Consider the following 81,452-nt stretch of genomic DNA (forward strand, 5'->3'; position numbering starts at 1 on the left):
GGGGCAGACCACATAGCTGCCGCCCAGGATGCAGAGATAGTAGCGCAGCCTGGAGGCGGGAAAATCCGCATTGACGGCCTCCAGCGGCACGACCGCCAGGGCCTGCCCGCCGCCAGCCTTGACGGCCAGCGCCAGAGCCAGCAACAGGGCCGCCAGAAGCACGGAAAACTGCCACACGTCGGTCTTCATCACCGCCGCCTGTCCCCCCACCAGCGTATAGGCCAGAAGCGCCGCCGCGCCCAGCAGCACGGCCGGGCCCTTTTCCAGACCGGTCAAGGGCATGATAATGGCGGCCATGGCGCTGAACTGCGCGGCCAGAATGGCCAGCCAGGCCGTGACAATAATAATGGAGGCCAGCGGACGGCTGGGTTCGCCCAGAAATGCGGCAAGCATTTCCGGCATGGTCACGGCCCCGCTCTCGCGCACCTTTCTGGCCAGGAACAGGCTCAGCACGGTCAGGCCCGCAGCCCCGGATCCCAGCCACCAGAAGGCCGGCGTGCCCACCTGCCAGGCCAGACCGGCCATGCCCATGGTGGCGGAACCGCCCACGCAGGAGGACACGATGGACAAAGCCACCGCAAAGGCCGTGCTGCGGCGGCCGTTGAGAAAATAAGCGGCCGGGTCCATGCCCTTGCGGGCGGACCACAGGGCTACGCCGAACAACACGGCAAAATAAACGAGCAAAAACATCATGGGCGGCGCGTCTCCGATCCGTTTTCTGCAAGAATGGGCTTGCGGGGGCAGCAGCGCAACGTGCAGGTTACAGGCGGTGCGCCCCTGCGCGCAGCGCTCCCCGCACGGCAGCGCACAACCGGGCCGCATCCTCCGGCGGCGTCGCAAAAGGCGGCATGAGGTAGATGAGCCGGTTGAAGGGCCGCAGCCACACCCCAGCATCCACAAAATAGCGCTGCAGCCGGGCCGTGTTGACGGCCTGCCGCGTTTCCAGCACACCGATGGCCCCCAGCACGCGCACGTCCGCCACGTCCGGGTGCGCGGCGCAGGGGGCAAGCCCCTCGTGCAGGGCCGCTTCCAGCCCCGCCACCTGTCCAGGCCAGGCGTTTTCAGCCAGCAGATCCAGGCTGGCCCCGGCCACAGCGCAGGCCAAGGCATTGGCCATGAAGGTGGGGCCATGCATCAGCGCCCCGCCGTTGCGGCAGATGTCCGCAGCCACCTGGTCCGTGCAGGCCGTGGCGGCCAGGGTCAGCACGCCGCCCGTCAGCGCCTTGCCGCAGCAGAGAATGTCGGGCGTTATGCCCGCCCACTCCGCCGCGAACATTCTGCCTGTACGGCCGAAGCCCGTGGCGATTTCGTCCAGAATAAGCAGCGCCCCCGCCTTGCGGCACAGCTCCGCCAGGCCGCGCAGATAGTCCGGATGGTAAAACCACATGCCCCCGGCCCCCTGGACGATGGGCTCCAGGATGACGGCAGCCGTTTCCGCCCCGTGGGCCTCCAGCAGACGGCGGGCGTCGTCCAGGCTGGAGGGATCAAAAGGCTGGTCAAAACGGCAGGCGGGCCGTTCCATAAAAATCTGCTCCGGCAGCACGGCCCTGAACAGGCTGTGCATGCCCGTCACGGGATCGCAAACGGACATGGCCCCAAAGGTATCGCCGTGGTAGCCCCCGCGCGGGGTGAGAAAGCGCGTGCGCTGCGCCTCCCCCCTGCCCTGCTGGCACTGGAGGGCCATTTTGAGGGCCACCTCCACGGCCACAGAACCGGAATCGGCAAAAAAGATTTTGCCGAGCCCGGCGGGCATAAGGGCGAGCAGGCGCTCCGCCAGGGCCACCGCCGGTTCGTGGGTCAGGCCGCCGAACATGATGTGCGGCATGCGCGCGCTCTGTTCCCGCAGGGCCGCCAGCAGCCGCGGATGGTTATAGCCGTGGATGGCCGCCCACCAGGAGGACATGCCGTCCACCAGCTCCCGCCCGTCGGCGAGCAGGATGCGGTTGCCCCGCGTGGCCCGCACGGCGTCCAGAACCGGCGGCGGCCAGGCGGCGGCGTAAGGGTGCCAGACGGCCGCGTGGTCGCGCCGGATCAGCGCGGCGGCAAGCTCCGGCCCTCCGGCCTCAGGCGCGGCTGCAGTGGTCGGGCCAGAGGGCGCGGCCAGCGCCGCGCAAGGCTGGACCAACGGCTTCAGGCGGTCTGCCAGCAGATCCCAGGCGGCCGCATCCAGGTGCGGCAGCCGCGGCAGCTCCACTACCGGCGCATCGGATCCGGCAGCCAGCAGACGCTTGCGCAACAGGCGGGCCGTATCCGCCAGCATGGCAGGCACGTCCACGCCGGGGCAGCCGGCGTCCGGCCGGGCGGCGGGAATCAGCACAAGCCCGGCCAGCGGCAGACGCCGCGCCGCCAGGGCTTCCAGAGAAAGAAGAATATGGTTGATGCCGCCCAGGCAGTTGCCGCCCGCCAGCAGCACCGGCAGGCCCAGCTGCGCCATAAGGTCCAGCTGGTCTTCGCTGTCGTTGAGGGGCACGCGCAGCCCGCCCGCCCCTTCCAGCAGGAGCAGATCCGCGCCGCAGGTTTGGGCGTGGGCCGCTATGTCCGCCGCAAGCCCGGCGCAGGCAAGCTGCGTCCCGGCGCGGGCGGCGGCCAGGTGGGGGGAGGCAGGCAAGGGGAAGCAGCGCAGGCAGGCCGCCGGGGGCACGGGCGAAGCGCCCTGGGGCAGGTCGGCCACGGCCGCGGCATAAACCGTCATATCCGCCTGCGGGGCGCTGCGCAGGGCCTTGGGCGGCACGCCGGTCTGCACCGGCTTCACGGCCTGGGCAACCACGCCGGCCAGGCGCAGGGCCCGCAACAGGGCCGCTGTGGTCACGGTTTTGCCCACATCCGTGCCGGATCCGGCCACAAACAGCCCACGCAGGGCAGGCCGCCGGGGCGCGGACTCAGGAAGCCGCGGCGCAGACGCCATCGCCGTCCACCTCCAGGCCCAGGTCGGCCAGCATTTGCAGATCGTTTTCCAGACCCTGGCCGTGGGTAGTCAGATAGTCGCCCGTCATGAGGGCGTTGGCCCCGGCGGCAAAGACCTCCGCCTGCCGCTCGCCCAGGACCAGCGGCCTTCCGCCGCAGATGCGCAGGGTGGCCGTGGGCAGGATGTGCCGGAATACGGCCACAATGCGCAGGGCTTCCTCCGCCGAAAGGGGCTTTTGCCCGGCCAGCGGCGTCTGCGGATGGGGATGCAGAAAGTTCATGGGCACCTGACGCACCCCCAGCTCCTTAAGGCTGAAAGCAAAGGCCACCCGGTCCTCCCAGCTCTCGCCCAGGCCGAACAGGCCGCCCGTACAGGCCGTGAACCCGGCGCGCATGCCGCGCAGCACGGTTTCCCGCCGCTGCTCCCAGGTCTGGGTGGTGCAGACGCGCGAATAGTACGCCCTGGAGGTTTCCAGATTGTGGTGGTAACGGCCAAGCCCGGCGGCCGCCAGCTCCGTAAGCTGCGCCTCGGTGAGTCGTCCCAGGGAAGCGCAGACCCGCGGCCTAACCTCGGCGGGCAGCCCGGCGATGAGCGCGCGCAGACGGGCGAACTCCTCCCCGCTCAAGGCTGCGCCGCTGGTGACGACGCCGATATGGGCCACAGGCAGAGTGGCCAGGTGCAGGATGCGTCCCCGCAGTTCCTGGTCGGACAGCAAGGGAAAGACGTCAATGGGCGTGTGGTTGTGCCGGCTCTGGGAGCAGAAACGGCAGTCCATGGCGCAGTTGCCGCTGCGGGCGTTGATGATGGCGCAAAGGACGATGCGACGACCGAAGGCCGCCTCGCGCAGGGCGGCGGCCCGCTCCATAAGACGGGGAAGCGGCAGCGCCAGCAGGTCCAGAGCCTGGGCCGGCGTGCCCACAGAGAGCAAATCCTTCATGACGGCAGAAACCTGAATGGCGGGAAAACCTGATGCGCCGCCGTCGCCGTCCGGCGCGGACGACCGGAACGGCAAACGGCGACGCGAAAAACAGCGGATCCGGACACGGGGCTACTGCACCTTACGGCGCTTTTCCCACAGCTTCATGTCCTTCATTTTTTTGCGGCGTTCGCGCTGCAGGGCCTTGCAGACCAAGGGGGCGTCCTTTTTGAAGCCCCACTTCTCGCGGTATTCGGCAGTGGACATGCCGTGGCTGGCAAGATGACGCTTGGTGAGGATTTTGAAGCTCTTGCCGCACTCCAGGCAGGTGACGGACTTTTCTTTCACCGATTTGCGGGCTTCCTGGGCCATTTCGGTGCTGTCCATTTCCAGCGGGGCTTCCCCTTCGGCCACGGCCCGGATGCCCTGCGCCACTTTCTGAATGAAGGTGGCGATCTCCTCTTCGCTCATTACCCGTACCCCGGCCTGTGCCCGGGTAATTTCCAAAGCCTCTTTCAAATAATCATCCATAGCTACCTCTGGTTGTCGGCGCCACGATGCCGCGTGGGCATTGCAGTGGGCAACAGTGACAAATTTACACAGAACAATATACAGCACGTTATCCAATGGCCGCACCATACACAGGAGACACTGCTCCGTCAATATTTTCGCGCTCCGCAGCCTGGAAATTGTATTCAATACCAATGTACGGAAGCGCGTCAGAAACTTTTTTTGTCGACATCATATTGCCATCAATTTCACAATAAAAAACTGCAACGAAAATATGGCTATTGGTAAGGCGTCGGGCAAAAAAAGATCGTGCTTTTGCCTTGGCACAACAGCGCTGGCCGACGCTTCTGTTGCAACAAGGCATAAACCAAGTTTTACGCTATGTAACTAGAGAAAACTTAACCCCTTGAGGTCTGTAGCGTTACAATAGATTGTTATTTTTTTCTCATGACGCCTGTGTGCAAGCCCCTGCACAGGCAAAAGGGAGAATTTTTTTTAGCACAAAAGCCCATACGGGCTTGACGTAGTATTTTTAATATGAGAATAATTTTGTAGGAATTAATTCCATCGTATTTTTTACAATTTAATTGCTCTTTACACCTGCCTCATATATATTGAGGCACAGCCGCGTATGACGCAAGGGAGATGCCATGTCAGCGTTGTCCGACCGTGAGTTTCTGGCCGAGGAAATGTGCGCCCTGTACTCCCGTCTGACGGGCGAGGAGGCCGCGCCGGCCGATCTGGAGCTGGCGCGCAGGCTTGCACAGGAAGAAGAGCCTCACGACCACTGGCTTGAGACCGGCAAACTGGATTACGAATCCCGTCTCTTCCTTTATATGGCGGCGGCCTACGCCATGCGCTGTATGAAGCGCGACACGTACCGCTGTGCGGTCTTTATGCGGAGCGCGGCCACGGCTCTGGCCAACGAGGCCCGAGCCTGACGCAACGCCACGGAACCAGGGGGAATCCCGCTGCAGGTGCGCGGGATTTCCTTTAAAAAGCGGAGCATTGGGGGCACAAGCCTCCCCCAAGCTGCAAGCCTGCCTTGGGCGGGCGTCGACGCACGGCGTCTGCGTCCGCCAAGCGGGCCAATGCTCCCGCATCCGCCTGAGCAACTGCAACGTTGGGTTGCTCTTTCATCTTGTACCCGGCGCTGGTTTATACCGGGGAAAAACCACCAGGACCTGTCAGGAAGCAAGGAACTATCATGCGGGAAAAACCTTTCGGATGCAGAACCACCCTCCCCTGCCTGCTGTTCGTGTGCTTCGCCCTGGCCTTGCCGTCAGGCGCGGCCTACAGTGCGGAGCGCATCCCCATCACCACCCCTGCCGTCAACGCCAAGAAGATGCCGCAGGTGTTCTTTAACCATGACGCCCATGTGGCCTATGTGGAAAGCGTGGATGGCGATTGCTCCACCTGCCACAACATGACGGACGACGGCCTTTCCGAAACCCTTAAGGACGTGACCGCCGCCCCGGCCGCCAAACAGGTGGAGTACATGCACGCCACCTGTACCGCATGCCACGTCAAGGCGGGCAAGGGGCCGCGTCTGGTCTCTTGTCGCACCTGTCACAGTGAAGCCATCGCATCTGAAAATGCCGGTAAAAAATGATCGGTCGGCGGTGCGCCATTATTTGCAGTCTATGTGAGGAGGCAGAATCAGATGCTTGATTTTATTACTGGACCCCTTTTTGTTATTTCACTTGTCATCTTTTTCGTGGGGCTTCTGCTCCGCGCCGTTTTCTATGTGCGCGGCCTGGATTCCAAGCTGGAGCGCGTAGCCTACCGCTACCATGCGGATCGCTCCATCCCCGGCGCGCTTGCGTCCATTTTTAAGTGGCTCGTCCCGGCCGGCACCTGCGGCTGGCGCGCCCAGCCCGCGGCCACGCTGCTCTTTTTTCTGCTGCACTGCGGCGCGGTGCTGATTCCGCTTTTTCTTTTGGGGCACACGGTACTGCTGGAACATTATACGGGCATCAGTCTGCCGGCCCTGCCCGGCGCTTTGGCGGACATTCTCTCCATCGCCGCGGTGGCTGGCCTTGTGCTGCTGGCCCTGCGCCGACTGGCCGTTCCCGCCCTGCGCCAGCTCAACAGCGGCCAGGACTGGCTTATCCTGCTCCTGACCTTTCTGCCCTTTGCCACCGGCCTTATGGCCCGGCTTAACACCGCCTCGTATGAAAGCTGGATGATCGCGCATGTGCTTTGCGGCGAATTGTTCCTCATCCTGGCGCCCTTCACCAAGCTCTCGCACATCGTGCTCTTCTTCATGTCCCGCGCCCAGATCGGCATGGATTTCGCCATCAAACGCGGCGGCGCCACCCGTGGCGGCGCTTTCCCCTGGTAGCCGGGTTCATCGAAGCATTTTTTTGCCGGAAAGGAGCAAACAATGTCCCAGACCCTGTGCAACAACATCCCTGTCACTACCAAGGAAGGTATCCTTGAACTGCTGAAAGACAAGGGCGGCGCACAATACTACAGCCAGATGAAAGAAATGAAAGTGGACCAGGAGGCCCTGGCCCGCGATCTGGAAAAAACCTGCAAGTCCCGCACGCGCACCTGGCTCAATATCTGTGCCCACTGCGCCATGTGTGCGGACAGCTGCTTTTTTTACAAAACCAACAATAACGACCCCACCCAGATACCTTCATACAAAATCCAGTCCACCCTGGGCGAGATGCTGCGCCGCAAAGGCAAGGTGGATACGGAATTTATGATCAAGTGCATGGATACCGCCTGGGGCAAGTGCACCTGCTGCAACCGCTGCGCCCTGTACTGCCCCCACGGCATTGATACGGGCGTTATGTTCAGCTACCTGCGGGGCATCCTTTTCAAGCACGGCTTTGTGCCGTGGGAAATGAAAATCGGCTCCGGCATGCACCGCGTTTACGGCGCGCAGATGGACGTCACCGAGGAAGACTGGCTGGAAACCTGCGAATGGATGGTGGAGGAAAATCAGGACGAATGGCCTGATCTGGAAATTCCCGTGGAAAAGGAAAATCCGGAAGTCATGTACATCCTCAACGCCCGTGAGGTGAAGCACTATCCGGAAGACATCGCCCAGGCGGCTATCCTCTTCCACGTCACCGGCACAGACTGGACCGTGCCCCGCGAAGGCTGGGAAAACACCTCACTCACCATGTTCGCCGGGGACTGGGAAGGCTGCGGCCAGAACGTCAAACGTATTTATGCCGCCATTGAGCGCATCAAGCCCAAGATGGTAGTGGGCACGGAATGCGGCCACGCCCACCGCGGCACTGTGGTGGAAGGCCCCTACTGGGCCGGGCAGGAAAGCGGCGATCCGCCGGTGCCTTTCCTGCACTATGTGGAATGGGTGGCCCTGATGCTGCGCACGGGCAAACTGAAGATCGACCCGGCCAAAAAAATCAAGGTGCCCTGCACGTTGCAGGATTCCTGCAATTATGTGCGCAACCACGGGCTCGGCAAAGCCACGCGCGAAATCATGGGCTATATCGCCGAAGATTTTCGTGAAATGTCGCCCCATGCCGACCACAACTTCTGCTGTGGCGGCGGCGGCGGGCTCAACGGCATTGGCCTTTACCGCAAAGAACGCAATATCGGCCTCAAAAACAAGCTGGACCAGATCAGGGCCACCGGCGCGGAGCTGGTCATCACCCCGTGCCACAACTGCTGGGACGCCATCCGCGACATGATGGAAGTGTACGAAGAGCACAACATCAAGTGGTCCTTCCTCAAGCCCTTGCTGGTGAACATGATGGTGGTGCCGCCCCACATCAGGCACAATCCGCCTGAGGAATAACAGGACGCGGCCTGGCGGCGGGCGTTTGCAGGGGGGAGGCCCCCGGCGGGCGACGGCGACCAGGCCGCACGGAAGGAGCGTGGCCGGTTTACAGTCCTTTTGCAGACCGCGCGCCTTCCCAGAAGCCAGCACGCCTGCGGGCCGGGCAACGACGATCCCCGTGCCCGGCCCGCAGGCGAGAACGCCAGGGCAGCTCAGGCCAGCGCCGCCGCCACGCAGTGCAGCAAATCCTCGCAGGTACAGGATTTGGGCAGTACGGGAGCCTTGGTGCCGAAGGCCACGGGTCTAGGCCCCACATCGGTACAGACAATGGCCGGAATATCTCTGGTGCGGCTGTTGCGGCGCAGGCGGCTGTACATAATGGTGCCGGAGGTGCCTTCCAGCTCCACGTCAAAAATGATGCAGTCCGGCAGATCCTCGTCAATGAGCGCCAGGCACTGGTCACAATTGCAGGCGGCGCTCACCCGGTATTCACGCTGAAGGAGCGCCTGCGACAGCCTGCTTCGACTTGCGGCATCGCTGTCGACCAAGAGAATATGCTTTTGCATGCGAGCCCCCCGCCGGCGCTTCCGTCGGCTTTCGGTTTGCGGTTTCAGTGCTGCGCCGGGCGGGACGGTGGGCCGCCCTGCTCTGGCGCACGGAACCAAGGGTGACCAAGGTAAGAGAATGCTGCAACGAACGCGCGGCTTTGTCCCAGACATCAAGGGCCGTTTTGCCCCGGGGCGCTTCGGGGGAAACGCCGGGCAGGGTTATGCCCCCCTCCACTGCGGCGATAATGTCCGCCAGGGTGATGGCGTCGGGGCTTCGGGCCAGCATATGGCCGCCGGCAATGCCCCGGAGGCTTTTCACAATCCCCTCGGCCTGCAGCAGGCGCATGATTTTCTGTACGAACTTTTCCGAAATGCCGGTACACGCCGCCAGCTCCGAAGCCGATGCGGGCACGGCGTCACTTTGTTCAGAAAGGCACAACAGCAAGTGCAGGGCATGGCAAGCCATAGTGGAAATACGCATGATAAGTCCTTGCAATCTATTGGAGAATTTTTTTGTTAACCATACTATATATGTCTAATTTAGACTGCTTTACTCATGTTTACTTCAAGCGGCAATCCCCGTCAAGCCTTAAGAAATGCCTAAGGCCCATGGCGCTGTGCCGCACTGTGCTGCTGAAAATGTGAATACTTTCTCAAACAAGAAAAACTAAAAAATTCAGGGATGCCAAATCGTCAGACTTCTGCGTATAGTAGAGCGGCCCGACCGCGCGTCAGGCGCGGGAGGCCCCTGCGGCACGGCCCCGCCTGCCGCTTGCAACAGCCCTATGGGGGATAGAATGAAACTTTCCGCGAAGACCCGTTATGCCGCCAGAATCCTGCTTTATCTGGCCAGATACGGTATTGAAAAGCCCGTTTCCTCCAGCATGCTGGCCACACAAACGGGCATCAGCTCTCAATTTATCGAGCAGATCCTGCGCCAACTGCGCCTTGCGGGCATTACGGGCAGCATTCGCGGCGCGCGGGGCGGGCATGTGCTGCTGCGCAAGCCCGAAGAACTGACCTTTGGCTGCATCGTCAAATTGATGGAAGGCGGCATTGAACTTTCCGGCTGCCTGGAAAAACCCGGCAACTGCGTCCGCTTTGACGGCTGCGAAGTGCGGCGGGCCTGGGAGAACCTGCAGGCCACCCTGGACGGCGTTTTTGAATCCATCACCCTGCGCGACCTCATGCAGGACGACAGGATTTTGTCCTCCAGCCCTCCCCCTGGGGGCAGCCCTAACTGAGCCTGGCTTTTGGCGCATACCCTGCAGGAAGATTGGCTCTGAGGGCAGCCAGGCGCGCGCCCCGGCACAAACCTGGCAGCCAGACGCATTGCCCTGGTGGGGCGAAGGGGTTGGGGCGGCCGCCGGAACCATGAGGCGCACCAGAGCGGGCGCGGCGGCTTGGGAAAACGCAGAGCCTTCGGCAGCAAAAGACTCTGGCCGGCTGCGGCATCGGCCCGCCGCAAAGGCGCACGCGCAGATCTCCCGCGTAAATACGCACCACAGGGGGTAGGGCTCTTAGGGCTCTGGCCTCTGCGAATGCCCCTTCCCAAGGGCCACCTGCAGAAAATGGATGCGGCGGCTGTCGGTGTACGGCAGCCGCCTCGTTTCGCTCCTGTCCCTGGCACCCTGTTGCCACAGGAAAAACGCCGTGCGCCAACTTCCGCAGGGCTCACCCTGCCCGTCGGACGCGCCGCAAAATCTGCCGCCAGAATCGCGGCAAAGGCGCGTCACGGTGCAGCAGCAAAAGGGGCAGAATAGCCCCGATGGCCAGGCCGCTCATGATAAAAAAGGCCGTAAGCCCGTTAAAGACCACACTTACCAGCAGATCCTGCCGCTGCGCAACGCCGACCGCGCCGAGAAACTGAAGGATAGCCAGAATGGCCTTGTAGGCGAACATGCCGGGCACCATGGGCAACAGCGCGGGAAAGACAAACATTTCCGCCGGGGTATGCCAGCGATTGGCGCAGGGGATGCTGGCCAGGCCGATAATGGCGGCCGCGCACAATGATGCGCTGCTGATGCCCATGGAAGTGGCGTGCAGCAGCAGGGTGCGGGAAACGTGCCCCAAGGCCGCCAGGCTCCCGGCCACGGCGGCAATGCGCAGCGTGGGCCGCGAAATGGCGGCAAAGCCCACGGCCGCCACCGCGGCAAACAGGCCGTCGCTCAGGTAGAACACCAAAGGGCTCACAGCGAATCCACCCCCAGCAGCAGCATGGTCAGCGCAAGCCCCAGGGCAATGCAGACAATGAGCGTGCTGGCCTGAACCAGGCGAGATACGGCCATAAGCACATGCCCGTCCAGAATGTCCATCATGGCGTTAATGAGGGGGATGCCGGGGATGAGAAACAGCACGCTGGCGGCGATGGCCGTCTGCGGCGTCGTGCCCCAGCCGAAGATAAGCCCCGGCGAAGCCAGCATGGAGGCCGTGAACGCGGAGCAAAAAAAGGTGATCTTCATGTCCATGCCCCAGTGCAGCAGCTTTTGGCGCAGATAAAACGCCGCCAGCGTGGCGCAGAACACCAGGCCCATGGCGATGGCGTCGCCGTCGAAAAGCCGACAGAAGGCGGCGTTGGCGCAGGCCACCAGAAAGCGCAACAGCACGGGATTGAGCACGGGCACAGCCAGAATGGCGTCGAACCGCCGCCGGGCTTCGTCCAGATCCAGGCCCTCGTCGCCGATATGCCAGCTCAGGGCATTGAGGGCCGCCACCCGCTGAAAGTTGGGCGCGCCGCTCACGATGGCGCAGACTGCGGTGCGCCGTTCCTGCGGGATGCCGCTGGGTGCGGGCTTGACCACAGAGATGGTAAAATGCCGCGAGAGCATGGCCAGCTCCACGTCAAAGCCGTACGCCTTGGCAATGCGCGCCGTATTGCGGTCTACCCGGCTGGTCTGCGCGCCTGCCGCCAGCTGCACGGAGCAGAACGTCTGCAAAAATTCAATAAGCTCACGGGCAGCGGGCGCGGCGCGGGGCGCGCTCCCCGCAGGAAGCGCCACGCCCGCGCCGTCCGAAAGGCCGCCGTCTCGTCCCCCTTTTTGTGGGGAGAGGGCGACGCTTTGCCGTGAACCGGTGGTCATTTTACAGCTCGCGTTCGTTGTCCAGAAAAACCCAGTGCAACATGCGCTTGTGCACCCGCAGGCGGTATTCGGCCTGCTGCACCAGTAAGGAGGCCTTGCTGGCCAGAATCTCGTCCGCCACGCCGATGGCCGAAACGGGCGAGGCGCTCAGCAGCAAGCGCGCATTGGGTTCTGCCAGGGCCATGAGCCTGGCGTCCACCCGCCACACGGCGCGCTCCTCGGCCGTCAGCCCGCTGCGGCAGCCGGCAAACACATAGTTGGCCCCTTTGACCGCTTCTTCGGGGCTGTCCACAAAGATGACCTCCGTGCCCAGACGCGCCACGGCTTCTTCCAGAGGACGCCGGTCCACCTGCGCGGGCAAGGCCACCCGCAGCCGGAAGGGGAACCAGGCGGAGGCCTCAATAAGCGAATGGAGCGTGCCGTTGACGCAGCCCAGCCAGGCGCAGGTCAGGGTATCCAGATAGCGGGAGCAGAGCAGCATGCAGGAGATGTCCGCCAGGGTGTGGGCGGGGTGCGCATCCGGGCTGCCGGCGTTGATGAGCGGGAAGCGCAGGTGCGTCGTCTCCATCTCCCAGCCCCGCACAGGCAGGCCGTAGACGTACATGCAGTCCAGATAGTAGCTGAAAATGGGCAGAAGCTGCTCGCGGTAGTCGTCCATTTCAGAACGCCAGATGCCGCGGTTGCCCTCATAGACGACGGAGCCGCCCATCTGCCGCACCGCGGCGGAAACGCAGAGACGTTCGGGCAGGGAATGCTGGGCAAAGACCAGCAAGGCCACGCGCTGAGTCATGAAGTCCGTCTGCAGTTTGGGATCGGGCATGCCCAGAGCCTGCTGCACCAGCAGCCAGCAGGCAGTCTCGCCCAGGTCTTTGATGGTCAGAATGTGTCGCGCCATACGGCCTCCCGAAATAAGACCCCACGAATTCCGCCCGGCCCGCGCGCCGTTGCCGCCGCGCCTCCGGCCGGATGCCGCAGAGGTCTTTAAAGTATCAAGGGCCTTTCCCCCTGTCCAGCGTGGTCCAGCCTTACGGGCTTGTGGAAGGGGGGGCTTTTCCGCTACACTGCAGCCACCTGAGCCAGGAGCAGACATGAAAGCCTTTATTTTTGATCTCGACGGCACACTTCTCAACAGCCTTGAAGACATCGCCCAATCCTGCAATGTGGTGCTGCGCCGCCACAGCTGGCCGGAGCATCCCCTGCCCGCCTACCGGCAGATGGTGGGGCGCGGCTTTGACTATCTGGTGCGCAGCGCCCTGCCTGCCGACGTTCTGGCCGAGCTTGCGCCGGAGGGCCTGCGGCCCCTGGTGGAGGAAGCCCGCGCCTGGTACGGCGGCCACATGTGCGAACACACCCGGCCCTATGACGGCCTGGATGGGGCGCTGCAGGCCCTTTGCGCCGGGGGCCGCGTTCTGGCCGTGCTTTCCAACAAGCCGGACGAACTCACCACCGATCTGGTGCGGCGCTATTTTCCCGGCATCCCCTTTGCCCTGGTGCGCGGCGCGCGGCCGGGCGTGCCCCTCAAGCCGGACCCTGCCGCCCCGCGCGAAATGCTCGCCGCCTTAGGCCTCGCCGCCAAAGACGCCTGCTATGTGGGCGACAGCGATGTGGACGTATATACCGCGCGCAATGCCGGCATGACGGCCGTGGGTGCCGGCTGGGGTTTCCGCGGCGCGGCGGAGCTTGAGGCCGCCGGCGCGGCATGCGTGCTGGACGCGCCAGGCCGCTTGACCGAACTTCTCTGAACCCTGCACACGGAGCATCCTATGCAACGGCTCATTATCGAAATCGATGCAGACAAGTGCGACGGTTGCGGCCAGTGCGTGCTGGACTGCGCCGAAGGCGCCCTGGCCATTGTGGACGGCAAAGCCAAGCTGGTGAGCGACGTCTTCTGCGATGGGCTCGGCACCTGTCTCAACTGCCCCAAAGGCGCGCTCAAACTCACCGAGCGCGAGGCCGCCCCTTTTGACGAGGCCGCGGCCCTGGCCGCCAAGGCGGGGCGCGTTGCCGCCCCCAGGCCGCAGGGGGGCTGTCCCGGCGCTGCCGCGCGCACGCTGCGCCCTTTGTCCGCGCCTGCCGCAGCCGCCCCTGGGGAGCTGCGCGCGCAGCTTTCTTCCTGGCCCATCCAGCTCCGCCTTGTGCCGCCCAGCGCCCCTTTTCTGCAGGGCGCGCACCTGCTGCTGGCGGCCCACTGCGCGGGCTTTGCCCTGCCCGCCCTGCATCAGGACTGGCTTGCCGGGCGCATCCCCCTTATCGCCTGTCCCAAGCTGGAGGACAACGCCCTCCTGCTGGAGCGCCTCACGGCCCTGTTGGCTGCGGCCGAGGCCCAAAGCCTCACCGTGCTGCGCATGAGCGTGCCCTGCTGTGGCGGCCTTGAACGGCTGGCCCACAAAGCGGCGGCAGGGCTCTCCCTGCCCGTGACCTGCGAGGTGGTGCGCCTGTGAGCGGCGCCGCGGCGGCAGAGCCGCCCCAGGCTTTTATCAAAAAATGCGTGTTCCCATACCTTGACAAAACATAGTAAAGAGCTATGTTTTAAACACGCGCAGCGGCAGGCGCGATCAGACCCGCCGCAGCGCGCAACCATTGAGAAAAGTGCGAGGAGACCATGCCCATCAAGATTCCGGCGGACCTGCCGGCCTGCGCAGCCCTGGAAGGCGAAAACATCTTTGTGATGACGGAAGACCGCGCCGTACAGCAGGATATACGCCCGCTTGAGATTGTCATCGTCAACCTCATGCCCACCAAGATCGCCACCGAGACGCAGCTGCTGCGGCTTCTGGGCAACAGCCCCCTGCAGGTCAACATTACCCTGCTCCGCACTGAGGCGCACCAATCCAAGAATACCCCGGCCCGGCATCTGGAGCGGTTTTACAAGACCTTTTCCGAAATCCGCCACGGCACCTTTGACGGCATGATTGTCACCGGCGCGCCCGTGGAGCATCTCCCCTTTGAGGATGTGGACTATTGGCGCGAGCTGCTGGAGATCATGCGCTACGCCCAGAACCACGTCTACTCCACCCTGTACATCTGCTGGGCGGCCCAGGCTGCGCTCTACCACTTTTACCGGATCCCCAAGCATGTGCTGCCGGCCAAAATTTCCGGCATTTTCGAGCATGAGGTGCTCCAGCCTGCGTGTCGGCTTTTCCGGGGTTTTGACGATACGTTCCTGGCCCCCCACTCCCGCCACACCGAGGTGCGCGAAGAAGACGTGCGCCAGGAGCCGCGCCTGCGCGTGCTTGCCCGCTCGGCCGAGGCGGGCCTTGCCCTGTTGGAGACTGTAGACCATTCCCAGGTTTTCATGACCGGGCACCTGGAATACGACCGCGGCACGCTGGATGAAGAATACCGCCGCGATCTGGAGCGGGGCCTGAACCCCGCGCCGCCCCGGCACTACTACCCCGGCGATGATCCCACGGCCATGCCCGCCATGCACTGGCGCGCGCACGCCCACCTTTTTTACAGCAACTGGCTCAACTATTATGTGTACCAGGAAACCCCCTTCAGCCTCACGGCCATCGCCGAGAACCGCCAGACCCCGGGCGTCTGACCGCAGCACACGCGAGGAACGCTATGCGATTTTCCACCAGAACCCGCTATGGATTGCGCTTTTTACTGCGCCTGGCCGCCCAACCCAAAGACAGCCTGCTGCAACTGGGCCAGGTGGCTAAAGAGGAAAACATCTCGTCCGGCTACCTGGAGCAGATCGTCCGCGCGCTCAGGCCCATGGGCATTCTGCGGGCCGTGCGCGGCTCCGGCGGCGGCTACGCTCTGGCCAGAGCCCCGCGAGACATTAATATGGAAGAAGTCTTTCAGCACCTGGAGGGAGAAATCTCTCCGGTCCGCTGCCTGACCCAGGGGCGTCACTGCCAGCGCGAAACCCACTGCTCCACCCGCGGATTCTGGAGCGAACTGGACGAGCACATCCGGGGTTTTTTACGGCAGCGCAGCCTGCAGAACATCATCGATTCCGAGAAGCCCTTCGCTTCAGGAGGCAACCATGTGGAACTACACTAAGACCGTACACGATCATTTTCTCCACCCCCATAACGTGGGGCCCCTCAACGGCGCCAACGCCGTGGGCGAAGTGGGCAGCCTGGCCTGCGGCGACGCCCTCAAGCTCTACCTTAAGATCGACGGGGAGGGCATTATCCGCGACGCCAGCTTTGAAACCTTCGGCTGCGCCAGCGCCATTGCCTCCAGCTCCGTGCTTACGGACATGGTCAAGGACATGAGCGTGGAGGACGCCCTCAAGCTGACCAATAAGGACATCGTCAACGCCCTGGGCGGCCTGCCCCGGCAGAAGATGCACTGCTCCGTCATGGGCCAGGAAGCCCTGGAGGCCGCCATCCGCCAGTGGAAGGGCGAACCCCCCGTGCCCCACGCCCAAGAAGAAGGCAAGCTGGTCTGCAAGTGCTTCGGCGTCACGGACGCCCAGATTATCCGCACCATCCGCGAAAACAACCTCAAAACTGTGGAAGAGGTCACAAACTACACCAAGGCTGGCGGCGCGTGTGGCGAATGCCTGGACGAAATAGCCGAAATCCTCGCCACAGAGCTCAAGCAGAAGCCCCTGGTGGAACTGAAGCCCCGGCCCCGCCTTACCAATGTGCAGCGCATGCAGAAGGTGCTCCAAACCATTGACGAGGAAATCCGCCCCCGTCTGAGCGTGGACGGCGGCGACATCGAGCTGGTGGATGTGGACGGCCCCCGGGTGGTGGTATCCCTGCGCGGACGCTGCTCTCAGTGCCGCGCCAGCGACGTGACCATCCGCGACCTGGTGCAGAAAGCCCTGCGCGAACATGTGGAGCCCGATATCGTGGTGGAGGAGGCCTAACCATGAAGACCATCTATCTGGACAACAACGCCACCACGGCCATCGCGCCGGAAGTGCGCGACGCCATGCTGCCCTACCTGGGCGAGCTCTACGGCAATCCCTCCAGCATGCACACCTTCGGCGGTCAGGTGGCCGGCGCGGTGGAAGGGGCCCGCGAACGCATGGCCGCCCTGCTGGGCGCAAAGCCGGAGGAAATCATCTTTACCTCCTGCGGGTCGGAAAGCGACAACGCCGCCATCTGGGCCGCCATCCAGACCCAGCCGGAAAAGCGCCGCCTGGTCACCACCAGAGTGGAACACCCGGCCGTGCTCAACGTCATGCAGTACTGGGAGCGCCAGGGCTACCACGTCACCTACCTTGGCGTGGACAGCAAAGGCCGCCTGGACCTGGACGAATACGCGGCGGCGCTCACCCCGGACACGGCCCTGGTCTCCATCATGTTCGCCAACAACGAGGTGGGCAACATCTATCCCGTGCAGCGCCTGGCGGAAATGGCCAAAGAACGCGGCGTGCTCTTCCATACGGACGCGGTGCAGGCCGTGGGCAAAACGCCCATCGACCTGGCCCACCTGCCCGTGGACATGCTCTCCCTTTCCGGCCACAAGCTGCACACGCCCAAGGGCATAGGCGTGCTCTATGTGCGCAAGGGCGTCCGCTTCCGGCCCTTCCTGCGTGGCGGGCATCAGGAAAACGGCCGCCGCGCGGGCACGGAAAACGTGCCTTATATCGTGGGCCTGGGCGTGGCCGCGCAACTGGCGGCCGCGCACATGCAGGACGAGCGGGTAAGCGTGGCCCTGCTGCGCGACCGTCTGGAACAGGGCCTCACCGCCGCCATACCAGAATGCATGGTCAACGGCGATGTGGAAAACCGCCTGCCCAATACCACCAACATCGCCTTCAAAAACGTGGAGGGCGAGGCCATCTTGCTCATGCTGGACCGCCTGGGCATCTGCGCCAGCTCCGGCTCCGCCTGCACCTCCGGCAGTCTGGAGCCATCGCATGTGCTCCGGGCCATGGGCGTGCCTTTCAACTACGCCCACGGTTCCGTGCGCCTCTCCCTCTCGCGCTACACCACAGAGGAAGAAGTGGACTTTGTGGTGGCCCACTTCCCGGAGGTTATTGCAACCCTGCGGGCTATCTCGCCTTATAAAAATTAGCCCAGGGCGCACTGCCGCCTGCTGCGCCGTATGCAAAGGCTCCCCGGCCCGTCCGGGGAGCCTTTGCATACGGCGCACAAACGTACTTATATATTTTTTATTTAAAATCTAGACTGTTATTCAGACATGTGTATGTACCGCTTGATTCTGCCACAAAATTGCGGTAGAAATAGGCTGCATATGCCCGCAATGCTTTGCTGTGGCAATCAGGCAGACGTTCTTTACAGCAAAAACACCCCGTAGTTCGCTCCACGCCCCAGGGAAACCACCCCCAGCCGTCATCCTGTTTTGCATCGCCTGCCCCTCCTGAATCCCTACCCTATGGGGCGCTGCTCTCACCTTACCATGCGCTCCTGCGCGCCAAGGATTTTCTATGCCTACAGCCCTGCTTTTTCTAACGCTTGCGCCTTTGGTTGCCTTGAGCGCCCTGGCTGTCCCCGCGCCCTTTGTGCCCGTGCCTGTGGTGCTGGCCGTTCTTTTTGCCGTCAGCGGTCTGGCGCTGGCCTGGCGCGGGCTGTTGGCGCCTTTGCGCCGCCTGGCGCATGCCGAGGACGCCCCCCTGCCGGAAACGCCCACGGGCTCCTGCAGCGCCGTGGCAGAGGTTTTTGCCGCGCTGCAAGAGCGTCAGAAGCGGCAGGAAGACGCCTACGCCCGTCTGCTGCGTGAAAAAGAGGAAAATTTCCAGGACGCCGTGGAGTGGCACGAAAAATATTCGGTGGCCATCACGGGCCAGGGCATGGTCCGCGCCATTCTGGACAAGGTGACGGAAAAGCTGCAGAGCCTGGCCGCCAGGCTGCCGCAAGAGACCAGACCGGAGGAGGACGCCCACACCCGCGCCTGCCGGGCCTTTATGGCGGAGTCGCTGGAAAACGTCCTGGGGGAACTGACCTACTGCGCCAAGTACCTGGACCAGATGAACGTCTTTCTGGGGGAAACCATCGATACGGAAAAAAAGGCGGAACTCGGCGAGCAGGACTACTTCCAATGGTCCGAGAGCTACTCCACGGGCGTGCCCGTCATTGACGGGCAGCATAAGCTCCTGCTTTCCTACATCAACAGGCTGGCGCGCAACATCAACCAGGGCAGCGATCCCGACCTGCTGCTGGAGATTCTGGACAATCTGGCGGGCTATGCCTTCACCCACTTCAATACGGAAGAAATTTTCTTTGCCCACTCCGGCTACCCGGACGCCGGCAAACATATCCGCAACCACCGCGAATTCAAGCAGACCGTGGCCGAATTCCGGCAGGCTGTAGACGAAGGCACGGCCCATGTGGACAGACACCTTCTGGAATTTCTGAAAAACTGGCTTATTAAGCACATCCAGGGCATGGACACCAGCTACGCCCCATATGTGCGCCAGCGTGCGGAAAAACAGGAGGCATAGACAGCGCAACCGCCCATGCCCCGCGCAGGCGCAGGCCGCAATGCCGTATCTCTGACGCCCCCGCCGGAAACCGCAAAAGACGCGGTTTGTGCGGAGGCGGCCGTCCACCCAGGCAGGACTTTGCCGCGCGGCGGCCGCATCCGGCGCGCAAGGGCCGGGCTACTTCTCGTGCCAGCCCAGAAACATCCGGTAGGCGGGGTTGGCGGTTTCCTCCACATGCGGGTAGCCCATGCGCTCCACGCGGGCCAGAAAGTCCTCAAAATCCGTCCGTTTTTCTTCAGGGGCTTCAAAGCCCACCAGCACGCGCCCGAAATCCGCGCCGTGGTAGCGATACTGAAAAAGGGTAATGCTGAAATCCACCCGCATGGCGTCCATGAAATCCAGCAGCGCGCCGGGCCGTTCGGGGAAGGTGAAGCGCAGCAGGCGCTCGTGCAGCACCTGCGGGGCATTGCCGCCCACCAGGTGGCGCAGGTGCACCTTGGCCAGCTCGTTGTCCGTAAGGTCCAGGGCCTCGAATCCGTGGCCGCGCAGCTCGCCGAGCACTTCGGCCACGTCCTCCCTTCCGTTAATTTTGACGCCCACCAGCACCCTGGCCCGCTGTGGATCGGAATAGCGCGTGCACAGCTCCGTAATGTTGCGGCTGCCGAAGGCGGCGCAAAGCTGGCGGAAGCTGCCCACAGTTTCCGGAATGGTGACGGCCAGCAGAGCCTCGCGCTGCGCGCCGATCTCGGAGCGGTCCACCACATGGCTCAAGCGGTCGAAATTCATGTTGGCCCCGCTCACCACGGCCACCAGGGTGGTGTCGTGCAGGCCGCCTTCTTTGGCATAGGCCCGCAGTCCCGCCAGGGCAAGAGCGCCGGCGGGCTCCGCCACCACGCGCGTATCCTCAAAAATATCCTTGATCGCGCCGCAGATGGCGTCCGTTTCCACCGTGACGATGTCGTCCAGCAGGTCGCGACAAATGGCAAAGGTCTCCTCGCCCACCAGCTTCACGGCCACGCCGTCGGCAAACAGCCCCACATGGGCGAGCTCCACCCTTTTCCCGGCCATGACGGAACGCCGCATGGCGTCGGAATCCACAGGCTCCACCCCGACAACGCGGATCTCCGGCCGCAGATTTTTGATGTAGGCCGCCACGCCCGCCGCCATGCCCCCGCCGCCGATGGGCACGAACACCGCGTGGATGGGCCCCGTGTGCTGCCGCAGGATTTCCATGGCTATGGTGCCTTGGCCCGCAATGACGTCCGGGTCGTCAAAAGGGGGGATATAGATGCAGCCCGATTCCTGGATCAGCTCCAGGGTATGCTGCCAGGCGTCGCTGAAAGATTCGCCGTACAGCACCACCTGCCCGCCCAGTCGCCGTACGGCCTCCACCTTAATGGCGGGCGTGGTCACGGGCATGACAATGGCAGCCTCGCAGCCCAGCCGCCGGGCCGCCAGCGCCACGCCCTGGGCGTGATTGCCCGCGGAGGCGGTGATCACCCCCCGGCGGAGCTCCTCGCGCGAGAGGTGCGCCATTTTGTTGTAGGCCCCGCGCAGCTTGAAGGAGAACACCGGCTGCAGATCCTCGCGCTTGAGCAGTACGGTATTGCCAAGGCGGCGCGAAAGGGTCGCGGCCTCTTCCAAGGGCGTTTCCACCGCCACGTCATACACGCGGCTGAGTAAAATTCTGTGCAGATAGGCGCTGTGTTTGTCCATGAACGCTCCTTGGGGCTTCAGGCTTCGGGCGGGGGGCTGATCGGAACAGGCGCTCCGGCGGGCGCACCGTCGCCGCGTGGCTCCAAGCTATATACCGCCAGGCCGCTGGGCTCAAGTGCGGCGGATTCGCGCCAAGGTCGAGCTTGAGGCCCAGGCGAGGGAACGGGCCAGGGAGCAGAAGGCCGCCCTCAAAAGGTAGATTCTCGTCTTGAGCAGTTACGAGCCTTACGAGCCCCAATTAGATGCGGTGCCCCTGCCCGGTACAGCCTCGACATTCTTCGTCGGCTTTTGTATATTCGCTCTTCCGAAATGAGGACCGAAGCGGCGCCCCCGCCCGTCGGCCCGCAGGCCGGGCGGCAGAACGGGCGCCGCCCCGCATGATCCATTCCGTCGCCCCCGGCGACCGCAAGCCCGCACAGGAACTTGAACCAGCTATGACCTGTCGGATTCTGAGCCTGCAACACCCGCAGGAATGGCCCAAGATGTCCCAGTGGCTGCAGGGCCGCCGCAACCCCGGCAACGGGGCCGAAGCGGCCGTACAGGAGATTCTGGCCGCCGTGCGCGAACGCGGCGACGCGGCCCTGGTAGACTATACCCGCAAATTCGACTGCCCGGATTTTGCCCCGCCCCTGCGCGTGACCGAGCAGGAAATCGCCCGCGCCGCCGCCACGGTGAGCATTGAAAACCGGGAAATCATCAGCGCCGCCGCGGCCAACATCCGCATCTTTCACGAAGCGCAGGTGGAAAAATCCTGGTTCCTCACCCGCCAGGACGGCAGCATCCTGGGCCAGCAGGTAACCCCCGTGGACGCCGCCGGCCTTTATGTGCCCGGCGGCCAGGGCGGCAACACGCCGCTTATTTCCAGCCTGCTCATGAGCGCTATCCCCGCCCAGGTGGCGGGCGCGCCCCGGCTGGCCGTGTGCACGCCCCCGCGCGCGGACGGCAGCGTCAACCCCCACATCCTGGCTGCCGCGCACCTGCTGGATATCGACGAGGTCTACCGCGTGGGCGGGGCCTGGTCCATCGCGGCCCTGGCCTTCGGCACTGAAAGCCTGCCCCCCGTGGACGTCATCGCCGGGCCGGGCAACATCTTTGTGACCACAGCCAAGCGCCTGGTGCAGGGACAGGTGGGCATAGACATGATCGCCGGGCCCAGCGAGGTGCTGGTGGTGGCGGACGCTTCCGCCAATCCCGCCTGGCTCGCGGCGGACATGCTCTCGCAGGCCGAGCACGACGCCCTGGCCTCGGCCATCTGCGTCACCGACGACGCCCGCCTGGCAGAAACCCTGAACCTGGAGCTGAAAAAACAGTGCGCCGCCCTGCCGCGCGCCGCCATTGCCGCGCGCGCGCTGGAGGATTGGGGGGCCATCGTCCTCACGCCCGACCTCAACACGGCCGTGGCCGTAGCCAACCAGGCGGCGCCCGAGCACCTGGAGCTCTGCGTGCGCGATCCCTGGGCCGTGCTGCCCTTCATCCGGCACGCCGGGGCCGTGTTCATGGGCCAGCACAGCCCGGAAGCGGTGGGCGATTATTTTGCCGGGCCCAACCACGTGCTGCCCACCCTGGGCACGGCGCGCTTTTCCTCGGCCCTTTCGGTGCAGACATTTTGCAAAAAAACCAGCGTGGTGGCCGCATCTTCCGCCTTTTTGCAGCAAAACAAGGCAGCCATTGCGGCCCTGGCCCGGATGGAAGGGCTGGAGGCCCACGCCCGCTCCGTGGAGGCGCGGGGCAGAAAATAGCGCGGCTTTTCCGCGGGAGTTCCCATGAAAGTTGTGGTCAAGACTGAAATAGACGCCTACCCCCTGCTCTCGCGCGGCAAAGTGCGCGACATCTACGCGGTGGACGCAGATACCCTGCTCATCGTCACCACGGACCGCATGTCCGCCTTTGACGTCATCATGAACGACCCCATCCCGTACAAAGGCGTGATTCTGAACAAAATCACCCTGTTCTGGATGGAAAAATTTAAAGACATCATCCCCAACCACCTGCTGGAAAGCGATGTGGCCCGCTTCCCCGCGGCGCTCGCGCCCTGGAAGGAGGAGCTGGAAGGCCGCGCCGTTCTGGTGCGCAAGGCCAGGCCCCTGCCTGTGGAATGCATTGTGCGCGGCTACATCACGGGTTCCGGCTGGAAAGACTACCAGACCACCGGCACGCTCTGCGGCTACGCCCTGCCCGCCAACCTGCGCGAATCCGACCGGCTGGATCCGCCCCTGTTCACGCCTTCCACCAAGGCGGCCCTGGGGCAGCACGACGAAAACATCAGCGTGACCAGGGCAGCGGAAATTCTGGGGGCGGAAACCGCCGCCCAGGTGGAGCGGGCCTCCCTGCAGATCTATGCCGCCGGACGCGCCTGGGCGGCGGAGCGGGGCATTATCGTTGCCGACACCAAATTCGAGTTTGGCTTTATTGACGGCAAGCTGCACCTGATTGACGAAGTGCTTACGCCCGATTCCTCGCGCTTCTGGCCGGCCAAGGGCTATGAGCCCGGCCATGGCCAGCCCAGCTTCGACAAACAGTACCTGCGCGACTGGCTCAAAAAACAGCCCTGGAACATGCAGCCGCCCCCGCCGGCCCTGCCTGCGGACATTATCGAAGCCACGGCCGCCCGCTACCGCGAGGCCTACGACATCCTGACAAAGTAACCCCGCTTTCGCGCGGCTGCAGGCCCCCCCTGCGGCCGTGCGCCTGCAGGCCCCTGCGCGGCGCTTGCGCCATTGCCGCCTGCGGGGCGCGCAGATGCGGGGTGATTTCCCAGGTTTTTACTGTTATAGTCGTGCCACTGCGCTGCGGCAGACGCGCGCGACGGATTCTGCGCCGGGCTTTCCCCGGATTGCGGCCCCCTGCCGCGCAAACCTGAACCATGCCCGGAACATCCGGCCCCCTACAGCAAGGAGGAGAATCCATGCTGCTGCAAGGAAAAAAAGCCCTGATTATGGGCCTCGCCAACAACAGAAGCATTGCCTACGGCATAGCCTCCGCCCTCAAAGAACAGGGCGCGCGCCTGGCTTTCAACTATGTGGGCGAAGCCATCAAAAAGCGCGTGGAGCCCCTCAGTGCGGAGCTGGGCGGTGAATTCACCTTCCAGTGTGACGTGTGCGACGACGGCCAGATAGCCGACGCCGCGGCCCTGGTGAAAGACCACTGGGGCGACCTGGACATCCTGGTGCACTCCGTGGCCTTTGCCAACCGGGAAGACCTCAATGGCCGTTTTCTGGATACCTCCCGGGACGGCTTCAAGCTGGCGCTGGAGGTTTCGGCCTTTTCTCTTACGGCTCTTTGCCGCGCCTTTGAACCCCTGTTCCACGACGGCTCCTCTGTCGTTACCATGACCTACCACGGCTCCACCCAGATCATCCCCGGCTACAACGTCATGGGCGTGGCCAAATCAGCGCTGGAAGCCTCCGTGCGTTATCTGGCTTACGACCTGGGCCCCAAGGGCGTGCGCGTCAACGCCATCAGCTCCGGCCCCATCAAGACGCTGGCGGCCTCGGCCGTCTCCAGCCTCAAAGACATTTTTACCCTGGTGGAGAACCACGCCCCCCTGCACCGCAACGTGCGCACCACGGATGTGGGCGGCGCCGCCGCCTTCCTGGCCTCGGATCTGGCCCACGCCGTTACCGGCCAGGTGCTCTATGTAGACAGCGGCTTCAGCAAAATGGGCGTGCCCGCCTGAAGGCGGCGCCGTTGCTCACGGAAATCACATGGATTACGCAGTTCTCAACGCCTTAGGCATTACTGTTCTGGCTGTCCTGGCCCTGTGGGTTTTTGTGCGCGCGGCGCGCAAAGAACAAAACCGGCGCGACCAGGACGACAAGAAAAACCTTTGAAGCATTGTGGCCGGCTGGCGCCCGCCCCCGCCCCGGCGGCGACGCGGCGGGCCAGCTGCGCCGTCGGGCCGTGCGCCTGACGCCAAAAGCGGCTTCCCCAAAAAGGGCTGAGCGCCGCAGGTCCGCCGGCACGCCGCGCGGGCCGCAACAGACAAAAGCAGAACCCGCACAAGCATTTTTTGCTTGCAGTCAGCACGCTTCTGCTATATAACCATTCGGCTTTACGCCGCATACCGGTGCAATGTGGAGAGGTGTCCGAGTCGGCCGAAGGAGCTCGCCTGCTAAGCGAGTATACGGGCTTAAACCTGTATCGAGGGTTCAAATCCCTCCCTCTCCGCCATAGAACAAATGAGAACGGCGAGTTACTGAAAAAGTAACTCGCCGTTTTTGCGTTCTAGCGGGGTGAAATTCGGGTCGGCGCGGGGTGGGCGTGACCTTACCCTAATGCGCTTCCAGAAACTCCAGCAAGATGTTGTGGAAGCGCTCATGGCTGGGCCGTTCAAGAAATAAGGCATGGCCCGCATCGGGCAGCACTTCCACCCGTACCGCCCCAGGCGTTGCGGCTATTGCCCGGCGCAGGGCGGGCGCATCCATAAATTTATCCTGCGCCCCCCAAATATACAGCACCGGCAACTCCAGTTTGCCCGCCGGGATAAGCGGCCCGTCCTTGGGGCCAAAAACCTCGCGCCGCCCTCCATTGGGAATGGGGTGATTGTCGTAACGTTTTACGCCCGCTGTATAAAGCCGTACAACTTCAGATTCGGCAAATTGGGGGTCAACCGCGCCATTGGGAAGCAGGCGAAAGTCTTTGTAGGCGTGCGGCCAGACCTCTTGGGTAACAAAGGGTTCAGTTACCGACATCAGGCCAAGCCCGTGCAGAATAGGCGCGCACAGGGTAAGCGAACGCAGCTTTTCCGGGTGTCGCGCGGCAAACCGTGAGGCTGTTACCGTGCCCCAGCTCCAGCCAAAAAGGTGCAGCTTTTTCGCCTTGCTGAGCGATAAAACCATATCCGCCGCAGCATTAAGATCCTGCGCCGCATAGTCGGCGTTGGGCATGAAGCCGTCCGCTACCTTGCCGGAACGTCCGAATCCGGCGATATCCAGCAGCCAGACCGTATAGCCGTGGTCAGCCAGAAACCTTGCCAGGCTGTAATCTTTGTAATCCACATCAAAAGGGTGCGAAGAAAAAGCAACGCCGTGGGCAAACAGAATCTGCTTTTCCGGCATGGCCCCGGCAGCCGGGCTTATGCTCTGCAAAAACAGCTGAATGCCGTTCCGCTCCAGCGGGTGCTCCACAACGCGGTATTGCCCGGCATGGGCTGCGTATGTTGCAAAGCCGATAATTCCGGCTGCCAGAAAAAGGACGGCGAACACGCTGCGCAGGAGGCTGGGCAGGAGGTTCGTTTTTATGGCTCTGCTGCACAGGTATGGCATGGGTACGGCCTTGGTTGATTTTTTAGCGCCATTAGCACGGTGGGGTTTGCGCGCGCAATCGCTGTAGCGGACGAGGCCAAAACTATCTGACCCTATGGAGATTATACAATATGGGCCATAAAATTTCAAATAAGGCCAACCCGCGCCCGTGCGGCGGCCAATAAGACGGGCGAGCTGCCGTCATGAGGCGACGGCAGCTCGCGCAACGGTCAGGGCTTTATGCCGGGGCCTGGATTTTTGCGCGTCGCCTTACGGCCTTGCAACCTTGCAAGGCCGTAGCGGCTGCGTGCGCAGACGCGCGCCGTGCAGATGTAAGCGCAATGCATTTGCGCTGGTAAGCGCTGGAGCAAGCGTGTCCTAACCGTTGCGAATGCTTATTCTCAAAGGCCGTCTGCTCTAAGGGCGCAGCGCCTTGACCAGCAGGGTCACATTGTGGCGGAACATCTCCAGATAGGTGGGCGCGGGGCCGTCCGGGCCGGAGAGGGCGTCGGCATAAAGCTCGCCGCCGGGCCTGGCTCCGGTCTCTCTGGCGATGTTTTCCACCAGGCGCGGGTCAGTCATGTTTTCCACAAACAGGGCCTTGATGCCCTCCGCCTTGATCTGCCGGATAAGCGCGCCCACATCCTGGGCCGAGGCCTCGGCCTCTGTGGAAAGGCCCTGCGGCGCGAGCAAGGTCAGGCCATAGGCTTCGCCAAAGTAGCCAAAGGCGTCGTGGGATGTGATGATCTTGCGCTCCGCCCGGGGGATGCCGCCTAGCGTCTTGCGAACCCAGCCTTCGGTTTCGCCGATTTTACCCAGGTACGCCCCGGCGTTTTTGCGGTAGGCGGCAGCGTGGGCCGGGTCCGCGGCGGCCAGGCCGTCAGCGATGTTCCGCACATAGATCCGCCCGTTGTCCAGGCTCTGCCAGGCGTGGGGGTCCGTCACTTTTTTGCCGCCTTCTTCCGCATCGACCATAGTGCGGGTGCGCACGCCCTTGCTGGCGATCACCACCGTGCCCTTGTAGCCGGAGGTCTGGATCAGTCGGTCCATCCAGCCCTCAAAATGCAGACCGTTGACCACCACCAGATCCGCCTGGGCCACGGCCTTGGCGTCAGCCGGGCTTGGCTGGTAAACGTGGGTATCCGCGTCGGGGCCCACCAGCGTGGTCACGCGCACCAGGTCGCCGCCCACGTTTTTGACCATATCGCCCAGGATGGAAAAGCTGACCGCCACCTTGAGCGGCGCGGCAAACGCCCCCTGCGCGCCCAAAAGGCTCAGACCGAGAACCAAGGCAAAAACGCCCGTCCAAAACCGTCGCATAGCTGCCTCCATCTGCCCGGCAAGGCCGGGGTTATTGTCCCTGTGCGCCTGGGGAGCGCCGCAGCAGGAGGATCATCCCCTGGCGCGGCCCCAGCAGCAGAGAAACGCAATGACAGGCCCCGGCGGTGAGCACAATGGCCGGCCCGGACGGCAGATTCCAGTAGTAGGAGAACAGCAGGCCCAGGTAGCCGGAAAGCATGGCGATGCCCGTAGCCACCAAGGCCTGGGACCAGACCTGCCCGGCCCAGAAGCGGGCCGCCGTGGCGGGCAGCACCAGAAGCCCCACGGCCATGAGCGTGCCCAGGGCGCGGAAGCCGCCCACCAGGTTGAGGGCCACCAAGGCCATAAACAGGGTATGCACCAGAGGGCCGCCGCCCCCCACAGAGCGGAGAAAACCGGGATCAAAACACTCCACCACCAAAGGACGGTAGAGGATGGACAAACTCAGGAGGCTCACGCTGGCCACGCCCGCCACCAGCAGCAGCGAGGCGTCGTCCACGGCCAGGATGGACCCGAACAGCACATGCATCAGGTCCATGCTGTTGCCCCGCAGGGAAACCAGCAGCACACCCAGAGCCAGAGAAATGAGGTACAGGGCCGCCAGGCTGGCGTCCTCCCGCAAGGGGGTGTAGCGCGAGACCAGGCCCGCCGCCACCACTACGCCCAACCCGGCCAGGAACCCGCCCACGGTCATGGCTGTAAGCGAAAGGCCGCACAGCAGGAAGCCCGCGGCCACCCCCGGCAGCACGGCGTGGGACAAAGCGTCGCCCATAAGGCTCATGCGCCGCAGCACCAGAAAGGTGCCCACGGGGCCGCAGCCCAAAGCCAGAGCCAGAATGGCCGCCAGGGCATGCCGCATGAAAGCGAACTCCGCAAAGGGTTCGCAAAAAAGATTCCAGAGCCAGATCATGCCGCTCCTCTCCCCGCCGGGCCGGCTTCAGCGTCTTCCACGGATGCCACAGGGCTGTCCCAGCAGGCGGAAAGCTCCCGCGCCCGGGCCAGATTCTCCGGCGTGAGGACACGCTCCGTGGGGCCGAAGGCAATGGGATCGCGGGCAAAAAGCAGGCATTGCGGAAAGTGGATCCGCACCTGCTCCAGATCGTGGATCACGGCCACCACGGTCCGCCCTTCCGCATGCCAGCGCCGCACCAGTGCCAGCAGATCGTCAGTAGTACGGGCGTCCAGGGCGGTAAAAGGCTCATCCAGCAGGATCACCGGGGCATCCTGGAGCAAAAGCCGCGCAAACTGTACCCGCTGAAACTGGCCCACGGATAAGGCGCTGATGGGCCGCGCCCCGAAGTCCGTTAGATCCAGCGTGGCCAAGGCCGCCTGCGCCTCCCGCCACGCCGCCGCGGCCAGCGCGCCCCAGGCCCCCACGCGCGGCCAGTGCCCCAGGGAGACCATATCCAGCACGGTGATGGGAAAGGAGCGGTCAATGGCTGCCTGCTGCGGCAGATAAGCAATATCCGCCGCACGCTGGCCGCCGAGGTCGACGCTGCCCTCCCGTGGGGAGAGCAACCCGGCCAGGGCTTTGAGCAGGGTGGATTTGCCCGCGCCGTTGGGGCCCACCACCGCCGTAAGGCTGCCCGGCGCAAAATGGCAGCACAAATGGCGCACGGCCGGATGCCGGTTGTAGGCCAGGGAAAGATCGCAGACGCTGATGGGCCGAGGCTGCCGGCTCATAAGGCCCACCAGACCACGCCCCACAACAGGGCGCACAACGCCAGGGCCAGAGCCAGCCTGCGCCCGGCCGACCAGCCCAGGGGAGAAAAAGGCGAAGAAAAAGGCGCGGCCACGGCCGCGTCCTCACGATTTTTTGTTGCCGTTTGCATCAAACGCATCCTGTGGGGCGGCGTCGGCGCAGGCCGCGCACCGCCCCCTGATTTCTATGCTTCCCCCGTGCAGAGCAAAGCCCTCTTCGTGCAGGGCCGCATCAATGGCCCCGTACAGATCGGGGTTGCGCACCTCGCGGCTCTGGCGACAGCAGTCGCAGACCAGCATGAACACGGGCGTGCCGGGGCCCGCGCAGGCGCGCGTACAGGCCACGAAGGCGTTGAGCGTTTCCACCTTGTGCGCAAGGCCGTGCTGTTGCAAAAAATCCAGCGCCCGGTACACGCTGGCCGGGGGAATGGGCCTGGCCGCCGTTTGACGCAACGCGTCCATAATGGCGTAAGCCTTGACCGGCTCTCCAGCCTCCTCCAACACTGTCAGCACCTGTCGCCGCAAGAGCGTCAGGCGCACCCCGCGCACTTCCCGCACCCCGCCGGGGTCGGCCGCGCTTTTTTGCTTTTGCTCCATGAACTGACGCTCCTTGCCCTTTACGGCGGCCCAATGGGCCGCCATCCCGACCGCGCACAGCCGCGTGCGCAAAAAATGAAATGATATATTGTTTCATTTTTGTCAAGAAAAGATTCCGGAATGCGTACCGCCAAAAGGGTGCGCAGGGCGCGGCGCAATGCGCGTCTGCGCCAAAGACAGAGCCGCGCCGCCCGCGCTCGCAAAAAGCCGCAGCCGCCCCGGCATCAGGAATCGCGGTAGAGGTCCGCGTCAGCGGGCACGCGTTCCCAGTACACCCGCCCTTTTTTGCGGTACTTGCGCAACAGCACATAGACGCTGCCGGGACCGCCGTCGTGCGGCTGGGCCGTGCAAAAGGCCAGCACTACTCGCTTGAAGGGCTCCTGCGTCAACCAGATCTGCAGCTTGCCGCGCAGCACGCCCTGGCCATCGGGCGAGTTGCGGCCGCGCCCCGGCACCACCAGCACCGTGCGCAGGCCTTTGTACCAGCTGCCGCGCAAAAAGCCCCGCAAGGCTTCAAAGGCCTGTTCCACAGTGAGGCCGTGCAGATCCAGATGGGCCTCCGGGCTCAGGGCTCCGGCCCGCAGCTTATTCAGAATCAGCGGATCCAGGCCCACCACATAGCCTTCCAGATATTCGTCCGTGAAGGACAAGGCAAACTCCAGTTTGCCGTCCATAAAATCCTGCAGGGTCAGCTCCCCCTGCTGCGGCGGCGTGCCCGGAGCAGGAGCCGGGGCCACGGCGCGCCCCTTGCCGCTCAGCGGCGTGGCCTCGCGCACGGCCTGCAGAAAAGCGGCGGCTTCGTCTTCCACCGCTGGCGCCTCCAGCTGCGGCGGGGCCGCTGCCGTCGCACGGGCGGCCCCCGTCATGGCCCGTGCCGCATGCGCCTCCGCAGGGGCGGGTTTCCGTTCCTTTGCCGCGGCCCCGGCCGTGCGTTGCTTTTTGGCTGCTGCAGCGCTGTCTTCAGGCAGCGCGCGCCGCTCCGCCAGGGTGAAACCGCCGGGCCCTTTTCCCTGCGCCGTGGGGCGCACCCGGCTCATGGCCCGCAAAAACAGCTCCGCATCCTGCGCGTCCTCCGGCGAGCGGGCCGCCACAGGCCGCCGGGGCGCGTGCGTCGCTCGTGCGCCGCTAGCGCGACTAGCGTCCTTCCGCTGCGGAAACTTCCCTGCCGCGAGCTGACGGAACGGATTTTCGCCAAAAGGTTCTTCCTGATCGGACATGGCTGTCTCCCCCATGAGGGTTGCGGTCGCCAAAAAAACACGGCCGCAGGGCGTGCCCCACGGCCGTAAGCATACGATTGCGGACGGGCCGACGCAAGGATCGGCCGCCAGACCGCCCGGCGATGGACTACTTGCCGGCAACCCCGGCGGCAGGCGCGGCCGAAGCGGGCGCTGCGGACTGGGGCGCGGCACTCTGCCCGGCGGGCGCGGCGGGCGTCGGCGTAGGTGCGGGCACGGCCGGAGCAGCCGGTTTGGCCGGCACGGCGGTATCCTCAATCTTCACGTCCAGAATGGTGGATTCCGAACTGGGGCGGGAGCTGGTCACATAGGTATAGCTCAGAGAGGTAATGACAAAAATGACCGCCATGAGCGTGGTGAGTTTGGCCAGGATGCCGCCCGCGCCGCCGCTGCCGAACACCGAGCTGTTGCCCCCGCCGAAAATGACGCCCATGCCTTCCTTGCCCGCCTGGAGCAGAATGAGAATGACCAGCAGGACGCAGACAATAATATGCAGCGTCAGGATAAGAGTCTGCACAGATTCCTCCAAAGCGGATTGGCGTGACGGGAAGGCGCGCGGTCAGGGACCGCGGACCGACGCTCCCGGCCTGCGCCGAAAACGTCAGCAAAAGACGATTTGCAAAAAACTTTGCGCCTCCAAAGAGGCACCCCCTACCAGAAGACCATTCACGTTGTCAAGACCCAGCAGGGTTGCGGCATTGGCGGGCTTAACGCTGCCGCCGTACAGAACAGGCAGCTGCAGGGCCGCGTCGCCCAAGGCGCGTTGCAGCAGGGCGCGCGTCACGGCGTGGGCCTCCTGCACTTCCGGCGGGCCCGCCACCTTGCCCGTGCCGATGGCCCATACGGGTTCGTAAGCCACGGCCAGCCGCCGGGCCAGGGCTTCGCCGCCCAGGGAAGGCGGCAGGGCCGCGCACACCGGCGCAAGCTGCGCCTCCAGCACGGCCTCCAGGCGACCGGCCTCACGCTCCGACAGGGTTTCGCCCACACAGAGCATGACGTTAAGGCCCTGCTCCAGGGCAAAGGCCGCCTTGCGGGCCACAAAGGCCGGGTCTTCGTGAAAGATATGGCGACGCTCCGAATGCCCGGCCAGCACCCAGGAGGCCCCGGCGTCCAGGAGCATGGCCGGGGAAATCTCGCCGGTAAAAGCCCCTTCGGCATCGGGATAGACGTTCTGCCCGCCCACGGCCAAACCGGGCGTCTGCCCCGCAGCCTCCGCCACCACGGCCAGCGCCGTGTAGGGAGGAAAAAGCAGCACTTCACGTCCGGCGGGCAGGCCGCCTTCCAGCCCGCGCGCTAGGTCCACGGCGTAGCTTGCCGCGTCCGCGCGGGTTTTGAACATTTTCCAGTTGGCGGCGATAATGGTTTTCATGCGGACCTCTCGAATGGGGACGGCGCGGCGGGGAGCGCCAGGGCGTATACGTGCGCGTCTTCGCCGGTATCCGCATAATAGCCCTTGCGCAGGCCCACACGCTGAAAGCCGCAGCTTTCGTACAGGGAAACGGCGGGCGCATTGCCGGCGCGCACTTCCAGCAGAATGTTCACGATACCCCCTTTGGCGGCAAGCCGCAAGGCCGCCTGCAGCAGCCGCCGCCCAAGCCCCTGCCGCCGCCGTTCCGGGCTGACGGCAAGGTTGAGTATTTCCAGCTCGTCCGCCGTGTGGTACACGGAAATATAGCCGCACAGCCGCGGCCCCTCCCACAGCCCCAGCGCGGCAAAAGCCCGCTGGGAAAAGGCCGCGCGGCACTGGGCCGCGGACCAGGGCAGGGCAAAGCACTGGCTCTCCAGGGCGGCCATGGCCGGAGCGTGGGCGGCTTTCAGACAGTTAAGGACAAAAATCGTGCGGCTAAGAGCCCTTGCGGACATAACAACCCCATACGCCGTCGCGCCCGCGGACCGCCATCCCCTGCTGGAGGTGGTGGACGCCGGCAACGCTCCGGTCTGCCTGCTGCGCGCGGCCGACGTACAGCGCCAGGGCCTGCCCCACCGGGCCGTGGCCCTGCTGCTGCGGGACAAAAACGGCCGCGCCCTGCTGACCCACTGGCCGGAACGGGGCTGGGGCGTTTCGGCCTACGCGCGGGCGACCGCGGGCCAGGCTTTTGAAGATTGCGCCCGCGCCCTGCTGCTCGAAGCCGGGCTGGACCCTACCGGGCGCGTGCGGCCCCTGGGCCTGGCCCCGCCCTGCCCGGAAAGCCGCAACGCCTTTGTGGCTTTTTTTGAAGCGCGCCTGCCGCTTTCACTGGCCATGGCCGGGGCCCGCAACGCCGAACGCCACCTGCTGGCGGACTACGATGAGTTGCGGGGCATGGCCGCACACTTCGGGGAGCTGCTCTCGCCGCTCCTGCGCGTGGCCGTGCAGGCAGGCTATGTGCGGCCGCGCTGAACCGGCCGAGGCTCAGTCCACGCTGGTGGGGCGCAGCAGGTCCACGGCCTGAGCGTGCACCAGACCGTTGCTGGCCAGCACCGTCTGGCCGAAGCGCAAGGGCGCGCCGGTCAGATTGCTTACCCGGCCGCCAGCCTCCTCCACCAGCAGAACCCCGGCGGCAAAATCCCAGGGTTTAAGGCCCTCTTCATAAAAAAAATCCAGCTTGCCGCAGGCCACGTAGGCCAGGTCCACCGAGGCCGCCCCCATGCGGCGCAGCCCCTGGGTGCAGGGCAGCACGCGCGCCAGACGGTCCAGCACGCGCTCAAGCCGGCGGGTAAAATCGTATGGAAAGCCCGTGCCCGCCAGGCAGTCGGCAAGGGCCGTCGCCCGGCTCACGGCAATGGGGCTTCCGTTGCAGAAGGCCCCCTGCCCGCGGGAGGCGTAAAAGCACTGCTCCAGCATGGGCACGTTGACCACCCCAAGCTCCGCCCTGCCCTCGCGCCACAAGGCCACAGAGGTGCCCACCTGCGGGATGCGGTGCACAAAATTAGTGGTGCCGTCCACGGGGTCAATAATCCAGCACAGGCCATCGGGCTCCGCGTCCGGACGGCTGCTCTCCTCGGCCAGGAACCCGGCTTCGGGCAGAAGCGCCCCCAGGCGTTCCTTCAAAAAAGCCTCCACAGCCAGATCCGTCTGGGTGACCAGGTCGATGCTGCCCTTGTGGCGCACCTGGCTCGGTTGGGACCAGTGTTCCCGGACAATCTCGCCGCTCTGGCGCACAATTTCCACGCAATCCCGCAGCAGGGACGCCCCCATGTTCATGCTCCGCAATCCTTTTCAGTTGATGAAGACGGCGTGGTAGGCCTGGCGGTCCAGCATGGCGCGGGCCGTGCCGCGCAGCACGGTGGTCAGGGGGTCTTTGTCCACAAAGACCTTGAGCCGCGTCTCCTGGGCGATGTATTGATCCAGCCCCTTAAGCAGCGAGCCGCCCCCGGCCATGAGCATGCCGTTGCGGTAAATGTCCGCCGCCAGTTCCGGCGGGGTTTTTTCCAGCGCGCGCAGCACCGCGCCCAAAATGGCCTGCACGGGCTCGCGCAGGGCCTCGCGGATGTGGCCTTCGGTCACCTGCACTACCCTGGGCGCGCCGCAGACCAGATCCTTGCCGGAAACCTCCAGCACGGGCGCATTGGGCTGCGGCAGGGCGGACCCCAAAATTTTTTTGACGTTTTCAGCGGTATTTTCGCCCACTTCCATGCGAAACACGTCGCGCAGGTAGCGCTGAACGGCCATGTTCATGGCGTCGCCCGCCACCCGTACGGACTGGGCGTTGGCGATGCCCGCCAGGGTAATGACCGCCACCTCGCTGGTGCCGCCGCCGATGTCCAGCACCAGGTTGCCCAGGGGTTCGTGCACGGGCAGATCAGCGCCGATGGCGGCGGCCATGGGCTCCTCCACCATGGCCACGTCCGCAGCGCCGGCCAGCAGGGCCGAATCAATGACGGCGCGCTTCTCCACCTGGGTGATGCCCGTGGGGATGCAGATGACCATGGAAGGCTTGACCAGCCTGAGGCCTGTAATGGCCTTGCGCACAAAATAGGAGATCATTTCGCGCGTGACGTCAAAATCGGCGATGACGCCGTCCTTCATGGGGCGCACGGCGCGGATGCGCTGCGGGGTGCGGCCCAGGTAATCCTTGGCGGCCGCGCCCACAGCCAGCACGACGTTTTTCTGAACGTCGATAGCCACCACCGAAGGCTCATTGATGACAATGCCCTGAGCGCGTGTGTAAAGCAGGGTGTTGGCCGTGCCCAGGTCCATGGCGATGTCTTTGGAAAGAAAATGGAACAGACGCCGGAACATGGTCAGTATTCTTTGCTGCGGGGCATGGGGGCGGCATCCGGGTCATAGGCCTGGGAACCGTCGGTGTGCACCCTGGCCCTGGGCAGCATGGTCCGCAGGCGCACTTTGAGGTACAGATTTTCCAGAAACAGGGCCAGATGGTCCACGGCCTGGCGCACAAAACTGCGCATGGATTCGTCCATGGTCCTGGGCGTGGTATGGGCGAGGCAAAGCACGCCCCGCGTGCTTTTGTTGACCATCACCGGCATGCACATGGCCGCCTGAAAATCTGGCATGTCCGGCAGCTTGCCAAAGAGCACCGCTGCGGGCGCGCCTTCCACGCCTTCGGCCACCACGGGCTGATCGTTGCGGAAAACCCAGCCCGTAATGCCGCTGCCCATGGGCAGGATGAGGGGCTCCTCGCCGGTAAGCAGCAGGCGGGCCGATTCGCTCTCCACGCAGTAGGTCTCGCCGGGCTGATCCACAGAGGCGAAGGCGCAGTAGTCAAAACCCGTGGCCTCCACCATGATCTTCAGGTAGTTGTGCAGAAACTGCGGCCAGCGCTTGTAGCGGAAGCGCAGATCCTGAATAACGCCGAGGTCGGCAAAATAGCGCGGAATGTCGCCCGCAAGCTCCTGCCGTCCGCGGCTGCCCTGCTGGCGCGCGATGAGCTCCGCGAACATCTGGAGGATTTTGTGGTCCTTGTCCGAGAAGGAATACTGCCGCTTGCTGTCCACGCAGAGGGCGCCGCCCGTGGGCACGGGGCAGCCCATAAAGGCCTTGATGCTGCCTTCCTCGCCGCTGGAATAGTAGCCGAGGTTGCTCTGGCGCTGGTCAAAATTGGGCACCAGCAGGGGCTGACGGTTGCGGACAATCCAGCCCACCAGCCCCTTGCCCGGCAGAACCGTGGCGTTGGCGGCGATTTTGTCCCCCAGACTGAAAAAAGCGGTGAGGCGGTGGGCCTCGCCCTCTTCCTCCGGCAGGAACAGCACCACCGAATAGGCGTCGAACACGCTGCAAACAATACTTAGTATATGTTTTTCAAGAGAATTGGCGGTCATGGTGCGTGGGGTTGATGGTGCGGCCGCACCGAGGGCGGCGTGAGGGAACGCATTTCTTGTAGCAAAGCGGGCCCGCCCCCGCAACTGCTTTTGCGCTCCGCCGCAGGGCACCCACGCGCCGAAAACACGCCCGATTTTGCGCAGGGGCGGATTCCTCCGCTTTTCCCTCTGGAAATATCTCTGAAAAAAAGCTAAATACACAAAAAAATTCCAGACGGGGCGCACGGATGATCAAGTGGCAAGAAATTTTCAGCAAAAACGGCCTGCCCTGGCAGGACGCCGACGACCTTGCCGCCCCGCTCGCCATCAGCAGCCTGCCTGAGCTCAAGCAGTTTCTGGACGCGGTGCACATTCGCTTCTGCCTCGTCAAGCCCTACCAGGAAAACAAAAATTACCCCCTGGTGGAAAGCCGCGAGCTCCTCCCCTCCTTCGACAACGACATGTTTGAGTATAAAGACCTGCCTGGCTTTTCTCTGGTGGCCTTTGCCCGGCAGCTGGACTATTTTTCCGAGATTTTTCAGTTTGACAAGCTCCACCCGGTCATCATCGAGGGCGAAGGGGCCTGCTGCCCGCTGGAAAACCAGGTCATGGAGCAGAACCTGCTGACCCTGGCCTCGCGCCTGCCGCGCCGCCACCAGGACGTCTTTCGTCAGCAGTTCCGCTCCGCCGATACGGTCCTGCTGGAGACCTACCCCGCCCTCATGCCTTACCTTCTGAGCATGGACCGGGCGCACGTCCTGGCCTGGGGCGCGGACAACACCTTCCACCTGGCGGGCATCTTCGCCTCCTTCCCTTCCGATATCGACAGCGAGCTCAAGCGCTTCGGCATCCGCATCGGCAAGTTCGCCTATGGCGACAACGATATGTATGAGCGCAACCGCATGTTCGTCTACCAGTACCTGATGGAGCTTTACGGCTTTCCCATCGTTTCGGAGCGGCGCACCTCCAGCGCGCTGTTTGCCCGCAAGCTGCACAAAATGGGCGAACGTTTTCTGCTCCGCGTGCTGGGCCAGACGGACCGCACCCTCACCACCTATCTTTCCACAGGCGAAAACACGCGCTATCCCCGGCTGGAAAAAATCGCCCTGGTGGCGGTGGATCCGGATCAAGACGAAGCCCTGGAGGCCATCGACCGCGACGGCTTTTTTCTGGATAAGCCCCGCCGCGTGGTCATCCTGCGGGTGACCTACCTCCAGCACAGCTTCGATTCCAGCAACGTGCGCCAGGACCGCGCCCTCTCTGTCGTCGCCCAGGAGGTGCTCCACCCCCTCACGGGCGAGCCCCTGCGCGGGCTCAACATCATCAAGGACGCCTCCAACATGTTCCTGCGCCTCAACGATATAGTGCGGGGCGAATACACGGGGCGCATCACCTACAAACGCACCGAGGTGGTGGAAAATACCGATTCGCACGAAAAACGTCTCAAATTCCTCTACAGCTGGCTGGCCAAGCATCAGCGCCGCATGATCAGCTACAGCGACGAATTTTTCTCCAACGTGAGCAAGGTGCTCTCCGGCTACCTCTACTCGCCGGACAACGACGAGGTGTTTGAAAACCTGCGCGACCTCTATCAGGAGGTGCGCACCCGCTTCAGCTATATCCAGCAGGCCCGCCGGGTCCGCATCCTGGAAGACATCTGCCGGCGCAGCCACAAAGGCGCGCGCCTCACCTACCGCCAGGCCCTGCGCGAGGCCGTGGCCCTGCTCAATGAACTGAAATTTGAGATCGTCAACTTTTTCCCCGCGTTGGTGGACGACGTCATCAGCTGCGTGGAACGCATCCTCGGCGACCGCTACCTGCAACGCAAGTATATGGAACCGCCCGAAGATTCCCTGACCCCGGCGGGCCAGGAAATCCGCAAAAACTACGGGCGGCTCGTGGCGCTGCAGGACGGCTTCAAGGCCGTGCGGCGGGCGCGCCGGGGCAAGGATACGGCTGCGGCATGAACGGACCTTTCTTTTATCTGCCCCCGGAAGCCTGGGGGACGGACGTGTGTCTGGAAGGGCAGGAGGCGCGCCACCTGACGCAGGTGCTGCGCCTTACGCCCGGTTGTGAAGTGGGCCTTCTGGACGGCCGGGGCCGCCGGGGACGCTTTATCCTGCGTGCGGTGAACAAAAAAAACGCCCGCCTTGAGCGCCTGGAAGAGGAAACCCTGCCCCGCCCCAAGGCCCTGGCCGTCATGGCCCTGGCCTTCAGCAAGGCCGTGCGGCGCGGCTTTTTTATGGAAAAAGCCGTGGAGCTGGGCGCGCACGGCGTGTGGCTGTGGCAGGGCGAGCACAGCCAGGGCCGCCTGCCCGCCGCCGCGCGGGAAACCTGCCTGGGCCAGATGACGGCCGGCGCCAAACAGAGCGGCAACCCCTGGCTGCCAGAGGTGCGCGCCCTCACCGGCGGGGTGGACCAGCTGGTCAGCCTGGCCCATGAGGCCGATTACCGCATCCTGCCCTGGGAAATGCAGACGGGCGTGCCCATGCTCACCCCCGGCCTGGCTGGACGCGCCGGGCTTACCGTCTATGTGGTCGGCCCGGAGGGCGGCTTTTCCGAGCGGGAGCTTGCGGCCCTGCGCGCGGCAAACTTCACGCCCGTGAGCCTGGGCGGTCGCGTGCTGCGCTGCGAAACGGCGGCCACCCTCTGCCTGGGGCTGCACTGGTGGGCCTCCCAGCTGCCCGGCGGCCCGGACGCCGGGAAAGGCAGCCCCGCGTGAGCGTGCAGCAGCCCTTGCCGGAGCGCCTGCGCCCCGCCGACCTGGACCTTTTTCTGGGCCAGAGCCACCTGGGGGAGCGCCTGCGCTCCCTCATGCGGGCCAAGCGCCTGCCGAGCCTGCTTTTTTTTGGCCCTCCAGGCTGCGGCAAGTCCACCCTGGCGCTGTTGCTGGCCAAATCCACGGGCAAAAAATACCTGCGCCTGAGCGCGCCGGAGGCGGGCCTGCAGCACCTGCGGCGCGCCCTGACCGGCGTGGAAGTGCTGGTGCTGGACGAGCTGCACCGCTTTTCCAAGGCGCAGCAGGATTTTTTCCTGCCCCTGGTGGAATCGGGCGAGCTGACCCTGCTGGCCACCACCACAGAGAACCCTTCCTTCAGCGTTACCCGGCAGCTGCTCTCGCGTCTGCATGTGCTGCGCCTGCGGCCCCTGGGCCATGCGGAAATGCTGGAGCTGGCCCGGCGCGGGGCCAAAGAGCTTGGGCTGGAGCTGGCCGAGCCCGTGGCCGACCTGCTGGCGGGCGTGGCCCACGGCGACGCCCGCACCCTGCTCAACCTGGTGGAATATGTGGCCGCCCTGCCGGAAGACCGCCGCGACGCAGAACAGGTCAAGGCCGCCCTGCCGGAGCTGCTGCAACGCCACGATAAAGACGGCGACAGCCACTATGAGCTGGCCTCGGCCCTGATCAAATCCATCCGCGGCAGCGATGTGGACGCGGCCCTCTACTATCTGGCCTGTCTGCTGGAAGGCGGGGAGGATCCGCGCTTTGTCTGCCGCCGGCTCATCCTTTCCGCCTCCGAAGATGTGGGCCTGGCCGACCCCGGAGCCCTGCCCCTGGCCGTGGCTTGCCAGCAGGCGGTGGAGTTTGTGGGCATGCCTGAAGGCTTCATCCCCCTGGCGGAAACCGTCGTCTACCTGGCCCTGGCGCGCAAGAGCAACTCCTCCTACGCAGCCTACCTCACCGCCGCGCGGGAGGTAAAGCTCAACGGCGCGCGGGCCGTGCCCCTGCACCTGCGCAATCCCTCCACCCAGCTGCAAAAAGACTGGGGCTACGGCAAGGAATACAAATATCCGCACAATTTTCCGGAATCCTGGGTGGCGCAGGACTATCTGCCGCCAGAGCTGGCGGGGCGGCGGTTTTATCAGCCCCGCGAAAACGGCGAAGAGCCCCGCCTGAGCCAGTGGTGGCGCAGGCTGCTTCGCCAGAGCAAAAAGACGGACCAATAATGAATCCTTTTGTAGACGGCGACATCAGCGCCAAATTCCTTACCGGCAACGCCTACCGCAGCCCTGGGCTGCGCGCGGGCCTGGTCAGCCGCATGCTGCCTTCCGTAAGTTTTTACAGCCACCTGTTTCTGGGCCCGGTACGCTGGCTGTGCCGCCGCGCCGCCCGCGGCCTGTGCGACGACGCGGCCTGGGTCTACGCCAGCGTCTGGGTGGCCGACCTTATGGAGCGCCTGGGCTGCCCCGTGGAGGTGCAGGGCATGGACGCCATAGACGCCGTGGACGGCCCCTGCCTCTTTGTGGCCAACCACATGAGCACACTGGAAACCTTTATGCTGCCCGGCATCATCCGGCCGCGCCGGCCCGTGACCTTTGTAGTCAAGCAGAGCCTTACGACCATGCCCTTCTTCGGACCGGTCATGCGCTCGCGCGACCCCATCGTAGTGGGCCGCACCAACCCGCGCGAAGACCTCAAGGCCGTGCTGGAAGGCGGCGTGGAACGGCTGCGCAAGGGCACTTCCATCATCGTCTTCCCGCAGCACACGCGCTCCCCGGTCTTTGACCCGCACCAGTTTAACAGCATCGGCATCAAGCTGGCCAGAAAGGCCGACGTGCCAGTGGTGCCGCTGGCGCTCAAAACCGACGCCTGGGGCACGGGCAAAAAGATCAAAGAGCTTGGGCCCGTCAAACCCGGCATGGCCGTGCGCTACAGCTTTGCGCCGCCCCTGCGCGTTGCCGGGCAGGGTAAAGAAGAGCATGCCGCCGTCTGCCGCTACATCGCGGAACATCTGGCGCAGTGGCAGCGTGCGGACGGCGTCAATGGCTGATTTCCACGCCCCAACCGCCCGGAAACGGCGAATATCTTGACGTGCCCCCGCCACACTGGTATGAATTGTAGCAGGCAGCGTACGCAACATTGACTGTTCCCCCAACCAATGCCCCACGACCATGACGCAAAAAAACAAGAAAGAAGCCCTGCTCCAGGCGGCCAAAGAACTGTTCGGCGAATACGGCTATGTGGAAACCACCTTCAAAAAAATTTCCGAGCGCGCCGGCGTGGCCCTGGGCCTGCTGACCCACCATTACGGCAACAAGGAAAAGCTCTTTCTCGCTTCCGGGCTGGACGTGCTGGAGCACTTTCTGGTCAGACTGCGCGAGGCCACAGCCCAGGGGCACAACGGCTTTGACGCCGTGCTGCGCTTCTGCAAGGCCTATCTTGATTTTTCCGTGGATCCCGAATCCAACTGGCTTGTGCTGGTACGCTGCTCGCCCTACAGCGACATGAAGACCAAAACGGACCGGGACACCATGGATTCCATGTTCTCCCAGGTGCATCAGGAGCTGGAGCGGGTCATCGCCTTGGGCGTGGCCGACGGCAGCATCGTAAAGGTGGACAGCCGCGCCACCGCGCAGGTCATCATTTCCCTCATGGTGGGCGCCAACCGGACCCGTGTGCTCACGCCCTATGCCGCGCCGGACCTCTACCAGCAGGTGCTGGACTTCGTGGCCCGCTCCATCCGGGCCTGAGGGGCTTTCCCCGGCGGCCTGCGGGCCTGGCCCGCTTGCGCCGCGCGAGGCCGGGGCGGGTTTCCCTTTCCGGCGTGGGCACTCGCGCAAGCCCGGCCCGTAGTCCGGAAAGGTTGCGCAGGGCCCTTGGCCGGCGGCCAAGGGCCGCCCACGCCAAGCTCCCGCCGTTGTGCCGCGGCCGCTCGCGCGCAAGGGGGCGCTTGCTGTTTGCCCTCCCTTTGCGGTAACATCGGCATGTTGCTATTTCTCCAACCGCTTTCAGGAGGCCGCACATGCCCCGTTACCTGCAACTCCCTGTCCTTCTGCTGCTGACGGGCAGCCTGCTGTTGTCCGGTTGCGCCAGCAAATACGGCGCGCAAAAGACCAAGGTCAACTACTATCCCCAGTGCTACCAGCCCGTAAACGCCCTGCGGCAGGACGAAAACAGCACGGGCTCCAGCACGGCAGCGGGTGCGGTGGGCGGCGCGCTGCTGGGCGCGATCATCGGCGGGCTCGCCACCGGTAAGGTGCAGGGGGCTGTGGCCGGGGCCGCGGCCGGCGGCGCTGTAGGCGCTGTAGGCGGTAATATCTACGGGAAATCACAGGCAAAAAAACGCGACGCCGCCTATCTTGAAAGTTATAACCGCCAGCTGGGAACCGAAGCGGCTAGCATGAACCGCGCCACGGCCGCCGCCAAGGTGGCCGCCAAGTGCTACGACGGGCAGTTCAAGCTCGCCGCCGACCAGTTCCGGGCCGGGCAGATCTCGCGCCTGGAGTTCCAGCAACGCTACGACGAAATCCGCAGCGGTCTGGAAGAAACGTCCTATATTCTGGGCGATACCGCGGCCACCATGGCCCGCAAGGACGGCGAATACCGCGAAGCCCTGGAGGAGCCCTACACCACGGCTCAGCCAACGGCCGCAGCGGCCCCTGCCGCCCAAAAGGCCCGGGCCTCCAAACCGGCCAGGCAGGCCTCCAGGGAAAGCAACGTGGCGGCTTCGGCCTCGGAGTGGAAGCAGTCCCGCCAGGATCTGGAAAGCACCAAGAACGATCTGGACCAACGGGTGACCGGATACGACGAAACCGTCAAGAACCTGCTGGGCTGATCCCCACTGCGCGCACGGCGGCGTTTCGCGCGGCTTCCGCTGCCGCGGCCCGTGCGGCGCGGCGGCTTTGACGCGCCCTGCGGCCCTGTGTCGCGCGCGGCGTCCCCAGTCCGGCCCTGTCCCACGTGGAGCGGCGCATGGAACAATCTCCTTCCCCTTCGCAACATTCGGCCCCCCCGGCGGAAACGCCGGCCGCGGCCGCTGCGGTCCTGCGCCCGTGGTACGCCCGGCCGTGGTTCTGGGCCCTGCTTCTGCTGCTGGCGCTCCTGCTGCTGGCGGCATGGCTGTTCTGGCAGGAACGGCAGGCCGCCCTGGCCGCCCAGGCGCGACTGGACCAGGAAACCGCCCTGGCGCGGCAGCGCAACGCCGATCGCGCCGCGTTTCTGGAACAGCTGCGGGCCCTGCTGCAACAAGATCCCTGTGAAGTGCAGCGCCGGCTGCCCCAGCTTACGCCGCCCGCGGGCGTGACCTGGCCGCCCGTGGGCGCGGCCGGGCCCGTCGTCCCTCAAACTGAGCCTGAGGCCAAATCCGCAGCCCCCCAGACCGCCGCCGCGGATTCGGCCCCGTCTGCCGCCCAGCCCGCCCGGCCCGGCAGTGTGGCTGCCCTGCTGGAGCAGGCCACGGTCATGGTGCTGGCGCTCAAGCCAGAGGGGCTGGTGCTGGGTTCGGGCTTTTTTGCGGCCCAGGGGGCCGTGGTCACCAACGCCCATGTGGTGGCCCAGGCCAGGCAGGTGGCCGTCATCAACAAGGCGCTGGGCAAGCCTCTGCCCGCTTCCATCAAGGCGCTGAGCGTGGACGGCAATGAAGATTTCGCCCTGCTCGCCGTGCCGGACGCGCCCACAATCACGCCGCTTGTCCTCTCCAGCGCGGTAAGCCGCACCCAGCGGGTCAGCGCCTGGGGCTTCCCCGGCGCGGTCACAACGGACGACCCCAAGTTTGCGGCCCTGCTGCGCGGCGAAAGCGTTGAAGCTCCGGAAGTGGTCTATACTGACGGCGTGGTGAGCGTGGTGCTGGACCGCACGCCGCCCCTCATCGTCCATACGGCCACGGTTTCCCAGGGCAACAGCGGCGGCCCCCTGGTGGACGACCAGGGCCGGGTGGTGGGCGTCAATACCGCCATCAAGCTGGACGACGCCTCTTACCGACAGTCCAGCCTGGCCATCGTCAGCGCGCGGCTGGCGGCATTTTTGCGCAAGGCGGGCGTGGCCGTGCGCCTTGAGGCCGCGCAGCCCGCTGCGGGAGGCAAGCCATGAGCGTCCGCATAGCCACCAGTCTGCGCGGCGGCATGCGCGCCCTGGCCAGCCAGGGGATTTTCGCCACAGATTGTTACGACCAGCTCCATGCGCTGGTGCTCCGCCGCCTGGGAGAGGAACACGCAGCGCTGCTGGCCGAGCCGCAGCACAACACTCAGAACGACAGCGTGGACTGGTACGCCGCGGGCCAGGGCCCGGCCACGCCTCTGGCCGAACTGCCGGCGGAGGAAGCCGACGCCCTGCGCGCCAGGGCCGGAGAGCTGGCCCGCGACATCCAGAACCTTGCCGCAGGCCTGACCACGGACGCCCAGGCCCGTCAGGCTCTGGCCGGACAAATGCTGCGGCTTGCCCTGCAGCACCCGGAATCCGAAGATCTCTGGCGGGTGGACGGCCGTCCTGTGCTCATCAACTGGGGCTTTGCGCCCGGCAGCGGCAGCGCCCAGCCCCAGGATCTGACCCGTCTGGGCCCCGCCGCGCCCCCGCCTCTCGCGGCCGCAACGCCCGCAGCGGCCGCCGCCGCTCCCGGCTGCCTGCCCTGGCTGCTGCCCTTGCTTCTGCTGCTTTTGCTGCTCTGGCTGTTGGGCGCGGCCCTGGGCCTTTTGCCCTCGCCTCTGCCCGCGGGCTGCACGCCCACAGACCGCACGGCCCTCACGGCGGAAGAGCAAAAAAGCGCCGCGCTGGACGACGAGCTCGCCCTGCTCTGGCGGCAGCTGCAGGAACGCGCGGCCCAGTGCAGGCCCGTCACGCCCCCGGTTGCGGCAAAAACGCCGGAGCCCAAAGCGCCGGAGCCGGAAGTGGTCACGCCCTTCTTTGGTGAAACGCCGGAAACGCCGCCGGAACCCGTCAAGCCCAAGGAACAGCCCAAGCCCAAGCCGCAGCCCAAGGAAACCCCCAAGCCCGTGGAGCAGCCCAAGCCGCAGAAAAAAAAGAATGAGGATCTGACCATCCCGCAGGACGCGGCCAAAAAGAAGGATCTGAGCTTCCTTGAAGGCTGCTGGAGCAGCGAAACAGGCCTCTATTCCCACCCGTCCAACGAACCCATCGTGGCGGAGTACTGCTTCGACAAAAGTGGCAAGGGCCGCCGCTTTGTGCGCGAGCGTAACGGGCAGGTCTGCAGCGGCACGGCCACGGCGCGCTTCCAGGGCAGCAACCTGCAGTTCGAATCGGGCCAGGCCCGCTGCCCGCGCGGCGGCACCTATGTGCCGCAGAAGGTGGAGTGCACGGGCAGCGAAAACAGCACCCAGTGCAAAGGCAAAGAACTGGGCGGGGCCAACCTCAAGTGGAACGCCCGCTTCAAAAGGAAGTAGCATGGACGCCATTCCCCGGTACCTTTCCCCGGTCAGCATCATCCCTGGCGGCTGCCCGCAGTTTCTGGATTTTGAACTGCCCCTTGCCGACCTGAAATCACTGACGCGGCAGTTTTACGAAGAAGTACGCGCGCCGGAACCCGGCGCTCCGGAGGCCCCGGAGGCCCATCGCTACCAGCACCTGCTGCGCTGCCTGCGACCGGCGACGGCGGACCCCGATCAGGCCGAAGCCTACCTGGATATGCTCACCGGGCGCCCCTATGCCGTCCCCGGCGAGTATGAAGACAGGGTATACGCCAAAAACGCGCTTAAAGAGCTGGACCTCTGGGCAGGCCAGTGGCTGCCCGTGCCTTTTCTGCGCACCCTGGACCAGTTCTGGCCGGACGGCGGCAAGCGCTTTGAGTATGGCCCCTCCAACTGGGCGCGGGCCCGGATTACGCAATCCGCGCGGCGGCCCCAGATGGCGCGCGTGGTGCTGCTTTTTGACACCACGGTGGAAGACAGGCCGGGACAGGGCGAGCAGTACCACGCCCTCTCGCCCCAGGACGTGACGGACCACGGGCACTTTATGCTGGCCCACCAGGTGCGCGACAATTCCTGGTTTCTCAACGCGCCATGGGTGGACGAGTGGCTGGCTGGCCTCTACGATGCCCTGCGGCAGGCCGAGTATGCCCGCTCCAGAAAGCACGGCTCCTGGCGGGACGACACCCCCAACGTGCTGGAACACCTGGCCTCCTACCTTACCTGGCTGGAGATCCTACGCCGTGCCTGCGGGGAGCTGGCCGTACAGGTCATCAATCCGGACCGGGACACCCCTGTGGACGTGGACCTGGTGCTGGACATCGGCAATTCGCGCACCACGGGCATCCTGGTGGAAACCCTGCCCCAGCGCGTCACCAACCTCAACGACAGTTATCTGCTGGAGCTACGCGACCTGAGCGAGCCCGAAAACGTCTACGCCGAGCCCTTTGAAACCCGCGTGGAGTTTGTGGACGCCCAGTTCGGCAACGACGCCCTCTCCCGCCGTTCCGGCCGCCAAACGCCCGCCTTCGCCTGGCCTTCGGCCGTGCGCATCGGGCCGGAAGCCGCCCGCCTGGCGGCCCAGGCCGTATGCGCGGAAGGGGCCACGGGCATGTCCAGCCCCAAGCGCTATCTCTGGGACGAACGCCCCTGGCTGCAGAGCTGGCGCTACAATACCGGCGGCCGGGCCGAGCCCATGGTCAGCCGCGGGCTCTTTCCCCGGCAGCTCAACCCCCTGGGCACGCCCCTGGCCTGCTTCGGCGACCCCCTGTTCAGAAAAAGTCCGGCCCTGAAAAAGCAGCAGGCCGAACCCATCTTTGAATCCCTGTTCACCCGCTCCTCGCTCATGCTCTTTATGCTGGGCGAAATTCTCACCCAGGCCCTGGTCACCATCAATTCTCCCACTACCCGCTCCCGGCGGGAACAGCCCAATCTGCCCCGGCGGCTGCGGCGGCTTATCTTTACCGTGCCCACGGCCATGCCCGTGGCGGAAAAGCGCATCTTCCGCCGCTGGGTTACCTGGGCCGTGCGGGTTGTCTGGCAGGCCCTGGGCTGGGGCCAGTGGTACGCGGCCAAGCCCGCAGCCGCGGCCAGGGGCGACTACCGCCAGAGCCCGCAGGTGCGTTGCGACTGGGATGAGGCCAGCTGCTCCCAGCTGGTGCTGCTCTACAACGAGCTGGCCGTCAAGCAGCACGGCGATGCCCACCACCTCTTCCGCCTCCTGGGCAAGCCCCGCGCGGCTTACGGCAACCGGCCCTGCGTGCGTCTGGCCTCCATCGACATCGGCGGCGGCACCACAGACCTTTCCATCACCACCTTTGAGCTGTCCAGCGGCGAGGGCGACACCCCCCGCATCGTGCCGCATACGGAGTTCCGGGACGGCTTCAACATCGCCGGGGATGAAGTGCTGCGCGAGGTGGTGGTCAACCACGTCATCCCGGCCATCGGCAAGGCGCTGGAGGCCCACGGCCTGACGGACCCCCGCGCCCTGCTGGGGCAGCTTTTCGGCCGGGACGCCATCGGCATGTCGCAGGAGGACCGCAACACCCGCGTCCGCCTGGTGCGGCAGATTGCCGTGCCCGTGGCCCTGGGCCTGCTGGCCGCCTGCGAAAATCCGGACCTCAGCGGGCTCAACCTCACCTGCCCGCTGGAACGTTTTTTTGAACCCGTCCCCCCTGAAACCACAAGAGACGCCAAGGCCGGAGCCAACGGGCAAGCAGACAACAGGCCGCTGCCCAACGGACAGCCGCACAGCAACGGTCCGGCCCCTTACGCCGCTGTACCGCCGGATGCGGCGCGCGCCCTGGAGGCCGGTCAGGATGGCGCCCGCGAGGGCGACGTCACGGACGACGCCCCCTTTGTGGCCGCGCCCGCAACCCGGCCCCAGAAGGACACCCTGGAGGCAGTGGAAAAGTTGGTGCAGCGCGCGGCACCCTTCATCCAGAACTTTAACATTCTGGACGTGCCCATCCAGGTCTGCCCGGCCGCAGTGGCGCACACCATCCGCGCCACCCTGGGCGGCCCCCTCTCCGCCCTCTGCGAGCTGGCGCACCTGTATGACTGCGACGCCCTACTGCTCACCGGGCGGCCCAGCTCCTGGTCCGCCGTGGTGGATGCGGTGCTGGCCCGCCTGCCCGTACCGCCGGACAGGATCATCCCCATGCGGCGCTACCGTGCGGGAGCCTGGTATCCCTTTGCCGACGCCATGGGCCGCATCAGCGACCCCAAAACCACCGTGGTGGTAGGGGCCATCCTCTGCGCCCTGGCCGACGGCCATCTGGAGGGCTTCTCCTTTGATTCCGCAGCCCTGCGCCTTACCTCCGCCGCCCGCTACATCGGCGAGATGGACATCAACGGCCAGCTGCGCCGGGCCAAGGTCTGGTTCACGGTGGACGTGAATAGCAGAGAATGCAGCGAGCACAGCCGCACGGTGGCCTTCAGCGGCCCCCTTTCCATCGGCTACCGGCAACTGGACGCCGAACGCTGGCCCACTACCCGCTACCTGCTGCTGACCTTTGCGGACGAGGCGGCCCGCGCCCGCGCCGCGGGCCGCCTGCCCTACGCCGTGGAAGTACGCCTGGACGTGGCGGAAGACGTCTGGGAGGAAGACGCCCCCCCGGCCGTGAACAATGAGGAAAGCCGCAGTGAAGGCGAATGCAGCATCGCGGACATAACGGACAATCAGGGCAACCGCGTGAACCCGACCGATCTGGAAATCCGCCTGCAAACCCTTAAACTGGACGAAGGCTACTGGCTGGACACGGGCATCGTGATCGACGCCGGCTAACATGGGGAACGACATGCAACAGCAGGATAGCGAACTGGCGCGGCACTGCCGCCAACTGGCTGAATCCGCCCGGCAAGCCGGAACCTGGCTTGCGGATAACGCCGCCCTGGTGGGCGGCGAACGCGCGGCTCTGCAAAAGGACACCCGCCAGGCGGCCCGCTTTTTCGGCAAGTGCGAGCAGGCGGCCCTGCGCAAAATGTGCGTGGGCGTCTTTGGCCCCAGCCAATCGGGCAAGTCCTACCTCATCTCCGCTCTGGCCAGCAACGCCGCAGGCGTTCTGCTGGCCGACTTTCACGGAGAGGCCCACGACTTCATCAAAGAAATAAACCCGGAAGGCGGCAAGGAATCCACAGGGCTCGTCACCCGCTTTACCACCACCCCGCCTCCCGGCGTCAGCGTGGATTATCCCATCCGCCTGCGCCTGCTCTCTGAAACGGACGTGGCCCGCGTGCTGGCCAATACCTACTATGCCGACTGCGACCACAAGGACGCCCCCGACGCCGACGCTCTGCGCGCAAGCCTGGAGGCCCTGGCCACCCGCGCCGCCGCCTCTCCCCTGCCCGGCGGGCTGAGCGACGACGACGTGGAAGAGCTCCGGGACTATGTGCAGAAGAATTTCGCCTCCCGTCCGCGCGTGCAGCTGCTCCAGAACGGCTACTGGGCGCGGGCCGTGGAGCTTGCCCCCCGGCTGGATCTGGACGGCCGCGCCGCGCTGCTGGGCCTGATCTGGGACAACGTGCCGCAGTTCCAGGCGGTTTATCTGGAGCTCTGTGCAGCCCTGCACGGGCTCGGCAACCCCGCAGAAGCCTTCTGCCCGCGCGAGGCTCTTATCCCGCGTGAAAACAGCATTATCGACGTGGCCCGTCTGCACGGCCTGGGCGCGCCCGCCGGGGACGATACCCTGTCCATTGCCACTGCGGAGGGCCGCAGCGCGCGCCTGCCCCGGGCCGTGGTCACGGCCCTCACGGCAGAAATCACCATCTACATGCGCGAAAAGCCAGACGATTTCTTTGACTACACCGATCTGCTGGACTTCCCCGGCTACCGGGCGCGCTACAAGTTCACCAATCTGCGCGAAGCCCTGGAAACCAAACGCGAAACCCTCAAGGAGCTCTTCCTGCGCGGCAAGGTGGCCTATCTTTTTGAACGCTACCGGGAGGAAAAAGAGCTCACCAGCATGCTCCTCTGCATCGGGCCCAGCACCCAGGAGGTGCAGGACCTGCCCCAGGCCGTCTATGAATGGATCTGCTCCACCCACGGGGAGCGGCCCGAAATGCGCGCGGGCAAGCCCCCGGCCCTGTTCTTCGTCCTCACCAAGATGGACATGGAGTTTGAAAAAAAAGCCGGTTCCCCCTCGGTGGAAACCCGCTGGACCACGCGCCTGGAGTCCTCCCTGGTCAACTTCTTCGGCCAGATGCACGACTGGCCGCAGAACTGGGACGGCACGCAGCCTTTCAACAACGTTTTTCTGCTGCGCAACCCCAACTTCCTGTGCGAGGCCATCTTCACCTACGACCAACGGCGGGAAACCGGCATCCGCCCAGAGCAGCAGGCCTTTGTGGAGGAAGTCCGCCGCGCCTTCCTCCAGTCCCCCCTGGTGCAGCGCCATGTGGCCCAGCCGGAGGCGGTCTGGCAGGCGGCCATGACCCTCAACGACGGCGGCGTGTCCCTGCTGCGGGAGCGCCTGCGGCCCCTGTGCAATCCGGAGCTCAAACGCCGCCAGATCGCCGTAAGCCTTGCGGAACGCTGCGCCCGGCTGCGTACGGCCCTTGCCCCTTTCTACCGCCCTGACGACCGGGAAGAACTGCGCCGCCAGAAGGAGCAGCTGGCCCGCAGCCTGGCTGTGCTGCTGGCCGGCGTGGCGGAAAAACAGCTCTTCGGCGCTTTTCTGCGCCGCCTCCAGGTGCGGGACGAAGACCTCTACGAGCTGTGCTGCAACGCCTGGCAGAGCCCGGTTGCGGGTGAGGCCCCGCCCGCCCCGGTGGTGGGCACCCGCGTGGCCGCCAGCGACATTCTGAGCGATATTTTCGGCGATGCGGCCCCGGCCGCCCCCAAGGAGGAACACGCCGCCCCGGCCAGAGACACGGCAGGCGTATTCGCCGCCACAGTGCTGGACCATTGGATTGAACGGCTGCGCCAGTTCGGCGGCGGCGCGGAAATCCGCACCCTGTTCGACCTGCCCGCGCGGGAGGTGGACCAGCTCTGCCATGAGCTCATCCAGGCCGCCGCCCGCTGCCGCCTGCGGGAAACCCTGGAGGCCGAGCTGCGCCGCAACACGGCCTACGGCAACCTGGCCAGGGAACGTCAGGTCTGGAAGCAGGTCAGCCTGGCGGCGGACGCCATCAACGCCTTTGTGGACTGGCTGGGCTTTGACCCCCGCAACAAAAGCCGCGCCGAGCGCACCCTCCAGCTGGGCGGCAAAGCCGTAAGCCTGTTCGACCCGCCGCCGGACGTCGTGGGCGAGCCCCGCATCGGGGAGCAGGAAGCCCCCTACGACCGCCTCTGGTATACGGACTGGCTGCGCGCCTTGGTGGCCAACATCCTGGCCAATGTGGATTTTGACGGCCAGCAGAGCGTGAACCCGGAACAAAACAACCGCCTGCGCGACATTTTGCAGGCTTTCAAGGATTGAGCATGCGCGCCACCATCACTGCCGATGCCAGACGCGGCCCTGGCTACGCCACCATTGTCGTCGCCGAGGCCCCGGAAAGCGCCGGGCCGGAATTTCTTCTCCGGCGGGCCTCGGACCAGAAAAGCCTGACAACCAGCGGCTGGCAGGAAAACGAAACCCGCCTCAGCCCGGAGAGCTGGGATCGTCCGGACGCCGCAACCCTGCGCCTGCAGGTGGGCCCCGGCGTGGTGGACGCCCTGGACGACCTGGACGCCTACCGGCTCACCCTTGCCAATGCCGCGCCCTGCGTGCTGGAGGTGGGGCCGCTGGCGTACTCCCCCATGCGCGGCGGGCACGGTCTGGGCGAGGCCGTTGCCGCGCAGATGCCGGAAGAGCCGCCCCTGGAGGTTCCGGCCGAAGAACCGGAGGCGCCGGCAACGGAAGGCCTGACCGCGCCGGACGCGCCGCCCCTGGCCCTGGATCCGCAGCCGCCCGCCCGCAGCCGCGGCCCGTTCCTGCTGCTTCTGGCCCTGCTGCTCCTGGCAGTGCTGGGCTTTGCCCTGTGGTGGTTTGTGCTGCGCACGCCCGCCACGCCGCCAATGACAGCCCCCGGCGCCGGCGCAGAGGCCGGAACGGCCGCTGCCCCCCAGACGCCGGGGCAGGACGCCGCAAAGCAAAACGCCGCAACACCGAATGCTGCGGGCCCAAACGCCGGAGGCCAGACGCCGCCCCAGCAGTCGCCCCTGCGCATGGCCCGAGAGCTGCTGCGCGGCCAGGCCCAGCCGGAGCAAAGTCTGGAGGCGGCCAAACCCCTGCGCACGGCCCAGGCAAGCCCGGAACAGAGCGACGCTGCCTTCCTGCTGCTGGAAGATGCGGCCCAGAAGGGCAATGCCGCGGCCATGTATATGGTGGCCCAGTTTTATGACCCGCAAAGCTCCCTGCCGCGCGGCAGTCTGCCCGTGGATCTGACCCAGGCCAAGCGCTGGTATGAAGCCGCCCTGCAAAAAGGCCAGGCCGAGGCCCGCCCGGCTCTGGAAGCCCTGCGCGCCTATGCCCGGGCACAGGCGGACAAAGGCGACGCCGAAGCCGCCGCCCTGCTGCAGGGCTGGAAATAAGCGAGGAAACGCCATGCATTTTCTTCTCTGTTCCGTGCGGCGGACCTGTTGTCTGCTGTTGCTGGCAGCGACCGCCCTGCTGGCGGCCACGCCGCCGACCGCCGCCGCCCCCCTGCTGCAGGAGGGTAAAAAAAGCCTCTACCAGCGAGTGGTCAGCCACCCCGGCGCAACCCTGCTGGCCGAACCCAAGGCCGATGCCGCCGTGCTGACCAAGGCGGTAACGCCGTTCACCGTGTTCTACGTCTATGCCCGACAGGAGGGCTGGCTTCAGGTGGGCGTTTCCGTCACCCAGCCCCAGGGCTGGCTGGAAGCGGCCAAAACCACAGCCTGGAACCAGTCCCTGACGCTGCTCTTCACCCCGCGCACGGGGCGCGACCCGGTGCTCTTTTTCCGCACCCGGCAGGCTCTGGACGATCTCTGCGCCGCGCCGGACATGGAAAACCGCCTGGCCGGGCTGGAAAAACAGGCCGCCGACCTGCGCGCCCGCAACGCCGCCCTGCCGGAAAACCTGCCCATTGTGGCCGCCGAACCGGCGGACGCTGCCGGGGCCGTCTCCGAAAAGCGCTTCTACCTCATGCCTATTCTGGACATGCAGGATCCGTATGCGGGCGTCAAATTTCTCCAGGTGGCCTCCATTGATCCCGGCACAGCGGGCAAAACCGGCGCAGCCCCCGCGGGCCCGCCCAAGACGGGCATCGCCCTGGTGCTGGACACCAGCATTTCCATGAAGCCGTATATTGACCAGAGCCTCAATGTGGTGCGCCAGATCTACAACCGCATTGAAAAAAGCAACCTGGCCGACAAGGTGGGCTTTGCCGTGGTGGCCTTCCGCAGCAGCACCAAGGCCACGCCGGGCCTGGAATACACGACCAGGGTGGTCAGCGACTTCGCCACGGCCAAAGACCGCAAAGGCCTGGAGGACAACCTCGCCAAAGTGCGGGAGGCCACGGTCTCCAGCCACGACTTCAATGAAGATTCCCTGGCGGGCGTGCAAACGGCCGTGCAGTCTCTCAACTGGGGGCCCTACGCCTCCCGGCTTATCCTGCTCATCTCCGACGCCGGGCCGCTCAAAAGTGCGGACCCCTATGCCTCGGTGCGCATGGGCCCCAGCGAGGTCAACGACCTGGCCCGGCAAAAAGGCATCTGGATCACCGCCGTGCACGTCAAAAGCCCCTCCGGCAAGGCCAACCACGCCTATGCGGAACAGAGCTACCGCGCCTTAAGCCGCCTCTCCGGCGAGCGCTCCAACTATCAGGCCGTGGCCGCGCCCACCCCCCAGGCCGGGGCCGCCCAGTTCGCCGCTGTGGCCAGAACCCTGGCCTCCGGCATGCTGGATATGGTCCAGAACACGGCGGCGGGCAAAATCATGACCCGCCCCAAGGACGAAAAACCGCAGAACGAAACGCCCGAAACCGCGGCCGCCCGCATGGCCGCCACCCTGGGCTACGCCATGCAGCTGGAGTATCTGGGCCGCGCGCGGGAAAATCAGGCCCCCAGCGTGGTTAACTCCTGGATTGCGGATATGGATCTGGCCCGCCTGGCCCGCAAGGAGCAGGCACCCAGCGTGGAAGTGGCCGTACTCCTGACCAAAAACCAGCTCAGCGACCTGAGCAGCCAGCTCAAGACCATCATCGACAATGCGGAGCGCACCAAAAAAACCGACGCCCGCGACTTCTTCCAGGGCGTGCTTTCCGCCTCCACCCGCATGGCCCGCGATCCCAACCTGCCCACCCAAGGCAAAACCCTGGCCGAACTGGGCGTGCTGGCAGAGTTTCTGGACGGCCTGCCCTACAAAAGCGACGTCATGCTCCTGCGCGAGGAGGACTGGTACCGCATGAGCGTGGGCGAGCAGACAACCTTCATCAACCGCCTTAAATCCCGTCTGGCCCGCTATGAGGAATACGACCGCGACCGCGCCAACTGGGAGAGCTTCGGCCAGGCCGACGCCGGGGAGTGGGTCTACCGTGTGCCCCTGCGCATGCTGCCCTGAAGCCGGAGCCGGTGCTTCGGCCGAGGACTGCGTGTTCCGGCTCCGGCGGGTAATCAAAACCCGCCCCGGCGCGGCCGGCTTTTGCCTGCACATAGACCGGCTTGACGTGCCGCGCGGCGCGCTGCTGGCCCTGACAGGCCCCAGCGGCTGCGGCAAAAGCACGGCGCTGGACCTGCTGGCCTGCGCCCTGCGGCCCGACCCCCCGGCAAGGGAAGGCGGGCCGCAAGGGCCCGCGACAACGCAGGCCCTCTTTGCTTTTGCGCCAGCGCCGGGCGCTGTCACGGACGTGCTGGCCGCCTGGGAGCGCGGCGGCACGGACGCCCTGGCCCGGCTGCGCCTGCGCCACCTGGGTTATGTACTGCAAACCGGCGGGCTGCTGCCTTTTCTCACCGCCGGGGAAAACATCCTCCTGCGCCGTCGCGCCCTGGGGCTTGCGGCTTCCCGCCTGGAAGACCCCCCGGACGCCTTCCAAGACGTGCCGGCCCGGTTGGGCATCGCCCGGCTGCTGGGCCAGCGTCCTGCCACGCTCTCCGTGGGCGAACGCCAGCGCGCGGCCATTGCCGCGGCTTTGGCCCACGGCCCTTCCGTAGTGCTGGCGGACGAGCCCACCGCCGCCCTGGACCCCCTGCACGCCAACGCCGTGCTGCGCCTGCTGGCGCAGCTTGCGCGCGAGCTCAACGTCGCCGTGATCATGGTCACGCACGATGCGGCAGCGGCAGCGGCCGCCGGGTTCACGCCCGTGCCCGTGCGCGTGCACGCCGTGGGGGAGGCGACCCTGGCCCGCATCTGCTGGCCGGAGAATCCGGATCCGGACGCACCGCGGCCTGAAGAATCCAAAGAGGAGGCCCGATCCTGATGGCCCTCCGCATCCGCCGCACCATGCTCTGGCTGGCTTGCCGCGACTATCTGCGCGAGGGCCTGCTCTCGGCCTGCGCCGTGCTGGCCCTGGCCGCCGTGCTCACGCCCCTGCTGGTGCTCTACGGCGTCAAATTCGGCGTGGTGCAGACCCTCACAGAGCGCCTGGAGCACGACCCCCGCACCTTGGAAGTGAGCCCCGCAGCCAGCGGGCGCTTCACCCTGCACGATATTCAAAGTTTTGCCGCCCGCCCCGATGTGGCCTTTGCCCTGCCCCGCACCCGCGCCATTGCCGCCACCATGGATTTGAGCCGCGGCCAGGGCGCGGCCCGCAGAACCGTAACGGCCTCGCTGGAGCCCAGCGCCCTGGGCGATCCGCTGCTGGTCCGCTACAGCGCGACCCCACCCGCCATGCCCGCGCAGCCGGAATCCACGCCTGTGGATGTGACCCTTTCCGCCCCGGCGGCGGAAAAGCTGGGCTGCGGCCAGGGCGACGCGCTGACAGGCACGGTGGAGCGCCGCTACCAGGGGCAGGTGCAGCGGGCCCTGGTGGCCCTGCGCGTGGTCGGCGTTCTGCCCCTGGCCGCCCAGCAGAAAAACGTGGCCTTTGTGCCCCTGGCGCTGGCGGAGGCCGCGGAGGACTACCGCGACGGCCGCGCCGTGCCGGAACTGGGGGCGGCCAGGGGCTGGACCGGCGAGCCGCGCCCCGCGCAAGCCCGCGTCTACCCCGGTTTTCGTCTGTACGCCGCCTCGCTCAAGGCCGTCATGGGCCTGCGGGAATTTTTCGCCGCGCAGCAGCTGGAAGTTTACACCCATGCGGCTGAAATTGAGCAGGTGACGGAGCTTTCCCGCGCGCTGAACGCGGTCTTTGCCCTCATCGGCACGGCCGCCGCCGCGGGCTTTCTGGCTTCCACGGCCAGCAGCGCCCTGGCCGGGGTCAAGCGCAAGGAGCGTCTGCTGGGGCTGCTGCGGCTTATGGGCTTCAGCACCGGCGCGCTGGTGCTCTTCCCCCTGGTGCAGGTTCTGCTTACCGCCCTTCTGGGCACGCTTACGGCTCTGGGCGTCTATGCCGCGGCCGCCGCGGCCATCAACAGCCTTTTTGCCGCCAGCCTTGGAGATATGGAGCAGATCTGCCGCCTGTTGCCCCGGCATGTGCTGCTGGCTTTCGCTCTGACGGCCGGGCTGGCCCTGGCCGCCGCCCTGGGTCCGGCCCTGCGGGCCGCCCGCATTGAGCCCTCGGAGGTCATCCGCGATGTCTGATCTGCGTCCGCGCGTCTGGGTTCTGCTCTGCCTGGCCGTGCTCTTCCTCCTGCCCGCCGCAGCCCAGGCCGCCCTGGAACGCAAAACTGCCGTCAGCGCTGCGGCCGCCTGCAATCCGCAGCCGGACTCCACGGATATTGTGCTGCCCATGCCCTGCGGCCTCAGCATGGTCTTCAAACTTGCGGCCGTGCCCGCCAAAGGCCTGCTCTGGGATATGCCCCTGCGCCCAGGCCTGGACGACAGCGCTCACCAGGACCGCGCCTTTTACGACCGCCGCTACAGCGCCGCCCTTTCCGGCGCGCTGACCCTGGAGGATCTGCCCCCGGCCTGGCGCGCCCAGGCCCCCAAAGGCGAACATTTCTTCTATCTCATCGCCAAGTATGAGGTTTCCAACCTCCAGTGGCGGGCCGTCATGGACCAGGCCTGCCCCAATATCCAGCAGCCCGCCGCCGATGCCGCCCGCCCGGCAACGGACATCAGCTGGTACGACGCCGTGGATTTCACCCGCCGCTACACCGCCTGGCTGTTGCAGAACGCCCCGGAGGCCCTGCCCCATTTTGCCGGCGACGCGCGCAACGTGGGCTTTGTGCGCCTGCCCACGGAAACCGAGTGGGAATACGCGGCGCGCGGCGGGCAGACTGCCGGGGCCCAGCAATTGCTGGACGAAGATTTTTTTGCCCTGCCCGCCGGATCCCGCAAAGCGGACTACGCCGTGTACCGCGCCGCCGCGGGCCCGCAGGCCGAAGCCACGGCCAACATCGGCTCGCGCAAGCCCAATCCCCTGGGCCTCTATGATACGGCGGGCAATGCGGCGGAAATGGCCCTGGACGTCTTCCGCTTTTCCGTGGCCGGGCGGCTGCACGGCTCCGCGGGGGGCTTTGTGCGCAAGGGCGGTTCCTATCTTTCTGACGATGCAGGCATTTTGCCGGGCCGCAGGGAAGAAGCGGCCTTCTTCCTGGCTGACGGCCCGGCCCACGCCCGCGACCTGGGCTTTCGCCCGGTGGTCAGCGGCATCAACACGCCCGGCGGCGACCGCCCGGCGGAGCTTCGGGCTGCCTGGAACAAGGCCGGGGAACAGCCCGTCGCCGCCGAAGCCGCCCGCAATCCTCTGGAGGAGCTGGACCGCCTGCTGGCCGCCGCGCCGGACAAAGCCTCCCGCGACAACCTGCTGCGCCTGCGCGCCACTATCAAGGAAAACAACATCATGCAGGAGCGGCAAAAGCAGCTCGAAGCCCTCTCCCTGCTGCGCACCGGCGTCTACATGATCGAAACCATCCGCAATTACGACAGCCGCCGCAGCAGCCTGCAATCCCAGATCCGGAGCATGCAGCGCGAGGCGGCCTCCGGCAAGGGCGCGGCACTTGAAAAGCTGCGCAGGATATTGGATACTGCCCGTAGAGGGCTGGTCATGCTGGATACCAGCTTTGACAAATCGCTGACCTTTTACCGCAGCAAAGTTGAAGAGACGGCGCGGCTTGCGCCGGACGTGCTGGCCGCCGCCCGCCAATCCCTGGAAAAGGATTTTGTCGGCGAGGATCCCTTCAATCAGAACATGCGGCGAAACCTCGGATTATTCCGCCGCCATGTGGACCTGTTCCGCCAGAACAAGCCCTTGCCGCGTGAGGCCATGCAAAAAGAATTGCTGGAACGACGCTTTCAGTAACAGGCCGCCCCCTGGGCGCACGCCCGGCTTGGAAAGCATCCTGCCTTTGCAGATGCGCGTTCGCCAAGGCAGGCGGGGCGTTCGCCGCAGCGTGCAACCGCGCAGCCTGGCTGCGCTTGCGCCTTTGCGGCCGACGTCTGCCAGCGCAGTCGTCAGAGCATTTCAAGGGTGAAGTGCTTTGAAGCTAGTCCGCGCGACGGGGACGGCAAGGCCGTACCCCGTCTGCGCACCCCGTCTCAAAGGAGTTTGAAAATGGCAGAAAAATTGCGCATCGGCTGGATCGGCACCGGGGTCATGGGCCTCTATATGGCCGGACACTTGCAGGATCTGGGCCTGCCCCTGACCGTCTACAACCGCACCAAGGCCAAGGCCGATCCACTGCTGGCCAAGGGCGCTCAGTGGGCGGATACCCCGCGCGCCGTGGCCGAAGCCTCGGACGTGGTCTTTACCATGGTCAGCTACCCGCGCGACGTGGAGCAGGTCATCCTGGGCGAAACCGGCGTGCTGCCCGGCCTGGCCAAGGGCGGCGTGGTCTGCGACATGAGCACCTCCAGCCCCGTGCTGGCCGAACGCATTGCCGCCGAAGCCCTGAAAAAAGGCTGCCTGGGCATGGACGCCCCGGTGACCGGCGGCGACGTGGGCGCGCGCGAGGGCACGCTCTCTATCTTTGTGGGCGGCGACAAAGGCGGCTACGAACGCCTGCTGCCCTGCTTCGAGGCCATGGGCAAAAAAATCCTGCTCTGCGGCCCCGCGGGCATGGGGCAACGGGCCAAGCTCGCCAACCAGATCGCCATTGCCGGCGTTATGTTCAGCATCTGCGAATCCTTCCTCTTCGCGCAGCAGGCCGGGCTGGACGTGCCCCAGTGGAAAGAGCTGGTGGCCGTGGGCTCCGGCGGCAGTCTGGCCATGAACAACCTGGGCAACCGCATCCTCAAGGGCGACTATGCCCCCGGCTTCTTTATTGACCACTTCATCAAAGACCTGGGCCTCTGCCTTGAGGAATGCCGTCGCATGAAGCTCGTCCTGCCCGGCACCGCCGCGGCCGATGAGGTGTACCGCATCATGCAGGCCAAGGGCCAGGGCAGCAAAGGCACGCAGGCTCTGATCGAATGCCTGGCCGACATCTCCGGCAAAACCTGGAAACCCTGCTGCAAGTAACCAATGCCCCAAGGGATGGGGCCCGCTCCCCATCCCTTATTTCAGGCCGCGGTTGCAGCCCGCCGCGGCAGGCCTCCGGCCCGAAGCCGAAGCAAAAAATCCGTCTGTTGGCAGCCAGAGCCCCGTTTTTGCGCCCTCCTCTTCCGGGCGAACCTCTGCCCCGCAGTTGCCATGCCGACACCACCCCCCTGCCGTCCCCCCGGCGATCTTCCCGGCAATCCCTTTGCCGACCCTGCGCTGGAGCCTTACCAGCCTTTTCTGCAACGCCGCAGCCGCCGCTTTGCCGCCGAGGCGGAGCGCATCCGCAGCCGCTACGGTTCCCTGCGGGCCTATGCCGACCTGCACTGCACCCTGGGCCCGCACCTGGTGCGCACGCCGGGGGAAGGCCGCATCTGGCGCTGGCGGGAGTACCTGCCCCAGGCCGAGGCCGTCTGGCTGGTGACGGACAAAGGCCGCTTCCAGCGCCACGCCCGCTGCCGCTTCCAGCGGCGGGCCGGAGATATTTTTGAGCTGATCCTGCCTGAAACCGCCCTAGAACACGGCAGCTATGTGGAGCTGCGCATCCAGCCGCGTGCGGCCGCGGCAGCCGGAGGCGCAGCCCAGGATTCCGTAGCTCAGGACGCCGCAGCCCAGAACGCCGGAGCCGCCGGGCGCACGCTCAAGCGCGTGCCGGCCTTTGCCCGCTGGGTGGAGCAGGACGCGATCACGCCCACCCAGTGGTGCGCCCGCATCTGGCGGCCGGAGCAGCCCTACCGCTTCCGTTGCCGCCGCCCGCCGCGCGTACTTTTTCCGCGCATTTATGAAGCCCATGTGGGCATGGCCCAGGCAGATACGGCCCACCACGGCGAAAGCGTGGGCAACTATACGGATTTTATCCAGGAGGTGCTGCCCCGCATCAAGGCGGACGGCTACACCGCCGTGCAGCTCATGGGGGTTCTGGAGCATCCGCTCTACCGCTCTTTCGGCTACCAGGTCAGCAGTTATTTTGCGCCCACCTCCCGCTGCGGTACGCCGGACCAGTTCAAAGCCCTGGTGGACGCCGCCCACGGCCTGGGCCTGGCTGTGCTGCTGGATATCCCTCACGGCCACGCCTGCCCCAATACGGAACAAGGCCTCGCCGCCTATGACGGCAGCCGCTATTTTTTTAAGCCGCAGTACAACCAGTGGGGCACGCCCGCCTTTGACTTCAGCCAGGAGCTGGCCCGGCGGTTTCTGCTCTCCAACTGCCGGTACTGGCTGGAAGAATTTCGCGTGGACGGGTTCCGCTTCGACGCCGTGGGCAATATCCTCTATCTGGATCATGGTCTGGACGACGATTTCTCCCATGTGGGGCGCTGCTTTTACGGCAAGGACAACCAGCCCCGCGCTGATGTGGACGGCGAGCTCTATCTCTGCCTGGCCAATGCCCTGACCCACGAGATATATCCGGGGGCCGTCACCATTGCCGAGGAATTTTCCGGCATGCCTGGGCTGACCTGCCCGCCGGAAGAAGGCGGCCTGGGCTTTGACTGCCGCTTTGCCATGGGCATTCCCGACTACTGGGCCCACTGCGTGCAAAACCCGCGCGATATGGGCAGCCTGTGGCACGAGATGACCAACCACCGACCCTATGACCGCACCGTCAGCTATGTGGAGTGCCACGACCAATGCATCAACGGGGAGGACGCCATGATCTGGCGGCTCCTGGGCCCGGCCATGTACACCGGCATGAGCCGGGATGCGGACGATTGGAAGATCTCGCGCGGGCTGGCTTTTTACCGCCTCATGCGCTTTATTACCCTGGCTGCGGCCGATGCGGGCTACCTCAACTTCATGGGCAACGAATTCGGCCACCCGGAATGGCTGGACGCAGCAGCCCACGCCCACCGCCAGTGGCGGCTGGCCGACCGGAAGGACCTCAAATACGCTGCCTTAGCCGCCTGGGACAAAGCCCAGATGCTGGAGCTGGTGCGGCCTTTTTTGCAGGACTTTGGCGCAAGCCCCCTCTTCCGCTACATCCATGAGGACAAACGCCTGCTGGCCTTTGAGCGGGGCGGGCTGCTCTTCGCTTTCAATTTTCATGAACTTGCGGCTCAGGACGACGTGACCTTTGCCGTGACGCCGGGCCGCTATGTGGAGCTGCTTTCCTCGGACGAGCCGCGCTTTGCGGGCCACGGCAACCTGGATCCCCGCGCCCGCCCTACGGAACACCTTACCCGGCCCTGCGGCCTCCTGCCCCATGCGGGGCTGGGGGACATCACCCTCTACCTGCCGCCCCTGGTGGGCCTGGCCCTGTGCCGGAGCTGAATGGCCGGGCCGGACGCGCCGCAGGTCGCGCGGCGAGACAAGAACGCCGGTATTGCAACGTTGCAATGCCGTGGCGGCTGCGTGAGCAGACATACGCCGGAGGTGGAGACATAGGCGCAATGTATTTCGCTGTTGAGCGCCAAAACGAGCGTGCCGTACCCTTTGAGAAGGCATGTTCTCAGCGGAAATCTGCTCTGATGGGGCACGCGGTAAGCCAAGAGCTGACGGAATGCGCGGCGCAATTGGTCTGAACGGCCGAAGGGCCGGCCGGAGCCGCAAAACCGGCCGAACGGCCAAGGCGGACAGGCTGAAGCTGCAAAGCCGAAGATGCGCTGGCAGGCGGCGCTGCGAAACCGGAGCGACAAGTCAGCCTGGGCCAGGGCCGCACGACCAGAAGGGACAGACACCGCACGAAGGATTTTGCTTTTTTTCTGAAATTTTCTTGACACTCGGCCGGTTGCCGCGTAAGTACTCTTTCTGCGTCGGGATGTAGCGCAGTCTGGGAGCGCACTTGAATGGGGTTCAAGGGGTCGAAGGTTCAAATCCTTTCATCCCGACCAGCTTTAAAAAGCAAATGAAAATGGCCGTTTAGGGTAACACCTGAACGGCCTTTTTCTTTATCCTTGCGCCAAATTTAGAGCATTTCAACGTTGAAATGCCCTGGCGGCTGCGCGAGCAGACGCCCGCTGCAGAGGCGTAAGCGCAATTTATTTGCGCTGTTAAGCGCCGAAATGAGCGTGCCTTAAACTTTGAGAATGCCTGTTCTCAAAGTTAATCTGCTCTAAGGCGGTCCCCGTTCTTCAGGCTTGCGGCGCGTGCAGTTGCGGCGCGGGGCGACCGGGGCGCAGGCGTCGCCAGATGCGGGTGGAAAGCATGCGCAAGGGGATGTAGAGGATAAGGAACCAGAACACCATGCCCGGCTTGTTGCCGAAAAGGGGCAGGGAGAACGGGAGGACGGGGCTGACCTCACCGAAGCGCAGCTGCATCCAGGCCAGAGTGAGAGGCACAGGCCAGAGTGAGGCCACGAAGAGCGCGCCGCTGAGGGAAAAATAGTAGCCGAAGGCTTCGTGCCCTTGCCGGTTGACGGCCTTGAAGGTTTCTTTGCTGCCGCCTTGCAGAGCGGTTTCACCCAGTTGGTTGTAGTGCTGCATGGCGTTCTGGTATTTTTCCAGACGTTTTCCGTGCATGCGCAGGGCGAGGTTAAGGGTGCAGACGCCAGCCACGGCAGCCAGCAGGGCCAGCGTAGCTGTGCCCAGCAGGTAGGCGGCCACGGGCTCCGCCACCAGGCGGTAGGGAAGGACAAAAAAACCGTCAAGCCAGATAAGCAATGCTTTCATTGGAGATTCCGGGATGCAAAACCGGGGCGGCGGGCAAGGCCATGCCGTTTGCCCGCCGTCCCCTTGTTGCGCGCCGCGGCGCGACAGTCGTTGCTAGCCGAAGATCCGGTAGTTGAAGAAGCCGCGCAGCACATAGTCAACGCCCACATAAAGGGCCAACAGGATGAAGATGCGCTTCAGCCAGAGATCAGAGAAAAAGCGGGAGGTGTAGGGGCCCACAATGGAGCCCACGGCCACGCCGGCCAGCTCAATGCCCACCAGCTGCCAGTCCACCATAACGCCGTGGAGCATCAGGGTGGTGATGCCGGTGATCATGCTCACGAGCACGGCCAGGGCTGAGGTGCCGGCGGCCAGATACATGGGCAGCTGGGTCACGCTGGTGATGAAGGGCACCAGCAGGAAGCCGCCGCCCACGCCGAGGAAGGCCGCGATGCTGGCGATGACCAGGCCGCCCAGGAAGGGCAGCAGCGGGTTGAACGAAAATTCCACGCCGCAGAAAGTAAACTGGCAGATGGTAGGCGTGAATTTGAGGATCTGCACGCCCGTGGGGGCCGCGCCGCCGTCGGTTTTCTTGCTTTTGACTGCGGCTTCAAAGGCCTTGGCCGCTTCCTTGGCCTTGCTTTTGGAGCGCTGACCGGCGGGGGAAGTTTCCCAGGTAAGGTACAGGCCAAGCATCAGCACAAAAATGCCGAAATAGCCCTGGTAGGACGAGAAGTTCAGCTTGCCGGCCGTGAGGGTGGCGGAACCAAACGCGCCGAGGATGGAGCCGAGGCCCAGGGCAATGCCCAGGGGCAGCACCAGGCGCTTCATGCGGTAGTAGGTAAAGGTGCTGATGACGGAGGAAAGCCCCACCAGCATCTGGTTGGAGGCGCGCACGGAATCCGTGATCGTGGAGTTGAGCGGCGCGTTCATCAGTTTGCCGTCGGCATTCATGATTTTGGGGAAGGACTTGGCGTAAGCGCCCAGGCCGTAAACGCTCATGTGCCCCACGGCGGCCATAACGCCGCCAAAGGCCCCCACGGTGGAGAAAATCCAGCCCACCCACAGGGCCCAGCCGAAGGCCAGCAGCGTGCCTACATGCGGGCCGCCGGGAATGCCCAGGTATCCGGGCGCTGCATTGACCTGCACGCTTTCGGGCGCAACGGCCAGTTGTTTGGCGATGGCGGCGCTGATGCCGTCCCCGCCCGCGGCAAAAGCCTGCCCTGCCATAAGAAGCAGAAACAGGGTGGTAATGCCCAGGACGACTTTTTTGCGGTTCATAAAAAACGACCTCCTCGAGTTAGCGTGATTCGGCGCGGGCGTCGGGCCACACGGCACCGGTCCCTTTGCGCGCCTGCGCCGCCGTTCCCGCCCGTCCCTTCCGCCGCGCTTGCTGCCGTTGCGCGCGGCGACGACGGGCTGACGCCGACGCTTTGGTCTTCATAATGATGGGGCATATGTAGGACATATGCCGCTATTGCAAAGCAAGAAACGTTTTGCCGCCCAGCGCCGGCCATGCCCGGCCAAAGCCGCCGCCCTAGAGCAGATTACCTTTGAGAACAGGCCTTCTCAACATTTACGGCGCGCTTGTTTCGGCGCTTAACAGCGCAAATAAATTGCGCTTACGCCTCCACAGCGGGCGTCTGCCCACGCCGCCGCCAGGGCATTTCAAAGTTGAAACGCCCTAATGGGGTGCGGCAGCGTCCGCGGAGGCAAAGTGCAGGCACCCCATGGCGCAGGTGGCCACACAGGCCGGTTCCAGACCATGGTCGATACGGTCCTTGCACAGGTCGCATTTTTCCACTTTGCCGCTGCGGGGGTTCCAAACGGGGATATGCCACGGGCAGGCCTCAACGCAGGCCTTGCAGCCGTCGCAGAGTGCGGCTTCCAAGTAGACAAGCCCGTCAGGACGCGCGCGCATGGCCCCGGTGGGACAGGCGGGCACGCATTTGGGCTTTTTGCAATGGAAACAAGCCAGATAGGAATACTCCACCGCGTGGGGCCGCGCCTTCTGACGCTGCACCTCGCGGATATGACAAAACGGGCTGACGATCTGGTCGCCATGGATGCTGCGGCACTGCACTTCACAGGCTTTACAGCCTATGCATTCCGCATGGATATGTGTGATGCCGACTTTGCTCATGCTTTGTCTCCAGCGTGGCGAAACAACTCAAAACGCAACTTTTTCCAGCGTGACAAAATGCTCCTGCAAGGAGAGGCCGCCGCCGGCCGCATCCTCCATAGTCAGCCCGCCGCGCAGGCAGAGGCTGTCGGAAACGCCCTTGTGAAAAGCCCGGCTTTCACATGACAGCTTATGCCCAAAACCGTGCACCACAAACAGGGCCTCAGGGTGGATCAGGTCCGTAACCTTGATGCCCACCTCGCCCATGCTGACGCCTTTGGCGTCCAGCACGCGCACCCGATCGCCGGGGGCAAGCCCGGCGGCTTTGGCGCGTTGGGTATGGATCCAGGCGGTATTTTCCGGCATCTGTTCGAAAAGCAGGGGATTGTTGACCGTATGCCCCTGGGTGTGCACGGCGGCCCGGCCGAAGGTAATGCGAAAGGCGTCGGGCGGCGGCGGTGTGGGGGCAGTATAGGGCTGCAGCATAGGCAGCCCGGCCTTGGCCCCGTAGCCCGTGCTGGCAAGCTCAATCTTGCCGGAGGCCGTAGGAATCTTCAGGGTCTTGAGGTCCGCGTACAGGGGATCCCTGGTCAAGGAGACAAAGCCCTTGGCGTCAAAATCCGTTATGCTCAGGCCCGTGCCCTGAAGCTGGTAGTTCCAGACGTCTTCCACGCTGGAGAATGCCAGAGCGTCCAGGCCCAGCCGCCGGGCCAGACCGCTGATGATCTCCCAATCGGCCCTGCTGTCAAATTTGGGCCGCACGGCCTGGCGGCGGACAAAGAACTGGGGCTTGAGCCCTTTTTTGCCCGCAATGATGCTGTCCCTGGCCAGATAAGTGGAAAGCGGCAGCACCACATCCGCATACCAGGCGGTGTCAGACCAGGAGAAGCTCACGCTTACCAGCAGATCCAGGCCGGAAAAAAGCTCGCGCAGGGCGTCCGGGTCGGGAAAGCCCTGCAAGGGGTCGTGCCGCCAGGCAAAATAAATTTTTACGGGCGGCGTGCCCTCAGGCGCGTTGATGGCCCGAAAGGCCCTGTGCAGCATGCCTTTGCCGGTATCAAAGGCCTTGTTGTCCCGCCCTAAGCCGTCCGCGCGGGGGCATTGGGGGGCGGGATAGAGGTCCGTGAATTTTTTAAGGTCGGGCTTGCCGCAGTCCTTGGGCGTGCGGCCGGGCAAAATGCCGCCCGGCGTGGCAAAACCGCCCAAGAGCGCGGTAATAACCAGCGCGGTGCGGCTCACCTGAAAGGAATCGCTGTAGCGCGAGGTCATCCAGCCGGGGTGCCAGATGACGTGCGGGGCCGCCGCCGCCAGAGCACGCGCAAGATCCTCAATGGCCTGCGCCTCCACGCCACACTCCGCAGCGGCCCAGGCAGGGGTATACGGGGTCACAAAGGCGCGCAGCTCTTCAAACCCGGTGGCGTAGGCGGCCACATAAGCCTTGTCGTAAAGCTCCTGCGCGATAAGCGTGTGGATGACCGCCAGGTTGAAGGCGTAGTCGCTGCCGGGCCGGATGATGAAGACGTTGTCGGCCTTGGAAGCCGTAACCGTATGCCGGATGTCGATGACGGAAAGTTTGCAGCCCCCGCGCAGGGCCCGCATGACCGTGCGCGCCTCGCCCACGTTGATGGCTTCAAAAATATTGCGGGTCTGCAGCACCAGATGCTTGCAGTTGGCGTAGTCGTAAACCATCATGCCCCGCCCGTAGCCGAACACGGCCTTGCAGGCATGGTGGGTGTTCAGGTCGCAGGAGGGGCTGTGCGTGCAGACGTTGGGCGAGCCCAGCCCACGCATGAAAGCCCGGTAAAGGTCGGTAAAGGGGCCTTCCCTGTCCGACCAGAGGACAGTTTCCCTGCCGTATTGTTCCTGCGCGGCGCGCACTTTGCGAGCCACATAGTCCAGAGCCTCGTCCCAGGAAACCTCGCGCCACTTGCCCTCGCCGCGCTCCCCAACGCGAATCAGCGGGCCGTGAGGGCGTTCCGCATCCTCCTCCAGGGCCTTGCCCGCGACGCCGCGCGCGCACAAAGCGCCCTTGAGCGGGCTTTGCCTGTTGCCATAAATCATACTTACGGCGTTGTTGCTTTGCTCCACGGTAATGGGGCAGCGCACGCTGCACATGCCGCAGACGCTGTGGATTTGTTGAACTGCGTCCATGCCGACCTCACGCAATGCTTGCACCAGACCGCTTCAGGCCGCCCTTACGCCCGGCGCTCCCCCAGCGCTGTATGGTCTGAAATTTTTCACAAGAAAGAGCGTCATTATCTGCCTGACAGAGCAGGGCATTGAAAGCCCCCTCCAGGCGGCAACATTGTTAAGGATTTAATAGTATCAATTTTCCCTAACAAAAACCAGCCCCCTGCCGGACTTTTCTTTACTTTTTTCACCCGCACAGCCTCTATATATTCAGCTAACAAACTTAAATTTATGATGTTTAAAAAACTTCCGCCCGGCACGCGCGCCGTGGGCCGCGGCGCTGGCCGCGCATCCGCCCTTGCCCCTTGTCAGAACTATTGAAAAAGTCTAGATTATGGCCTTCCGGCAGCTCAAAACCGTCATGCGTGTCCGCCCGGCGCACGCCGCCCAAACGCCCGCCGACGGCTTTTTTCCGCGCCCTGCGCCGCGGCCACCGCCAAAACGGCACAACCCGAGGCTTGCCTATGGACGTTGTACGCTACATCCACGCGGCGGATCTGCACCTGGACACGCCCTTCCTCGGCATCGCCCGCGAAACGGCCCAGGGCGAACACCTGGCCCGCCTCCTGCGCGACGCCGCATTCACCGCCATGGAACGCCTGTTCCGCCTCTGCGAAACGGAAAAACCCCACTTTCTTGTCCTGGCCGGGGACATCTATAATGAAGAGAACCACAGCATCAAAGCCCAGCTCGCCCTGCGCGACGGCTGCCGCCGCCTGGAGGCCGCGGGCGTGCGCGTGTTCCTGGCCCACGGCAACCACGACCCCCTTTCCTCGCGGCTGACGGCCATCGCCTGGCCGGACAACGTGACCGTGTTCGGTCAGGAAGCGGAATGCCGCCCCGTGGAACAGGACGGCCGCGTCATCGCCCTGGTGCACGGCATCAGCCACGCCCGCCTGCGCGAAAACCGCAACCTGGCCCGCCAGTTTCACCGGGATGCGACGCAGAACTGCTTTCAGCTGGGCGTGCTCCATTGCACGCTGGAAGGCCAGACCAAGGCGGACCGCTACGCCCCCTGCACGCTGGAAGACCTCAAAGCCGCCGGGCTGGACGCCTGGGCCCTGGGCCATGTGCACGAGCGCCGCATCCTGTCCCAGACCCCCTTTGTGGCTTACAGCGGCAGCACGCAGGGCCTGCACATCAACGAACCCGGGCCGCGCGGCTGCCTGCGGGTGGGCGTAAGCCCAGCGCCTGGGGGCGGCTACCGCTGCCGGGCGGAGCCCGTGCGCCTGGGCCCCGTGCAGTGGGCCGTGGCCGAGGCGGATCTGGACGGCGTGGAGCAGCTGGACGCGGCCGAAGCGCGCCTTATCGCCGCCCTGGAAGCGGCGGCCGAGGCTACGGAGCCCGGCTGCGAGGCGCTTATCGTCCGGCTGCGGCTGCAGGGCCGCACGGGCCTGGACTCCCTGCTGCGCGACCCGACCCGGCAGGCGGAGCTCACGGAACGTCTGGAAGGCCTGCAGACGGCTACGCCCGGCATCTGGATCAAGGACGTGCAGGCGGATACCAGCCCCCTGCTGGATATGGAAGCCGCCCTGGCCCGTGAAGACCTGCTGGGCGAAACCCTGCGCCTGGCGCAAAAGCTGGAGCGCGGGCCGGAAGACGACCTGACCGCCCTGACGGACGCGGCCCTGGCCCCCCTCTACAGCCACAACCAGCTGCGCAAACTGCTTGCGCCTCTGGATGCGTCACAACGCCGCGCCCTGCTGGAAGAAGCCCGGCGGCTGTGCACGGATCTGCTGGAGGTCCGCTGATGTATATCCAGTCTTTTCATATGGACGGCTTCGGCATTTTTGCCGATGCGGGGGTAGAAAAGCTCTCCCCCGGCCTGACCGTTTTTCTGGGGCAGAACGAGGCCGGCAAATCCACCTGCCTGGAATTTCTGCGCACCGCCCTCACAGGCTACCCCGCGCCCCACAGCAATGAAGGCAAGGCCATCCCCGGCCCCCTGCGGGGCGGCAGGGCGGGCGGCAGCCTCACCCTCAACGCCGGGAAGGACGGCCTGCTGCGCCTGACCCGACGCCCCGGCGCGAACGGCCTCACCCTGCTGGACGAAGCGGGCCACGCCCTGGACCCCGCTGTCCTCCAGCGCCTGCTGGCCGGCGTGGATCGGGAGGTCTACCGCAACGTGTTCGGCTTCAGCCTTACGGAGCTGGAAAACCTCAAAAGCCTCACGGCCGAGGGCGTGCGCAACGCCCTCTACGGCGCGAGCTTCGGGCCCGGCCTGCGCTCCCCCGCCGAGGCGCTCAAGGCCCTGGAAAATCAGACCACGGCCATTTTCAAGCCCGGGGGCAGCGTGCCGCTTCTCAACAAGGCCCTGCGCGAATTTACGGATCTGCACAAAAAAATTGCCGAGCTGGAACAGGAAAGTGCGGGTTACGACGCCCTGGCCGCCGAGCTGGCCGCCTGCCGGGAAGACCTGCGCCAGACCCGCCACCGCCGCACCGCCCTGGAGGCCGAGCGCCGCCTGCTGGAGCGCCGCCTGCACGTCTGGCTGCAGTGGAACGAATGGCGCATGGCCGGCGTGCAGCTGGAGCGCCTGGAACCGGAAGGCGCGGCCTTTCCTGAAGACGGCCGGGCCCGCCTGGCCCGCGCCCAGGAAGCCGGCGAAAGCTGCCGGCGCAACCTGGCCGCCGAAGAGGAAAAACTGCGCCTGCTGCGGGAACGGCGAAACGCCGTAACCCTGGACCCGCCCCTGCTGGAAGCCCTGCCCGCCCTGCGCAGGCTTACAGAGCGCAAAAGCGGCTTCCGGCGGGCCGAAGGCGCGCTGACCGCACAGGAAGCCGCCTGCCGCCGGACCGAAGAAAATCTGCAGCGCGAGCTCGCCCGCCTGGGCCCAGGCTGGACCTGCCAGCGCATCCGCGCCACGGATCGCTCCCTTTTCGCCCGGGAGGGCCTGGAAAAACAGGCCAAGGAGATGGACACCGCCATATCCGCCCACCAGGCCGCCGTAGGCACCCTGCACCAGTGCAATCAGGAAGCGGCCGCTGCCGAACGCGAAGCCGCGGCCGCGGCGCAGACTCTGGAGGCCCTGCCCACTCCGGCAGCCCTTGTGGACGACCAGACCCGCGACGATCTGCGCCAGGCCCTGGCCCGACATGAAGAGGCCTCTCGCCAGCGTCCCGCGCGCCTGGCCGCCGTGCAGGAGGCCCGCACTACCTTTTCCCGCGCCTATGCCCCCCTGCGGCTCGGCGGTGCTGCCGGAAGCGAAAAAAACGACCAGGAAGCCGGGCGCATCCTGGACGACCTCCTGACGCGCCAGGACGAAGCCCTGGATCTGGCCGCGCAGGTGCAGGCCCAGCTCGCCCAGGCCGAAGAGGCGCTGCAGGCCGTGCGCCGCAGTGAAGGCGAAGCCGCGGACGCCAAAAACCGCATGGAACGCCTGCGCGAGGAGCAACGCGTCCTCAACGGCCCGGCCCGCGACGTGCTGAACAATCAGGCCACAGCCCTGCGCCAGCTGCGCGCCCTTGCCGCCAACCTCAGTACGGAGCAGGACCGCCTGGCGGACCTGGAGGGCCGCCTCACCAGTGAAGCGCCCGGCAGCCGCATAAAAAGCCTGCCCATGCTGGTCCTGGGCGCGCTGCTGTTCCTGGCCGGGGCCGCCATGTTCTTTGCCGCCTGGCGGCTGGGCGTGACCGCCCTGCCGCTGACGCAGGAGCTTGTCGTTCCCGTTAAGCTGGAGTTCAGCTATCTGCTGTTGTGCTGCGGCGTGGTGTTTCTGACCGTAGGCGCGCCCCACGACGGCCCGGAACGCCGCCGCCGCAAAAACGAATTTGCCCACTTGCAAAGCCGCCGCAACGCCTGCGCCGTCCATGTGGCCGAGCTGGAAGAGCAGGCCCGGCAGCTCTGCGCCGCTGCGGACGTGCCCCACATGGACCTGATCACCCTGGAGGCCACAGAAGTGCGCCTGGAGCGGGAACGCGAACTCTGCTTCCGCGAAGAACGCGCCCGCAAGGATATGGAAACGCTGCGCCAGAGCCTGGACCAGATCCGCGCGGAGCTGGCCCGGCGGCAGACCGCCCACGCGGCCGCCGAAGCGCAGGTGCAGCAGGTGCGCCGCCGCTGGCACGAATGCCTGCTGGCTTTGCATGTGGGCAACGTGCCCGCGCCCGAAGGCGCGGCCGCCTTTTTTGCCCGGGTGGAAGCGGCCCGCTTGGCTCTGGGCGGCGCAGCCGCCGCTCAAGCCGAGCTGGAAAGCCTGGATGCGGACCTGCGCGCGCAGGAGGCCCGGATGCGCGCCGTGCCCGCCGTAGCCGAGCTGCTGCCGGAACAGGCGGACGCCGCGGCCCTTACCCGCGCCGTGCGCCAGGTGCTGGATTCCTGCCGTGAAGCGGACGCCGCCAGGGAGCAGCGCATCAAAGCCGAAGCCGCACTGCACAACGCCCAAAGCGAATGCCGCCGCGCCGCGGACCGGCAGGCCCGGGCCGCCGCCGCCCAGCAGCAGGCCGAGGAACGCCTTGCCGCCGCACAGGGAATCTGGAGCGCCAGCCTGGAAGGCCTGGGCCTGGACGCGAGCCTTAACCCGGAAACCGTCCGTCAGGCCTTTGCCTCCATGGAGACCTGCCTGGCCGCCGCCGCCGAGCTGGAGCGCGCCCAGGCGGCACTGGCCCAGAGCCGGACGGAACTGGCCGCCCTGCGCGAGCCGCTGGCAAGCCTGCTTACGGATCTGCACCGGGAGCCGGAACGCGACGCCGACGGCACGCCGCGCTGGCTGGAAAGCCTGGACGCCGCCCTGGCCGCAGCGGAAAGTGCCGCCGAAGCCCAGGCCCAGCACGACGAACTGGAACGCCGCGCGGCCGAACAGGCGGACGCCGCAGCCGCAGCCACAGCCGCACTGGAGGCGGCGGACCTGACCCAGCAGAGCCTGCTGGCCCTGGCTGGCGCGCGGGACGCGGAGCATTTTCTGCACCTGGCCGCCCTGCACGACGAACGGGAACAACTGCGCCAGCGCCGGCAATACCTGGAAGACGCTTTGCGCCTGGCGGCGGAGGGCGCGCCCCTGGAGGCTTTTCTGGCCGGGTTTGCCGATGCGGACCAGGAAACGCAGGAGCGGCGCTGCGCCGCCATTGACGAAGAACTGCCGACACTGCAGGAGCGGGAGGACGCCCTGGCCGCCAAGGCCAACCAGCTGGCCGGCCGGGTGGAAGCCCTCTCCTGCGCGGACGAGCTGGCCCGCCTGCGCCAGCAGGAAGCCTCCGTAAAGGAAAGCATGGAACGCCTAGCCGCCCGCTGGAGCCGCGCCGCCCTGGCCCGATCGCTCCTGGCTTCAGCCAAGCGCACGTTTGAAGAGGAACGCCAGCCAGAGGTCATCCGCCTGGCTTCCCAGATTTTCAGCCGCGTCACGGACCGCCGCTGGCGGGGCATCAGCGCTTCGCTGGAGGACGCCAGCCTGCGCATTCTGCCTGCCGAAGGCGAAGCCGTGGGGCCGGAGGCCCTCAGCCGGGGCGCGCGGGAGCAGGCCTATCTGGCCCTGCGGCTGGCCTACATCAAAAACCACGCGGCCCACGCCGCGCCCCTGCCCGTCATCATGGACGAAGTGCTGGTCAACTTTGACCCGCGCCGGGCGGAACGCATGGCGCGCGCCTTTGTGGACCTCACGGGCGGCACTCCGGAGGCGGCCCACCAGCTGCTCTACTTCACCTGCCAGCCGCACACCGTGGATCTGCTGCGCAAGACGGACCCCGGCGCGGCTGTGCTGCTGGTGGAGGACGGCCGCATCCGCGCGGCCTGATCCGCCCTCTGACCTGCAAGGCGAAAAAACCACAAAGCACGCTGCCTCCGTACAGGGCAGCGTGCTTTTTACAGCGCCAAAGCGCGGCGCGCGGCAGTTTCGGGCAAAGGGCCAGGCGGCGCAAAATACGCACGGGCTCCTGCCCGGATTGCCCGCAAGCACTTATTCCAGGGCGTGCAGCTGGGCGCAGAGCTCGTCGGGCAGGCTGATGCTGCCGGCGGCCTGGGCGGCCTCCCGCAGCCGGATGCGCCGGTCCCCCGGCAGGCGCGCGCCGGGCTGCGCTGTAATGGCCCCCAGCAGCAGTTCCAGCCGATCCGCAAAATCCGCTCCCGCCAGGCTGCCGGGGTCTATGGCCACAAAACTCTGGCCCAGACGCGGCGCAGGGCCGTCGGGCGTGAACAGGGAAGAAGCCTCAATAGCCAGGGCAGCGCCGGGCAGCACCCCGGCCAGAATCTCCACCATCAGGGCCAGGGCGTAGCCCTTGGGACCGCCAAAGGGCAGCAAGGCTCCGTCAAAAGCCTTGGCCGCATCCCGCGTGGGATTTCCCTCGGCGTCCACGGCCGCGCCTTCAGGGATCAGTTCCCCTTTTTTGGCGGCCTGCAGCACCTTGCCGCGGGCCAGCAGGCCCATGGAAAGGTCAATGACCAACGGCGGCGCGTCCTTGCGCGGGCAGGCCATGGCCAGGGGGTTAGTGCCGAAAACCCCTTTGCGCCCGCCATAGGGGGCCAGAGAAGCCGGGCTGTTGGCAAAGCCCAGAGCCAGCAGCCCCTGCGCAGCCAGATCGGCCACAGGAAAGCCCAGCACGCCCGCGTGGTGCGAATTGCACACCCCCATCAGGGCAATGCCCTGCGCCTTGGCGGCTGCGGCCAGCTCCGGCAGGCCTGCGGCAAAAGCTCTGAAGGCAAAGCCGCAACAGGCGTCCACCCGCACCACGCCGGGCCGGGGGCGGGAAACGAGCGGATCGGCGCGGCCGTCCACCTTGCCCGTGTCCGCCTGGCCCACATAATAGGGAATGCGCGAAAACCCGTGGGAGGGAATGCCCTCCATCTCCGCCCGCAGCAAGGCCGCTATGGTGGGAACGGCGTTTTGTTCGCTGACCTTGTGCCGCACAAGAATGCCCTCGCCCAGTTGCCGAGCGTCCTCTAAAGAAATATTCATGGTTCGCTTCCGTTGGTTGACCGTGTGCCTTGCCGCCGCGCGCGCCCGGACGGGCGGTGCCCACGCCGCCGCATAACCGCGCGCCTTGCGCCGGCGCTGTATGAAACCTTTCCAGATTGACAAATTCACGCCCCGACGTCGAGGGGAAAACAGCCCTCCTTCCGCCTTGCGCATTTGCCCGTCGCTCCCTATAGTCCAGGAGCATCAGTCGAGGAAAGCATGTCCCCCATTGTCGTTATCGCCCCTGAAAGCGCCAGTTACCAGATCGTCCAGCGGGTCGCCGCGGAGCTGGGCCTGCAGGACAAAATCCGCCTTCACCTCACCGGTCTCAGCCGTTCGCTGGCCGTAGCCCAGGAGGCCGAAAAACAGGGCGCGCAGGTCATTGTAGTGCGCGGCTGGTCCGCCAATCAGATCCTTGAGGCAGGCATCAAAGTGCCTGTGGTTTTTCTGCCCATCAGCATGCAGGATCTGGTCTGCGTTCTGGGGCAGGCCACGGCCAAGTCCCCCAAACGCCGCCCGCGCCTGGGCATTGTGGTCTACCCCCAGCTGCAGCAAGAGCTGGCCGCCATCAGCACTCTGCTGCGCCCGGATCTGCGCATCTACCCCAGCGATTTCCACTCCGAAGACATGCGCCGGGCCCTCGCCCAGGCCGCCGCGGACAATGTGGACGTCATCATCGGGGGCGAAACCTCCGTCAACATCGCCGAAAGCCTGGGCTTGCGCAGCCAGCTGCTTATCTGCGGCGAGGCCTCCATCCGCCAGGCCCTGCGGGAAGCCCAGCGCATCGTCTACGCGCGCGAGCTGGAGCAGGCCCAGAGCCTCAAATTCAAAACGGTCATCGAGCATTCCCACGACGGCATCGTTTCCCTGGACGCGGCGGGCCGCGTGCTTTTGATCAACCCTGTGGCCCGGCGCATGCTCCGCCTCAAAAACGACATCACCCACCATCCGTTCAAAAGCATCCTGGACCTGCCCCATTTGGAGCGCTGTCTGCTGCTCGGGGCCAGCGTGGTGGACGAGATGGCCACGGTGGAAGGCCGCAAACTGCTGTTCTCCGCCATTCCCATCCATGTGGCCGGCGCGGTGCACGGCGCGGTTATCACCTTTCAGGAACCGCGCGCCATTGCCGCCAAAGAAAGCAAGATCCGCCACGAAGACGCCGAAATGACGGCCGAACACACCTTTGAGGATATTCTGGGCACGTCCCCGGCCATTCTGACGGCCATAGCCCGCGCGCGCAAGTTCGCCCCGGCCCGGCAGCCCGTGCTTATCCAGGGCGAAACAGGCACGGGCAAAGAGCTTTTTGCCCAGGCCATCCACAATGCCGGGCCCCGCAGCCAGGAGGCCTTCGTGGCCGTCAACTGCGGCGCGCTGCCGCAATCGCTTCTGGAATCGGAGCTCTTCGGCTATGAGGACGGCGCGTTTACCGGCGCCAGCCGCAAAGGCAAACCCGGCCTGTTTGAAATGGCGCACCTGGGCACCCTTTTTCTGGACGAAATAGGCGAGATGGACCTGCGGGCCCAGCAACGCCTGCTGCGCGTGCTGGAAACCCAGCGCGTTCTGCGCATCAGCGGCACCCGCAACATCCGGGTGGACGTGCGGATCATCGCCGCCACCAACGCCAACCTGTGGGAAAGGGTTCGCAAAGGGCGCTTCCGCGCCGATCTGTTCTACCGCCTCTCCGTGCTGGTGCTGCCCCTGCCGCCCCTGCGCCAACGCCCCGACGACATTGAGCTGCTGGCCCGCCACTTTTTCGCTGAGGCCGAGGACGACATAAACGCCCTCCCCCCGCTGGATCAGGAAGCGCTGGAGGTGCTCCGCAACCATCCCTGGTCCGGCAACGTGCGCGAGCTGCGCTACTTCATTCAGCGCCTGCGCGTCACAGGCCCCGCCCACCTGGATGCGCCAACCCTCAAAGCCGAACTCCTCCCCCCCCTCCACCCCCAGGCCGCGCCCAGCCTTCAGGCCCCCACGCCCCATGCCGACCAGGAAGAAACCGACGAACGCTCGCGCATCCGCGCAGCTCTCGAAGCCTGTCACGGGCATCAGGGCAATGCGGCGAGGCTGCTGCAGATCAGCCGCAGCACTCTGTTCCGCAAAATGCGCAAACTGGGCCTGCGCTGACTCCCTCCCCTCCCAATTGCGTCAGCAATGACACAATCTGCACCAGAATGACGCATAATGTTGCATGCCCGAAACAGCTATGTGACATATGCCGCTATTGATACCATAGCCGGCTTGTTATCCTGTCGAATGTCCTAGTTTATTTAAAAAATCGCGTTCCCTGGCACGGAGCTTGCTCTTCCCCAGGCATACGAGCCTTCCCTCCGCCCGGCGGGGGACGCGGCCCGGACACCACTTGTGAACCAGCCGCGTGTGCGGCGCAACATCAGCCAATGGGGATTTCGGATGGTCTACATCAATCGCCAATGGTGCAAAGGCTGCGGCATCTGCGTGGCCTTTTGTCCCAAGAAGGCGCTGTCTCTGGATGACGCGGGCAAGGCCTGCCATGATCCTGAGCTGTGCGTGGAGTGTGGCATGTGCGAACAGTACTGTCCCGACCTGGCCGTGACGGTGGAAAAAACCGCCAGGGCAAGCAAGGCCGGCAACGGCAAGGAGGCCGCATGAGCGAGGGCGAAATCCGTTTCGTGCAGGGCAACGAGGCCTGTGTGCGCGGCGCTCTGTATGCCGGGGTGCGTTTTTTTGCGGGCTACCCCATCACCCCATCCACCGAGGTGGCCGAGCACCTGGCGGAGCAGCTGCCCCGCGTGGGCGGCAAGTTTGTGCAGATGGAGGATGAAATCGCCTCCATGTGCGCGGTGTGCGGGGCTTCCCTGGCCGGGTCCAAGGCCATGACCGCCACCAGCGGGCCGGGCTTTTCCCTCAAGCAGGAGGCCATCGGCTATGCGGTCATGGCCGAGATTCCCTGCGTGGTGGTCAACGTGCAGCGCGGCGGGCCTTCCACAGGCCTGCCCACCAAGGTGGCCCAGGGCGACGTGAACCAAGCCCGCTGGGGCACCCACGGCGACCACGCCATCATCGTGCTCACGGCGTCCACCATTCAGGACGTGTTCAGCATCACGGTGGAGGCCTTCAACCTGGCCGAAACCTACCGCACGCCGGTCATCCTGCTGTTTGACGAGGTGGTGGGCCACATGCGCGAAAAGCTCTTCATCCCGCCGGCGGGCGAGCTGCCCGTGGTGGAGCGCCTGCGTACGGACGTGGCCGCGGGGGTCAACTACCACCCCTACCTGCCGCGCGAGGACGGCCGCCTGCCCATGTCGGACTTCGGCGGCGTGCACCGCTACAACGTCACGGGCCTGTTCCACGACATCTGGGGCTTCCCCACGGAGAATCCGGAACAGGTCAGCAAGCTGGCCTACCACCTGGTGGACAAGATCGAAAACCGCGCCCACCTGCTGGCCCGCTGGAAGGAATTCTACCTGGAGGATGCGGAGCACATCATCATCTCCTACGGCTCCTCGGCGCGCAGCGCGCGGCACCTGGTGGAGACCCGCCGCGCCAAGGGCGACCGCATCGGCCTGCTGGAGCTGCAGACCCTCTGGCCCTTCCCGGCCCAGCTGGTGCGGGAAAAAACCGCCCACGCCCGCAACATTTTTGTGGTGGAGATGAACATGGGCCAGGTCACCACCCAGGTGAAGCAGGTGGTGCAGAAGCCGGACCGCGTGTTCCTGGTCAACCGCATGGACGGCATCATGGTCACGCCCACGGATATCGGCAAAGTCATGCGGGTTATTGAAGGAAGGGGGTTCTGAGATGAGCGTGCAGAATATCCGGGAGCGGTTCTTCCCCCACATCTGGTGTCCCGGCTGCGGCCACGGCACCATCCTTAACAACCTGCTGCACACCGTGCAGGAACTGCAGATAGATCCCTCCAACATGTGCATGGTTTCGGGCATCGGCTGCTCGGCGCGCATTTCCGGCTATGTGGATTTTCACAGCATGCACACCCTGCACGGCCGGGCCCTGGCCTGCGCCACGGGCATCAAGCTGACCCGGCCGGAGCTCAACGTGGTGGTGCCCATGGGCGACGGCGACGCCATGGCCATTGGCGGCAACCACTTTATCCACGCCTGCCGCCGCAATATCGACATGGTGGCCATCATCATGAACAACCGCATCTACGGCATGACCGGCGGGCAGTACTCGCCCCTTTCCGGCGAGGGCATCCTGGCCACCACCGCGCCCTACCACAGCATTGACCACGCCTTTGACACGGTGAAGCTGGCTACTGGCGCGGGGGCCTCCTTTGTGGCCCGCACCACTACCTTCCACGTCAAGGAGATCGTGAGCCTGCTCAAAAAGGCCTTTGCCCACAAGGGCTTCGCCGTGGTGGAAATCCTCACCCAGTGCCCCACCTACTTCGGGCGCAAGAACAAGATGGGCGGGGCCGTGCAGATGCTGGAATGGTACCGCGACAATACCGCCCCCCTGGGCTCCAAAAAGCTGGAGGAGAACCCCAACCTCATTCCCCGCGGCGTGTTCGTGGACGAACAGCGCCCCGAATACTGCGAGGAATACGCCAAAATCATCGCCAAGGCCCACAAGGAGTAGCCCCATGGAAAGATACCGTTTTCTTCTCTCCGGCTCCGGGGGCCAGGGCATCATCACCATGGCCATCCTGCTGGCCGAAGCGGCGGCCCTGTACGAAGGGCTGGTGGCCGTGCAGTCCCAGTCCTACGGCCCGGAAGCCCGCGGCGGGGCCACCCGCTCGGACGTGATTATCGCGGACAGCGAGATCTTCTTCCCCAAGGTCAACCAGCCCAACGTGCTGGTGGCCCTTACCGACGAATCCGCCGCCAAGTACCTGCCGCTTATCCGGCCCGGCGGCATGTGCCTTTACGACAGCGACCTGGTGCACCCCTCGGCCCGCATCGACGCCCGGCGCGTGGGCCTGCCCCTGTTCCACGCCGTAAAGGAAGCCTTTAACGGCAAAACCCAGGCCTTCAACATCTGCGTGCTGGGGGCCCTGGCTACCCTGACCAAGGCCGTGCGCCTGGAATCCCTGGAAAAAGCCCTGGCCGACCGCTTTGCTCCGGCCTTCCACGAAAGCAACAAAAAAGCCCTCCACCTGGGCGCGCAGATGGCCGCGGCCGCGCCTTCGGCCCAGGCGTAAGGGGAAACTGCCTCCGGCGGCCAGGGGGGCACGCCCCCCTGGACCCCCTTTTCACCGCTCCTGGTCCCACAAGGCTTGTTTCAGGGTACGCCCAGCGCGTTTCCTGAGAGAATAAAAGTTTTTGGGGGTGGGGGCGTGGGGGAGGAGACCCTTTTTCAAAAGGGTCCCTCCCCCACAAAAAAACAACAAAATAACAACATAACAAAGGCTTATCCATGAATATTCACGAATACCAGGCAAAGGGCCTGCTGGGCCAGTTCGGCGTGCCCGTGCCCGCGGGAGCGCTGGCGGCCACGGCGGCCGAGGCCCGCGCCGCGGCGGCAGGCCTGCCGGGCCCGGTGTGGGTGGTCAAGGCGCAGATCCACGCGGGCGGCCGGGGCAAAGGCGGCGGCGTGCAGGTCTGCAAGAATCTGGACGCAGTGGAGGCCGCGGCCGGGCACATCATCGGCATGCAGCTCATCACGCACCAGACCGGGCCGGAAGGTAAGAAGGTGCACAAGGTCTGGGTGGAGCAGGGCACGGAGATTGCCCGCGAGCTCTACCTGGCCGTGGTGCTGGACCGGGGCGCGCAGCGCCTGACGGTCATGGCCTCGCCCGACGGCGGCATGGACATTGAAGACGTGGCCGCGCGCACGCCGGAGCGCATTTTTACCACCAGGCTGGACGGCGGGCACCACATCTGGCCGTACCAGGCGCGGCAGCTCTTCTTTGGCTGCGGGCTCACGCCGGAGCAGGTGGGCAAGGGCGCGGCCCTGGTGCAGAACCTGGTGCGCCTGGCCGTGGAAAAGGACGCCGTGCTGGTGGAGATCAATCCCCTGGCCGTGACCACGGCGGGGGACATTGTGGCCCTGGACGCCAAGATGGATTTTGACGAAAGCGCCCTCAAACGCCACCCGGACGTGGCCGCCATGGACGACCCAGAGGAAGGCGACCCCCTGGAGCGCAAGGCGCGGGAGCTGGGCGTGAACTATGTGCGCCTCTCCGGCTATGTGGGCACCATGGTCAACGGCGCGGGCCTGGCCATGGCCACTATGGACGCCATCAAGCAGGCCGGGGCGGCGCCCGCCAACTTTCTGGACGCGGGCGGCGGGGCCAACGAGCAGATGGTGGCCGCGGGCTTTGAAGTCATGCTCTCCGATCCGCATGTGCGGGGCATCCTGATCAATATTTTCGGCGGCATATTGCGCTGCGACATCGTGGCCCAGGGCGTGGTCAACGCGGCCCGCAAGGTGGACCTGCGCCTGCCCCTGGTGGTGCGGCTGGAAGGCACCAATGTGGAAGAAGGCCGGCGCATCCTCAGGGAAAGCGGTCTGAACTTTGAAACGGCGGCCTCCATGAGCGAGGCGGCGCACAAAATTGCGGCCCTCACCGCTGGAGGTGCGGCATGAGCATATTGGTCAACAAAGACACGCGCGTGCTGGTGCAGGGCCTCACGGGGCGCGAAGGCCGCTTCCATACGGAGCAGATGCTGGCCTACGGCACCCAGGTGGTGGCGGGCTGCACGCCGGGCAAGGGCGGACAAAGCGTGCTGGGCGTGCCCGTGTTCAACACCGTGGCTGCGGCCGTGAAGGCAACGGGCGCGGACGTGAGCGTGGTTTTTGTGCCCGCAAGCGTGGCCGCGGACGCCGTGTGTGAGGCCGCAGACGCGGGCCTGCGCCTGGTCATCTGCATTACGGAGCACATCCCGGTGCTGGACATGGTGCGGGTCAAGGCCCGACTCAAGGACACGGGCACGCAGCTGGTGGGCCCCAACTGCCCAGGGGTCATCACTCCCGGCCAGTGCAAGATCGGCATCCAGCCCGGCTACATCCACAAGCCCGGCTCCGTAGGGGTGATCAGCCGCTCCGGCACCCTGACCTATGAGGCCGTGCACCAGCTTACAGCGCAGGGCCTGGGCCAGAGCACCTGCGTGGGCATCGGCGGCGACCCCGTGCCAGGCCTGTACTTTACGGATCTGCTCAAAATGTTCCGGGAAGACCCGGAAACCGAAGCCGTCTGCCTGATCGGCGAAATTGGCGGCGACGGGGAAGAAAAGGCCGCCGCCTACATCAAAGAAAGCGCCTACCCCAAGCCGGTGTTCGGCTTCATTGCCGGGCTTACGGCCCCCAAGGGCAAGCGCATGGGCCACGCCGGGGCCATCATCAGCGGTTCCAAAGGCCGGGGCGAGGACAAAATCGCCGCCCTGGAGGCTGCGGGCGTGACCATCATCCACGAGCTCGGCCGCCTGGGCGAAACCGTAGCCGGAACGTTGCGGGCTTAGCCCTCCAGGCCCGCAGGCGGAGGGGCCTTGTCATGCCGCCCCTTCGCCTTCCA

At 65.3% G+C, this 81,452-nt stretch carries 70 protein-coding genes, 2 tRNA genes and 1 pseudogene (1 of these 73 cut by a window edge); 45 read left to right on the forward strand and 28 right to left on the reverse strand.

Annotation, left to right across the window (positions count from 1 at the left end):
* From BLS55_RS03915 to BLS55_RS03930, 4 genes are all read right to left on the reverse strand, one after another.
* Window positions 1-693, reverse strand: partial view of a sodium:solute symporter family protein gene (locus BLS55_RS03915; protein WP_180365388.1) — the 5' portion only. Its footprint begins 660 nt before the window's first position; 693 of the gene's 1,353 nt are visible here — the first part of the coding sequence; its start codon is at window positions 691-693; the stop codon falls past the left edge of the window.
* A 67-nt stretch (window positions 694-760) separates the two neighbouring features.
* On the reverse strand, window positions 761-2,905 hold the full coding sequence (gene bioA / locus BLS55_RS03920) for an adenosylmethionine--8-amino-7-oxononanoate transaminase (protein ID WP_092153059.1): 2,145 nt from the start codon (window positions 2,903-2,905) through the stop codon (window positions 761-763).
* Window positions 2,880-3,842, reverse strand: a complete 963-nt coding sequence (gene bioB, locus BLS55_RS03925; RefSeq protein ID WP_092153060.1) for a biotin synthase BioB — start codon at window positions 3,840-3,842, stop codon at window positions 2,880-2,882. The genes bioA and bioB overlap by 26 nt, the downstream gene beginning before the upstream one ends.
* Before the next feature lie 111 nt (window positions 3,843-3,953).
* The gene (locus BLS55_RS03930) at window positions 3,954-4,352 is read right to left on the reverse strand and encodes a Ros/MucR family transcriptional regulator (RefSeq protein WP_092153061.1); all 399 of its coding nucleotides are present in this window, start codon (window positions 4,350-4,352) and stop codon (window positions 3,954-3,956) included.
* Window positions 4,353-4,981: 629 nt separating this feature from the next.
* On the opposite strand from BLS55_RS03930, the gene BLS55_RS03935 reads away from it, so the two are divergent.
* From BLS55_RS03935 to hmcF, 4 genes are all read left to right on the forward strand, one after another.
* Window positions 4,982-5,272, forward strand: a complete 291-nt coding sequence (locus tag BLS55_RS03935; protein WP_092153062.1) for a hypothetical protein — start codon at window positions 4,982-4,984, stop codon at window positions 5,270-5,272.
* Window positions 5,273-5,538: 266 nt separating this feature from the next.
* Entirely contained in the window at window positions 5,539-5,943 is a 405-nt protein-coding gene (locus BLS55_RS03940) for a cytochrome c3 family protein (RefSeq protein WP_092153063.1), read from the forward strand.
* A 51-nt stretch (window positions 5,944-5,994) separates the two neighbouring features.
* Window positions 5,995-6,675 (forward strand): sulfate respiration complex protein HmcE, encoded by a 681-nt coding sequence (gene hmcE, locus BLS55_RS03945; RefSeq protein WP_092153064.1) that lies wholly within the window; start codon window positions 5,995-5,997, stop codon window positions 6,673-6,675.
* A 42-nt stretch (window positions 6,676-6,717) separates the two neighbouring features.
* A complete protein-coding gene (gene hmcF / locus BLS55_RS03950) occupies window positions 6,718-8,109 on the forward strand; it encodes a sulfate respiration complex iron-sulfur protein HmcF (protein WP_092153065.1) in 1,392 nt (463 codons plus the stop codon).
* Between the two features lie 194 nt (window positions 8,110-8,303).
* On the opposite strand, the gene BLS55_RS03955 is transcribed toward hmcF, so the two are convergent.
* The gene (locus BLS55_RS03955) at window positions 8,304-8,657 is read right to left on the reverse strand and encodes a response regulator (RefSeq protein ID WP_092153066.1); all 354 of its coding nucleotides are present in this window, start codon (window positions 8,655-8,657) and stop codon (window positions 8,304-8,306) included.
* Window positions 8,581-9,120 carry an RrF2 family transcriptional regulator gene (locus BLS55_RS03960; protein WP_092153067.1) on the reverse strand — a complete coding sequence of 180 codons (540 nt, stop codon included), beginning with the start codon at window positions 9,118-9,120 and terminating at the stop codon, window positions 8,581-8,583. Before BLS55_RS03960 ends, BLS55_RS03955 begins: the two co-directional genes overlap by 77 nt.
* 316 nt (window positions 9,121-9,436) lie before the next feature.
* Between BLS55_RS03960 and BLS55_RS03965 the strand changes: the two genes are divergently transcribed.
* The gene (locus BLS55_RS03965; RefSeq protein ID WP_092153068.1) at window positions 9,437-9,883 is read left to right on the forward strand and encodes an RrF2 family transcriptional regulator; all 447 of its coding nucleotides are present in this window, start codon (window positions 9,437-9,439) and stop codon (window positions 9,881-9,883) included.
* Window positions 9,884-10,313: 430 nt separating this feature from the next.
* On the opposite strand, the gene BLS55_RS03970 is transcribed toward BLS55_RS03965, so the two are convergent.
* The 3 genes from BLS55_RS03970 to BLS55_RS03980 are packed head-to-tail and all read right to left on the reverse strand — an operon-like array spanning window position 10,314 to window position 12,614.
* Window positions 10,314-10,832 carry a threonine/serine exporter family protein gene (locus BLS55_RS03970; protein WP_092153069.1) on the reverse strand — a complete coding sequence of 173 codons (519 nt, stop codon included), beginning with the start codon at window positions 10,830-10,832 and terminating at the stop codon, window positions 10,314-10,316.
* Window positions 10,829-11,719, reverse strand: a complete 891-nt coding sequence (locus BLS55_RS03975) for a threonine/serine exporter family protein (protein ID WP_092153070.1) — start codon at window positions 11,717-11,719, stop codon at window positions 10,829-10,831. Before BLS55_RS03975 ends, BLS55_RS03970 begins: the two co-directional genes overlap by 4 nt.
* A gap of 1 nt (window position 11,720) precedes the next feature.
* Window positions 11,721-12,614 (reverse strand): Rossmann-fold NAD(P)-binding domain-containing protein, encoded by an 894-nt coding sequence (locus BLS55_RS03980; RefSeq protein WP_092153071.1) that lies wholly within the window; start codon window positions 12,612-12,614, stop codon window positions 11,721-11,723.
* 193 nt (window positions 12,615-12,807) lie between these two features.
* Here BLS55_RS03980 and BLS55_RS03985 point away from each other — a divergent pair, with 193 nt between their 5' ends.
* The 7 genes from BLS55_RS03985 to BLS55_RS12395 all read left to right on the forward strand — a co-directional run bounded on the left by BLS55_RS03985 (window position 12,808) and on the right by BLS55_RS12395 (window position 19,094).
* Window positions 12,808-13,461 (forward strand): HAD family hydrolase, encoded by a 654-nt coding sequence (locus BLS55_RS03985; RefSeq protein WP_092153072.1) that lies wholly within the window; start codon window positions 12,808-12,810, stop codon window positions 13,459-13,461.
* Window positions 13,462-13,482: 21 nt separating this feature from the next.
* Complete coding sequence (locus tag BLS55_RS03990) at window positions 13,483-14,160, forward strand: ATP-binding protein (RefSeq protein WP_092153073.1); 678 nt, start codon at window positions 13,483-13,485, stop codon at window positions 14,158-14,160.
* 161 nt (window positions 14,161-14,321) lie between these two features.
* On the forward strand, window positions 14,322-15,263 hold the full coding sequence (gene metA, locus BLS55_RS03995) for a homoserine O-acetyltransferase MetA (protein ID WP_092153074.1): 942 nt from the start codon (window positions 14,322-14,324) through the stop codon (window positions 15,261-15,263).
* Window positions 15,264-15,286: 23 nt separating this feature from the next.
* Window positions 15,287-15,730, forward strand: a complete 444-nt coding sequence (locus tag BLS55_RS04000) for an RrF2 family transcriptional regulator (RefSeq protein ID WP_092153075.1) — start codon at window positions 15,287-15,289, stop codon at window positions 15,728-15,730.
* Window positions 15,714-16,550 (forward strand): Fe-S cluster assembly protein NifU, encoded by an 837-nt coding sequence (nifU, locus tag BLS55_RS04005; protein WP_092153076.1) that lies wholly within the window; start codon window positions 15,714-15,716, stop codon window positions 16,548-16,550. The genes BLS55_RS04000 and nifU overlap by 17 nt, the downstream gene beginning before the upstream one ends.
* A 2-nt stretch (window positions 16,551-16,552) precedes the next feature.
* Complete coding sequence (gene nifS, locus BLS55_RS04010; RefSeq protein ID WP_092153077.1) at window positions 16,553-17,707, forward strand: cysteine desulfurase NifS; 1,155 nt, start codon at window positions 16,553-16,555, stop codon at window positions 17,705-17,707.
* Between the two features lie 913 nt (window positions 17,708-18,620).
* Window positions 18,621-19,094, forward strand: coding sequence for a bacteriohemerythrin (locus tag BLS55_RS12395; RefSeq protein ID WP_373886019.1), 474 nt, complete (start codon window positions 18,621-18,623; stop codon window positions 19,092-19,094).
* Window positions 19,095-19,253: 159 nt separating this feature from the next.
* Here the strand turns inward: BLS55_RS12395 and ilvA are convergent, their stop codons facing one another.
* Window positions 19,254-20,792 (reverse strand): threonine ammonia-lyase, biosynthetic, encoded by a 1,539-nt coding sequence (gene ilvA, locus BLS55_RS04020; RefSeq protein WP_092153079.1) that lies wholly within the window; start codon window positions 20,790-20,792, stop codon window positions 19,254-19,256.
* A gap of 434 nt (window positions 20,793-21,226) precedes the next feature.
* Between ilvA and hisD the strand changes: the two genes are divergently transcribed.
* The 5 genes from hisD to BLS55_RS04040 all read left to right on the forward strand — a co-directional run bounded on the left by hisD (window position 21,227) and on the right by BLS55_RS04040 (window position 24,962).
* Window positions 21,227-22,531, forward strand: a complete 1,305-nt coding sequence (hisD, locus tag BLS55_RS04025) for a histidinol dehydrogenase (protein WP_092153080.1) — start codon at window positions 21,227-21,229, stop codon at window positions 22,529-22,531.
* Between the two features lie 24 nt (window positions 22,532-22,555).
* A complete protein-coding gene (locus tag BLS55_RS04030) occupies window positions 22,556-23,437 on the forward strand; it encodes a phosphoribosylaminoimidazolesuccinocarboxamide synthase (RefSeq protein ID WP_092153081.1) in 882 nt (293 codons plus the stop codon).
* Window positions 23,438-23,697: 260 nt separating this feature from the next.
* The gene (locus tag BLS55_RS04035; protein ID WP_092153082.1) at window positions 23,698-24,468 is read left to right on the forward strand and encodes an enoyl-ACP reductase FabI; all 771 of its coding nucleotides are present in this window, start codon (window positions 23,698-23,700) and stop codon (window positions 24,466-24,468) included.
* Between the two features lie 28 nt (window positions 24,469-24,496).
* Window positions 24,497-24,622 carry a hypothetical protein gene (locus tag BLS55_RS12275; RefSeq protein ID WP_257243127.1) on the forward strand — a complete coding sequence of 42 codons (126 nt, stop codon included), beginning with the start codon at window positions 24,497-24,499 and terminating at the stop codon, window positions 24,620-24,622.
* Window positions 24,623-24,867: 245 nt separating this feature from the next.
* Window positions 24,868-24,962 (forward strand) — tRNA-Ser (locus BLS55_RS04040).
* Between the two features lie 101 nt (window positions 24,963-25,063).
* Here the strand turns inward: BLS55_RS04040 and BLS55_RS04045 are convergent.
* The 10 genes and pseudogenes from BLS55_RS04045 to rimI all read right to left on the reverse strand — a co-directional run bounded on the left by BLS55_RS04045 (window position 25,064) and on the right by rimI (window position 32,751).
* The gene (locus tag BLS55_RS04045; RefSeq protein ID WP_143339517.1) at window positions 25,064-26,185 is read right to left on the reverse strand and encodes an alpha/beta fold hydrolase; all 1,122 of its coding nucleotides are present in this window, start codon (window positions 26,183-26,185) and stop codon (window positions 25,064-25,066) included.
* A gap of 267 nt (window positions 26,186-26,452) precedes the next feature.
* Window positions 26,453-27,355, reverse strand: coding sequence for a metal ABC transporter substrate-binding protein (locus BLS55_RS04050; protein WP_092153084.1), 903 nt, complete (start codon window positions 27,353-27,355; stop codon window positions 26,453-26,455).
* A gap of 31 nt (window positions 27,356-27,386) precedes the next feature.
* Window positions 27,387-28,265 carry a metal ABC transporter permease gene (locus BLS55_RS04055; RefSeq protein ID WP_092153085.1) on the reverse strand — a complete coding sequence of 293 codons (879 nt, stop codon included), beginning with the start codon at window positions 28,263-28,265 and terminating at the stop codon, window positions 27,387-27,389.
* A pseudogene (locus BLS55_RS04060) lies at window positions 28,262-28,945 on the reverse strand (metal ABC transporter ATP-binding protein); the annotation flags it as partial. The pseudogene BLS55_RS04060 and the gene BLS55_RS04055, both read right to left, overlap by 4 nt.
* Window positions 28,946-29,034: 89 nt before the next feature.
* Window positions 29,035-29,187, reverse strand: coding sequence for a hypothetical protein (locus BLS55_RS12075; protein ID WP_180365389.1), 153 nt, complete (start codon window positions 29,185-29,187; stop codon window positions 29,035-29,037).
* A complete protein-coding gene (locus BLS55_RS04065; protein WP_180365390.1) occupies window positions 29,162-29,653 on the reverse strand; it encodes a Fur family transcriptional regulator in 492 nt (163 codons plus the stop codon). The genes BLS55_RS12075 and BLS55_RS04065 overlap by 26 nt, the downstream gene beginning before the upstream one ends.
* Before the next feature lie 224 nt (window positions 29,654-29,877).
* Window positions 29,878-30,870 carry a Smr/MutS family protein gene (locus BLS55_RS04070; RefSeq protein ID WP_092153088.1) on the reverse strand — a complete coding sequence of 331 codons (993 nt, stop codon included), beginning with the start codon at window positions 30,868-30,870 and terminating at the stop codon, window positions 29,878-29,880.
* A gap of 127 nt (window positions 30,871-30,997) precedes the next feature.
* Window positions 30,998-31,405 carry a preprotein translocase subunit SecG gene (secG, locus tag BLS55_RS04075; protein WP_092153089.1) on the reverse strand — a complete coding sequence of 136 codons (408 nt, stop codon included), beginning with the start codon at window positions 31,403-31,405 and terminating at the stop codon, window positions 30,998-31,000.
* Between the two features lie 84 nt (window positions 31,406-31,489).
* The gene (gene tpiA, locus BLS55_RS04080; RefSeq protein WP_092153090.1) at window positions 31,490-32,257 is read right to left on the reverse strand and encodes a triose-phosphate isomerase; all 768 of its coding nucleotides are present in this window, start codon (window positions 32,255-32,257) and stop codon (window positions 31,490-31,492) included.
* Window positions 32,254-32,751 carry a ribosomal protein S18-alanine N-acetyltransferase gene (gene rimI / locus BLS55_RS04085; RefSeq protein WP_257243128.1) on the reverse strand — a complete coding sequence of 166 codons (498 nt, stop codon included), beginning with the start codon at window positions 32,749-32,751 and terminating at the stop codon, window positions 32,254-32,256. The genes tpiA and rimI overlap by 4 nt, the downstream gene beginning before the upstream one ends.
* Here rimI and BLS55_RS04090 point away from each other — a divergent pair.
* Entirely contained in the window at window positions 32,726-33,268 is a 543-nt protein-coding gene (locus BLS55_RS04090; protein ID WP_257243129.1) for an NUDIX hydrolase, read from the forward strand. The genes rimI and BLS55_RS04090 overlap by 26 nt on opposite strands.
* A 12-nt stretch (window positions 33,269-33,280) precedes the next feature.
* Here BLS55_RS04090 and BLS55_RS04095 read toward each other — a convergent pair whose 3' ends face one another.
* From BLS55_RS04095 to BLS55_RS04105, 3 genes are read right to left on the reverse strand one after another with little or no spacing between them, the layout of a single operon-like run.
* Window positions 33,281-34,072, reverse strand: a complete 792-nt coding sequence (locus tag BLS55_RS04095) for an inositol monophosphatase family protein (protein WP_092153092.1) — start codon at window positions 34,070-34,072, stop codon at window positions 33,281-33,283.
* Between the two features lie 15 nt (window positions 34,073-34,087).
* The gene (locus BLS55_RS04100) at window positions 34,088-35,110 is read right to left on the reverse strand and encodes a rod shape-determining protein (RefSeq protein WP_092153093.1); all 1,023 of its coding nucleotides are present in this window, start codon (window positions 35,108-35,110) and stop codon (window positions 34,088-34,090) included.
* Between the two features lie 2 nt (window positions 35,111-35,112).
* Window positions 35,113-36,150 (reverse strand): GAF domain-containing protein, encoded by a 1,038-nt coding sequence (locus tag BLS55_RS04105; RefSeq protein ID WP_092153094.1) that lies wholly within the window; start codon window positions 36,148-36,150, stop codon window positions 35,113-35,115.
* A gap of 227 nt (window positions 36,151-36,377) precedes the next feature.
* Here BLS55_RS04105 and BLS55_RS04110 point away from each other — a divergent pair, with 227 nt between their 5' ends.
* From BLS55_RS04110 to BLS55_RS04195, 18 genes are all read left to right on the forward strand, one after another.
* Entirely contained in the window at window positions 36,378-38,096 is a 1,719-nt protein-coding gene (locus BLS55_RS04110; RefSeq protein WP_092153095.1) for a hypothetical protein, read from the forward strand.
* On the forward strand, window positions 38,093-38,851 hold the full coding sequence (locus BLS55_RS04115) for a 16S rRNA (uracil(1498)-N(3))-methyltransferase (protein ID WP_092153096.1): 759 nt from the start codon (window positions 38,093-38,095) through the stop codon (window positions 38,849-38,851). The genes BLS55_RS04110 and BLS55_RS04115 overlap by 4 nt, the downstream gene beginning before the upstream one ends.
* A complete protein-coding gene (locus tag BLS55_RS04120) occupies window positions 38,848-40,074 on the forward strand; it encodes a replication-associated recombination protein A (protein ID WP_092153097.1) in 1,227 nt (408 codons plus the stop codon). Before BLS55_RS04115 ends, BLS55_RS04120 begins: the two co-directional genes overlap by 4 nt.
* On the forward strand, window positions 40,074-40,898 hold the full coding sequence (locus BLS55_RS04125; protein WP_092153098.1) for a lysophospholipid acyltransferase family protein: 825 nt from the start codon (window positions 40,074-40,076) through the stop codon (window positions 40,896-40,898). The genes BLS55_RS04120 and BLS55_RS04125 overlap by 1 nt, the downstream gene beginning before the upstream one ends.
* 121 nt (window positions 40,899-41,019) lie before the next feature.
* Window positions 41,020-41,598, forward strand: coding sequence for a TetR/AcrR family transcriptional regulator (locus BLS55_RS04130; RefSeq protein WP_092153099.1), 579 nt, complete (start codon window positions 41,020-41,022; stop codon window positions 41,596-41,598).
* Between the two features lie 272 nt (window positions 41,599-41,870).
* On the forward strand, window positions 41,871-42,683 hold the full coding sequence (locus BLS55_RS04135) for a glycine zipper domain-containing protein (protein ID WP_092153100.1): 813 nt from the start codon (window positions 41,871-41,873) through the stop codon (window positions 42,681-42,683).
* Window positions 42,684-42,820: 137 nt separating this feature from the next.
* Complete coding sequence (locus tag BLS55_RS04140) at window positions 42,821-43,936, forward strand: S1 family peptidase (RefSeq protein ID WP_092153101.1); 1,116 nt, start codon at window positions 42,821-42,823, stop codon at window positions 43,934-43,936.
* Window positions 43,933-45,243, forward strand: a complete 1,311-nt coding sequence (locus BLS55_RS04145; RefSeq protein ID WP_092153102.1) for an SrfA family protein — start codon at window positions 43,933-43,935, stop codon at window positions 45,241-45,243. The genes BLS55_RS04140 and BLS55_RS04145 overlap by 4 nt, the downstream gene beginning before the upstream one ends.
* 1 nt (window position 45,244) lies before the next feature.
* On the forward strand, window positions 45,245-48,550 hold the full coding sequence (locus tag BLS55_RS04150) for a virulence factor SrfB (RefSeq protein ID WP_092153103.1): 3,306 nt from the start codon (window positions 45,245-45,247) through the stop codon (window positions 48,548-48,550).
* Between the two features lie 13 nt (window positions 48,551-48,563).
* On the forward strand, window positions 48,564-51,182 hold the full coding sequence (locus tag BLS55_RS04155) for a virulence factor SrfC family protein (RefSeq protein ID WP_092153132.1): 2,619 nt from the start codon (window positions 48,564-48,566) through the stop codon (window positions 51,180-51,182).
* Window positions 51,183-51,184: 2 nt separating this feature from the next.
* Window positions 51,185-52,276 (forward strand): SEL1-like repeat protein, encoded by a 1,092-nt coding sequence (locus tag BLS55_RS04160; RefSeq protein ID WP_092153104.1) that lies wholly within the window; start codon window positions 51,185-51,187, stop codon window positions 52,274-52,276.
* A 13-nt stretch (window positions 52,277-52,289) separates the two neighbouring features.
* Window positions 52,290-54,266 (forward strand): vWA domain-containing protein, encoded by a 1,977-nt coding sequence (locus BLS55_RS04165; RefSeq protein ID WP_092153105.1) that lies wholly within the window; start codon window positions 52,290-52,292, stop codon window positions 54,264-54,266.
* A 31-nt stretch (window positions 54,267-54,297) separates the two neighbouring features.
* Complete coding sequence (locus tag BLS55_RS04170; protein ID WP_257243130.1) at window positions 54,298-55,122, forward strand: ABC transporter ATP-binding protein; 825 nt, start codon at window positions 54,298-54,300, stop codon at window positions 55,120-55,122.
* Window positions 55,122-56,381 carry an FtsX-like permease family protein gene (locus BLS55_RS04175; protein ID WP_092153107.1) on the forward strand — a complete coding sequence of 420 codons (1,260 nt, stop codon included), beginning with the start codon at window positions 55,122-55,124 and terminating at the stop codon, window positions 56,379-56,381. Before BLS55_RS04170 ends, BLS55_RS04175 begins: the two co-directional genes overlap by 1 nt.
* Window positions 56,374-58,044: a formylglycine-generating enzyme family protein gene (locus tag BLS55_RS04180; protein ID WP_092153108.1), complete on the forward strand. Its 1,671-nt coding sequence runs from the start codon at window positions 56,374-56,376 to the stop codon at window positions 58,042-58,044. Before BLS55_RS04175 ends, BLS55_RS04180 begins: the two co-directional genes overlap by 8 nt.
* Before the next feature lie 252 nt (window positions 58,045-58,296).
* On the forward strand, window positions 58,297-59,202 hold the full coding sequence (locus BLS55_RS04185) for an NAD(P)-dependent oxidoreductase (RefSeq protein ID WP_092153109.1): 906 nt from the start codon (window positions 58,297-58,299) through the stop codon (window positions 59,200-59,202).
* 171 nt (window positions 59,203-59,373) lie between these two features.
* The gene (locus BLS55_RS04190) at window positions 59,374-61,488 is read left to right on the forward strand and encodes an alpha amylase C-terminal domain-containing protein (protein WP_092153110.1); all 2,115 of its coding nucleotides are present in this window, start codon (window positions 59,374-59,376) and stop codon (window positions 61,486-61,488) included.
* Between the two features lie 483 nt (window positions 61,489-61,971).
* Window positions 61,972-62,048, forward strand: a tRNA-Pro gene (locus tag BLS55_RS04195).
* Between the two features lie 240 nt (window positions 62,049-62,288).
* On the opposite strand, the gene BLS55_RS04200 is transcribed toward BLS55_RS04195, so the two are convergent.
* The 4 genes from BLS55_RS04200 to BLS55_RS04215 form a co-directional block, all read right to left on the reverse strand.
* Window positions 62,289-62,825, reverse strand: coding sequence for a hypothetical protein (locus BLS55_RS04200; protein ID WP_092153111.1), 537 nt, complete (start codon window positions 62,823-62,825; stop codon window positions 62,289-62,291).
* Window positions 62,826-62,918: 93 nt separating this feature from the next.
* Window positions 62,919-64,085 (reverse strand): sulfite exporter TauE/SafE family protein, encoded by a 1,167-nt coding sequence (locus BLS55_RS04205; RefSeq protein ID WP_092153112.1) that lies wholly within the window; start codon window positions 64,083-64,085, stop codon window positions 62,919-62,921.
* Window positions 64,086-64,488: 403 nt separating this feature from the next.
* Window positions 64,489-64,947 carry a 4Fe-4S dicluster domain-containing protein gene (locus BLS55_RS04210; protein WP_092153113.1) on the reverse strand — a complete coding sequence of 153 codons (459 nt, stop codon included), beginning with the start codon at window positions 64,945-64,947 and terminating at the stop codon, window positions 64,489-64,491.
* Window positions 64,948-64,974: 27 nt separating this feature from the next.
* Window positions 64,975-67,077 (reverse strand): molybdopterin-dependent oxidoreductase, encoded by a 2,103-nt coding sequence (locus tag BLS55_RS04215; RefSeq protein ID WP_092153114.1) that lies wholly within the window; start codon window positions 67,075-67,077, stop codon window positions 64,975-64,977.
* 503 nt (window positions 67,078-67,580) lie between these two features.
* Here BLS55_RS04215 and BLS55_RS04220 point away from each other — a divergent pair.
* Both BLS55_RS04220 and BLS55_RS04225 read left to right on the forward strand, forming a co-directional pair.
* Entirely contained in the window at window positions 67,581-68,867 is a 1,287-nt protein-coding gene (locus BLS55_RS04220) for a metallophosphoesterase family protein (protein ID WP_092153115.1), read from the forward strand.
* A complete protein-coding gene (locus BLS55_RS04225; RefSeq protein ID WP_092153116.1) occupies window positions 68,867-72,844 on the forward strand; it encodes an AAA family ATPase in 3,978 nt (1,325 codons plus the stop codon). The genes BLS55_RS04220 and BLS55_RS04225 overlap by 1 nt, the downstream gene beginning before the upstream one ends.
* Window positions 72,845-73,006: 162 nt before the next feature.
* Here the strand turns inward: BLS55_RS04225 and BLS55_RS04230 are convergent, their stop codons facing one another.
* Window positions 73,007-74,002: an Ldh family oxidoreductase gene (locus BLS55_RS04230; protein WP_180365391.1), complete on the reverse strand. Its 996-nt coding sequence runs from the start codon at window positions 74,000-74,002 to the stop codon at window positions 73,007-73,009.
* Window positions 74,003-74,221: 219 nt separating this feature from the next.
* Between BLS55_RS04230 and BLS55_RS04235 the strand changes: the two genes are divergently transcribed.
* The 7 genes from BLS55_RS04235 to sucD all read left to right on the forward strand — a co-directional run bounded on the left by BLS55_RS04235 (window position 74,222) and on the right by sucD (window position 81,399).
* Complete coding sequence (locus BLS55_RS04235) at window positions 74,222-76,126, forward strand: sigma 54-interacting transcriptional regulator (protein ID WP_092153118.1); 1,905 nt, start codon at window positions 74,222-74,224, stop codon at window positions 76,124-76,126.
* A 237-nt stretch (window positions 76,127-76,363) separates the two neighbouring features.
* Window positions 76,364-76,630, forward strand: a complete 267-nt coding sequence (locus BLS55_RS04240; RefSeq protein ID WP_257243131.1) for an indolepyruvate ferredoxin oxidoreductase subunit alpha — start codon at window positions 76,364-76,366, stop codon at window positions 76,628-76,630.
* The gene (locus BLS55_RS04245) at window positions 76,627-77,778 is read left to right on the forward strand and encodes a 2-oxoacid:acceptor oxidoreductase subunit alpha (protein ID WP_092153120.1); all 1,152 of its coding nucleotides are present in this window, start codon (window positions 76,627-76,629) and stop codon (window positions 77,776-77,778) included. The genes BLS55_RS04240 and BLS55_RS04245 overlap by 4 nt, the downstream gene beginning before the upstream one ends.
* Before the next feature lies 1 nt (window position 77,779).
* Window positions 77,780-78,577, forward strand: a complete 798-nt coding sequence (locus BLS55_RS04250; protein ID WP_092153121.1) for a 2-oxoacid:ferredoxin oxidoreductase subunit beta — start codon at window positions 77,780-77,782, stop codon at window positions 78,575-78,577.
* A 4-nt stretch (window positions 78,578-78,581) separates the two neighbouring features.
* On the forward strand, window positions 78,582-79,139 hold the full coding sequence (locus BLS55_RS04255) for a 2-oxoacid:acceptor oxidoreductase family protein (protein ID WP_092153122.1): 558 nt from the start codon (window positions 78,582-78,584) through the stop codon (window positions 79,137-79,139).
* A 215-nt stretch (window positions 79,140-79,354) separates the two neighbouring features.
* The gene (sucC, locus tag BLS55_RS04260) at window positions 79,355-80,527 is read left to right on the forward strand and encodes an ADP-forming succinate--CoA ligase subunit beta (RefSeq protein ID WP_092153123.1); all 1,173 of its coding nucleotides are present in this window, start codon (window positions 79,355-79,357) and stop codon (window positions 80,525-80,527) included.
* Window positions 80,524-81,399, forward strand: coding sequence for a succinate--CoA ligase subunit alpha (sucD, locus tag BLS55_RS04265; RefSeq protein WP_092153124.1), 876 nt, complete (start codon window positions 80,524-80,526; stop codon window positions 81,397-81,399). The genes sucC and sucD overlap by 4 nt, the downstream gene beginning before the upstream one ends.
* Window positions 81,400-81,452: the final 53 nt, after the last annotated feature.

The sequence above is a fragment of the Desulfovibrio legallii genome (assembly GCF_900102485.1).
In the GTDB taxonomy this organism is placed as follows: Bacteria; Desulfobacterota; Desulfovibrionia; order Desulfovibrionales; family Desulfovibrionaceae; genus Desulfovibrio; species Desulfovibrio legallii_A.

What these genes read in the sequence shown, in the direction of transcription:
- bioA (WP_092153059.1), bottom strand. Translation starts at nt 2,905, where the DNA reads ATGGCGTCTGCGCCGCGGCTTCCTGAGTCCGCGCCCCGGCGGCCTGCC.
- bioB (WP_092153060.1), bottom strand. Translation starts at nt 3,842, where the DNA reads ATGAAGGATTTGCTCTCTGTGGGCACGCCGGCCCAGGCTCTGGACCTG.
- BLS55_RS03930 (WP_092153061.1), bottom strand. Translation starts at nt 4,352, where the DNA reads ATGGATGATTATTTGAAAGAGGCTTTGGAAATTACCCGGGCACAGGCC.
- BLS55_RS03935 (WP_092153062.1), top strand. Translation starts at nt 4,982, where the DNA reads ATGTCAGCGTTGTCCGACCGTGAGTTTCTGGCCGAGGAAATGTGCGCC.
- BLS55_RS03940 (WP_092153063.1), top strand. Translation starts at nt 5,539, where the DNA reads ATGCGGGAAAAACCTTTCGGATGCAGAACCACCCTCCCCTGCCTGCTG.
- hmcE (WP_092153064.1), top strand. Translation starts at nt 5,995, where the DNA reads ATGCTTGATTTTATTACTGGACCCCTTTTTGTTATTTCACTTGTCATC.
- hmcF (WP_092153065.1), top strand. Translation starts at nt 6,718, where the DNA reads ATGTCCCAGACCCTGTGCAACAACATCCCTGTCACTACCAAGGAAGGT.
- BLS55_RS03955 (WP_092153066.1), bottom strand. Translation starts at nt 8,657, where the DNA reads ATGCAAAAGCATATTCTCTTGGTCGACAGCGATGCCGCAAGTCGAAGC.
- BLS55_RS03960 (WP_092153067.1), bottom strand. Translation starts at nt 9,120, where the DNA reads ATGCGTATTTCCACTATGGCTTGCCATGCCCTGCACTTGCTGTTGTGC.
- BLS55_RS03965 (WP_092153068.1), top strand. Translation starts at nt 9,437, where the DNA reads ATGAAACTTTCCGCGAAGACCCGTTATGCCGCCAGAATCCTGCTTTAT.
- BLS55_RS03975 (WP_092153070.1), bottom strand. Translation starts at nt 11,719, where the DNA reads ATGACCACCGGTTCACGGCAAAGCGTCGCCCTCTCCCCACAAAAAGGG.
- BLS55_RS03980 (WP_092153071.1), bottom strand. Translation starts at nt 12,614, where the DNA reads ATGGCGCGACACATTCTGACCATCAAAGACCTGGGCGAGACTGCCTGC.
- BLS55_RS03985 (WP_092153072.1), top strand. Translation starts at nt 12,808, where the DNA reads ATGAAAGCCTTTATTTTTGATCTCGACGGCACACTTCTCAACAGCCTT.
- BLS55_RS03990 (WP_092153073.1), top strand. Translation starts at nt 13,483, where the DNA reads ATGCAACGGCTCATTATCGAAATCGATGCAGACAAGTGCGACGGTTGC.
- metA (WP_092153074.1), top strand. Translation starts at nt 14,322, where the DNA reads ATGCCCATCAAGATTCCGGCGGACCTGCCGGCCTGCGCAGCCCTGGAA.
- BLS55_RS04000 (WP_092153075.1), top strand. Translation starts at nt 15,287, where the DNA reads ATGCGATTTTCCACCAGAACCCGCTATGGATTGCGCTTTTTACTGCGC.
- nifU (WP_092153076.1), top strand. Translation starts at nt 15,714, where the DNA reads ATGTGGAACTACACTAAGACCGTACACGATCATTTTCTCCACCCCCAT.
- nifS (WP_092153077.1), top strand. Translation starts at nt 16,553, where the DNA reads ATGAAGACCATCTATCTGGACAACAACGCCACCACGGCCATCGCGCCG.
- BLS55_RS12395 (WP_373886019.1), top strand. Translation starts at nt 18,621, where the DNA reads ATGAACGTCTTTCTGGGGGAAACCATCGATACGGAAAAAAAGGCGGAA.
- ilvA (WP_092153079.1), bottom strand. Translation starts at nt 20,792, where the DNA reads ATGGACAAACACAGCGCCTATCTGCACAGAATTTTACTCAGCCGCGTG.
- hisD (WP_092153080.1), top strand. Translation starts at nt 21,227, where the DNA reads ATGACCTGTCGGATTCTGAGCCTGCAACACCCGCAGGAATGGCCCAAG.
- BLS55_RS04030 (WP_092153081.1), top strand. Translation starts at nt 22,556, where the DNA reads ATGAAAGTTGTGGTCAAGACTGAAATAGACGCCTACCCCCTGCTCTCG.
- BLS55_RS04035 (WP_092153082.1), top strand. Translation starts at nt 23,698, where the DNA reads ATGCTGCTGCAAGGAAAAAAAGCCCTGATTATGGGCCTCGCCAACAAC.
- BLS55_RS12275 (WP_257243127.1), top strand. Translation starts at nt 24,497, where the DNA reads ATGGATTACGCAGTTCTCAACGCCTTAGGCATTACTGTTCTGGCTGTC.
- BLS55_RS04050 (WP_092153084.1), bottom strand. Translation starts at nt 27,355, where the DNA reads ATGCGACGGTTTTGGACGGGCGTTTTTGCCTTGGTTCTCGGTCTGAGC.
- BLS55_RS04055 (WP_092153085.1), bottom strand. Translation starts at nt 28,265, where the DNA reads ATGATCTGGCTCTGGAATCTTTTTTGCGAACCCTTTGCGGAGTTCGCT.
- BLS55_RS12075 (WP_180365389.1), bottom strand. Translation starts at nt 29,187, where the DNA reads ATGCAAACGGCAACAAAAAATCGTGAGGACGCGGCCGTGGCCGCGCCT.
- BLS55_RS04065 (WP_180365390.1), bottom strand. Translation starts at nt 29,653, where the DNA reads ATGGAGCAAAAGCAAAAAAGCGCGGCCGACCCCGGCGGGGTGCGGGAA.
- BLS55_RS04070 (WP_092153088.1), bottom strand. Translation starts at nt 30,870, where the DNA reads ATGTCCGATCAGGAAGAACCTTTTGGCGAAAATCCGTTCCGTCAGCTC.
- tpiA (WP_092153090.1), bottom strand. Translation starts at nt 32,257, where the DNA reads ATGAAAACCATTATCGCCGCCAACTGGAAAATGTTCAAAACCCGCGCG.
- rimI (WP_257243128.1), bottom strand. Translation starts at nt 32,751, where the DNA reads ATGTCCGCAAGGGCTCTTAGCCGCACGATTTTTGTCCTTAACTGTCTG.
- BLS55_RS04095 (WP_092153092.1), bottom strand. Translation starts at nt 34,072, where the DNA reads ATGAACATGGGGGCGTCCCTGCTGCGGGATTGCGTGGAAATTGTGCGC.
- BLS55_RS04100 (WP_092153093.1), bottom strand. Translation starts at nt 35,110, where the DNA reads ATGTTCCGGCGTCTGTTCCATTTTCTTTCCAAAGACATCGCCATGGAC.
- BLS55_RS04105 (WP_092153094.1), bottom strand. Translation starts at nt 36,150, where the DNA reads ATGACCGCCAATTCTCTTGAAAAACATATACTAAGTATTGTTTGCAGC.
- BLS55_RS04110 (WP_092153095.1), top strand. Translation starts at nt 36,378, where the DNA reads ATGATCAAGTGGCAAGAAATTTTCAGCAAAAACGGCCTGCCCTGGCAG.
- BLS55_RS04115 (WP_092153096.1), top strand. Translation starts at nt 38,093, where the DNA reads ATGAACGGACCTTTCTTTTATCTGCCCCCGGAAGCCTGGGGGACGGAC.
- BLS55_RS04125 (WP_092153098.1), top strand. Translation starts at nt 40,074, where the DNA reads ATGAATCCTTTTGTAGACGGCGACATCAGCGCCAAATTCCTTACCGGC.
- BLS55_RS04130 (WP_092153099.1), top strand. Translation starts at nt 41,020, where the DNA reads ATGACGCAAAAAAACAAGAAAGAAGCCCTGCTCCAGGCGGCCAAAGAA.
- BLS55_RS04135 (WP_092153100.1), top strand. Translation starts at nt 41,871, where the DNA reads ATGCCCCGTTACCTGCAACTCCCTGTCCTTCTGCTGCTGACGGGCAGC.
- BLS55_RS04140 (WP_092153101.1), top strand. Translation starts at nt 42,821, where the DNA reads ATGGAACAATCTCCTTCCCCTTCGCAACATTCGGCCCCCCCGGCGGAA.
- BLS55_RS04145 (WP_092153102.1), top strand. Translation starts at nt 43,933, where the DNA reads ATGAGCGTCCGCATAGCCACCAGTCTGCGCGGCGGCATGCGCGCCCTG.
- BLS55_RS04150 (WP_092153103.1), top strand. Translation starts at nt 45,245, where the DNA reads ATGGACGCCATTCCCCGGTACCTTTCCCCGGTCAGCATCATCCCTGGC.
- BLS55_RS04155 (WP_092153132.1), top strand. Translation starts at nt 48,564, where the DNA reads ATGCAACAGCAGGATAGCGAACTGGCGCGGCACTGCCGCCAACTGGCT.
- BLS55_RS04160 (WP_092153104.1), top strand. Translation starts at nt 51,185, where the DNA reads ATGCGCGCCACCATCACTGCCGATGCCAGACGCGGCCCTGGCTACGCC.
- BLS55_RS04165 (WP_092153105.1), top strand. Translation starts at nt 52,290, where the DNA reads ATGCATTTTCTTCTCTGTTCCGTGCGGCGGACCTGTTGTCTGCTGTTG.
- BLS55_RS04175 (WP_092153107.1), top strand. Translation starts at nt 55,122, where the DNA reads ATGGCCCTCCGCATCCGCCGCACCATGCTCTGGCTGGCTTGCCGCGAC.
- BLS55_RS04180 (WP_092153108.1), top strand. Translation starts at nt 56,374, where the DNA reads ATGTCTGATCTGCGTCCGCGCGTCTGGGTTCTGCTCTGCCTGGCCGTG.
- BLS55_RS04185 (WP_092153109.1), top strand. Translation starts at nt 58,297, where the DNA reads ATGGCAGAAAAATTGCGCATCGGCTGGATCGGCACCGGGGTCATGGGC.
- BLS55_RS04190 (WP_092153110.1), top strand. Translation starts at nt 59,374, where the DNA reads ATGCCGACACCACCCCCCTGCCGTCCCCCCGGCGATCTTCCCGGCAAT.
- BLS55_RS04200 (WP_092153111.1), bottom strand. Translation starts at nt 62,825, where the DNA reads ATGAAAGCATTGCTTATCTGGCTTGACGGTTTTTTTGTCCTTCCCTAC.
- BLS55_RS04205 (WP_092153112.1), bottom strand. Translation starts at nt 64,085, where the DNA reads ATGAACCGCAAAAAAGTCGTCCTGGGCATTACCACCCTGTTTCTGCTT.
- BLS55_RS04210 (WP_092153113.1), bottom strand. Translation starts at nt 64,947, where the DNA reads ATGAGCAAAGTCGGCATCACACATATCCATGCGGAATGCATAGGCTGT.
- BLS55_RS04215 (WP_092153114.1), bottom strand. Translation starts at nt 67,077, where the DNA reads ATGGACGCAGTTCAACAAATCCACAGCGTCTGCGGCATGTGCAGCGTG.
- BLS55_RS04220 (WP_092153115.1), top strand. Translation starts at nt 67,581, where the DNA reads ATGGACGTTGTACGCTACATCCACGCGGCGGATCTGCACCTGGACACG.
- BLS55_RS04225 (WP_092153116.1), top strand. Translation starts at nt 68,867, where the DNA reads ATGTATATCCAGTCTTTTCATATGGACGGCTTCGGCATTTTTGCCGAT.
- BLS55_RS04230 (WP_180365391.1), bottom strand. Translation starts at nt 74,002, where the DNA reads ATGAATATTTCTTTAGAGGACGCTCGGCAACTGGGCGAGGGCATTCTT.
- BLS55_RS04235 (WP_092153118.1), top strand. Translation starts at nt 74,222, where the DNA reads ATGTCCCCCATTGTCGTTATCGCCCCTGAAAGCGCCAGTTACCAGATC.
- BLS55_RS04245 (WP_092153120.1), top strand. Translation starts at nt 76,627, where the DNA reads ATGAGCGAGGGCGAAATCCGTTTCGTGCAGGGCAACGAGGCCTGTGTG.
- BLS55_RS04250 (WP_092153121.1), top strand. Translation starts at nt 77,780, where the DNA reads ATGAGCGTGCAGAATATCCGGGAGCGGTTCTTCCCCCACATCTGGTGT.
- BLS55_RS04255 (WP_092153122.1), top strand. Translation starts at nt 78,582, where the DNA reads ATGGAAAGATACCGTTTTCTTCTCTCCGGCTCCGGGGGCCAGGGCATC.
- sucC (WP_092153123.1), top strand. Translation starts at nt 79,355, where the DNA reads ATGAATATTCACGAATACCAGGCAAAGGGCCTGCTGGGCCAGTTCGGC.
- sucD (WP_092153124.1), top strand. Translation starts at nt 80,524, where the DNA reads ATGAGCATATTGGTCAACAAAGACACGCGCGTGCTGGTGCAGGGCCTC.